Genomic DNA, 115343 nt, shown 5'->3' with positions numbered 1-115343 from the left:
GCCGTGACGTGCTCGACATGCGTGTCGCGCTCGATTTCGAGGAAGCCTACCTCGACCCGGACGGTTCCTTCGCGCGCTATCGCCGGGCGATGCTGTGGAACCCGCCGGAGCCGGGCGCCACGGTCGAGCCGCTGCTCGATTTTCTGTGCAGCCTGAAGAAGAAGGCCGGCGAGGAGCATGGCGGCCCCTTCTACTATGTGTCGCCGAATGCCGATCTGCTCGGCGTTCTGGCCGAACGAGCCTCGGGCGAGCGCTATGCCCGGCTGATGTCGGAACTGCTGTGGAAGCCGCTCGGCGCGAAAACCCACGCCTCCGTGACCGTCGACAGTGCCGGCACGGCGCGTTCGGCCGGCGGCGTGTCGGTCTCGGCCCGCGACCTCGCCCGGGTCGGCGAACTCATCCGCACCGGCGGCGCTGCCGGAGACCGGCAGATCGTGCCGCCGGCCTGGATCGAGGATATGTTTTCCAACGGCGACCCGGAGGCATGGAAGCCGAACGGCGACGTGCTGATCACCAGGGGCCGCTATCGCAGCCAGTGGTATCAGTTCGGCGAGCCGGAAGGGGCGTTCTGCGCCATCGGCATCCACGGCCAATGGCTTTACGTCGACCGGCCGAGCGGCACGGTCGTCGTCAAGCAGTCCTCGCAGCCCAATCCGCTGGACGAGGACCTGAAAGCCCGTAACCTTGCCTTCTATCGCGCCGTGAGCGCGCGCTCCTTCTGATACGGATCTCAAAATCATGGAACTGGTGTTCGACGGCCATAACGATGTGCTCTTGCGGCTCTGGAATACGATGCGGGCCGGCGGCGACCCGGTCGCGGAATTCGTCGACGGCACGACGAACGGGCACATCGACGGCCCCCGCGCCCGGCGGGGCGGCCTCGTCGGCGGTATTTCCGCCATCTACATTCCTTCCGGCGACCTGGTCGTCAAGGACGCCGACGCCGACGGCCACTACGTGACGCCGCTGGCCGCGCCGCTGCCGCGACAGTCCTCGCTCGACACGGCGCTGGAATTCGCCTCCATCGCGCTGAAGCTGGAGCGGGCGGGGGCCTGGCGGATCTGCCGCTCGACCGCCGATATCCGCACGGCTATCGCGGACGGCGTTTTCGCCTCGGTTCTGCACATGGAAGGCTGCGAGGCGATCGGCGCGGATCTTGCTGCGCTCGATGTCTTTTATGCCGCCGGGCTGCGCTCGCTCGGTCCGGTGTGGAGCCGCCACAACATCTTCGGTCATGGCGTGCCGTTCGCCTATCCGATGTCGCCCGACATCGGGCCCGGCCTGACGGATGCGGGTTTCGAACTGGTGAAGGCCTGCAACCGCCTCGGCATCCTGATCGACCTTGCGCATATCACCGAAAAAGGCTTCTGGGACGTGGCGAAAACGACGGACCAGCCGCTGATCGCCAGCCATTCCAACGTGCACGCGCTGACGCCGGTCGCCCGCAACCTCACCGACCGGCAGCTCGACGCCATTGCGGAAAGCCGCGGCCTCGTCGGCCTGAACTACGCCACGACGATGCTGCGGGCGGACGGGCTGGAGAATGCAGCGACGCCGCTTTCCGACATGGTGCGGCATATCGATTATCTCGTGGAGCGCATGGGAATCGACTGCGTGGCGCTCGGTTCGGATTTCGACGGCGCGACGATCCCCGCGGAGATCGATGATGCGGCGGGCAACCAGGCTCTGGTGGCGGCGCTGGAAAAAGCGGGTTACACCGGGCCCGATCTGGCGAAGATCTGCCGGGAAAACTGGCTGCGGGTGCTGGGCGCGGCCTGGCACGAGCGGTAAGATGCGGCTTCCCTAGGCGCGAGGGGAGCAGGCAGGGCCGGTGCCTTTGCGGGAGGGCGAATGCAGCTCAGGGCATTGATGTATTTTGACGAGCTGGTGCGCACGAACTCGATGCGCGCGGCGGCGGAGAACCTGAACGTGGCTCCGACCGCGATCAGCCGCCAGATCGAAAACCTCGAATATCATTTCGGCGCGCAGCTCGTGGAGCGCTCGAACCGGGGCGTGAAGCTGACGGCAGCGGGCGAACTGCTTGCCGCGCATGCCGGGCGGACCTTGCGCGAACTGGAGCATGTTCACCGCCTGATCGACGACCTCAAGGGGCTTCAGCGCGGTCATGTCTCGATCCACGCCAACGGGGCGGCGGTCGCCACGCTGATCGCGCCGGTTCTGGCGGAGTTCAGCCTCAGATATCCGAAGTTGCGCTGCGAGGTGACGATCACCAGCGCCCGCGCCGCCATCGAGGCGCTGGGCAGCGCCGAGGCCGATATCGCGGTCACGCTGTTTTCGCCGAAGATATCGGGCGTGAAGGTGCGGATGCGCTCGGACATTCTCTACGATGCGATCGTGTCTTCGGGCCATCCGCTGGCCGGATGCAAGACGGTGACGCTCGCCGCTCTCGCCGCGCAGCCGCTTGCCCTGCCGGACAAGAGCTTCGCCGCCCGGCAGGCGTTCGACGCGCTGTTTGCGGCGGAGGGGCTCTCCCTCGACCCGGTCTTCGTCACCGGGTCGCTGGAAATGCTGCGCGAACTGGTGCTGCGCGGCGCGGCGATCACGCTTTTGCCGGCGCTGACGGTCAAGCGGGAACTGGATGCCGGGCTGATGAGGGCCGTGCCGGTTGCTGAGGGCAAGGCCGTGCGCACGCCGGTCGAGCTTTGCGTCGCGCCGGACAGGCCGCTCTCCTTCGCGGCGAGCAAGCTTGCCGATTTCATCGAGCGCTTCATGCGCCAGCCGGTTGCATGAGCGCGGTTCGTCGCATGTGAGGCATTTTCGCTATGGGAACGGGGAGAGCTTTCGTGTAGCTCTTTCGGTTACGCGGGGCACACAAAATTGCGATTGTGTGTGCGCCGATCCGATGACACAGTTTCGGGAACGAAAGCCGCAGACGGCGGATGGGAACAGCCGTTGCGGCAAACTGGAAGGGGCATGTGCATGACGAAGGCAATCATTTCGGCTTCGCGCGTCTGGGTGAGGAATGTCCTTCTCGGGCTGACGCTCGCCGTGTCGTCCGCGGGCGCCGCCGAGGCCGCCAAGACCTCGCTCGTGCTCGGCATGACGATCGAGCCTGCCGGTCTCGACCCGACCGTTGCGGCGCCGGTGGCCATCGGGCAAGTGACCTGGCAGAATATCTTCGAGGGTCTCGTGACCATCGACCGCGACGGCAAGATCCAGCCGCAGCTTGCCGAAAGCTGGGAGATTTCCGAGGACGGGCTGACCTATACGTTCAAGCTGCGGTCCGGCGTCACCTTCCATGACGGCGAGATCTTCGACGCCTCTGTCGCCAAGGCTTCCATCGACCGGGCGCGGGGCGAGGATTCCGTCAATCCGCAGAAGCGCTATTTCGCCACCATCGAAACGGTCGAGGCACCGGACGCCGCAACGCTGGTGCTGACGCTGAAGGAGCCGACCGGCAGCCTTCTCTACTGGCTCGGCTGGCCGTCGTCATCCATCGTCGGCACCGCTTCCGCCGACGACAACAGGACGACCCCGGTCGGCACCGGCCCCTTCCGGTTCAAGAGCTGGACGAAGGGCGACAAGGTCGAACTCGTCCGCAACGACGACTACTGGGATAAGGAAAAGGCCGCCCGGCTCGAAACCGCGTCCTTCCGCTTCATCGCCGATCCGCAGGCCCAGTCGGCGGCGCTGAAGTCCGGCGATGTCGATGCCTTCCCGGAATTCGCGGCGCCCGAGCTGATCGAGGATCTCCGCACCGACGAGAAGCTGGCCGTCGTCATCGGCCATACGGAACTGAAGGTCGTCGCGGGCATGAACAACACCCGCAAGCCCTTCGACGACAAGCGCGTGCGCCAGGCGCTGATGATGGCTGTCGACCGCGCCACCGTGGTGGACGGCGCCTGGTCCGGCTTCGGCACGCCGATCGGCAGCCACTACACGCCGAACGATCCCGGATACATCGACCTGACCGGCGTCCATCCCTACGATGTGGAGAAGGCGAAGGCGCTTCTGGCCGAGGCCGGCTATCCGAACGGCTTCACCTTCACCATCAAGGCGCCGCAGATGCAGTATGCGCAGCGGTCCTCGCAGATCCTTCAGGCACTTTTTGCGGAAATCGGCGTGACGATGAATATCGAGACGACCGAATTTCCGGCCAAGTGGGTGGCCGACGTCTTCAGGGGCGGCGATTACGACATGACCATCGTCGCCCATGCCGAGCCGATGGATATCGATATCTACGCCCGCGATCCCTACTACTTCAATTACAGCAACCCGGCCTTCAACGAGGTTCTGAAGAAGGTCGAAGCGACCGCCGATGCGGACGAGCAGGCGAGGCTCTATGGAGAGGCCCAGACCATTCTGGCGGATGACGTGCCGGCCCTCTACCTCTTCGTGATGCCGAAGCTCGGGGTGTGGAACGCTAAGGTCAAGGGCCTGTGGGAGAACGAGCCGATCCCCTCGAATGTCTTGAACGAGGTCCATTGGGAAGAGTGATCCGGCACGCTTCCGGCTTCCACATGCACCTTCCATCCATGAGCAGGCGGGCGAAACATCAGGGCCGGCGGACGAGCGGGAAACGGGAATGATTGCGGTTCTGGCGCGCCGTGCGGGCGGGCTTCTCATCACGCTTCTTGCGGTTTCCTTCCTGATCTTCGCGGTCATGGAAATCCTGCCGGGCGATCCCGCCGAAGTCATGCTCGGCACTTCCGCCAGCGCGGAAACGCTGGCCGCGCTCCGGCGGGAAATGGGGCTCGACCAGCCCTTCCTGCTGCGCTACCTGCACTGGCTGGGCGGCACGCTGACCGGCGATCTCGGCATGTCCTACACCTACGGCGTTCCCGTTGCCGGGCTGATCGTCGAGCGGCTTCACGTTACCATTCCGCTTGCCCTGTTCGCCATCGTCATTTCCGTCGGGCTCGCCATTCCGCTCGGCGTTCTGGCAGCGGCGCGCAGGAACGGTTTCGCCGATTTCCTGGTCGGGATGTTCTCGCATGTCAGCATCGCCGTGCCGGGTTTCTGGGTGGGGCTTCTGCTCATCATCCTGTTTTCCACCACGCTCGGCATCATGCCGGCGGGCGGCTTTCCGGGCTGGCAGGCCGGCCTCTGGCCGGCGCTCAAGGCTCTGATCCTGCCGGCGGTGGCGCTCGGGCTGCCGCAGGCCGGCGTGCTGACGCGGGTGACGCGGGCCGCCGTGCTCGACGTGCTCGGCGAGGATTTCATCCGCACGGCCCGCGCCAAGGGGCTGACGCCGCGCGCGGCGCTGTGGCAGCATGCGGTGCCGAACGCGCTGATCCCGGTCGTCACCATCATCGGCCTGCAATTCACCTTCCTGATCGCCGGGGCGGTGCTGGTGGAGAACGTCTTCAACCTGCCCGGCCTCGGGCGGCTGGCCTATCAGGCGCTCGCCCAGCGCGACATCGTCGTCATGCAGGATGTGGTCCTGTTCTTCTGCGCGCTGGTCATCCTGATGAATTTCGTCGTCGATATCGCCTATCTGTTCATCGATCCGCGGCTCAGGCGGGAGGCGGGGCGATGAGCGCGCTTGCCTCCCTCCGCCGTCGGCCTCAACTCTGGCTTGGTGCCGCCGTCACGGCGCTGCTCTTTTCGGCCGCGTTCGTTTCCCTCGTCTGGACGCCGCTTTCCCCGACGCGGATGCAGATCGTCCACAAGCTGAAGGCGCCGCTGGAACACGGGTTTCTCGGCACGGACCAGTTCGGGCGCGATGTCGCCTCCATGCTGATGGTCGGGGCGTGGAACTCGCTGTCCACCGCGCTTGCCGCGGTTGCGATCGGCGGCGCCGTCGGCTCGGCGGTCGGGCTGTTCGCTGCCGCCCGACGCGGATGGGCCGAAGCGCTGGTGATGCGGATCTGCGACGTGATCTTCGCCGTGCCGCCCATCCTGTCGGCGATGATGCTCGGCGCGTTTCTCGGGGCGGGGCGGTTCACCGCCATCGTCGCCATCGCCACCTTCATGGTGCCGGTCTTCGCCCGCGTCGTGCTGGCGTCGGCCCTTCAGATATGGTCGCGGGACTACGTCATGGCGGCGCAGAGCATCGGCAAGCGGCCGCTCGGCATCACCCTCGTCCATGTCCTGCCGAACATTTCCGGGCAGATCATCGTGCAGGCGACGATCCAGCTCGGGCTCGCCATCCTGACGGAAGCGGGGCTTTCCTTCCTCGGGCTCGGCATGGCGCCGCCGGCGCCGAGCTGGGGGCGGATGCTGGCGGATTCGCAGACCTATCTCGGGCTCGCGCCCTGGCTCGCCATCCTGCCGGGCCTGTCCATCGCCCTTGCCGTCTTCGGGCTGAACATGCTCGGCGACGGTCTGCGCGACATCATCGATCCGCGCGAAGACAGCGGATGAGCGGGTTTGCCGCCATCGCCGCCGTTCCAACCTTCAAAGAAGACCTCTGCCATGAATGATCTCATCTCCCTTTCGATCAAGGACCTGTTGCAGCACTATGAAGCGGGCACGCTTTCCCCTTCGGAATACTGGCAGGCGGTCGAAAAGCGCATCGACGCCTTCGAACCGCATGTGCGGGCGCTTTATGCCTACGACCCCGAAGAGGCGCGGGCGCAGGCGGCGCGGTCCACCGAGCGCTGGGTGCGCCATGCGCCGCTCGGCCCCCTCGACGGCATTCCCGTCTCGGTGAAGGAACTGGTGGCCACCAAAGGGGTGCCGGTGCCGCTCGGCACGGCGGCGACCGAAAAGGTGCCGGCTGCGGAGGATGCGCCGGTGGCGGCGCGGCTGCGGGAGGACGGCGCGGTCATTTTCGCCAAGACCACCTGCCCGGATTACGGCATGCTGTCCTCGGGGCTTTCCAGCTTCCATCCCCTGTCGCGCAATCCCTGGAAGCTTTCGGAAAATCCCGGCGGTTCCAGCGCCGGGGCGGCGGCTGCCGGGGCCGCGGGCTTCGGGCCGCTGCATATCGGCACGGATATCGGCGGCTCGGTGCGGCTTCCGGCCGGCTGGACGGGATTGTTCGGCTTCAAGCCCAGCCAGGGCCGCATTCCGGTCGATCCGTACTATCCCGGCCGGTGCGCCGGCCCGATGGCGCGCACGGTGGAGGATGCAGCCTGGTCGATGTTCACGCTGGCGCGTCCCGACTGGCGCGATGCGACGAGCCTGCCGCCCGAAGATATCGACTGGAGCGACCTCGCCGCCAATGTGCGCGGCATGAAGATCGGCCTGATGATGGAGCCCGGTTGCGGATTGCCGCTCGACGCCGAGGTGGCCGCGGCGGTGGAAAAGGCTGCCCGGCGCTTCGAGAAGGCCGGAGCCGTGGTGATTCCGGTCGATCCGGTGCTGACGCGCGAGATGCTCGACGGTCTCGACAAGTTCTGGCGCGCCAAGTTCTGGGGCGATATCGAAGGGCTTTCCGACGAGCGCAAGGCCTCGATCCTGCCCTATATTCTTGATTGGGCCCGGGGCGGGGCGGATGTCTCGGGCGTCGAGGCGGCGCGCGGCTTCAGCCGCATGCTGGACATGCGCCGCGCGGCCAGCGTTCTCTTCACGAAGATCGACGCACTGCTGTCGCCGGTGAACCCCATCGTTTCCTATCCCGCCGACTGGGCTTCGCCGACCAACGATCCGGCCCTGCCGTTCGAGCATATCGCCTACACCGTGCCGTGGAACATGTCCGACCAGCCGGCGGCGTCGATCAATTGCGGCTTTTCGGCCTCCGGCATGCCCATCGGCCTGCAAATCGTCGGCCCCCGCTTCGCCGATTTGCAGGTTCTGCAACTGGCGCGGCTTTACGAAAGCTGGGGAGGCGGCGTAAAAGTCTGGCCGGAGCCGCCGTCGACCTGACGGTTTCGGAACCTGACGCCTCCTGATGCGTTTATTTTCCTGAGTGAAAGCGAAAAGGAGAAGCGCTATGAGAGGCATTGTTCTGTGGCTGGTAGGAATTCCGATTCCGATTATTCTCGTCCTCTGGTTTCTGGGCTATCTCTAAGGCTGGCGGGAACCTCGATACCTCACCGGCGTTTCTTATCTGACCTTACAAGGAGATCATCATGGCAATTGGCAAGGACGGCGAACCCGCGACGACGGCGGACCTCGAACAGCAGGTCGAACAGATCCGCAAGGATATTTCCGCACTGACCGAGACGATCACCTCGCTGGCGGCGGGCAAGGCCGAAGAGGTGAAGGCGCACGCCCTCAAGGCCGGCAGCGATGTGGCCGAAGCATCCTCCAATGCTTTCGAGGCGGCGCGCGATCAGGTCTGCGCGGCGCAGGCCGATCTCGAAGACCGGATCCGCGCCAAGCCGCTCCAGTCCCTCGGCGTCGCCGCCGGCATCGGCTTCTTCCTGGCGCTTCTGACACGGCGGGCGTGATGGCCGATATTCCACGACTGATCGTTTCCGCCTTTTCGCGGGATTATGCTGCTCTGGCTCGTCAAACGGGCCGGAGCATCGTGTTCTATGCGATTGCGGCGGTGCTTCTGCTGACGACCTATGTGACGGGATTGACGGCGCTGGCCATCTATCTCGCCGACATTGCGGGAGCGCCCATTGCCCTTCTCAGCATCGCGATCGGGGCGCTGGCGATTGCGCTCGTCATCATCGCCGTCGCGATTTCGACCAGCCGTCGGGAGCGGGAACTGCGGCTCCTGCGGGAGCAGATCGCGCAGGAACAGGCCCTGCGGCCGGGCAATCTCGCCAATTCCCTCATGGGGATCGTTCCGGTGCTGACGCGGGGAAATCCGTTCGCCTCGGTTCTGGTGGCGGGGCTGACCGCCTTTGCCGCCGGCTTTGCCGCGACATCGAAGCGCAAGAAAAACTGACAAAATTTCTATTCTCCGTCGCCCCCGGTTAAGTTCGTGGGTGACGAAAGAAACGAAGAGCCGGCGGTTTCAAGGAAACCGCCGGCTCTTCGTTTCTTCGTGTCTTTTCTTTTATCCGCCGAAAGCGCGGGATGCGGTGATGGAGGCGGTCTGTGCATCCGGGCCGAAATCCGATTCGCCGGAAATGCCCAGCAGCTCCTGGAGACGGTTGCGGGCACGGCTGACGCGGCTCTTGATCGTGCCGACGGCGCAGCCGCAGACGTCGGCCGCCTCCTCATAGGCAAAGCCGGCGGCGCCGACCAGCAGGATGGCTTCGCGCTGGTCTTCGGGAAGCCGGTCGAGCGCCTGCCTGAAATCCTCGAGGTCCATGCGGCCGTGTTGTTCGGGATGCGTGGACAGCGTACCGGAGAATACGCCGTCCGTGTCCTGCACCTCGCGGCCGCGCTTGCGCATCTGGCTGTAGAATTCGTTGCGCAGAATGGTGAAGAGCCACGCCTTCATGTTGGTGCCGGGCGTGAAGCTCGCCTGGTTGGCCCAGGCTTTCATGATCGTGTCCTGAACGAGATCGTCGGCGCGGTCCTGCCGGCCGCTCAGCGAGACGGCAAAGGCGCGAAGGTTCGGCAAGGTTGCCAGCAGGTCGCGCTTGAAGCTGCGTTCTTCGGTGCCGCTGGTTTCGCTCATTGGTGATCCGCCGTGCGGGTTTTGCGTTCAGCCTGGTCGAGACGTTCAAGCAGGTCGAGAAAACGGTCAGGGATGCGTTCTTCCTGAATCGCGCCATAATAATCGCGCAGCTTCCGGGAAATTGACGCGTTCGGGTCCAGCCCGGAGAGGCTGGCCTCGGCGTTCCCTGTTTCTGCTGTCCGTACAGATTTCTTACTTGCTTCTGTCATCGTCGAATCCGCAATTCTAATTCCCGGTGTAACGTCTGTTATCAAAAAAAGTTCCCAGTCGTCGGAACTTTTTTTCGAAGCCGGCGTTTTCATATCGAATCTCCACATGCCGGTTGAAAGGAATTCGCATGTCGCTTACCGCCCGCGTTGCCTCCCATTTGCCTTATCTGCGCCGTTATGCGCGCGCCGTGACCGGCTCCCAGACATCGGGGGACGCCTATGTGGCCGCTGTGCTCGAGGCCCTGATCGCCGATGTTTCCATCTTTCCGGAAGCCTCCAGCGATCGTGTCTCGCTTTACAAACTCTTCGTAACCCTATTCGGTTCCGTCAATGTCGAGATCGTTCCCCAGGACTCGCCTTTCGCATGGGAGCGTAAGGCCGTCGACAATCTCGCCGCGCTGCCCACTCAGGCGCGTCACGCCTTCCTTCTGGTTTCCGTGGAAGGCTTCTCCCTTGCGGAGATGGGCGAGATCCTCAATGTCGACGCGGAGCGCGCTGGCGCCCTGCTGAACGACGCTTCCCAGGAAATCTCCCGCCAGGTGGCCACCGACATCCTGATCATCGAGGACGAGCCGCTGATCGCGCTCGACATCGAGCAGATGGTCGAGGATATCGGCCACCGCGTCACGGGCATCGCGCGCACGCATAAGGAAGCGGTGGCGCTTTTCGCCAAGAGCCAGCCGAAGATGGTGCTTGCGGATATCCAGCTTGCCGACGGCAGTTCCGGCATCGATGCGGTCAACGATATTCTCAAGACCGCCAACGTGCCGGTGATCTTCATCACCGCCTTCCCGGAGCGCCTGCTGACCGGCGAGCGCCCTGAACCGGCCTTCCTCGTCACCAAGCCGTTCAACCCGGATATGGTGAAGGCGCTCATCAGCCAGGCGCTCTTCTTCAATGAGGCCGTCAAGGACGAAGCTGCCTGATTTGAGAACGGACGGAACGAAAGCAAGGCAACCACGTTACCCTTCCACAATCACTGAAGGAGGTTGCCATGCTTTATTATTCTCTCGTCTTTCTGGTCGTTGCGCTGATCGCGGGCGTACTTGGCTTCGGCGGTATCGCCGGTGCCGCTGCCGGCATTGCCAAGATCCTGTTCTTCGTCTTCCTTATCCTGCTCGTCCTTTCAGTGGTCGCAGGCGCGTTCAGGAAGGTTTAATACCCGGGCTTCATGATCCGGCTCCTAATCGAAAACAGGCGGGTGGAGGATGCGTCGCATATGGCAACGCATCCTCCACCCGCGATAATGCGTGTATTGATAATGGAGATCGCGAATGTCAGAGGGGCTGATCTGGACCAGACCCGAAGCGAAGCAGGACAGAATGAGGGAATTCCTCATCCCCGGCCTGATCGATCTCAAACTGTGCTTCATCGTCCAAGGTCCGGCCGGCGACATAAATTACGTGGCCAATGTACCGGCGCCGTGGCAGCTTGATATGTCCCGCGAATGCGAACCCGACATGAACGGCATCTTCGGTACCGAGATCGCCGACCGGCTGGCCCGCGCCAAGGACCGGCTGGTGGCGGCCGGCGACCGCACGGTGGTCGAGATCATGGCGGGTGCCGAACAGATCTTCGAGTTCCGGCTTCAGGCGGTCGCCATCGGAGAGGGCGGCCTTCATTATCTGACGACGATCGTCGACCGCTCGGAAGAGCGGCACCGCGAGCGGATCCTCAAGGCCCTGCTGCGGGAAGTCAGCCACCGCTCTAAGAACCTTCTGGCCATCATCCAGAGCCTCGCCCTCCAGACGGCGCGGCATTCCCGTTCGCTCGACCTGTTCCTGCAAAAATTCCGGGGACGGCTGTATTCATTGTCGCAATCCCAGGACCTGATTACCGATTCGAGCTGGCGCGGCGCGGGCCTGTTCTCGCTCATCCGGCAGCAGACGGAAAAATACCTGCCTGAGAACAGCGAACTCGTCCGGATCGAGGGCGAGGACATGCTGCTGACGCCGAATGCGGCGCTGCATATCGGGCTGGCCCTGCACGAGCTGGTGATCAATGCCGTCATCCACGGCGGCCTGCTCGTCAACGGCAAGCCGGTCGTCATCACCTGCCGCCGTCACGAGGACGGGGATACGACCACGATCGAGGTGATCTGGAAGGAGATGCTGTCGGCATCGGCCCGTCAGGCGCTTCAGGAGCGGGAGAACCATTTCGGCAGCACGGTGCTGGAACGGGTCGTGCCGGCCTCGGTCAATGGAACGGCCGAATATGTGATCGGCGACGACTGCATTCGATATGCGGTTTCCTTTCCCCTGGACCCGGCCGAATAGGACAGACGGATGCGGATATGAAAATGGCGGCCCGGGGGCCGCCATTTTCGTTTCAGGAGAGTGGGTCAGCGTTTCAGCATGCGCGGATCGAGCGCGTCGCGCACGGCGTCGCCGATATAGTTGACGCTGAGCACGGTGAGCGAGATCGCCAGCCCCGGCCAGATGACGCGGGACGGGTTGATCTGGAGGAAATTCGCACCGTCGAACAACAGGCGTCCCCAGGTCGGGAAGTCCGAGGGGAAGCCGAGGCCGAGGAACGAAAGCGCCGATTCCGTGATGATCGCCGAGGCGATGCCGAGCGTTGCCGAAACCATGATGGAGCTGACGACGTTGGGCAGGATGTGCTTCAGCACCACACGCCATTCCTTCATGCCGCTCGATTTGGCGGCAAGGATGAACTCCTGGCTTTTGACCGCCAGCACGTCGCCGCGCACGATGCGGGCGGTGTGCATCCAGCTCGTTATGCCGATGACGAAAACGATCAGGATGAAAATGCCGGTCTCCGGCCCGAAGGCCGCGCGCAGTGTATCGCGGAACAGCATGATGATGACGAGCAGCAGCGGCAGCAGCGGCAGGGCGAGAAACAGGTCCGTGACGCGCATCAGCGGCCCGTCCAGCTTCTTGATGTAGCCGGAGATGACGCCGACCAGCGTTCCGAGAACCAGCGACAGCAGCATGGCGGTGATGCCGACAGCGAGCGAAATGCGCCCGCCGGCGAGAATTTGCGCCAGCATGTCCTTGCCGAGATTGTCCGTGCCGAGCGGATGGGCCCAGGTCATGCCCTGGTTCCTTGCCCGGATGTCGATCCTGTTCGGGTCGATGGTGTGGATGTACGGCCCGAGGAAGACGGCGAGCAGGATGAGCACGAAGACGATGAGGCCGACGAGCCCGCCCTTGTGCTTCATGAACTGTCCCCAGATTTCCCGGGTCAGCGAACGCGGCGGCTGGGTGAGGGGCGCCGCGACGGCGGTGGTGGCCATTGCTTCAGTCATAGCGGATCCTCGGGTCGAGAATGCCATAGAGAACGTCGGCAATCAGGTTGAACAGCACGATCAGCACGGCAAAGATGAAGGTCAGGGTTTGCACGAGAGGAATGTCCGCACCCTGGACGGCGATGATCAGCAGTTGCCCGAGACCGTTCACACGGAAAATCTGCTCGGTGATGATCGCGCCGGAAAAGATCGTCGGTACGCCGAGCGCGATCACGGTGACGACCGGGATCAGGCTGTTGCGCAACACATGGACCAGCAGGATGACATTTTCCTTCACGCCCTTGGCACGGGCGGTCCGGACGTAGTCCTGATTCAGGTTGTCGAGCATCGAGGCGCGGACGAAGCGGCTGATCTGCGAGGTGTTGTAGAGCGTGAGAACCAGCACGGGCAGCGTCATCTGCTTGATCTGGACCACGAAGCTCGACCAGTCCGTGACGCGGTGGTTGGTGTCGTAGATCGACGGAAACCATTGCAGCCAGGAGCTGAAGACGACGATCAGGACCACGCCCGTGAAGAAGGTGGGCACGGAAAAGCCGATCATCGAGATGAACGTGCCGAGCTGGTCGAAGATCGAATATTGCTTGTAGGCGGAGATGACGCCGATCGGGATGGAGATGATGACGGCGAGCAGATAGGACATGCCGACCACCCACAGGGTCTGCGGCATGCGCTCGACGATGAGATCGACGACGGGCGAGCGGGTGGCCCAGGAACGGACCCGCAGACGCTCGGCGGAGTTGCCGATCTGCCAGCCAGTCATCCGCTCGATGATGTTGAGGGGTTCGTTGACGAAGAATTGTTGCAGCCACTTCAGGTATCGAATGAAGAAGGGCTGGTCGAGGCCCAGGGACTCGCGGATCTGCTGGCGGACCTCCGGAGGGATGGTCAGCGGCAGGTCGCCGGTCGGGTCGTTGGGGGCAAGGTCAAGCAGCGCGAAGATGATGAAGCTGATGACCAACAGCGTCGGTATTGCAAAGAACAGCCGGCGCAGCGTGTAGTGGAACATGGACGCCTCCTGATCGGCAAAATCTGAATGCAGAAATGCCGGACCCGTCGCTTGACGGGCCCGGCATACGGCATCTTACTTCTTGCGGGACCAGTCAGCGATGTTCCACAGGTGGGAATCCCAGGCGTTCAGGCGCACGCCTTCGAGCGAGTTGATGTGGGCGGAGCTTTCGCCGCGGTGGACGAGCGGGATGAGCGCGCCGTCATTGCTCAGGAGATCGTTGAGCTTCTTGGCGATTTCGGCGCGTTTCTCAAGCTCGGCCGTCTGCGAGAGTTCGCCAACGAGCGCATCGTATTCGCTGCTGCAATAGCGCGGAATGTTTTCGCCGCGCCAGCCGTTTTCCGGGCCGGGAATGCGGCTGCACAGCCAGCCGCTCATATAGGCTTCCGGGTCGGTACCGGGGAAGTTGTTGGTATACATTTCCAGGTCCGCGTAGAACTTCTGGAAGGTATCCGGGCTGGCCGGGTCGCCGCCGAAGAAGACCGAGGCCGAAACGTTGCGCAGTTCGGATTCGACGCCGATCTGCTGCCACCAGTCCTTGACGAGCGCCTGCGTGCCCTGGCGGACCGAGTTGGTCGAGGTCTGGAACAGGAAGGAGAGCTTCACGCCGTCCTTCGCGCGGACACCGTCGGAGCCCTTCTCCCAGCCGGCATCGTCGAGCAGCTTGTTGGCCTCTTCGAGATTCTGCGTCAGGCACCAGTCGGCGCCGGTCGAGGCATAGATTTCCGGAGCGGGCAGGATGTTGCAGGTCGGCTTGCCGGCAGCGCCGTAGCCCGCCTCGACGACGATCTCGCGATCGATGGCGAGCGAGAGCGCCTTGCGCACGGCCGGATCGGAGAGCGCCGGGTGCGGGCCGGCTTCCTTGGTCGAGCGCTTGTCGCCGAGCGACGGATCGACGGCATAGTGATTGACCTCGATGCGTTCGACCTGTGTGCCGAAGGCGGAAACGACGGTGCCCCTGCCGGCGGCCACCATCTGTTCGAGGATTTCCGGCTCGATCTGGAGGTTCCAGGCATAGTCGAACTCGCCGGTTTCCAGCACGGCACGGGCCGCAGCGGCAGCGTCGCCGCCGCCCTTGATCGTGACCTTGCCGAAGGCCGGCTTGTCGGCGAAGCGGTAGTGCGGGTTGGCCTCATAGACGACGACGTCGTTGGCCTTGAAATCGGATACGACATAGGGGCCGGTGCCGTGCGGGCCGAAGTTGGCCGAGGTGCATTCCGGAGCCTTGGCGCCGACGCAATCCTGGAACTGCGCCTTCTGGATGATCGGCGATTCGGCGCCGACGAACGGGCCGTAGGGGAAGGGCTTGGGCACGCCGAACGTCACCTTGACCGTCAGCGGATCGACGGCCTCGACGTTGGTGACGTCGGTGAACTTGGCAGCCTGCTGGCAGCCGCCGTCCGGCGCCGTGCAATATTGCCAGGTGAAAACGACGTCCTCCGCCGTGAAATCCGTGCCGTCCGACCACTTCAGGTCCGGCGTGATCTTCCAGGTGATGGACTTCAGGTCCTCCGCGACGCCGCCGTTTTCGACGGTCGGGATTTCCGTGACCAGCCACGGCACCATCTGGCCGGTTTCATCATAGCGGGCGAGCGGCTCGATCACCAGCGAGGAGCCGTGGACATCCTTGGTGCCGCCGGACAGGAACGGGTTCAGGATGGAGATGGCCTGCCAGTAGAGGACCTTGACCTCACCGTCAGCACCCCGTTCCGCCTTTGCGGCAGTCGTGGCGAGCGTGAGTGCCGCCGCGGTGCTTGCCAGAAAGATGGTGAATTTTTTCATTGTTTTCCCCTTGAAAGCGAAGTCCGCGAAGGCCCGTCCCGCAGGATGCGCCCTCCCGACACCGAATGTTTTTGTCACGTTGGAAGCGGAGGCGTCGCACGCTCCCGGATTTCCGCCGTTATACCCTCTTGCACGCGCATGCCGCAGACGTGGCGGGAATGCGCGCCGAGAACTTTCCGCAAATGTATAGTCTTGTCAAGTTGTTGTTTTTGCAGAAATTTTGCCCATTTTCTGGAGGTGAGCGCATAGAATGCGCAAAGTTGGCATCTCAGCCAACGCGGTCACAATGCCGAAAATTTATGCCATCTAAGCATAGGCCTATTTTTCGTTCAAGGCGGAAAATTGCCGCTTGCAAAACGTTTGAAATCCATCCCAATATCCTGCCTTCGCCATTTAAGATTGATGCCCGGAGAGTGCCCCACATGCCCATTCTGAACCGCGTGAACGAAATGCAGGAAGAAGTTGCCGGCTGGCGCCGCAAGCTGCACGAAACGCCGGAATTGCTCTACGATCTGACGGAAACGTCGCGCTTCGTCGCCGAGCGCCTGGCCGAGTTCGGCGTGGACCGGCTCGATACCGGGATCGGGCGATCGGGCGTCGTCGCGATCATCAAGGGGCGGCTGGGCGATGGTCCGACCATCGGCATGCGCGCCGACATGGATGCGCTGCCGATCACGGAAACCAGCGGCAAGCCCTGGGCTTCGAAAAATCCGGGCAAGGCCCATTCCTGCGGCCATGACGGCCATACTGCCATGCTTCTGGGCGCGGCCAAATATCTCGCCGAAACCCGCAATTTCAAGGGATCCGTCGCCCTGATCTTCCAGCCCGCCGAAGAGGGCGGCGCCGGCGCCAAGGCCATGATCAACGACGGCCTGATGCGCAATTACGGCATCAAGGAAGTCTACGGCATGCACAATTCGCCGGGGCTTCCGGTCGGCGCGTTCCGCTCGCGCCCCGGCCCGGTCATGGCGGCGTCCGACACGTTCGAGATCATCGTCACCGGCCGCGGCGGCCACGCCTCGGCGCCGCACACCACCATCGATCCGGTGCTGGCCTCGGCCCATGTGATCGTCGCGCTCCAGAGCATCGTCTCGCGCGAGACCGATCCCCTGCATTCGCTGGTGATCACGGTGACGACCACCCACGGCGGCGATGCCTACAATGTCATCCCGAACGCGGTGCGGCTGACCGGAACCGTGCGGACGCTGCTGCCGGAAACCCGCGATTTCGCCGAAAAGCGCATGGCGGAAGTGGCGAGCGCCGCCGCCTCGCTGTGCGGCGCGACGGCAGCCGTCAACTACGTGCGCGGCTATCCGGTGACGTTCAATCATGCCGAGCAGACGGACTTCGCCATCGGCGTCGCCCGCAAGGTGGCCGGCGATCCCGCCGTCAACGACAACGCGCCGCCGGTGATGGGCGCGGAGGATTTCTCCTACATGCTCGAGGAACGGCCCGGCGCCTTCCTCTTCCTCGGCAACGGCGACACGGCGGTGCTGCACCATTCGTCCTACGACTTCAACGACGAGGCGATTCCCTACGGCATCAGCTACTGGGTCACGCTGGCCGAAACCGCGCTGGCCGCCTGACCGCCGCCATTTCACAAGAATTTGACAAGAGGGGAAAAGATGGCGTCTGAAACGATCGGCAACGGGGCAGCCAGCCCCGTTCTCTCGGTAAAGGGGCTCACCACATCCTTCCGCGTCGGCGACGGCTGGAAGAGCGTAGTCCGTGATATGAGTTTCGACGTGGCGCCGAGGGAAACGGTCGCCATTGTCGGCGAATCGGGCTCGGGCAAGAGCGTGACGTCGCTTTCGATCATGCGGCTGCTTCAGAAGAATTCGAGCCGGATCGAGGGGAAGGTGACGCTTGCCGGCAAGGATATCCTTTCCCTGTCGGAAGAAGAGATGCGCCATGTTCGCGGCAAGGACATCTCGATGATCTTCCAGGAGCCGATGACCTCGCTGAACCCGATCTTCCCGATCGGCAAGCAGATCGCCGAAGCGCTCACCTGCCATAGCGACATCAGCTTCCGGGATGCCAAGGCAGAGGTGCTGCGGCTTCTGGAGAAGGTGCGCATTCCGAACGCCAGGGGGCGATTCGACGAATATCCGCACCAGTTCTCCGGCGGCATGCGCCAGCGCGTGATGATCGCGATGGCGCTGGCCTCCCGGCCGAAACTGCTGATCGCCGACGAGCCGACCACGGCGCTCGACGTGACGATCCAGGGCCAGATTCTCGACCTCATCAAGCAATTGCAGGAAGAGGAGGGCATGTCGGTCCTCTTCATCACTCACGACATGGGTGTGGTGGCCGAGGTGGCCGACCGGACCATCGTCATGTTCCGGGGCGATGTCGTGGAAACCGGCACGACCGATGACATCTTCAACCGCGGCCAGCATCCCTATACCCGGGCGCTGCTTGCCGCCGTGCCGAAGCTCGGCTCGATGAAGGGCCAGAAATGGCCCTTGCGTTTTCCGATCGTCGATGTCGCAACCGGCGCGACGAGCGAGGCGAAGCCCGTGGCCGATACGGTGCATCCCGGACAGACGCCGATCCTCGACGTGAAGAATCTCACGACGCGGTTTGCCATCCGCTCCGGCCTTTTCGGCCGCCAGTCGGGTGCCGTCCATGCCGTCGAGGATGTGTCCTTCCAGCTGGCGGAGGGGGAAACGCTGTCGCTGGTGGGCGAATCGGGTTGCGGCAAGTCGACGACCGGCCGTTCGATCACCCGGCTGATCGAGCCGACCAGCGGGTCGGTGACGCTCGACGGCTACAACGTGCTGTCGCTGGCCAAGCCGGACCTGCGCGCCATGCGCCGGTCGATCCAGATGATCTTCCAGGACCCGTTCGCCAGTCTCAACCCGCGCATGACGATCGGCTCGGCGGTCATGGAGCCGTTCGTCGAGCATGGCCTCGGCTCGAAAGCCGATGCGCGGGAGAAGGCCGCCGATCTTCTGGTCAAGGTCGGGCTGTCGCCCGACATGATGAAGCGCTATCCGCATGAATTCTCGGGCGGCCAGCGCCAGCGCATCTGCATCGCCCGCTCGCTGATCCTCGACCCCAAGGTGATCGTCGCCGACGAGGCGGTCTCCGCCCTCGACGTCTCCATCAAGGCGCAGGTCTGCAACCTGCTGATGGACTTGCAGGAAAGTCTGAACCTCGCCTTCCTGTTCATTTCCCACGACATGGCCGTCGTCGAGCGCGTCAGCCATCGCGTCGCGGTGATGTATCTCGGCGAGATCGTCGAGATCGGCCCGCGCGAGGCGCTGTTCGAAAATCCGAGGCACCCCTATACGCGCAAGCTGATGGCGGCGGTGCCCGTGCCCGATCCGGCGCGCCGGCACATACGACGCAATCTTTCGACCGACGAGATCAGAAGCCCGGTCCGCCCGGTCGGTTATGTGCCGCCCAAGCGGTCCTATATCGAGGTTTCGCCGGGGCATCTCGTGCAGGTGACGGAGGAGGAAGCCGCGCTCGCAGCCTGAGCCGGCTTCGTCGCCGGCCCGCGGGGGAAGCGCAAGACTACTGCGCGTTCTGCGGCAGGCCGTCCGCGATATCGTAATAGTCGCCCTTGTCGGCCACGAAGATGTGCAGGTTCATGCGTGTCCCGGTCGGGCCGTCGAAGGCGCCCATCGCGATGGCGATCCAGTCGCGGTGTGGCGGGTCGAAGAACAGCGACGATCCGCAGGCCGAACAGAAGCCCCGCCTCACCTTTTCCGCGGAGCGATACCATGTAACATGCTCGCCGCCCTCGACCGTGAGGGCGTTCTTCGCCACCTCGGTCGATACGAAGCAGTGGCCGGAATGTTTGCGGCATTTCGAACAGTGGCAGGCGTTCGGGGAAGGCAATTCGCCTTCGACCCGAAACCTGACGGCACCGCAGAGGCAGGATCCTTCGTGCATGGGCGTTTCCCGTTCGGTTCGGCGGAGCGGTTTGCCCCCTGTTTCCTTGCAGGCGATTTTCGCCGCTGCCGCCGGACGATTGCCTGCGGCGTGCCTTGAGTGTCGGGAGCAAGCCTATTTCCTGCGCGCTCGTCGGGGAAGAGGCTTTTGCCGGCATGCCTTGCCGCGGAGAGCCGTCCACCCTAAATCAGGGGCACGATGATCCGGAGAGCGACCCATGATTTTCGATTCGGCCAGGCTTGCCCTCGTCAATCTTCTTGCACCTGAAACGCGGTCGGCCTTCTGGAAGTCTCTGGGGCTGACGCTGCTGGCTCTCGTCGCGCTGTGGATCGCGTTGCGAGAGATGTTCGTCTATCTCGCCTTGCCCTGGCTTCAGGCCTTCATTCCCGATCTGCCGGACTGGGCCGGGTGGCTCGGCTTCGTCGTCGCCATCTTCGCCAGCCTCGGGCTGGCATTGGCGCTGGCGCTACTGGTCGCGCCGGTCACGGCGCTGGTGGCCGGCATCTTCCTCGACGATGTGGCAGAGGTGATCGAAAAGCGCGACTATCCCGAAGACGCGCCGGGCCGGGCGATGCCGCTCGGCGAGGCGCTGCTGGCATCGGCGAAGTTCCTCGGCGTCGTCATCGTCGGGAATATCATCGCTCTGTTGCTGCTTCTGGTTCCCGGCATCAACATCCTCGCCTTCTTTCTGGTGAACGGCTATCTGCTCGGGCGGGAATTCTTCGAATTCGCCGCCATGCGGTTCCGATCCCCGGCCGAGGCGCGGGAGTTCCGGGCGAAGCACAGCGCCATTGTCTTCACCGCGGGCCTTGTGATCGCGGCGTTCCTCGCAATTCCCATCGTCAACCTTTTGACGCCGCTGTTCGCCGCCGGGCTGATGGTGCATCTGCACAAGCGGTTGATGAAGCGCGAAACGGTGGTGGCCGGCGTCGTTCCCTAAACCCCCTAGCCGATGATCTGCTGCGGCAGCTCGACCAGCGGCGCGGGAATGTCGCAGGTCTTTTCCGGCGACTTGCACAGGTCGGCGATCACGCATTTCTCGCATTCCGGCTTGCGCGCCTTGCAACAGTAGCGCCCGTGCAGGATCAGCCAGTGGTGGGCGTGGTAGAGATAGTCCTTCGGGATGATCTCGAGCAGCGCGTGCTCGACCGCGTCCGGGGTTTTCCCCGGGGCGAGACAGAGCCGGTTGGCGATGCGGAAAATATGGGTGTCGACGGCAAGCGTGGGAATGCCGAAGGCCATCGACATGACGACATTGGCGGTCTTGCGGCCGACGCCGGGAAGCGTGACGAGTTCCTCGCGGGTCTTCGGAACCTTGCCGTTGAAATCGGTAATCAGCTTTTGCGACAGCGCGATCACGTTCTTCGCCTTGTTGCGGTAAAGGCCGATTGTCCTGATATAGTCGCGCAGCCTGTCCTCGCCGAGCGCCAGCATCTTTTCCGGCGTATCGGCCACCTTGAACAGTTCCTTCGTCGCCTTGTTGACGCCGACGTCGGTCGCCTGCGCGGAAAGCGCGACGGCGACGAGCAGCGTGAAGGGATTGGTGTGGGCGAGTTCGCCCTTCGGCTCCGGCCGCTGCACCGAAAAGCGGCGGAAGATCTCGCGCAGCTCCGCCTCGCTGTAGAGCGATTTCGGTTTGCGCTTGCGGGGGGCGATCGGGATGGGCTTTGTCGGCATGGTCTGGCTTCGGCTGTGTGCAGGCGGGCAGGAGCGCAAGAATCGGGTGGTAAAGCCGCGCGCGTCGTGATGGTCTATCGCTACAAAGGGAGAATGACGATGCTTGTCAATGCCGCATCCTTGACCGACATCACGCCGGACGGCGGTGACTACGAGACCGTGCGCCGGGTGATCGAGACGATCACCAACGATTACCGCGACCAGCCGTCGCTGGAAACCATCGCCGCGCGGCTCGGACAATCGCCGACGCAGTTGCAGAAGGTTTTCACCCGCTGGGCCGGCCTTTCGCCGAAAGCCTTTCTTCAGGCCGTGACGCTCGATCATGCCAAGCGTCTCCTGGGGCAGGAGCGCCTGCCGCTGCTCGAAACGGCGCTGGAAGTGGGGCTGTCCGGCCCCGGCCGCCTGCACGACCTGTTCGTCACCCATGAGGCGATGTCGCCCGGCGAATGGAAGGCGCGGGGCGAGGGACTGACGATCCGCTACGGCTTCCATCCCTCGCCCTTCGGCCTGGCGCTGGTGATGATCACCGAGCGCGGACTGGCGGGGCTCGCCTTCGCCGATGCCGGCGAGGAGAAACCCTGTTTCGAGGATATGGCAGGGCGCTGGCCGAACGCGCGTTATGTCGAGGACAGTGCCGCAACCGCCCCTTACGCGTCGCGTATCTTCGATCCGGAAAAATGGTCCGGCGAACAGCCGTTGCGCGTGGTGCTCATCGGCACGGATTTTCAGGTCCGGGTGTGGGAGAGCCTCCTGAAGATCCCGCTTGGCAGGGCCGTGACCTATTCCGACCTCGCCCACGATATCGGCCAGCCGAGTGCGAGCCGCGCGGTGGGGGCGGCCGTCGGTCGCAATCCGATCTCCTTCGTCGTGCCCTGCCACCGCGCCCTTGGAAAGAGCGGCGCCCTGACCGGCTATCACTGGGGGCTGACGCGCAAGCGGGCCATGCTGGGCTGGGAGGCGGCCCAAATTTCTTGACGGCAGCCGGGTGGATGGCGATAGTCGGCGTCTGAATACCGAGAACCGAGGTAAGTCCCCATGACATCCAAGCTCGACCAGCTCCGCGCGATCACGACCGTCGTCGCCGACACCGGCGATATCGAAGCCGTCGCCCGCCTGAAGCCGGTGGATTGCACCACCAACCCCACCATCGTCCTCAAGGCGCTGTCGACGCCGGCCTTCGACGACGCTTTCGCCGAAGCGGTGAAGTGGGGCAGGAGCCAGGGCGGTTCCGCCGATGCGGTGGCCGCCGCCGTTGCCGACCGTCTGGCCATTTCCGTCGGGGCGGCGCTGGCGGCGCTCGTGCCGGGCCGGGTCTCGACCGAGGTCGATGCCGATCTTTCCTTCGATACGGCGGCGTCCGTCGCCAAGGCGCGCGACATCATCGCCGCCTATCAGGCGCGCGGGATCGGCCGCGAGCATATCCTGATCAAGCTTGCCTCCACCTGGGAGGGCATCCGTGCCGCGGAAGTCCTCCAGAAGGAAGGAATCGACTGCAATCTGACGCTGCTCTTCTCCAAGGCCCAGGCCATTGCCTGCGCCGAGGCCGGCGCGTTCCTCATCTCGCCCTTCGTCGGCCGTATTCTCGACTGGTACAAGAAATCGACCGGCGAGACCTATACGGCGGAAACCGATCCGGGCGTCGTTTCGGTGCGCTCGATCTACAATTACTACAAGGCGAACGGCATCGAGACCGTCGTGATGGGTGCATCCTTCCGCAATGCCGGCGAGATCGAGGCGCTGGCCGGCTGCGACCGCCTGACCATCTCACCGGCGCTGCTGGAGGAACTCGACAAGGATACGGGACCGCTGGTGCGGGCCCTTTCGCCGGAAACGGTGACGCCGGAGCCGCTCGTTTCGCTCGACGAAAAAGCGTTCCGCTGGGCGCTTAACGAGGACGCGATGGCGACCGAAAAGCTGGCCGAGGGCATCCGTTCCTTCGCCAAGGACTTGGGTACGCTGCGCGGCAAGGTGAAGGAGGCGCTTTCCGCCTGACCCGGCCCGCCATGCTTCCCGTTTTCGTCAGACGGCATCCGAGCATGGCGATGGCGCTGCTGACCAGCGTCATCGCCGGCATCGCCCTGCTTTCGGCCGGCTGGAGCGCGACCAATGCGCTGATCGTCTGGAACCTTTCGGCGCTCGTCTATCTGGCGGTCGCCTGGTACAGGATGATTACCGTCGATCTCGACGGCCTGCGGCGGCGGGCGGCGGACCTGGATTTTTCCGATTCCGTCATTCTCGTCCTTTCGGTGGTGGCCGCGCTTGCCAGCATCGCCGGCATCGGTTTCGAACTGTTGGGCGCACAGGAAAGCCCGCCGCACGAAAAGCTGCTGGGCGCGGCGCTCGCCATGACGACGGTTCTCCTGTCGTGGGCGTTCCTGCACACCCTGTTCACGCTGCATTACGCCCACCGCTTCTATTCCGGCGATGGCGCTGGCGCCGGCCTGATCTTTCCCGAAGAGCATGCCGTGCCGGAATACTGGGACTTTGCCTATTTTTCCTTCACCATCGGCGTTGCGGCGCAGACCGCGGACGTGATGGTCTCTTCGCTGCCGATGCGGCGGCTGGTGTTCTTCCACGCCATCTTGTCGTTCCTCTTCAACACCACCATTCTCGCGCTCGCCGTCAATGCGGGCGTGAGCCTGATATGAGGGCAGAGGCTCAGCTTGCCGCCAGCCGCTTCGCCGCGCGATGCGCCACGATGCGGCTGCGGATGAAGGCCAGAACGAACAGGCCGCTCATGACGAGGACGATGGTCGGGGCGGGGGCGCTGTCGATGAAGAAGCTGAGATAGATGCCGGTAAACACGGCCGACAGGGTGGCGCCCGCGGCGATCAGCAGCATGCCGCGGAAGGTGCGCGCGACGAGGAAGGCGATTGCGCCCGGCGCGACGAGCAGCGCGATGGCCAGAATGATGCCGACGGCGGCCAGCGCCCCGACGACGGTCAGCGAAAGCACCGTCAGAAGGCCGTAATGCAGCAGGCCGACCCGAAGGCCTATGGCATGGGCGTGGTGCGGATCGAAGGCGTGCACCATCAGGTCCTTGCGCAGCACGAGCAGGAACACCGTGGCGGCGGCGGCGATCGCCAGCGCTTCCGTCATGTCGGCGGGAGCGATGCCCAGCATGTCGCCGAACAGGATATGGGTCAGATGCACGTCGCTCGGCACCTTGACGATCAGGACGATGCCGAGGCCGAACATGCCGGAGAAGACGATGCCGAGCACGGTATCCTCCTTCACACGGCTGTTGCTCCTGATGAAACCCGCCGACAGTGCGCAGACCATGCCGGCCGCGAAGGCGCCGAGCGACAGCGGCAGGCCGGCGGCATAGGCAAGCACCACGCCCGGCAGCACGGCATGGGAAACCGCGTCTCCCATCAGCGACCAGCCCTTCAGCACCAGATAGCAGGACAGGAGCGCCATCGGCAGGGCAATCGCCATCGTGACGATGAAGGCGTTGCGCATGAAATCCACCTGCAACGGCAGGAGAAGCAGGGAGAGGGTCTCGCTCATGCGGCCTCGCTTTTGCCGCCGGCTTTCGCCCGGGCGCGGCTTGCCAGCATTCCGTGGCGGGGGGCGAAGACGAAGGCTAGGAGGAACAGCAGCGTCTGCATCACCACGATGACGCCGCCCGTCGCACCGTCGAGGAAGAAGCTGAGATAGGCTCCGGCGAAGCTGGTGACGGCGCCGATGAGGAGCGACAGTCCTATCAGGCGGCCGAAACGGTCGGTCAGCAGATAGGCCGTCGCGCCCGGCGTCACCACCATCGCGACCACGAGGAAGGCTCCGACCGTCTGCATGGCCGCGACGGTCGATGCGGACAGCAGGGTAAAGAACAGCACCTTCATGGCATCCGGCCTCAGGCCGATGGAGCGGGCGTGGGTTTCGTCGAAGAAGACCGCCATCAGGTCCTTCCACTTCAGCGTCAGGACCAGCAGGCTGACGGCGCCGATGACGACGAGCTGGAGCGTATCGCCCGGCGAGATGGCCAGCACATTGCCCATGACGATGGTCTGGATGCTGATCGACACCGGCGAGACGGAGATCATGAACAGGCCGAGGCCGAAGAAGGAGGTGAAGATCATGCCGATGATGGCATCCTCCTTCAATTTCGTGCGGCTGGACAGGTAAAGCATGAAGGCGGCGGCGAGGCCGCCCGAGGCGAAGGCGCCGAGGGCCAGCGGCAGGCCGAGCATATAGGCGCCGGCGACGCCGGGCACGATGGAGTGGGACAGCGCGTCGCCGATCAGCGACCAGCCCTTCAGCATGAGATAGGCCGAGAGAAAGCCGCAGACCGCGCCGGTCAGCGCGCTGACGGACATGGCGTTCACCATGTAGCCATAGGCGAAGGGCTCAAGAAGCGTTTCCATCGCCCTTGTCCTTTTCTTCCGTCTTCGCCTTCAACCGTTCGCCGCCGTAGAGCACGAAGGGGCGCTCGTCGTCGGTGATGACCTTCACGCGGCGCGGGTCCTCGTCGTCGTGCAACTCCTGGCCGCCGAGAACGAAGTGCCGCAGCGCGCCGCCGAACGCCGCTTCCAGATTGGCTTCCGTGAAGGTGGTTTCGGTCGGCCCGAAGGCGATCACCGTGCCCTTCACGAAAACCGAGTAATCGCAGAAATGCGGCACGCTGCCGAGATCGTGGGTGGAAACCAGCATGACCTTGCCTTCGCGGCGCAGCTCGCCGAGAAGGTCGACGATCTGCTCCTCCGTCGTCAGGTCCACGCCGGTGAAGGGCTCGTCGAGCAGGATGACGGCACTTTCCTGTGCCAGCGCGCGGGCGAGGAAGACGCGCTTCTTCTGGCCGCCGGAAAGCTCGCCGATCTGGCGCGTGCGGAAATCGCTCATGTTGACGCGGGCGAGGGCTTCGTCGACGATCCTGCGGTCGCGGCGCGAGGGGATGCGCAGGAAATTCATGTGGCCGTAGCGGCCCATCATCACCACGTCCTCGACGAGGATCGGGAAGTTCCAGTCCACTTCCTCCGCCTGCGGCACATAGGCGACGAGGTTGCGGGCGAGCGCCTTTTTGGCCGGCATGTCAAGAATGGAGATGGTGCCGGACGCAAGCGGCAGAAAGCCCATGATTGCCTTGAACAGGGTCGATTTTCCCGCGCCGTTGACGCCGATCAGCGCCGCGATCGAGCCGCGCGGCATGGTGAAGCTGGCATTGCGCAGGGCGGTGTGGCCGTTGCGGTAGGTGACGGTCACGTTCTCCACGATGATGCCGGAGCCGCGGCGCTTTCCCATCATCATCATCGGGCCAGGCCCTCCGCGATGGTGGCGGCGGTCACGCCCAGAAGGTCGAGATAGGTGGGAACGGGACCGTCCGGATCGCTGAGCGAATCCACGTAGAGGACGCCGCCGTAATACGCGCCGGTCTCGCGGGCAATTTCCTTTGCGGGCTCCGGCGAGATCGTGCTTTCCGAAAAGACGGTGCCGATCTTTTCGGCGCGGATCGTGTCGATGACGTGGCGCACCTGCTGCGGCGTGCCCTGCTGGTCGGCGTTCACCGGCCAGAGATAAAGCTCCCGGAGGCCGAAATCGCGGGCGAGATAGGAAAAGGCGCCCTCGCTCGTCACCAGCCAGCGGCGCTCGGGCGGAAGCGCGGCGATCCGTTCGCGGGCGGGTTCGAGGGCCTCCCTTATCTTCTCGGAATAGGCGGCGGCATTGGCGGCGTAGGCCGCGGCGTTGTCGGGGTCGAGGGATGCCAGCGCCTTCTCGATGTTGGCGACGTAGATCAGCGCCGAATCCGGCGACATCCAGGCATGCGGGTTGGGCTTGCCGTCATAGGCGCCGCCGCCGATGGCGATCGGAACGACGCCCTCGGAAACGGTGACGCTCGGCACGTCGCCCAGATTGACGAGGAATTTCTCGAACCAGCTTTCGAGGTTCAAACCGTTGCGCAGGACGAGGTCGGCGTCACGGGCGCGCATGATGTCGCGCGGCGTCGGTTGGTAGTCATGGATTTCCGCGCCCGGCCTCGTGATGCTTTCCACCGTTGCCAGGTCGCCTGCGACGTTGCGGGCCATGTCGGCGATGACCGTGAAGGTCGTCACGACCTTGGGCCTGTCCTTCGCCGCCGCCGGCGAGGCGGCGACGAGGGCGGCGAAGGCGAGAAGCGTCAGTGCGGACTTGATGAGCATCGGGGCAGGACAATCTGTGTTGCAAACAATTCACCATTAAGAATTGGGTATTTCCTGCGCGCTGTCAACGCTATTGCGAATTATTTGCAATAAGGGTGGCGGAAAGGCGCGGCGTCGCGGCAGGCGGCCTCTGCAAACGCCGTCCGGTCGGCTTAAGCATTCCTCAATGGGTTTCGGACATTCTGGACTCTGTTTTGCGTAACGGGGAGTTGGCTATGCCGGAGTGCTCGGCATGAAGGGGCTTTTGAAGAAGATCCGTTTTTCGAAGAAGGCCGTCCTGATCACGACCGGCGTCCTGCTCCTGCTGGGCGCCAGCGGCGGGGCCGTTCTCTATATCTTCGCCGACAAGGTGACGGCCTACGAGGAAGCGCGGGCCGTTCACCCGAACGGTGTGGCCTGCCTCGACGTGCAGACCGAGGTCATTCACGAGGCCGGCCGTCTGTGGATTAGGAAATATATTTCCGTCGACGGCACCAATGGCCCGGATCGCGCCCGCACGGCCATGCGCGTGGCGCTGGCCATTCGGGACAACGAAAAGCCCGATCTGGTTCAGGTCGCGGTACTGGACACCAAGGGGCCGACCATGCGCGCAGAGCTTCGCGGCCGCGCCATCGGCGCGAATGTGATGCTGATCTCCAACCCGGCACGATTTCCGAGGGATGCGGACGCTTCGGCGTTTTCGGCGCGTTTCGTCGACGGAACCGCAGGACCTGACGGGCTGTTCTATGGCCAGCGGGTGGACATGCTGGAAGAGGACGTGAAGGCGCTTGCCGCCTCCATTACGACCCGTGACCTTTGCGGCAACCCGGCGGGCGGGCCGAAGGGCGATGTCCCGGCCGTAACGGCCCCCGTCACCGGGCATGGCGAAACATCGAGCCTCGATGCGCCCGCCAGCGGTCACGGCACCGCAGCCGTCAGCGAGCACGCCTTCGCCGGAAACGTGCCGATCCACTGATTGCCGGTGCTTCGAAAGAAGAGGGCGGGGGGCCGAGCCTCCGCCTCAGTATTTTTGCAAACCCTCTCCTTCGTAACCCTCGGGCTCGAGCCCCAAGGCTCCATGCCGTAGGCGCCGCGGTGGATGGTCGGGTCAAGCCCGACCATGACGAAAGAGAGCGATGCGTTCTTTGTCAGCAGTTTGAGGCGGTGGCAAGCCCTCGCCTTCTCGCCTCGGATGAGCCTCAGTCCGCCTTGTTTCGGCGGGCCGGGAAGAGGATGACGTCGCGGATCGACGGGGCGTTGGTCAGCAGCATGATCAGGCGGTCGATGCCGACGCCGAGGCCGCCGGCGGGCGGCATGCCCTGGTCGATGGCGTCGAGGAACTCGTCGTCGAGCTGCTTGTCCTTCTCGCCGCGGGCATGGGCCTGTTCGAGCTGTTCCACCATGCGGCGGCGCTGCTCCTCGGGGTCGTTGAGTTCGGAAAAGGCGTTGGCGATTTCCCAGGCGTTGCAATAGCTTTCGAAGCGTTCCACGAGGCGCGGCTCGCCCGGCACCTCCTTGGCGAAGGGCGAGATGTCCTTCGGGAAATGGGTGACGTGGCTCGGCTGGATCAGCGTGGCTTCCACCTTTTCCTCGAAGATGAAGGCCAGGCATTCGCCCCAGGTCCAGTCCTTTTCCACCGCGAAGCCGGCGGCCTTCGCAGCCGCGCGGGCTTCCTCGTCGGTCTTGATCGCGAGGAAGTCGATGCCGGTCGCTTCCTTCACCGCATCGGGCATCGGAACGCGCCTGAACGGTCCCTTGAAGGAGAGCGTCTTGTCGCCGAAGGTCACGTCCGTCGTGCCGTGGAGCGCAAGCGCTAGGCTTTCGAGCAGGCGTTCCACGAGGCCCATGATGTCCTCGTAGTCGGCATAGGCCCAATAGCACTCCATCATGGTGAATTCGGGGTTGTGCCGGGTGGAAACGCCTTCGTTGCGGAAGTTGCGGTTAATCTCGAACACCTTGTCGGTGAGGCCGGACACCAGCGTGCGCTTCAGGAACAGTTCCGGCGCGATGCGCAGGTACATATCCATCTTCAGAGTGTTGTGATAGGTCTTGAACGGATCTGCGGTGGCGCCGCCATAGACCGTCTGGAGCATCGGGGTTTCCACTTCGAGGAAGCCTTCGCCTTCCATGAAGCGGCGCACGCCGGAAACGATCTTCGAGCGCTGGAGGAAGCGGAGCTTCGATTCCTCGTTCGTCATGATGTCGAGGTGACGCTTGCGATAGCGGATTTCCACGTCGGAAACGCCATGCCATTTCTCCGGCATGGGCAGCAGCGTCTTCGTCAGCATGGTGATCTTTTCGGCGTTGATCGTCAGCTCGCCGCGCTTGGTGCGGCGCACCTTGCCGGTGACGCCGATGATGTCGCCGAGGTCGATCAGCGGCAGAAGCTCGCGGGCCTCTTCCGGCGTCGTGTCCTTGTGGCTGAAGATCTGGATCTTGCCGGAGGCGTCGCGCAGGTCGATGAACATGCCGGAATTGCGCGCGGAATAGACGCGGCCGGCCACCGTCACCTCGTCCTGCGTTTCGGTGTCGGGTGCGAGATCGGCATATTTTTCGGCCAGTTCCGCATTCGTCGCCGTGCGGTGGAAGTGGGCGGGATAGACGTCGCCGATCTTGTCGCGCAGGATCTTCAGCTTCTGGGCGCGGACTTCCGAGGCGTCGGACGACAGGGGGCTTTCAGTCTTTTCGGTCATCTTTGTCTTTCCCTATCCGGTTGTCAGTTCGCGCCGGCGAGCGTAGCGGCCGCGGCGGTGGCCACCTTCAGGCGCTGGCGCACCACGGAGCGGCCGAGCAGCGCCATCGAGTCGAACAGCGGCAGCGAGCGCGACGCGCCCGACACGGCGATGAAGAGCGGCGGCGTGACGACGCGCAGCTTCTTGCCGAGACGGTCGGAAATGGCGCGCAGTTCCGCCTCGATGGTCTCGACGTTCCATTCGAGGATCTTTTCAAGATCGGCGGAAACCGTCTGGAGGATTTCCAGCGTCTCTGCCGGCGAGGTTTTCAGGCCCGCGAAGCTTTCCGGTTTCACGCCCACGTCGCTCGCCAGCAGGAAGCCGGCGAGCTGCGGCAGCTCGCCGAGCTTGGAAATGCGGCTCTGGGCCAGTTTCAGGCCTTCCGTCAGGCGGTCGTTCTCGGAGGCCCAGCCGACGATGCGGGCCAGGAATTCCTCCGGGCTCAGCTTCTCGCGCAGCCAGCGGCCGTTCAGCCAGTCGAGCTTCTGGATGTCGAAGATCGCGCCGGCCTTGGAAAGATTGTCCGGGTCGAACTTTTCGGCAAGTTCGTCCATCGTCAGCATTTCCTCGCCCTCGGCGATCTGGATGAAGAACAGGCCGAGGAAGTTCATCAGCGCTTCCGGCAGGTAGCCGAGCGCCGAATAATAGGAGATCGAGGTCGGGTTCTTGCGTTTGGAAAGCTTCGACTTGTCGGCGTTGCGCATCAGCGACAGGTGCATGAACACCGGTTCCTGCCAGCCGAAGTAGCGGTAGAGCAGGATGTGCTTCGGCACGGAGGCCAGCCATTCCTCGCCGCGCGCGACGTGGGTGATCTGCATCAGATGGTCGTCGATGACGTTGGCCATGTGATAGGTCGGCATGCCGTCGGCCTTGATCAGGACCTGCATGTCGACGGATTCCCACGGGATCGACACATCGCCGTAGACGCCGTCATGGAAATCGCACGAGCCTTCCGTGGGGATCTTCATGCGCACGACGGAGGGTTCGCCGGCGGCGACGCGGGCTTCCACTTCCTCGGCCTTGAGGTTGAGGCAATGGCCGTCATAGCCCGGCGGCTTGCCGGCGGCGCGCTGCGCCTCGCGCATCTCATCCAGCCGCTCCGGCGTGCAGAAGCAGCGGAAGGCGTGGCCCTTGTCGAGCAGTTCCTGCGCATAGGGCCAGTACATGGCCTTGCGGTCGGACTGGCGGTACGGACCGTGCGGGCCGCCGACATCCGGACCTTCCGACCATTCCAGGCCGCACCATTTCAGCGCTTCCAGAACCTTCTGCTCGAATTCCGGCGTCGAGCGCGTGGCGTCGGTATCCTCGATGCGCAGGATGAAGGTGCCACCGTGCTTTTTGGCAAACAGGTAGTTGAACAGGGCGATATAGGCCGTGCCGACATGCGGCTCGCCGGTCGGGGAGGGGGCAATGCGGACGCGAACGCCGGAAGTGCTCATTCGAATTCTCGATCCATGATCCATATCCCGATGTCTCACCCGTGCGGGCGACGGGCATTCGGGGCGATTTCGGGTGGAAAAGGCCGGGCACGAGAAGGCGTGGCCCGCCGCGGAAACGGCCTTCCATTCGGGCAAGGCTTAGGCCACATTCGCCCCCGGACGTCAAGAAGAACCGTGCATTTCATCCGCTGCCGGCCGACGCAAGAAGGCCCCCGCGCGAGGCGGGGGCCTTGTCATCCGGTGCTTGAACCGAAAGGGCTGGCGGTCTCAGTGCCCGGCAGCCCTGTCCTTCTGGCGCTTGCGCCGCGCCAGCATGTTGAGCGCCTCGACCAGTGCCGAGAAGGTCATGGCGGCGTAGATGTAGCCCTTGGGGACGTGGAAGCCCATGCCTTCGGCGATCAGAGTCATGCCGATCATCAAGAGGAAGGCCAGCGCCAGCATGACGATGGTGGGGTTCTTCTCGATGAAGTTGGCAAGCGGGGTCGCCGCCAGAAGCATGACGGTGACGGCCACGACGACCGCGACGACCATGATCGGCAGATGCGGCGTCATGCCGACGGCGGTGATGATGCTGTCCACGGAAAAGACGAGGTCGAGCAGCAGGATCTGGCCGATGGCGGCGGCAAAGCTCTGCACGACCGGGCCGCCCACCATGTCTTCCTTGTGGTCGACGGGATCGACGTTGTGATGGATTTCCCGCGTGGCTTTCCAGACGAGGAAGAGGCCGCCGGCAATCAGGATCATGTCCTTCCACGAGAAGGGGTGATCGAAGAGGGTGAACACCGGTGTCGTGAGCTGGACGATCCAGGCGACCGTGCCGAGCAGCGCAAGGCGCATGACCAGCGCCAGGCCGATGCCGATCCGGCGGGCCTTCTCGCGCTGGTGCGCGGGCAGCTTGTTGGTGAGAATGGAGATGAAGATGAGGTTGTCGATACCGAGGACGACTTCCATGACGATGAGCGTCACGAGGGCAATCCAGGCAGACGGATCGGAAAGCAGAGGCACAATGTCCTGCATGGGGGGAGGAAAACCTTCCTGTGTGTTTCTTACCCCGGCTCATGTATATCGCTACGGCACCGCCGCAAGGCGGTAACGAAAATGTTATCGTAATTGAACGGCGGTCAGGCCGGCCCGGTGCCGTAGCGGGCCATGAAGGTCTTCACGGCCTCGCCGGTGGTGTAGGCGATCTCTTCCGGAGTGGGCGGCTCGGGCATTTCGCCGAACAGGCGGAACTTGAGGAAGGTGCCGGTGGCGAGGTCGATGAACTGGCGGGCGGCGAGGTCAGTGTCCTCGGCCACCAGCCGGCCGTTCTTCACCTCGCGGTCGATCATTTCCTTCAGGACGGTGCGGATGGTGGCCGGGGCGGAGCGGAAGAAGCCGCGCGTCAGGCCCGGCATGCGGCCGGCGACGGCGATCACGTTTCGCATCGCGCAGATCGTGCCCTTGCCGCACATATGGGCGGTCAGCGCCCTGCCGTAATGATCGAGCGCTTCCTCGACATGGTCGTATCGCGCGACGGCCTTGCGCATTTCGGTGGCGAAGCGATCCCGTTCGCGGGCGATCAGCGCGCCGAAAAGCTGTTCCTTGTTCTCGAAGTAGACGTAGATCGTGCCCTTGGAGACGCCTGCCTCGCGCACGATGTCGTTCATGCTGGCGGCGTCGAAGCCCTGCGCCATGAAGACCGTGCGCGCGCCGTCGAGAATCTTCTCGCGCTTGACGGGGTCCTCGCCGGCGGCAAAGCGGCTGCCATGCGCGGGGCAGGGGTTCGCGCCCCCGCTGTGCCTCTGGTCTTCGCCGCCCATCGTCTCTTTCGCTCCTGTCGATCATCCAAATCGAACCGTTCAGTTCGATTGGTACTTGATATGCGTCAGGAAACGGTCTATGTCAACGACAATCGAACCGAACGGTTCAGTTCAATCAAATTCTATTCGTTTCACGGTGTGATGACATGACGGATGTCGCTGAAAGGGTGGCGCCCGACGCCAACGATACGGTTGTCGGCAAGCAAACTGCGGATGTGGCGAAACCAGCGGCCCCGCCAGCGGCCCCCGCTTCTGCCCCTGCCAGGGCACGGAAGCGGCCGAATCCCGCTCTGGTGCTGGTTGTGCTCGCTCTCGCCGGCGCGGGCGGATGGTACGCCTATGACTGGTGGAAGGACGGCCGCTTTCTCGTCTCCACCGACGATGCCTATGTGGCGGGCGATATCGCGGTCATCGCGCCGAAGGTCTCCGGTTACGTGGCGAAGGTCGATGCGACCGAGAACCAGTTCGTCAAGGCCGGCGATCCGCTGGTGACGCTGGACGACGGCGACTATCGCCTTGCGGTTCGAGAGGCCGAGGCGGCGATTGCCACCGAAAAACTTGCGCTGGAGCGCATCGACGCCCAGATCGTCGGCGCGAAGGCGTCGCTGGCGCAGGCCAGTGCCCAGAAACTCGCGCTCGACGCTGCGGTGCGCGGCGCACTGATCAACCGCGACCGTGCCGAGTCGCTCCAGGCGAAGGATGTCGGCACGACGGCCTCGCGCGACAATGCGCGGATCGCCTTCGATCAGGCGAAGGCCAATCTCGCGGCCGGCGAGGCGGCGGTGTCTGCCGCCGACGCCAATATCCGTCTGCTGGAAACACAGCGCAAGGAAGCCGAAAGCACGCTGGTGACGCTCAACATCAGCCTCGAAAAGGCGAACCGCGATCTGGAATTCACCGTGCTGCGCGCGCCCTATGACGGGATTGCCGGCAATTTCGCGGTGCAGACCGGCGATTATGTGGCGGCAGGCAAGCGCCTCGCCGCGCTGGTGCCGACCGACGCGCTTTATATCGACGCCAATTTCAAGGAAACGCAGCTCGAGAGGATCGCGCCCGGCGCCAAGGTGCGCATCCATGTCGATGCGGCCGGGGACAGGGAATTCGAAGGCACGGTCGAATCGATCGCGCCGGCCTCCGGCTCGGTCTTCTCCATGCTGCCGGCGGAAAACGCCACGGGCAATTTCACCAAGATCGTCCAGCGCGTTCCCGTGCGGATCGCCCTGCCCAAGGAGGCGCTCGGCGAGGGATGGCTGCGCGCCGGCCTGTCCACGGTCGTCGATGTCGACATACGCACGGCGCCGTCGAAGGTCGCGGCTGCGAACTGAGGACCCTGCGTCATGAGCGCCAGCACCGCCGCGCCGCCGCTCGCCTCGCAGGCGAAGCCGGCTTCCGCCGGAGACCGCATGGAACCCCGCCGCGTCATCGCCTTCCTGGCGATGGTCTTCGGCATGTTCATGGCGATCCTCGACATCCAGATCGTTTCCGCGTCGCTTTCGGAGATCCAGGCCGGCCTGTCGGCCAGTTCGGACGAAATTCCGTGGGTGCAGACCGCCTACCTGATCGCGGAGGTCATCATGATCCCGCTTTCGGGCGTGCTGGCGCGCATTCTGTCTACGCGCGTGCTGTTCGCGATGTCGGCGGCGGGCTTCACCCTGGCCTCGGCGCTGGCCGCCACCGCGACCAACATCGAGCAGATGATCGTCTACCGCGCGCTTCAGGGCTTCATCGGCGGCGGCATGATCCCCTCGGTGTTCGCGGCGGCCTTCACCATCTTTCCACCGTCGAAGCGCAATATCGTCTCTCCGATGATCGGCCTCGTCGCCACGCTTGCGCCGACCATCGGGCCGACCATCGGCGGTTATCTCAGCCACGCCTTTTCCTGGCACTGGCTGTTCCTCGTCAACGTCATCCCGGGAATCATCGTCACGGCGCTGACCTGGACGCTGATCGATTTCGACCGGCCCGAGCCGGGACTTTTGAAGAAATTCGACTGGTCGGGGCTGGCCTCGATGGCGGTCTTCCTCGGAACGCTGGAATACGTTCTGGAGGAAGGCAACAACAAGGACTGGTTCCAGGACGAGCATATCGTCATCGGCACGGTGGTCATGGTCATCGGCGCGGTCGTGTTCTTCTGGCGGGCGTTCCGGGTCGAACTGCCGGTCGTCGACCTGCGCGCCTTCGCCAACCGGAATTTCGCCATCGGCTCGCTGTTTTCCTTCGTCATGGGCATCGGGCTCTACGGGCTCACCTATCTCTATCCGCTCTATCTGGCGCGCATCCGCGGCTATGATTCGCTGATGATCGGCGAGACGATGTTCGTCTCCGGCCTGTCGATGTTCGTCATGGCGCCGATTGCCGGGCGGATGGCCAGCGCGCTCGATCCGCGCGTCATGATGCTGATCGGGTTCGCCGGCTTCGGCGCCGGCACATGGATGGTGACGGGACTGACCGCCGACTGGGATTTCTACGAATTGCTGTGGCCGCAGATCCTGCGCGGCACCTGCCTGATGATGCTGATGGTGCCGATCAACAACATCGCGCTCGGCACCCTGCCGCCAGAGCGCATGAAGAACGCCTCGGGACTCTACAACCTGACGCGCAACCTCGGCGGCGCGGTGGGGCTTGCCGTCGTCAACACGCTGTTGACGATCCGCACAGACGAGCATCACCTGCGCCTGGCGGAAAAGCTCGACTGGAGCAATCCGGCGGCGCTCGACTGGCTCGCCAGCGTCGGGGCGAACTACGACGCCCACGGTCTCGACGGCGCCTCCGTCGCGCTCGGGAAACTCGCCGGCGTGGTGAGCCAGCAAGCGACGGTCATGGCGTTCAGCGATGTCTTCCTGCTGCTTACCGCGCTGTTCATCGGATTGTCGCTGATGACGGTCATGGTGAAGCGTCCTGCCGGACAAAAGGTGGGCGGCGACGCCCACTGACCCTGTGAAAACGCCTGAGGCGGGGTGATTTTGGGCTTGGCTTCCCGATCTGAAACGTTGTAGCGCTTTCCAAAACGCTTTGAGAGACGATTCATGATTGAGCCGCACAAGCTTGCCGACCGTTTTCCGGACGATTTCATGTTCGGTGTCGCCACCGCCGCCTTCCAGATCGAGGGGGCCTCGCGGACCGATGGCCGCAAGCCGTCGATCTGGGATGCCTTCGCCAACATGCCGGGCCGCGTTTTCGAAGGCCACAACGGCGATGTCGCGTGCGACCACTACAACCGCCTCGAGGACGACCTCGACCTGATCCGCGACCTCGGCGTTTCGGCCTACCGGTTCTCCATCGCCTGGCCCCGCATCTTTCCCGACGGAACCGGCCCGCTCAACGAAAAGGGGCTCGATTTCTACGACCGGCTGGTGGACGGCTGCAAGGCGCGGGGCATCAGGACCTTCGCGACGCTCTATCACTGGGATCTGCCGCTGCTGCTCGCCGGCGACGGCGGCTGGACGGCGCGGTCGACGGCCTATGCGTTCCAGCGCTATGCCCGTACGGTGATGTCGCGTCTCGGTGACCGTCTGGACGCGGTCGCGACGTTCAACGAGCCGTGGTGCTCTGTCTGGCTCAGCCATCTCCACGGCCTTCATGCGCCGGGCGAGCGCAACATGGATGCGGCGCTGCATGCGCTGCACACCACCAACTTCGCCCACGGGCTCGGCCTGGAGGCGATCCGTTCGGAAGCGCCGAACGTGCCGGCGGGCATCGTGCTCAACGCCCACCGGGTGGTGCCGGCAACGGGCAGCGCCGAAGACAGGGCCGCCGCCGAGCGGGCCTTTGCCTTCAACAATGGCGTGTTCTTCGAGCCCTATCTGAAGGGGGCCTATCCCGAAAGCTTCATGCAGGCCTTCGGCAGCCGCATGCCGAAGATCGAGGCGGACGACATGGCCGTGATCAGCCGGCCAATGGACTGGTGGGGGCTGAACTATTACACGCCGATGCGCGTGCGCCACGATCCGGCGCCGGACGCCGTGTTCCCGGCGGTGAAGGAGGCGCCCTTCGTGTCCGACGTGGTCACGGATATCGGCTGGGAGGTTTATCCCGCGGCGCTGACCGAGCTGATCGGCGAACTCTACAGCCGCTACGACCTGCCGGAACTTTACATCACCGAGAACGGCGCCTGCTACAACACGGGCGTCGAGAACGGCGAGGTCGATGACCAGCCGCGCCTCGATTATTACGCGCAACACCTCGATGCGGCAGCGGACGCGATTGCCGCCGGTCATCCGCTGCGGGGCTATTTCGCGTGGAGCCTGATGGACAATTTCGAATGGTCGGAGGGCTACAGGATGCGCTTCGGCCTTGTCCATGTCGATTACGACACGCAGGTGCGGACGATCAAGAAGAGCGGCAGATGGTACGGCGCGCTTGCCGGCGCGTTTCCGCGCACCGGCCGCCAGCCGGGATAACCGGGCCGTTTCAGGATTGAAATTCCCGGAAATGTCGTGATATTGGAAAATTATATCTCGGAAACGCAGGTCGTTTCCGGGATAAAGCGATAACACTTTAAATTGTCTACGGCCTCTCCAGGCCCTATGTGACGGGTTGAAGATATGACCGGTTGTGTTCTTTCGATGCGAATGTGCCGCCTTGCACATTGATTGAACCGCCACCCGTTTTGCGGGCGGACAGACGCCCATTTCCTTTCAGAGTATTCCCGATGATCGAACAGTCCCGCGTAACGCCCGTGGCGGCAAAGGGGGCGATATGAACGTGTCGCCATCCGTGTCGCACGCCAATCCTTCCACTGAAACCACGGCCACGCGCCCGATGGTGCGTTTTGAGGCCGCCGGCAAGATCTTCGCCGGCTCCGGCGCACGGCCCGCCTTCACCGCCCTTGAGGATATCGACTACACCGTGCCGCGCGGCGCGATCGCCGGCATCATCGGACGCTCCGGTGCCGGCAAGTCCACGCTGATCCGTCTGGTGAACGGGCTGGAAACGCCGACGAGCGGTAAGGTGTTCGTCGATGGCGTCGACGTCGCCGCGCTCGATGCCGCCGGTCTCAGGGCGCTGCGCCGCGAGGTCGGGATGATCTTCCAGCACTTCAACCTGCTTTCCTCGCGCACTGCCTTCGAAAACGTCGCGCTGCCGCTGGAGATTGCGGGGATCAGTTCCGCCGCCATCCGCGGCAAGGTGCTGCCGCTGCTCGATCTCGTCGGGCTTTCCGACAAGGCAGAGCGCTATCCGGCGGAGCTTTCCGGCGGGCAGAAGCAGCGCGTCGGCATTGCCCGCGCGCTGGCGACGGACCCGAAGCTGCTTCTGTCGGACGAGGCGACCTCCGCCCTCGACCCGGAAACCACGCAGTCGATCCTCGAACTCTTGAGGCGTATCAATGCCGACCTCGGCCTGACCGTCCTGCTCATCACCCACGAAATGGAAGTGGTGAAGACCGTCGCGAGCGATGTTGCCGTCATCGACGGCGGCCGCATCGTGGAGCGGGGCCGGACCTTCGACGTCTTCACGCGCCCTCAGCACGAGACGACGCGCAGTCTTCTCGCCGCCGCCTCGATGGGCGCGAAGCTGCCGGACTGGATCAGTTCGGATCTCAAGCCGTCGCCGGCGGCGGGCGACAGGGCCCTCGTGCGCCTGATCTTCTTCGGCAAGACCGCCTTCCAGCCCCTGACGGCGCGGCTGGTCGCCGAGATCGGGCCGGACGTGAACATTCTGGCCGGCGCGATCGACGAGATCGCCGGCGAGCCCTTCGGCTCGCTGGTCGTCTCCTATCCCGCCGATGCGGAGACGCTCGAACGGGCGGCGCGCTTCTATGCGCGAACCGGTCTGGCCACGGAGGTGCTCGGCTATGGCGTTTGACATGCTTCTCGGCCTTCTCGGAAAGGCGCTCTGGCAGACGCTGCACATGGTGCTGGTCTCCGGCATCATCGGCTCGCTGATCGGCCTTCCCATCGGCATCTTTCTCGCGACCAGCGGCAAGGGCGAGCTTTTCGAGGCGCCGCTCACGAACCGCATCGTCGGCCTGATCGTCAACGCGACGCGCTCGACGCCCTTCATCATTCTCGTGGTGGCGATCATTCCGTTCACGCGGATGGTGGCCGGTACGTCCATCGGCACGTCCGCGGCGATCGTGCCGCTGACCATCGCGACGATCCCGTTCTTCGCCCGGCTGGTCGAGGGGTCTATCCGCGAGGTGGACAAGGGGCTGATCGAGGCCGCCCGGGCGATGGGGGCGACGCCGTTCCAGATCGTTCGCAAGGTTCTGCTGGCCGAAGCCCGGCCCGGGCTGACGCTCGGCCTGACGCTGACCATCGTCAGCCTGATCGGCTATTCGGCGATGGTCGGCGCGGTGGGCGGCGGCGGTCTCGGCGACCTCGGCATCCGCTACGGCTACCAGCGCTTCATGCCGGAGGTGATGCTGGCCGTTGTGGTGGTGCTGATCTTTCTGGTGCAGGCCGTTCAGACGGCAGGCGACCGGCTGGCCCGGCATTTCGACAAGCGCAGCCGCAAGAACTGAATGCCGTCCGGGGAAGGGGCCGTCGAGAGACAGGCCGCCCCGAGCCAACAAGAGAATACCTGCCGGCGGATGGTCTTCCGGCAGCGGTTTTCAAAGATCGACCATGATCGGATATGAGGAAACGTCCATGAAGAAAATCCTGTTTGCAGCAGCGCTTTCCCTGCTGGCCGGCGCGTCCGGCGCCTTCGCCGAAACGCTGAAGATCGGCGTGACGCCGGGCCCGCACGCCCAGATCATCGAGAAGGTCAAGGAAGTGGCCAAGACCAAGGGCCTCGATCTCGACGTGCTCGAATTCTCCGATTACGTGGTGCCGAACCAGGCGCTGAACGACGGCGAACTGGACGTGAACTCCTTCCAGCACCAGCCCTATCTCGACAACCAGGTCGCTGACCGCGGCTTCAAGCTGGAAAGCGTCGCCCAGACCGTCAACTTCCCGATGGGCGTCTATTCGAAGACGGCCAAGTCGGTCGACGAATTGCAGGAAGGCGCGAAGATCGCCATCCCGAACGACCCGACCAATGGCGGCCGCGCCCTGCTGATCGTCGCGGACAAGGGCCTGATCAAGCTGCGCGAAGGCGCTGGTCTGCGCGTCACGGTCGCGGATATCGTCGAGAACCCGAAGAAGTTCGAATTCGTCGAACTCGACGCGGCCCAGCTTCCGCGCTCCCTCGACGACGTGACGGCTGCCGTCATCAACACCAACTACGCGCTGGAAGCCGGCCTCGACCCGTCCAAGGACCCGCTGTTTGTCGAAGGCGAGAAGGCGCCGTACATCAACGTCATCGCCGTGCGTTCGGAAGACAAGGACAAGCCGTGGGTGAAGACGCTGGTCGAGTCCTATCATAGCCCGGAAGTGAAGGCCTATATTCTCGACCAGTTCAAGGGCGCCGTCGTTCCGGCCTGGTAAGATCCGGACACGCGCCGAACGGCGTGTTTGCGCATTGATCAACCCTCTCTTTCGTCACCCTCGGGGCTTGAGCCCCGAGGCTCCACGCCGCAGGCGACGTGGTGGATGGTCGGGTCAAGCCCGACCATGACGAAAGAGAGCGATGCGCCGATTGTCAGCAGTCCGAACCCGCCGAAAGGCGGGTTTTTTCATGGGAAAATCCGCTTCTTCACTCTCCGGGATGAAGCGTCTTGTCGTCGTGGCGTTCCTCGAGGCGAACGGCGATGTAGCCGAGCGCGACGACGACCAGCGGTGTGACGACGAATGCGAGCGTCCAAGTGCTCATGGCATCAGCCCTTTCAGAACACGTCTTGCCATCAAATGTAATGCAATCGCCGAAAAAAGCCAGACTGCGATGCCGACGGTGAGGCGGACACCCGAAATTGCGCTGCCGAAATTGCCGATATTGTAGAGGAAGCCGGCAACGGGTGTCGCGATCCCGACCGTGAAGCAGGCTGTCGAGGCCCGGTCGAGCGCATTGGCGAGAAGCTTCTTCTGCTCGTTGCGGACCTCCGACATCGGAAACGCCTCAACTGCCGATGTGGCGGGTGCCGCGCTGCTTTGCCAGTTCGATCTGCTTCTGGCGCTGGCGGTAGCGTTCCAGGTCGGCGGCGGAATGGGTGCCTTGGCAATGCGGGCAGGATACGCCTTCCTCGAAAAGCGGCGAGCGGCGGTCTTCCTCCGTCAGCGGATAGCGGCAGGCGTGGCAGAGCGTGTGCTCGCCTTCCTTCAGGCCGTGGGTGATCGACACGCGCTCGTCGAAGACGAAGCAGGCGCCTTCCCACAGGCTTTCCTCTTCCGGCATTTCCTCCAGATATTTCAGGATGCCGCCCTTGAGATGGTAGACCTCGTCGAAGCCTTCCTGCTTCATGAAGGCGGTGGCCTTCTCGCAGCGGATGCCGCCGGTGCAGTACATGGCGATCTTCGGCTTGTTGTGCAGGCCGGGATTGTTGCGCACCCAGTCCGGAAATTCGCGGAAGGTCTTGATGTTCGGATCGACCGCGCCCCTGAAGAGGCCGATGGCGGTTTCGTAATCGTTGCGGGTGTCGATCAGGATCGTGTCCGGGTCGGAGATCAGTTCGTTCCACGCGCGCGGATCGAGATAGGTGCCGACGACCTTGTTGGGGTCGATGTCCTCGACGCCCATCGTGACGATTTCCTTCTTCAGCCGCACCTTCATGCGCAGGAAGGGCATTTTCGAGGCGTGGCTTTCCTTGTGTTCCAGGCCTGCGAATTCCGGCTGTGCGCGCAGGAAGGCGAGGACCCGGCGGATGCCGGCATCCGGTCCGGCGATGGTGCCGTTGATGCCCTCCCGGGCGAGCAGCAGCGTACCCTTCACGCCGTTTTCGTCGCAGAGCGCCTGGAGCGGCTCGCGCAGCGCCGCATGGCCCGGAAAGGCGGCGAAGTGGTAGAGCGCGGCGACGAGGAAGGCGCCGTGCGTTTCGGGGCGGGGAAGGGCTGTGCTATCGGTCATGGCCGGGAAATACCGCTTTGCGGGGCTTTCCGCAATCGGAATCCCTTGCCGGCGCACGGTTTGCGCGCCGCCGGACTGTCAGTTGCCGAGCCCGTTCCAGAGGATTTCGATCGGTTCGGCGTCCTCTTTCGGATCGGCGGCGAAAACCTTCGCGGCCTGCTGGAGCGCCGACAGGCGCAAGGCTTCCCGCCGGCGGGCGAGAACCCGCTGCTGGATGACCTGTTCGATGGCCTCGCCGAAATGCTGCGGCTCCTTTTCCATCAACAGCACGATGCCGGCCAGATCGTTTTCACGCCCGAGCGTGTCGATGAGGTCGCGCAGCCTGTCCTGCCGCGCCGTCAGGGCTTGCGGCCAGAGCGGCTTCAGCAGGGTATGATAGGCGTTGGCGGTCTGGGTCGCCTTGCGCAGTTCGTGAAAGGCCTCCGCCGGCGAATCGACGGTCAGCGGCGAAAGGGCCCGTCGGCCCTTCTGCATGGCGCGCTGCCAGTTGCGGGCGATCAGGCGGGCCGTCTTCTTCCGGCTGTCGGGGAGGGAAAGGACGGCGGTGCCCTCGATGGCCCCGGCGAGGGCCTCGATGGCAGCGGCGATGTCCGCTTCCGTGTCCTGTCCGGTCAGGCTGTCGCGGCGTGCCTCGAGCGCAGCCGCGGTGCGGGTCAAAAGCGCCGTTTCGTCGGCGCTGCGGGCCTGTGCCACCAGCCAGCGGGCGGTTTCGGCCAGTGCGGCGGCCTCGCGTCCGCGTGCCAGACGGCGGGCGATGTCGCGCAGGCGGGCATTCTCGCGGGAGAGATCGGCCTTGTTGCGATGGGCGACGAGCCGGTAGAGCGCCCGCATCCGCTTCAGCGTCTTGCGGGTTTCATGCACGGCGTGGTGCGGTCCCTCGGGCTGGCCGCTCAGAAGGGCGACGGCGTTCTCGAAGGCTTCTCGCGCCCCGGACCGCAGCCGTGCGCCCGAAAGGGTGGCCGGGTCAAGACGAAGGGCCATGTCGGAGTTCCCCGGAAAGATCGGCAGTGGAAAGGTTGGCATTGGAATAGCGCCGATCGCCGGTGACTTCCAGCCCCGCCCATGCGGGAAGCGGCGGATGGTCGTCGACGCTTTCCAGTTCGACCTCGGCCACGGTCAGACCCTCATAGACGCCGTGATAGGCATCGATTTCCCAGAGATAGCCCTGAAAATGGACGCGGTGGCGGGTTTTCTCGATGACGATTCCCGTGGCGAGGGCGACCATCTCGCGGGCGTCCGCCAGGGGAACCGGGTATTCGAACTCCGCCCGCACCAGGGCCGAGGCGCCGACCTTGACGCAAAGCCTGGCGCTTTCTCCGTTCTCTATCCTGATGCGCACAGACCGGTCGTCGCCGCGCATCAGATAGGCCTGCGTCAGCGACGACCGGGATATGACGGCGTTCCGCCAGCTCGCGTCGGTCACGAGGAATTTTCGCTCTATTTCAGTCGGCATCGCTTCCCGTCCATATGGCCGCAGGTCCGCTTATAGGTTACGCTTTTGTCTCGACAATGACAGCCAGTCGGCCTATTCATGCGCTAATTCAATCGTTTTAAACCGAGGCGAGATTTCATGAGCGACACGACCGGAACCCTGCTTTCCATTCTCAAGAGCCAGCCGGTGATGCCGGTGCTGATCATCGAGCGGGTCGAGGATGCGGTGCCGCTCGCCCGGGCGCTGGCGGCAGGCGGACTGAAGGCCATCGAGGTGACGCTGCGCACGGCGGTCGCGCTCGATGCGATCCGCGCCATTTCCGAGCAGTCGCCGGATACGCTCGTCGGTGCCGGCACGATCCTTTCGCCCGACGATTATCAGGCGGCGGTCGAGGCCGGCGCCAGGTTCATCGTCAGCCCCGGCGCGACGCCGGCCCTGTTCGCCGCCGCCCGGACCAGCGGCGTGCCCTATCTGCCGGGCACCTCGACGGCCAGCGAAATCATGGCCGCGCGCGAAGCGGGTCTCGGCATCGTCAAGTTCTTCCCCGCCGAGCAGTCGGGGGGCGCTGCCTTCCTCAAGGCCATCTCCTCGCCGATCGCCGACATGAAGTTCTGCCCGACCGGCGGCATTTCGCTCAGGAATGCCGGGGATTACCTGTCGCTTCCCAACGTTGTGTGCGTGGGCGGCTCCTGGGTCGCGCCGAAGGATCTCGTCGCTGCCGGCGACTGGGACGCGATCACCAAGCTGGCGAGCGAGGCCGCCGCGCTCAGATAATCGCGGCGTCAGCCTTTTTTCGGCCGGCGGTCCTTCCTATGTGTTGCCTTGCAACGCGACGACGAAGGAGAGCCGCACGATGTTCGACGCCAAAAAGCTTCTTGACCAACTGCTGGGATCGCAGGTGCCGGGAACCACCGGAACCGTCCGCGACAAGGCGGACGGCGCCGTGAAGCTCGCCAAGGGCAATCCGCTGGCGACGGGGGCGATCGCCGCCGCGCTGCTCGGCACCAAGACCGGCCGCAAGCTGGCCGGCAATGTCGCCGTGGTCGGGGGGCTCGCCGCCATCGCCGGCCTCGGCTATCAGGCCTACAGGAATTACCAGCAGGGCAAGGCGCCGGGTGCGGCCGAACCGGCTGCGCCGGCATCGGAGCCGCTCGTTCTTGCGCCACCTCCGGCCCAGTCCGGCTTCGAACCGGACGTCCTTTCCAATGATTTCGTCCTGGTTCTGGTGCGCGCCATGATCGCGGCCGCCAAGGCAGACGGTCATATCGATGAAGCCGAGCGCGCCCGCATCGTCGAGCGCGGCAATCTGGCCGGACTCGGCGGCGAGGCGGAAGCCTTCCTGGCGGAAGAACTGGCCTCGCCCACGGATATCGACGCGCTGGTCGGCGCGGCCAGAACCGAGGAGCAGAAGGTGGAACTCTACACCGCCTCACGGCTCGCCATCGACCCGGACAGCCGGGCCGAGCGCGGCTATCTCGATCTTCTCGCCGGCCGTCTGGCGCTGGACGATGCGCTGGTCGACCACATCGAGGCGACGGTTTCCGCACACAAGGCCTGAACGAACGGGCCGGTTGTCTTTGCGGGACAGCCGGCCTATTCCTTCTCGAAAGCACAGGCATCGAGAGGGAACATGCGCGATCTGTCGGAATTCAAGGGGTGCCCCGCGCCGCGACCCGTAACGCTCAGGGGCCGGTTCGTCACGGTCGAGCCGTATGACCGGGAGCAGCACCTGTCCGCTCTCTGGGACGGGCTGGGCGGCATGGGCATCAATCCGCTGCTGACCTATTTCACCAATGACGATTTCGGCGGCATCGGAGATTTCGATGCCTGGCTGGAGAAGTGCCGCACGAAGAGCAACTGGCTGGTCCACGTTTTTCGCGACAACGCGACAGGCAAGGTCGTCGGCATGGCGAGCTATATGCGCGCCGATCCGGCCAACGGCGTGGTGGAGGTCGGCGGCGTCGCGCACGGCCCGGCAATGGCCCGCTCGCCGCTCTCAACCGAGGCGCATTACCTGATGGCGGGGCACATCTTCGACGATCTCGGCTATCGCCGCTACGAATGGAAGTGCCATAACGGCAACGAGGCGAGCAAGGCCGCGGCCCGCCGCTACGGCTTCACCCATGAGGGGCTTTTCCGCCAGCACATGCTGTCCAAGCGGCAGAACCGCGACACGGCGTGGTTCTCGATCATCGACGGCGAATGGCCGGCCGTCAGGGCCGCCTTCGAGGCATGGCTGGCGCCCGGCAATTTCGATGCGGACGGCAGGCAGGTGCGCAGGCTGGAGGAGATCAGGGCGGCTCAGGACTGAAGCGAGGCCGCCAGCAGCGTCACGCCGACGAAGACGATGAACAGGGCGCCGCCGATTTCGATTGCGGCGCGCAGCCTGCCCGCCGTCTTCGAGCCCGGCCGGGTGAAGCGCAAGGCGACATCCTTCGCGCCGACGGCGAGTGAGGCAAGGATGGAGACGGTGATCGCGGTGCCGAGCGAGATGGCGAGAACCGACAGGATGCCGCCGAGATAAAGACCGTTGAGCAGCGAAAAGCTGACGACGAGGATCGCGCCCGAGCAGGGGCGAAGACCGACAGCGAGGATGGCCGACCAGGCTTCCCTGATGCTGAAACGCTCGGATTTCAGCATGGCGGGGTCCGGCATGTGCGTCATGCCGCAATCGGCGCATATGCCGTCCGGGCCGGGGCGCGCACGCCCGCCGCAGGGTTCGGCCCGGAAATCGAGCCCGGTCCGGTTGCCGCGGGCCATCGTGCCGTCGAACAGCGAATCCGTTGCCGCTGGTCGCAGGTTGAGCGATCTGACCTTGCCGTACAGTAGCCAGAGGCCGAACAGCGCGACGAGGGCGAAGCTGGCGCGTTCCATCGCCTGGGTCGCCATCGTCAGCGAGACGGACGTGCCGCGCAGCACGAGATAGGCGACGCCGACCAGCACGATCGCCATCAGGCCCTGCATCATCGCCGAGAGGAAGGAGATCGCGACGCCGCGCCGCAGCTGCGTTTCGTTGGCGATCATGTAGGAGGATATGACCGCCTTGCCGTGGCCGGGCCCGGCGGCGTGAAAGATGCCGTAGGCGAAGGAGAGGCCGGCGAGGCTCCAGAGCTGCCACGGGTCCTGGCGCATGGCCGAAAGCGCGCCGGTGAGCGCGCGGTAGAAGCCTTGCTGCTCCCGGTTCACGAAGGCGAGGAACGGGCCGAAGAGGCCGTTCGTCCTGAAGGACGGTTCGGCGGCGCCGATGCCGAGCGAGGATTGCGCGGCCGCAAGACCTGCGCCGAACACCAGAACCAGTGCCGCAAGCGCGGCAGTGCGACCGGCTCTCAGCACGAAAGCTCCAGCTGAACGGCAAAGAGCTTGGACATGTTCGTGCCGGCGGGGTCGTCGAAGAAGGCGGCCGTCAGCTTGTCCTGGTTCTGGGCCAGCACTTCGTCGGGATCGGGCCGGAGCACGGTGCGCTTGCAGGCGGAAACGGCCTTGCCCTCGGTCGCCATGTCCTCGTCATGCACGAAGTCGATCGAGGTGTAGAAGGTCGGGTCCCAGACGCCGAGGGTGATCCTGCCCTTCACGGGCAGCGGTTCCTCGGGCTTGAGGATGAAGAACATCAGGAGCTTGCCGTCCTGATAAAGCACGTTGATCACATCCGGGGGGGTGATCTTCACCTCTTTCCCGTCGGCGGCGATGTTCATGTAGTAGCCGTATTCAGCCAGAGAGTCCTTCACCGTCTGGCCGACAACCGCCGCTTCGTCCGGGTCGAGCTTGAGGTTCCTGTTGCTGTCGAAATCCATCAGGACGCTGGAGGAAAACACCTCGTCGAAGCGCCAGACGTTGCGCAGTTCGGAAATATTGCCCTGATCGTCGGAGATCGCCTCGAGGCGCGCTTCCGCGAACACATGCGGGTGGGCATGTGCCAGCGAGGGAAAGGCGACGGCGAGAGCCAGAAACAGTGCTTTTTTCATAAAGGCTTTCCTGCCGGGCGGCGGTTCTTCATCTCTGTCTGGGCGGAAAATCCGGCAGAATCAGGGCCGGAAGACCGGTTGCAGGATGCGCAAGGCCGTCCCGTCTGTCAAAGCGCGGCGATGGCGGCCGCCCTCAGGCCGGCTGGTTGGTGCGGAACCAGTTGTGCAGATAGTCCACGAGGCTGCGGACCTTGGCCGGCAGATAGCGCCGGTGCGGATAAACGGCGTAGATGCCCCGGTCTTCGGGGATATAGTCGTCGAACAGCGCGACCAGCGCGCCGGAGCGGAGATGCGGCTGGGCGACGAAATCCGGCAGGGCGGCGAAGCCGAGGCCGGCCAGCGCGCCGCGCAGCGTCGATTGCGGGCTGTTGACCTCGAGCGGGCCGCTGACGCCGACGGAGAACGCGCTGCCGTCCTTGTCCACGAAGCGGATCGTGTTGTAGTTGCGGGCGTTCTTGTCGATCAGCGCCGGCACGTTCGAAAGGTCCTGCGGGTGGCTGAACGGGCCGTGAATGGCAATGAAATGCGGCGTGGCGCAGATATGGGTGCGGAAGGGGGCGAGCTTGCGGGCGATCATGCCGGAATCCTCCAGCCGCGTGACACGGATGGCAAGATCGAACCCTTCCTCGATCAGGTCCACGAAGCGGTCGTCTGCGAGGATGTCGAGCGACAGGTCCGGGTGCGCCTTGGCGAAGTCGATCAGCGACTGGCCGACATCGGCATCCACGAAGGTGCGCGGCACGGAGATCTTGAGCCGGCCCTTGAGGTCGGTGTTGTTCTCACGCACGAGGTCGGCCAGATTGTCGATCTCCTTGAGGATGTCGGAGGCGGTGCGGTAATAGGTATGGCCGGCCTCCGTCAGCGAGAACTGGCGGGTGGTGCGGTTGAGCAGCAGCGCGCCCAGATCGTCCTCCAGCTCGCGCACATATTTGGAAAGCAGGGCTTTCGAGCGCCCGGTCTTGCGCGCCGCCGCCGAAAAGCCTTCGGCCTCCACGACGTCGATGAAGGCCCGAATGCGGGTCAGCGTGTCCATTCTTGCGTTTCTCCCTGTTGTTTTCCCTTATCGAACGGCGAAGGGTGTTCGTTCAACGGATTTTTTGAGCGCGCACGGCAAAAAGTTCTTGATTATGACGGCGAACATCCTTATCTCCCGTTCTGCCCAAAGTCGCACGTGCCTGTGGGTGTCCGCCGACCCTCGATTAGGTGAGGTCATCGGTAAGGTACCTGGAATTAACCCCTCCAGTCGCTATTCCGGCCAACCGGAAAATGCGAGGACATCTTGAAGCAACGACGGTGCGGGCCTTTCTGGTTCTCTTCCGGCTTTCCACCAGCCGGGGTCACTGAAGAGGCACACCATCATTGCCGGAAGTGCGGTCGGGTTCTCCCTCCAATCTCATGGCAGACAAGGCGGAATTCCATCCCTGAAGGGGTGTCGTTCCACTTATCGCTGACCAGGCGTTCTCGGACCGGTTTCATCCACCGGCCGGTACGATGCTACGCATGGAAAGCCCTTATCGTTCCGGTTTCGCCGGCATTGGAACCTGTGAGGGAAGAACACCATGACGACCGCCCGCATTCTCGACTTCATCAAGACCCGTCGTCCGGAAGGCCCGTGCCTTGTCGTGGATCTCGACGTGGTTCGCGACAACTATTCCGCTTTCCGTCACGCCCTGCCGGACAGCTCGATCTACTATGCCGTCAAGGCCAATCCGGCACCGGAAATCCTGTCGCTGCTGGCCGGCCTCGGCTCCAGCTTCGATTGCGCCTCGGTCGCCGAAATCCAGATGGCGCTCGATGCGGGTGCAACCGCCGACCGCATCTCCTACGGCAACACGATCAAGAAGGAGCGCGATATCGCGCGTGCCCACGCCCTCGGCGTCGGCCTCTTCGCGGTCGACAGCCATGAGGAAGTGGAAAAGGTGGCCCGCGCCGCTCCCGGCGCCCGCGTGTTCTGCCGCGTTCTGACGGATGGCGAAGGCGCCGAATGGCCGCTGTCGCGCAAGTTCGGCTGCGTGCCGCAGATGGCCGTCGACGTGCTCGTCTACGCCCACCAGCTCGGCCTGGAATCCTACGGCGTGTCGTTCCACGTCGGCTCGCAGATGCTGAAGGTCGATGCCTGGGATTCGGCTCTGTCCGACGCCAAGCGCGTCTTCGCGCAGCTCGCCAAGCAGGGCATCCATCTGAAGATGGTCAACATGGGCGGCGGCTTCCCGACGAAGTATCTCCGCGACATCCCGACGGCGGAAGCCTACGGTCAGGCGATCTTCTCGGCGCTGCGCAAGCATTTCGGCAACGCGATCCCGCGCACGATCATCGAGCCGGGCCGCGGCATGGTCGGCAATGCCGGCGTGATCAAGGCGGAAGTCGTGCTCGTCTCGAAGAAGTCGGACAACGACAACCACCGCTGGGTCTATCTCGACATCGGCAAGTTCGGCGGTCTGGCCGAGACGATGGACGAGGCGATCCGCTATCCGATCCGTACCGAGCGCGACGCCGACGCGATGGAACCTTGCGTGCTGGCCGGTCCGACCTGCGATTCCGCCGACGTGATGTATGAGAAGAACATGTATCCGCTGCCGGTTTCCCTGAGCATCGGCGACGAGGTTCTGATCGAAGGCACGGGCGCCTATACGACGACCTATTCGGCCGTTGCCTTCAACGGTTTCGAGCCGCTGAAGTCCTACGTGATCTGATGCCTGGCCCGGCTTCGTGCCGGGGCGGGCCTTTCACCCCTGATTATTGGTTGCCGTGCTGACGGCATTTGGAAACGGGAGGCTCCGATGGCCACTGTTTTTAACAATGTTCGCGCTTTTTTCACGCCTGCCGCCTTCATCGTCGACGACGAGAATGCCGGCGATGTCGTTGCGCGCGAAACGCTGCTCGATGTGGCGATGGGGCCGGACCGCCGGGCGAAGTCGTCGGAAAAGCTGCGCCGCAGCCGGCTGCCGGCCGATGGCCTGGCGCTGGTGGCGCGCGATTCCGGCGGGCATGTGATCGGCACCGTCCGCCTCTGGAATGTCGAGGCCGGCGTCACGCCCGCCGGCACGCCGGTGGACGCCCTGCTGCTGGGTCCGCTCGCGGTCGATCCGGCCCATGAGGGCAAGGGCATCGGCGGCGCACTGATGCGCGCGGCGATCGCCCGCGCCCATGATCGCGGTCACGGTGCGATCCTGCTCGTCGGCGACGCGCCCTATTACGAGCGCTTCGGCTTCTTCGCGGAGAAGACGAAGCTCCTGATGATGCCCGGCCCGACGGCACGCGAGCGCTTCCTGGCGCTGGAGTTGAAGGAAGGCTGGCTCGACGGCGCGGCGGGCATGATCGTGGCAAGCGGTCGCAAGCTCACAGTGTCGGAGCGGCGCAGGGCGGCGTGATTCTTTTACCCGCCTTCATTTTCAAGCCCTTCCCGGAAACCGGGCAGGGCCTTTGCGCGTCCGTGCTCGGCGGGGTTCAGAAAGCGGAGGCGAGCCGTCGGTCTTCATCGACGAGAACCCACAATTCCGCAGAGCGGCTTGCGGGCAGGCCGATCCCGCGGACCAACGCTTCCTTGATGGTTTCTCTGTTCCTTTGATCGAGCGCGAAAAACGTGGCCTCCAGATCGTCTCGAACGGATCGGAGATCTTCGATGAGCGGTGGTAGAAGTCGAATTCGCCGGTCTTCCCTTTGCGCCAGTGTGCGGGAGCAATAGTTCTCACGGACGTAGAAACGGCCATCCCCGACCTCATGTTCGCCGTAGCCTTGTCGCCGCTGGACGAGATGGCGCTGGAGTTTCTTCGAGGCGATGACGTAAAGACCGCTCATGACATCCGTTCTCTCTTCCATGCGCTTATATCCACCACGCCGCAATCGCCGCCTTCCGAGGCGAAGGCGAGGAGGCGGCCATTGGCGTGTCACACTGGCGACGACCGCTTGTGGCCCAAAGAGGACGTTGTAAGGCGGGCATTGCAATTTCTCAGCTAAAGTACAAACCGAAGGCTGCCAGCCTTGAATTCAACGCAACCCGCCACTCACCCGATTTCAAAGAATCCGCGCAGCCTATGCAGCGCCGAGGCAGTGATTGTCGACGACACGAGTGCCAACGCTGATGACTTTGCCGTTATTCGCGTCCGCTCGAATAAACAAGAACCGCCGCTGAGGGCATAGCAACTCCGGAGATTTTTTGTAGCATTGAATGGCATTCTTCCCAAGATCGCGGTTTTCGCCACCACCGCACTGAAATCCTGCTCGTGTCGCTTTAGCCTTTGCGGTTTCGAAGCTTGAACCGATGAGGTTCAGTCTTGCCACTTCTCTTTCGTGGGAAGCCTCCGACATTTTAAATAGGCTGCCACAACCACTTAGCGTCAGACACAGGCCCAATAGTAAGAAATAGGTTTTCATGTTTCTGCTCATCGATATTGCGTGAAATAATATTTTTGCTGGTTCAGCGTGAAGGCAAGGCGGGGTCTGCGTCCGGCTCATGGCGGCCACGGCGCCACGGACGCCATTCCGTGCGGCCCAGAGGTCCACAACTTATTCCGGCGCGCACCATCGGTACTGATCATTGAACTCCAGACTTTCGTTCTCACGTTTCAACAGGAATTCCCTCTTTTTCAAGATTTCCATCCTGGTCTTGTATTCCGTGACAGTCGTCGGGAGGATACTCCACGAGTGATGGTAATAGGAGCAGCTCTCGTTGAAATGATAAACGTTTCCAGAATTGGTCACGTTGCTCAACGTGCAAGTGGTCTTATTGCTCTTGACGCTCACTCCGTCAAAGATGAATAGCATGGAACCTTTCGGGTCGTCGCACTGATGTCGTGATTGCACGTACCTTCCCTGATCTATCGGGAGAAGGTCTTCCGCAAAGAGCGGGGTCGAGAAGGCGGTGATTAATACGGGCAAGGCGAGTGGAGATACCAAGTTCTTGAAATGCATTCTTTCAGTCTTTCAAGGGGATAGGGATCGACGGCTGCGTCAATGTTTGATGTTGTTCAGGTCGGCGGCTGAACCCTGTTGATGTCTGGCTCCTTGTTGGACTTTTCACGAAGAGATTAGAGCAACCATAGGCTTGAAATAGCCAAATTACGGAAATTTGGTGGACGCCTCAATCATTGCAGCGGAATTCCACCAGCTTTTTGAGCTGGGTTCCAGGCTGTAGTTTGGAGAGGAGGATACAGTCGGCAATGCCCGGCGTTGGCGCCAAGCCGCCGCCAGCAGTTCGATATCGGGATGATCGCTTTTCCACCGAAAGCAGTCTCAGCGCGAGAAGACCTCTCTTCACCGGCCGACGTTTCTGACCCGACCAGACCACCTTACCCTGCGATATCCACCACGCCGCAATCGCCGGCTTCCGAGGCGAAGGCGAGGAGGCGGCCGCTGGCACTCCAGCCGAGCGAGGTGATCGCTCCCTTGCCGGGGCGGCGCAGCAGGGCTTCCTTGCCGTCGGAGATGCGGACGCCGAGGATCATGCCGTCGATGAAGCCGATGGCGAGAATCTCGTCCGTATTGTGGAACGCGACCTGGGTGACCATGATGTCGGCGCGGGTGCCGAGTTCCAGCGGGGCCTTGCCCATCGGGCCGTCCTTGCCAGAAAAGGGCCAGACGATGGCCGCCGGCGCGCCGGAGGAGGCGAGCCATTTGCCCTTCGGGGACCACGACAGCGACTTTACCTTGGCCGGATAGCCGGTCATGCGCATGTGGCGGGCTTCGTCGCTGTTCTTCACGCCGTCGAGCTTCCAGCCGTGCAGGGCGTTTTCCTGCATGGCGGTGACGACGAAGCGGCCGTCCGGCGAGAAGGTGACGGCGGTGTGGGCGCCCTTCCATTCGAGGTCCATCGGCTCGGCGGCCATGCCTGCCCAATGCAGGGAGACGCCGTTATAGCGGGCGGCGGCAAGCCGCAGGCCCTTCGGCGCGAAGGCGATGGCCTCGACCGTGCGGCTTTCGGTGAATTCCTTCACCGTGCCGTCGGCGAGGCGCACGAAGCTGGAGCGGCCGATGGCGTAACCCATCGCGCCCTGCGGACCGCCGGCGACGTTGGAAATCCATTTGCGCGGTACGTTCGCCAGTTCCGTGACGTCTCCGGTCGCGGAGATGCGCAGAACGCGGCCGTCCTCGCCGCCGGTCAGAAGGCTGGGGCTGAAGGGATCGCGCACGCAGGTCAGCAGGCCGTGATGGGCCTCCGTGACCTTGGCGCCTCCGTCCAGCCGGTGGATCTCGCCGCTGGCGGCGGCGAAGAATGCGGTATTGCCGAGGAAGGCTGTGGTGACGACATGGCCTTCGATGTCGTAGGGCGCGACCGTCGGCATCAGGCGGCGGCCTCGCAGGCCTTGAAGGCGGCTTCGAGCTGGGCCGGATCGAGATCGCGGCCGATGAAGACGAGGCGGCTTTCGTGCTTCTCGCCATCCTTCCACGGGCGCTGGTGGTTGCCCTCGATGATCATGTGGACGCCCTGCACGACATAGCGCTCCTCGTCGCCCCTGAAGGCGATGATGCCCTTGAGGCGCAGGATGTTCGGGCCCTGAACCTGCGTGACGTTCTGGATCCACGGGAAAAACTTGTCCGGGTTCAGCTCGCCGCCGCGCAGCGAGACGGAGCGCACCGTCACGTCATGGATCGGGGATGCATGGTCGTGGTGATGGTGGTGATCATGGTCGTGATGATGGTGATCGTGATCATGGTCGCAATCCGGCCCGCACACATGGTCCGGGTGGACGTGATCGAGGAAATGCGGATCGTTTTCCAGCGCCCGCTCGAGATCGAAGGCACCCTGGTCCAGCACCTTTTCCAGCGGAACGCCCGAGCGTTCTGCCCGGTAGACGCGGGCGGAGGGGTTGACGGCGCGGACGATCTCCTCGATCCGGTCGGCCTCTTCCGGGGTCACGAGGTCGGTCTTGTTGATGATGACGACATCGGCGAAGGCGATCTGGTCCTCGGCCTCGCGGCTGTCCTTCAGGCGCAGCGGCAGGTGCTTGGCGTCGACGAGGGCGACGACGGCATCGAGCTGGCTTTTCGCGCGCACGTCGTCGTCCATGAAGAAGGTCTGGGCGACCGGAACCGGATCGGCGAGGCCGGTCGTCTCGACGATGATGCCGTCGAAGCGGCCCGGGCGGCGCATCAGCCCTTCCACGACGCGGATCAGGTCGCCGCGCACGGTGCAGCAGACACAGCCGTTGTTCATTTCGTAGATTTCCTCGTCCGACTCGACGATCAGGTCGTTGTCGATGCCAATTTCCCCGAACTCATTGACGATGACCGCATATTTCCTGCCGTGATTCTCGGTCAGGATGCGGTTGAGCAACGTCGTCTTGCCGGCGCCGAGATAGCCGGTGAGAACGGTGACGGGAATGGGCTTGGCAGCTTGCGCTTCGGTCATGGGAAACCTCGGAAAATGAAGGTGGCGCCGGGCGGCGGGAAAAAGACTGAACCCCATATAGGCGCTGACCGCGCCCGTTTCAAAGGGAATCGGCGGCCCTGCCGGAGAGGAGCGAAAGGTCGAAACGATGGACGTCGTCGAGGAGCGCGATGAAGCCACGGACCGAATGGGCAATCAGCGCCTCGCCCTTCTCGGCGGTCGCGGCGGCGGCGTTGCCGGCGGCGCCTTCGGGGTTCAGATCCGTCATCTTCCAGCCGAAGGCGTGCGGGCCGTAGGCGCGCAGATGGGTGAAGCAGCGGCAGAATTCCGTCTGTCTGGAAGGGAAATCCTTCGCCCTGTCCATCCGTACCCTGTCCGGGGCGAGCGCCAGCATCACGGAGGTCTCGATCTCGCCAGCGTGGATGCCGATCGCCTTTTCCTCGGGGGAGATCACGCCGTCCGGCAGGCCGTAGCGGGTCCAGCTCGTCGCCACCGCCAGCATGCCGAAGCGCAGGCGGGCCTCGGTGGCCACGATGGTCATCAGCGGCGAATTGCCGCCATGCGCGTTCAGCATCACGAACCTGCGCGTGCCGCGCCGGGCGAGGAATCCTGCGATGCCCAGCCATTTTTCGACGGCTTCGGCATAGGAGAGTGTCTTCGTGCCTTCGACGTCCATATGCTCGACGGAATAGCCGACGCTCTCGACCGGCAGGAAATCCACCGACAGGTGCGCGGGCAGGGCGGCCTTCGCCCGCGCCGCGATGCCGGCGGCGATGATCGCATCCGTTTCGAAGGGCAGGTGCGGGCCGTGCTGCTCGTGCGCGCCGAGCGGCAGGACGGCGATGGTGGTTTCGTTCGGGCTGGCGGTCATGGGTTAACGTTTCCCGCATGGTTTTCCGGTAGTCTTCAGGCTACAGGCCGGTATAACGGCGCAGCGCTTCGTTTGAAAGCGGGAGAGGTGCGTGAGCAAGAAGGACAAGCAGGAAAAGGCGCTGCGCAAGAAGGAGAAATCCCTGCGCAAGAAGGAGGAGGCGCTGGCCGAGCCGGGCGCGCTCGCCAACAGTCTCGTTCAGGCCTCGCGCTCGCTGAGGACGCTGCTTTCGCGCGCGCTCACCCGTACAGGGCTCTATGCCGGTCAGGACGGCGTGATTCTCGCGCTTCACGAGCAGGACGGGCTGACGACCGGACAGCTCGCCCAGGCGCTGGGCGTCAAGCCGCCGACCGTGACGCGCACGATCGGGCGCATGGAGGCGCAGGGCTTTCTGATGCGCGGCGAGGATGCGAAGGACGGCCGTCTCAGCAAGGTCTACCTGACCGATATGGGCCGCAGCGCGGTGGAGGCCATCTCGGCGTCGGTCGTCCATTGCGACCGGGCGGCGGTCGCCGGCCTTTCCGGCAAGGAGGTGAAGACGCTGATCCGGCTTCTGAAGACGGTCGACGCCAATCTCAATTCCGCCGGGCAGGCGCCAGAGCCGACGGGGAAGGGCGAAGGCTCCCCCGGCTAGGGTCGGTCAGGCCCTGAGGGGCATGGTTTGCTATCCATCCGATCCCGTCCCGGCTGTCACAACACCCATCCCGATGAGTGCGGAGCTTCAGGCAGGCATTGCGCGCCAAAATTAAATTCTTTAATTTAATTGAAATCGGCCGCCCCGGGGACGAAAAGGGTGGGTCGAAGCAGGAGGGGACTGCGCATGGCTCAGAAAATCAAACTGTCGACGATTGCCGAAAGCCTCGGGCTTTCGACGGCGACCATTTCGCTTGCGCTGCGCGACAGTCCGCTGGTGGCCGCGGATACGCGCGAGCGCATCAAGGAGCAGGCCCGGGCGATGGGCTATATCTACAACCGGCGCGCGGCCAGCCTGCGCACGTCCCGCTCCGGTATCGTCGGCGTCGTGGTCCACGACATCATGAACCCGTTCTACGGGGAAATCCTCAAGGCCATCGAAGGCGAACTCGACCGCCGCTCCCACACCTTCATCCTGTCCAATCACTACGATTCCGTCGAGAAGCAGCGCAATTTCATCGAGATGCTGCTGCAACTGGGCGGCGACGGGGTGATCATGTCGCCTGCCATCGGCACGCCGCCGGAGGATGTGGCGCTTGCCGAAAACAACAACATGCCGGCCATTCTGGTGGCCCGCTCGATGGAGGGCACCGCGCTGCCGACCTATCGGGGCGACGACAGCTATGGCATCTCGCTGGCGACGAACCACCTGATCAGCCTCGGCCACCGCACGATCGCGATGGTCGGCGGCACGGACCAGACCTCGACGGGCCGCGACCGCTATCAGGGCTACGTCAATGCGCTTCGCAAGGCGAACATGGAGGTCGATCCCGATCTGCGGATTCCGGGGCCGCGCTCGAAACAGGCCGGTTTCGAGGCCGCCATGCAGTTCCTGTCCCTGCCGCAGAAGCCGACCGCCGCGGTCTGCTGGAACGACCTGGTGGCGATCGGCTTCATGAACGGCATCGCCCGGGCCGGCCTGATCGCCGGGCAGGACATTTCGGTCACGGGATATGACGACCTCGAGGAAGCCTCCATCGCCACGCCCGCCCTGACGACGGTCTGGAACGGACAGGAAGAGGTCGGACGGCTTGCAGCGCGCGCGCTTCTCGATAAACTGGCCGGCAGCCATGAGCCGGACGGATTGCACCTGATCAAGCCGGAGATGCGCATCCGCCAGTCCACCGGGCCGGTCAGGCCCCGGACCTAGATCCTGACCTAAGACAGACAATCAGACAGAGGAATGATCATGACGGGAAGAACCGCGGTTCTCGTTTACGACTCGATTTATGACCGTATCATCCGGCGGCTGGAGGAGCATTTCGATCTCGTGCCCGTCAAGCCCGGCGTATCCCCGCAGATTTCGCCCGAAGACGCGGCGCGCGTCAGGGGGGCGGCCGTCTACGGCAAATTCGGGGCGGACTGGATCGACCTCCTTCCCAATCTCGAAATCGTCGCCAATTTCGGTGTCGGGTATGACGGGGTGGATTACGATGCCGCGGCAAAGCGCGGCATCGTCGTGACCAATACGCCCGACGTGCTGAACGACGAGGTGGCCGATTCCGCCGTCGCGCTGCTTTTGAACACCATTCACGAAATTCCCCGCGCCGAGCGCTGGCTGCGCTCGGGCAACTGGGAGAAGGTGGGCCCCAACCCCCTTTCACCGATGTCGCTGAAGGGCCGCACGGTCGGTCTTTACGGCCTCGGCCGCATCGGTCTGGAGATTGCCAGGCGCCTGGAGCCGTTCAAGGTGAAGATCGCCTATCACACCCGCAGCCAGCGCGAGGGGCTGGACTATGCCTATTATCCGACGCTTCTGGACCTGGCGAAGGCCGTCGATACGCTGATCTGCATCGTTCCGGGCACGCCGGAAACCCGTAAGGCCATCAATGCCGACGTGCTTTCGGCGCTCGGTTCGGACGGCGTGTTCATCAATGTGGGGCGCGGAACGTCAGTCGATGACGATGCGCTGATCGCGGCGCTCCGGTCGAAGACGATTTCGGCCGCCGGCCTCGACGTGTTCTCTCACGAGCCGAAGGTGCCGGAAGGGCTGCTCGCGCTCGACAATGCCGTTCTGTGGCCGCATATCGCCTCCGCCACGGTGCCGACCCGCAATGCAATGGGCGATCTGGTGGCCGACAACATCATCCGCTGGTTCGCCGAGGGCAAGGCCCTGACGCCGGTGCCGGAAACGCCGGCTTCCGTCTGAGTTCGGCCGACGGCGCCTGCGCGCGCGCAGTTTCCGCTCAGCCAGCTTTCGAAGCGGCGTAGGCGCGGACGGCGTCGCCGAAGGCGGCGAAAAGCTGGCGGGAGGGGTGATCCGTTTCCGCCCAGTATTCCGGATGCCACTGCACGCCGCAGGCGAAGGTCCTGGCACCGATGACGGATACCGCCTCGATCGTGCCGTCCGGCGCGGTCGCCTCCACCTGAAGGCCAGGCGCGGTTTCGGCGATGGCCTGCCGGTGCAGCGAGTTCACCCGGATCTCGCCGGAAAGGCCGAGATAATTGGCGATGCAGCTTCCCTCCCGCACGATGACGCTCTGGCGGATGGCGAAGGCCTCGTCGCGGTCGGGTGTTTCGGGGCTGCGATGGTCCCAGGTTCCCTCGTTTTCCTGAATCTCGCCCTGAAGCGAGCCGCCGAGTGCCACGTTCAGTTCCTGAAGGCCGCGGCAGATGGCCAGCAGCGGAATGCCGCGCTCGATGGCGCGGCGGATGAGGGGCAGGCTGGTCGCGTCGCGGCCGGGGTCGAAGGGACCGTCCTTCTCGACGGCCTGCCTGCCGTAGAGCGAGGGATGCACGTTGCTGGCCGAGCCGGACACCAGCAGGCCGTCCACATGGTCGAGAATGGCGTCGGCGTCGTTGCCGTGCTCGAAGGCGGGGACGATGAAGGACATGACCTCAGCCACCGTCAGTGCCGCCTTCACATACTGGTTCTGCGCCGCATGCCAGGCCACGCCGTCGATCGTCTTCAGATCGGCGGGAACGGCGACGACGGGTTTGGGCATGGCGGGACTCCGGCTGGTGAAAACGGTTATCGGCGAACGGGTTTCTCGAACGCCGTTTCATGCCGGTTTCGGGCAATTGTCAACGGGGATTGCGTTTCGGTCGGGCCACGGCAATTTTCGGCAAGCCGAAGGCCTTGCGGAAGGAACGATCTTTCGCTTTCCGCTTGCAAGCATTCCGTCAAAATGGTTAGTTCCCCGCCACGCTACGGGGGCACAAGACCGCCGGGGTTTCAAACAATTTCGACCGGGAGGTTTTCATGGATCGTCGTTCATTCTTCAAGAAGGCAGGGGCAGCCGGGGCCGGTGCCGTTGCCGCATCCGCGCTTGCCGCGCCCGCCATCGCCCAGGAAAACCCGAAGGTCAACTGGCGCCTGACGTCTTCCTTCCCCAAGGGGCTCGATGCCATCTTCGATGCGGCGACGGAAATCGCGACCAGCGTCTCCGAAGCGACGGACGGCAATTTCACCATTCAGGTCTTCGCCGCCGGCGAAATCGTGCCGCCGTTGCAGGCGATGGACGCCGTGGCCACCGGGACGGTGGAAATGGCGCATACCTGCTCCTATTACTATGTCGGCAAGGATCCGGCCTTCGCGCTTGGCACGGCCATTCCCTTCGGCCTCAACGCCCGCCTGACGAATTCCTGGTTCTACCAGGGCGGCGGCAACCAGTTGCTGAACGAGTTCTTCGCGGGGCACGGCGTCTACGCGCTGCCGGCCGGCAACACCGGTGCCCAGATGGGCGGCTGGTTCCGCAAGGAGATCAACACCGTCGACGACCTCAAGGGCCTGAAGATGCGCATTGCCGGCCTCACCGGCCAGGTTCTGGAAAAGCTGGGCGTCATTCCGCAGCAGCTCGCCGGCAGCGACGTGTATCCGGCGCTCGAGAAGGGCACCATCGACGCCACCGAGTTCGTCGGCCCCTATGACGACCAGAAGCTCGGTTTCTACAAGGTCGCGAAGTACTACTACTATCCGGCCTGGTGGGAAGGCGGCCCGACCGTTCACGCCTTCTTCAACCTCGACAAGTTCAACAACCTGCCGAAGAGCTACCAGCGCATTCTCAACGATGCCTGCGCGCTGGCCAACACCAACATGCTGGCCAAGTACGACCTGCGCAACGCCCATGCCCTGAAGCAGCTCGTTGCGGACGGGGCGGTTCTGCGCCCCTTCAGCCAAGAAATCCTCGAGGCGAGCTTCAATGCGGCCCAGGAGCTCTATGCCAGCATCATGGCGTCCAACGCCAGCTTCAAGACGCTCTACGAGAGCCAGCAGGCCCTGAAGCGCGAATCCTATCTGTGGATGCAGCTGGCCGAATATTCCTTCGACACGTTCATGATGCTTCAGCAGCGCGCCGGCAAGCTCTGAGCCGCTCCACAGTTCCGATCCGAACGAATGAAGGCCCGGCGCCGCAAGGCGCCGGGCCTTTCTATTGCGAGGAATTGCCTGTCAGGGATTGATCCGCGGCGGTTCGGAAAGGCCGCCGCCGAGCGGGCCGAGCGCGGGCATGCCGTTTTCGGCCGGGGCCGAGCCCAGTCCGCCGAAACCGCCCGGCTGCGGATTGAAGCCGGGAACCTCGATCCTGATGTCGTCGACCGACTGGCCGCTCACGTGGCCTGTCTTGTAGTGCATCACGAGACCGGGGAAGGCGATGACGACGATGACCATCAGGAACTGGATGATGATGAAGGGCACGGCGCCGCGGTAGATTTCCGCCGTCGAGATGCCGTGGATCGTCCGGCCCGACACGGGGTCCCGCCACGGCGCGGCGGGGGCGACGGAGCGCAGGAAGAACAGCGAGAAGCCGAATGGCGGCGTCAGGAACGACGTCTGGAGGTTGACCGACAGGATGATGCCGAACCAGATCAGGTCGATGCCGAGCGTCTCGGCGACGGGAACGAGCAGCGGCACGATGATGAAGGCGATCTCGAAATAGTCGAGGAAGCAGCCGAGAATGAAGACGATGACGGTGACGACGATCAGGAAGCCGAGTTCGCCGCCCGGCAGCGCCGTCAGCAGGTCCTCGATCCAGACATTGCCGTTGATGCCGTAGAAGGTGAGGCCGAAGACGCGTGCGCCGATCATGATCATCATCACGAAGGCGGAAAGCTCGGTCGTCGCGATCAGCGCCTTCTTCAGCGTCGGGAAGTCCAGGCGCTTTCTGACATAGGCGAGGATCATCGCGCCCGTCGCGCCCATTGCGCCGCCTTCCGTGGGCGTGGCGATGCCGAGGAAGATCGTGCCCAGCACGAGGAAGATCAGCGAGAGCGGCGGAATGAGGACGATGATCACCTTTTCCGCGAGGCGGGAAATGATCGTCCGTTCCATGCCCCGGTTGACGAGGGCGGCGACGTAGACGATGCCGGCCGAAAGCGCCAGTGCCGCGACGGTGCGCCATTCCTCGCTGCCGATGGAGGCGAAGACCGTGTGCCGCGAGCCGTAATAGAGGGCGACGGCGACCAGTATCATGACCAGAAGCGAGGTGACGCCCTTGCCCAGCTTGCGGGCTTCGGGGGGCAGGGCGGGCGCCCAGTCCGGCCGCAGCATCGTGACCGCGAAGATGTAGAGCGCGTAGCAGGCGATGATCAGCAGCGCCGGGTAGAGCGCGCCGGTATACATGTCGCCGACCGAGCGGCCCATCTGGTCGGCCATGACGATCAGGACCAGCGAGGGCGGGATGATCTGGGCCAGCGTGCCGGAGGCGGCGATGGTGCCGGCGGCCAGCGAGGGCTTGTAATTGTAGCGCAGCATGATCGGCAGGGAGATCAGGCCCATCGCGATGACCGAGGCGGCGACGACGCCGGTGGTCGCGCCGAGAACCGCGCCGACCAGGATGACCGCATAGGCGAGGCCGCCGCGGATCGGGCCGAAGAGCTGGCCGATCGTGTCGAGCAGGTCCTCGGCCATGCCGGAACGTTCGAGAATCAGTCCCATCAGCGTGAAGAACGGCACGGCGAGCAGCGTGTCGTTCGACATGATGCCCCATATGCGTTCGGGGTGGGATTGCAGGAGCGGCCAGAACAGCCTGATTTCCGGCGAGATGCTGGAGAATTCCACGCCCACGACGAAATAGATGAGGCCGCCGGCGGCCAGCGTGAAGGCGACCGGATAGCCGAGAAGCAGCAGCGCCATCACCGAAACGAACATGATGGGCGCCAGATTGTGGGCGATGAAATCGATCATTGTTCAGTCCCTGCGGCGGCGGTTGTCTGGGCAACGGCGGGGTCTTCCATCCGCCCGGTCAGGATTGCGTAGCGCTTGACGATTTCGGAGACGGCCTGCACGAAGAGAAGGCCGAAGCCGAGCACCACCAGCAGCTTGGCCGGCCAGAGGACGAGGCCGCCTGCATTCGACGACACTTCGCCCAGCGCGTAGGACTTCCAGAACCACGGCCAGGCGAGATAGACCATCAGGCCGGCGAAGGGCAGCAGGAAGAGGATGTGCAGCACGAGGTCGATCACGTCGCGGGTCCGCTTGCGGAAGCTCGACGAGAGGATATCGATGCGGACATGCGTGTTGCGCAGCAGCGCGTAGGCGGCGCCCATCAGGAAGACGGTGGCGAAGAGATACCACTGGAGTTCCAGCCAGGCGTTCGAGGAGATGTTGAACGCCTTGCGGACCACGGCGTTGGACGCGCTGATCAGCACGGCAGCCAGCAGCAGCCACGCGACCGACTTGCCGACCGTTTCCGTCACACGGTCGACCGCGCGGCAAAGGGCGAGAATGTAACGCATCAGTCCTCCCGAATCTGCACATGTCCGGCCGGGCCGGATTCCGGCAGGCCGTGGCCGCAGTGCTTGTCACGCACCTTCGCGGCCGCCCGTCGCTGTAGGGCCAAGGGGACGGCGGAGTCAACCGAACAGGCGGGGCATTTTGTCAAAAAGCCTTGTTTCGCCGGGAATCCGGCGGCGATTGCGGCCGTGCGGGCGGCCAGTCGTCCGGTTGTGCCGGCCGCCGTCTTGCAATCCGGCTTGAAAGCTTGTGGAAAATCGACTGAAACGTTTTCGTAATACTAATCGAAAAGGTAGAAATGCGGCGGGCAAGCGGATGATGCCGCTTGAATAGGAACCCTGAGAATGGCCGAGGGCGTGAAAATCGAAGGGAAGGACATTCATCTCTCCCTTACCGGATCGCTTCACCGCCACCGTTGGCCGCAACTGATCGGCGCGGTGGTCAGCGTCCTGTGTTTTTCCGTCGTGTGGGGCCGAACGCAGTCGCCGATCTTTATGGTCCTGGTGGCATGCGCCTTAGGCATTCTCCTGCTCCGCCTCGGCCTGACGCTCTGGCTCGGTCGTCTGGCGCTGCCCGTGACGGATGTCGGGCAGGCGCGACAGGTCGAGCTGATCCACATCACCGGTTCCACCCTGACGGCGGCGCTGATCGGAGGCGGGACCGGCTATGCCGTTCTGGCGGGCATCGACAGCTTTTCCGTCTTCATCTGCATTTCGGTCATCATGGCGCTGATGGTCACGGTGGCGGGGCGCAGCTACGGCTCTCCGGCCAGCGTCGACATCCAGGTTGCCCTTCTGGTCCTGCCGCCGGCTCTGGCGGGCCTGTTCAGCGGTGACGTCTCCGTCATCATCATGTGCCTGCTGCTCGTGCCGCTGGGCTTCGAGACGCGCGTCATGGCGCGCGGCATTCGCAACGCCATCGGCCGGAGCATCGTAGCCGCAGAGCAGCTTTCGACGATTCTCGGCCGTTTCAACGCCGCGCTCGACACGATGCCGCACGGGCTCATCATGCTCGACGCCGACCGCCGGGTGCTGATCGCCAACCGCCGGGCACGGGCATTCTTCGGCGGCGGGCAGATCGAGGGCACGGCGATTGCCGATCTGGTGCCGGCGGGGCTGAAGGACGTCTGCGAGGCGTCCGCCGCCGGTTTCGGCCGCCGCCTCGCGGCTTTCGTCGACGGCGATTTCGAGCGCACGCAGATCCCGCTTGCCAACAAGATCTATCTGGAATTCGACGGCGCCGGGCGGGAAGACGGCAGCACCGTCATCATCTTCGAGGATGTGACGGCGCGTGTCCGGGCCGAGGAGAAGATCCTCCACATGGCGAAGTTCGATGCGCTGACGGGCCTGCCGAACCGCCATCACTTCGCCGAGCAGGTCCGGCAGGTGCTGGAGCGGCTTCCGGCCGGGGTGACGGTCGGCTTCATGCTGATCGACGTCGACGACCTCAAGAACGTCAACGATGTGCGCGGCCATGCCTTCGGCGACAAGCTGCTCAACGAGATCGGCCGGCGTTTCTCGGGGCTGGTGGATACCGAAACCATTTCGGCGCGGATGATCAGCGACCAGTTCGGGGTCTTCTTCTTCGGGCGCGACGGCGAGGAAGGGGCGCTGAAAACGCGGATCCTGCACTTTCACGCGGCCCTTCAGGCCAATTACAGCGTGGGCGAAGTGGTGATGCCGCTGTCTTTCAGCGCCGGTTACGTGCTGCTCGCCAACCGGGAAGCGGAGATCGAGGAGTGGCAGGTCAAGGCCGATCTCGCGCTTTCGGAGGCCAAGGTGCGTGCGCGGGGACTGTGCGTCGGCTATGCGCGGGAGATGGACGAGCGCTATATCGCCAGCCGCAAGCTGAAGGCGGATCTGCGCCAGACCCTTCAGGATGCCGGCCTGACCACCATGTTCCAGCCGATGTACCGCGCCGACGGCACGCGCATCGAGTGCTGCGAGGCGCTGGTGCGCTGGACGCATCCACAGCGCGGCCCCGTCAGCCCCGACGTTTTCATCCGCATGGCCGAGGACATGGGCGTCGTTTCGACCATCACCCGGTTCGTGCTCGACCGGGCCTGCCGCGAATGCATGCGCTGGCCCGGGCATATCGCGGTTTCCGTCAATCTTTCCGCCCATGACCTGCGCAACCACGATATCGTCGAACTGGTCGCCGATACGCTGGCGGCGACGGGGCTGTCGCCCTCGCGGCTTCATCTGGAAGTCACCGAAAGCTGCCTGATGGACGAGCCGCTGGCCGCCGGGGCGCTTCTGTCGGAACTGAGGGCGATGGGCATCACCATCGCCGTCGACGATTTCGGCACCGGCTTTTCCAGCCTGGCCTATCTCGACACCCTGCCGCTCGACGTCGTGAAGATCGACCGTTCCTTCGTGCGCAACGTCACGAGCGACGAACGTCGTCTCAAGCTTCTGAAGGGCACGGTCAATCTGGTGCGGGCGCTCGGCCTGAATGTCGTCGTCGAGGGGGTGGAGACGGAGGAGCAACTGGCGGTGATCGTCGAGAACGGCGCGGCGGATCTCGTCCAGGGTTTCGTTTTCTCTCGCCCGCTGACGTCTGAGCAGATCCTGGCACTGACATCGGCCTGATGGTGGCCGCACGCTGTCAAAAAAGCGGCACACCCGATGGCGGCCGCCCTTTTCCGCTCGAGGCTGCCGTGCCGGCGATCAGGCGCCGGGCCTGACGCGGGCGAGCCCGGTGCGGGCCAGCGAATAGTTGGGGTCGAGGCGCAGTGCGTGCTGGTAGGACCGGGCCGCATTGGCGTTTTCGCCGCGCTGCTCGTAGACCAGTCCCTGATTGGCCCAGGATTCGGCCCGGCTGTTGTCGAGCTGTATGGCGGTGTTGAAATCGGAGAAGGCGTTTTCGTCGTCGCGCAGGGCGAGATAGGAAATGCCGCGGCCGTTATACGGCTCGGGCGAGCTGGAGGACAGCGAGATCGCCTTGGAGAAGTCCTCAATGGCCGCCGAGTGCTGGCCGCGCTTCTGGTAGATCAGGCCGCGGTTGTGATAGGCGCGGCCGTCCGTGGTGTCGAGCTGGATGGCCCTGTTGAAGTCGTTGAAGGCCTCCACGTCGCGGCCGGCCTGCCGGTACAGGTTGCCGCGGCCGATGAGCGCGACGTCGTAGGACGGATTGATCTGGAGTGCCGCGTTGTAGTCGGCGGCCGCTTCCGCCTGCCGGCCCATATTGCGGTGGACCAGCGCGCGGTTGGCATAGGCCTGATAGAAGCGCGGGTTGAGCTGGAGCGCGGTATTGAAGTCGGCGAGCGCCTTGCGGAATTCGCCGGCCCGGCCGTAAGCGGAGCCGCGAACGTTGTAGCCTTCCGGATCGGACGGGTTGTTGCTGATGACCGACGACAGGGAAGCGATGTTTTCCTGCGATCCCTGCGAGCGGTCGAGCCTGATCGCATCCGTCGGCACCGGCGTGCTGGCGCAGGCGCTGAGCGAGAGTGCGGCCGCAAGAGCCGCAGCGGGCGTCAGGAAAGCCTTCGCCCGGCGGAGCGCCTTGCCGGTGCGCCGGCTGTCGGTTGCGGAAGCAGGGTTGGCGGAAGCCATTGTCATCAGGCTCGGTTCCACGTCGTTTGAAGAGCAGGGAGCGCCTTGCGCAAGGAAGAAGCCTGCGCCGGGCTGCAATGAAAAAAGCGGCGGCGACTGTATCACCCCCGCTTCAGATGCCTGTGAAAAACGTCGAAAAAACGGCGATTAGCGGGCGCGGGGTCCGGCAACCAGGCCTTCGCGCTGGGCGCGCTTGCGAGCGAGCTTGCGAACGCGGCGAACGGCTTCGGCCTTTTCGCGGGCGCGCTTCTGCGACGGCTTTTCGTAGTAGTCGCGCATCTTCATTTCGCGGAAAATGCCTTCGCGCTGCATCTTCTTCTTCAGAGCGCGGAGCGCCTGATCAACATTGTTGTCGCGGACAAGTACCTGCACGTTTATCCCGTTCCTTTAGATCTGGTTGATGCCGGCGGGCATGGCGTCGGCACATAATAAGCCTTCGCGGAGCCGCAACCCGCGCGATTGGCCAAGCGCATTATCAGATCGTTTCCGGGAAGTCCATATGCGTTCCGGCGTTTTCGGGCTAAAAAACTCCCGGATTTCCAGGGCGGTCCGTCAGGCGGTCCAGACATAGAAGGCGACGCTGCGCGCCGGCACCACCACGCCGCCGCCGCCGCGCTTTTGAGCGGCGTCCTGGCCGAGCGGGATATAGCGGCCGCCGTCGGCAAGCAGGAAGCCGCAGGGCTGCTGCGAGCGGTTGAAGAGGGCCGCGAGCTTCGAGTCGAGCCCCGTCTCCATGTCCCGGGACGCGATCAGCAGGCCGAAGGCGCTGCCGTCGGGGTCCTCCCAGTCCTCCGGCGTCATCGCTTCTCCCGAGGGCGATACCCATTCGGCATCGCCGTCGCCGATGAAGAAGCCGGGCTCGGCCAATGCCGGGAACCGCTTGCGCAGGGCGGCGAGAAAGCCGGTGTGCTCCACGATCCGATCGTCGACCGAGGACCAGTCGAACCAGGTGATCTCGTTGTCCTGGCAATAGGCATTGTTGTTGCCGCGCTGGCTGCGTCCCGCCTCGTCGCCCATCGTCAGCATGACCGTGCCGCGGCTGACGAACAGCGTCGAGAGCAGGGCCATCACGTCCCGCCGGCGGTGCTCCAGAACCTGCGTCCGGGCCGTCGCCCCCTCGACGCCGTTGTTCCACGAGAGGTTCTCGCTGTGGCCGTCGCGGTTGCGCTCGCCGTTCGCCTCGTTGTGCTTCCTTTCGTAGGAAACGAGGTCCATCAGCGTGAAGCCGTCATGGGCAGCGAGGAAATTCACCGAGCGGGTGCGGGCTTCCGGCCTGTTGGAGAACACGTCCGACGATCCCGCCAGGATCGTCGCCAGCGGCCCGGTCATGTTCAGGTCGCCGCGCCAGTAGCGGCGCATGCCGTCGCGGGCGCGGTCGTTCCATTCGAGGAACGGTTCGGGAAAATTGCCGAGCTGATAGCCGCCGGGGCCGATGTCCCAGGGTTCGGCGATCAGGATGCGGTCGGCCAGCGCCTCGTCGTGGCGGATGGCTTCCAGAAGCTCGCTATGCGGGTTGAAACCCGCATGGTTGCGGAAGAGGATCGTGGCGAGGTCGAAGCGGAAGCCGTCTATGCCGGCGTTCAGCACGAAATGGCGCAGGCTGTCGACGATCAGCCGGCGAATATAGGGATGATCGCAGGCCACCGTGTTGCCGGTGCCGCTGTCGTTGACGAGGGCGCCCGGCCGGCCCGGCATATGGCGGTAAAGACAGGGATTGTCGATGCCGCGGAAGCTGAGCGTCGGGCCGAAACGGTCGCCTTCGCCCGTGTGGTTGAACACGAGATCGAGGATGACGCCGATGCCTTCCCGGTGCAGCGCCGCCACCGTGTCGCGCAGTTCCGCCATGCCGCCCGGGCACAGGCGCGGTTCGAGAGGCATGAAGGCGACCGGATTGTAACCCCAGGCATTGGTGAGGCCGAGGGTCTGGAGGTGACGCTCGTCGATCCAGGCGACGACGGGCATCAGTTCGATGGCGTCGACGCCGATCCTCTTCAGATGGGCGATGACGGCTGGATGGGCGAGCGCGGCCACCGTGCCGCGCAGGTTTTCCGGCACATCCAGGTGACATTGCGTGAACGCCTTGACCGACACTTCGTAGATCAGGCCGCCCGGCTTGAAGAAAGGCGGCTGCCGTTCCACCGGACGGTCGGCGGTGACGACGCATTTCGGCACGAGCGCCGCGGTGTCCGCGCCGAAGGTCCCGAGCTTCGCGTCATAGACGAAAGGCCGGTCGATGGCTGTCGCATAGGGGTCGATCAGCAGCTTGGCCGGGTCGAACCACAGCCCCTCGTGCGGCGCATAGTCGCCATCGACGCGATAGCCGTAAAGCGCACCTTCCCGCACGCCCTGCGCGTAGCAGCGGAACACGCCGTCCTCATCCTGCTCCATCGGGATGCGCAGCGCCTCGCGCCGTCCCGCCTGATCGAAAAGGCAGAGCGTCGCGGCGGTTCCGTGGTGCGACCACAGGGAGAAGACGGCACCGGTCGCCGTCAGTTCGACGCCACCTCGTCTTGCCGGGATTTTCGTCATGGAAACAGGCTCAGGTGATGACGGTCGGTTCGGTGCGGCCGGTATGCGCCCGGATGCCGGCGATCTCGTCGGCAACGGCGATCAGGTCGGCCAGCGCCTCCTGTGTGTCGATGCCGTGGCGGGCGGCGTCCGGCTCGTAGCGCTCGACGTAGACGCGCAGCGTCGCGCCGCTGGTGCCGGTGCCCGACAGGCGGAAGACGACGCGCGAGCCGCCTTCGAACAGGATGCGCACGCCCTGCTTCGAGGAGATGGAGCCGTCGACCGGGTCGTGATAGGAGAAGTCGTCGGCGGTTTCGACCTTCAGCGCCCCGAAGGAGCGGCCGGGCAGGGTGGCGAGCTTGCCGCGCAGTTCGGCCATCAGCGCGTCGGCCTTTTCGGTCTCGATCGCCTCGTAGTCGTGGCGCGAATAGTAGTTGCGGCCGAACTCGGCCCAATGCCCGGTGACGATCTCCTTCACGCCTTCCTTGCGGGCGGCGATGATGTTCAGCCAGAACAGCACGGCCCACAGGCCGTCCTTCTCGCGCACATGGCTGGAGCCGGTGCCGAAGCTTTCCTCGCCGCAGACGGTGGCAAGGCCGGCGTCGAGCAAGTTGCCGAAGAATTTCCAGCCGGTCGGCGTTTCGAAGATGCCGACGCCGAGCTTTTCGGCCACACGGTCGGCGGCGGCGCTGGTCGGCATGGAGCGGGCGATGCCGGCGATGCCGGCGCTGTAGCCGGGGGCGAGCTTCGCATTGGCGGCGATGATCGCCAGCGAGTCCGAAGGGGTGACGAACATGCCCTTGCCGACGACCATGTTGCGGTCGCCGTCGCCGTCCGAGGCGGCGCCGAAATCGGGGCCTTCGGGGCTCATCACATCGTCGTAGAGTTCCTTGGCATGGACGAGGTTCGGGTCCGGATGGTGGCCGCCGAAATCCGGCAGCGGTTCGGCGTTGCGCACGGAGCCGGCCGGCGCGCCGAGGCGCTTTTCGAGGATTTCCACGGCATAGGGGCCGGTGACGGCCGACATGGAATCGATCACCACCCTGAAACCGGAGGCGATGAGCGCGCGGATCGCGCCGAAGTCGAACAGTTCCTCCATCAGCGCCGCATAGTCCGCGACGGGATCGATCACCTCGACGGTGAGATCGCCGACCTTCAGCGTGCCCACGGTGTCGAGGTCGATGTCGGGGGTCTCGAGCGTGCGGTAGCTGTCGATGACCTTCGTGCGGGAGAAGATGGCGTCGGTGATCTTTTCAGGCGCCGGGCCGCCATTGCCGATATTGTACTTGATGCCGAAATCCTCATCCGGGCCGCCGGGATTGTGGCTGGCCGAGAGGATGGTGCCGCCATAGGCGGCGTATTTGCGGATGACGTTGGAGGCTGCGGGTGTGGACAGAATGCCGCCCTGGCCGACGAGAACCTTGCCGAAGCCGTTGGCGGCGGCGATGCGGATCGCCTTCTGGATGACCTCGCGGTTATAGTAGCGTCCGTCGCCACCGATCACCAGCGTCTTGCCCTGGAAGCCTTCGAGACTGTCGAAGATGGCCTGGATGAAGTTCTCGGCATAGTTTTCCTGGGCGAAAACCGGGACTTTCTTGCGCAGGCCGGACGTGCCCGGCTTCTGATCGGCATAGGGTTTGGTGGCAACGATCTTGGTCATGTCTGTTCAATGCCCTTTCGCAACGAGATTGGAGTAGAGCGCGACATAGGCGTCGGCGCTCGCATCCCAGGAAACGTCGGTTTTCATGCCCTGCTTTTGCACTTTGGTCCAGAGTTTCTGATCTTCGTAGAGCTTGAACACCCGGCGATAGGCGTAAAGCAGGCTGTTTGCGTCGTTGAGGGTGAACTGGATGCCGGTCGCCGATCCGGCGGCGAGCGCTGCATGGGTGGCGTCGATCACGGTATCGTTGAGGCCGCCGGTGCGGGCGACGACCGGCACGCAGCCATAGCGCAGGGCGTAAAGCTGGGTCAGCCCGCAGGGCTCGAAACGGGAGGGGATGAGGATCGCGTCGCTGCCGGACTGTATCAGGTGCGATAGCGCCTCGTTATAGCCGATGACGGCGCCGACGCGGCCCGGATGGCGGGCGGCGGCGGCGAGGAAGGCATGTTCGAGAGCCGGATCGCCCGAGCCGAGCACGGCGAGGCGTCCGCCGAAGCCCACCAGATGGTCGACTGTGTCGGCCAGAAGATCCATGCCCTTCTGCCAGGTCAGGCGCGAGATGACGCAGAACAGCGGGCTGTCGTCGTCGTGGAGGCCGAAGCGGGCAGCGACGGCCTGCCGGTTCGTCACGCGCTGGCTGATCGTCCTGGCCGAATAGTTGCGCGCCAGAAAGGTGTCGGTCTCGGGGTTCCAGACATCGGTGTCGATGCCGTTGACGATGCCGTGGACGGAGCCGGCGCGGAGGCGGATCAATCCCTCCAGACCCATGCCGAACTGCGGGTAGAGGATTTCCTCGGCATAGGAGGGGCTGACGGTGGTGATCGCCGTCGCCGTTTGCAGGCCGCCCTTGAGGAAGCCGACATCGCCGTAATATTCCATGCTTTCCCAGAAGGCATGCCGCGGCAGGCCGAGCGCCGGGAAGATATCGGAGGAGAACTGGCCCTGGAAGGCGATGTTGTGGATGGTCAGGACGCTCGGGATTTCCAGTTCGTAAGCGTAGCGCATGTAGACCGGCGTCAGCGCGGTCTGCCAGTCGTGGGCATGCAGCACGGCGGGCTTCCAGTCCGGCAGGCAGCCGGCGGCGATCCGTGCGCCGGCCAGCGAGAAGATGGCGAAGCGGCGCCAGTTGTCCTCGAAATCCTTGCCGGCGGCGTCCATGTAGGGGCCGCCCGGACGGTCGAACAGGCCCGGTGCATCGAGGATCAGGAGATCGAGCCCCTTGTAGCGCGTTTCCCAGAGCGTCGCCTGTTCGCCGAGCAGGTTGTCGAACTCGTAGATCTTCACGAGGCCCGAAACCGCCTTCATGATCGCCGGATAGCCGGGCAGCAGCGTTTTTGTCTGAACCCCTTTGGCCGCGAGCGCGAGCGGCAGGGCGCCGGCCACGTCGCCCAGTCCGCCGGTCTTCATCAGCGGAAAGGCTTCGGACGAAATGGAGAGGACCTTCATTCTCAACGCTCCAGCCGGTCGATCATGTTTTGCGTGATAAGGCAGATGCCGCTTTCCGTGCGGCGGAAGCGCTTGGCGTCCACTTCCGGGTCCTCGCCGACGACGAGCCCCTCGGGAATCTGCACGCCGTGATCGATCACGACGTTTTGCAGGCGCGAATGGCGGCCGATATGGACGTTCGGCAGAACCACCGCGTTTTCGAGGCGGGAATAGGAATTGGCGCGGACGCCGGTGAACAGCAGGCTGCGATAGAGCGACGAGCCGGAAATGATGCAGTCGCCGGAGATGACCGAGGAGACGGCCGATCCGCGGCGGTTTTCGTCGTCATGCACGAACTTGGCCGGCGGGGTGATCTCAGCATAGGTCCAGATCGGCCAGGACTTGTCGTAGATGTCGAGTTCCGGCACCACGTCCGTCAGGTCGATATTGGCCTGCCAGTAGGCATCGACCGTGCCGACGTCACGCCAGTAGGGGGTCTTCTCGAAGTCGGAGCGGATGCACGATGCCGCGAAGCGATGTGCCACGGCTTTCCCGTTCTTGACGATATAGGGAATGATGTCCTTGCCGAAGTCGCGCGAGGAGGTCGGGTCGGCGGCGTCGCGGCGCAGGCAGTCGAGCAGGAATTTCGTATGGAAGACATAGATCCCCATCGAGGCCAGCGCGATATCGGGATTGCCGGGGATGCCGGGTGGATCGGCCGGTTTCTCGACGAAATCGGTGATCACGTCCTGCCCATCCACGGCCATGACGCCAAAGCCGGTCGCCTCGGTGCGCGGCACTTCAAGGCAGCCGATGGTGACGTCTGCCCCGGAGTCGACGTGCTGCTGGAGCATCAGCTCGTAGTCCATCTTGTAGATATGGTCGCCGGCGAGGATGACCATGTATTCCGGGCCGTAGGGCTCGATGATGTCGAGGTTCTGGTAAACGGCGTCGGCGGTGCCCTCGTACCATTGCGTTTCCGAGACGCGCTGGCTCGCCGGCAGGATGTCGAAGCTTTCGTTGCGCTCGGGCCGCAGGAAGTTCCAGCCGCGCTGAAGGTGGCGGATCAGCGAATGGGCCTTGTACTGCGTGGCGACCCCGATGCGGCGGATGCCGGAGTTGATGGCGTTGGAAAGGGCGAAGTCGATGATGCGCGCCTTGCCGCCGAAGTAGACCGCCGGCTTGGCGCGCCGGTCGGTAAGCTCCTTCAGGCGGCTACCTCTTCCGCCTGCAAGCACATAGGCCATCGCGTCACGCGACAGCGGCTGAATGCGTCTTTCCATTTGCGTCCCTCCCGCTTTTGTTCTTCTCGGGGTCTCACTGTTCCGGTTCAAGCATGATGGTGGCGAGAGGCGGCAGGGTGATCACCGCGCCGCTGGCACCGTCGATGTTCACGACCGCTTCCACGCGGCCGCCATTGCCTTTGCCGCTGCCTCCGTAGATCTCGGCATCGGTATTGAGGATTTCCCGCCAGCGCCCTCCCGAGGGCAGGGGCAGCCAATAGTTTTCCTTGTAGGCCGGCGTGAAGTTGGTGATGACGGCGATCGGCTTCTCGTCCGGCGCGGTTCGCAACCAGGCGAAGACCGAATTGTCGTGATCGTCGACGATCAGCCAGCGGAAGCCGTCCGGCTCGCAGTCACGGGCATAAAGCGCGGGCTTTGCCCGGTAGGTGATGTTGAGGTCGCGCACGAGGCGGCGCATGCCCTCGTGCAGCGGATATTGCCTCAGGTTCCAGTCCAGCGAACGGGCCTCGCTCCACTCGCTCCACTGGGCGAATTCCTGTCCCATGAACAGCAGTTTCTTGCCGGGATAGCCCCACATGAAGGCATAATAGGCGCGAAGGTTGGCGAATTTCTGCCAGTCGTCGCCGGCCATCTTGGCGATCAGCGAGCCCTTGCCGTGAACCACCTCGTCGTGGGAAAGCGGCAGGACGAAATTCTCGGCGAAGGCGTAGAGCAGGCCGAAGGTGATCTCCTGATGGTGATAGCGGCGGAACAGCGGGTCGCGCGACAGATAGCGCAGCGTGTCGTGCATGAAGCCCATGTTCCACTTGAAGCCGAAGCCGAGCCCGCCTTCGTGGACCGGCTGGGAAACCTTCGGCCAGGAGGTGGATTCCTCGGCGATGGTCACGGCACCGGCATGGCCGCCATAGACGAACCTGTTCATCTGCTGGAGGAAGCGGACGGCCCCCAGATTCTCGCGCCCGCCATATTCGTTCGGCACCCACTCGCCCTCCTTGCGGGAATAGTCGAGATAGAGCATCGAGGCCACCGCATCGACGCGCAGGCCGTCGACATGGAACTTCTCCGTCCAGTAGAGCGCGTTGTTGATGAGGTAGGAGGCGACCTCGCTGCGGCCGAAATTGTAGATCGAGGTCTGCCAATCGGGATGGTAGCCCTGACGCGGATCGGCATGCTCGTAGAGTGCCGTGCCGTCGAACAGGCGAAGCCCGTGGTCGTCGCGCGGAAAATGCGCCGGCACCCAGTCGAGAATGACGCCGATGCCGACCTTGTGACAGCCGTTGACGAAACGGGCGAAGCCCTCGGGCGGGCCGAAACGGGCGCTCGGCGCGTAAAGACCGGTCGTCTGGTAGCCCCAGGACGGGTCGAACGGATGTTCGGAGATCGGCAGGAACTCGATATGGGTGAAGCCCATGTCGGTGCAGTAGGGAATCAGCCGTTCGGCAAGCTCGTCCCAGCTCAGGAACGTTCCGTCCTCGCGCCGCTGCCAGGAGCCGGCATGGACCTCGTAGATGGAGATCGGCTGCCGCCGCGGGTCGACTTTCGCCCAGAAAGCCATGTGGGCGTCGTCTTCCCATTCCTGCTCCAGTTCGCCGGTGACGATGGAGGCGGTCGCCGGGCGCAGCTCGCTGCGGCGGGCGAAGGGGTCGGCCTTGAGCGGCAGGAGATTGCCGTCGACGCCGATGATCTCGAACTTGTAGGCAGAGCCGACCGGCACGTCGGGAGCGAAGATCTCCCAGATGCCGGTGTCGATGCGCAGCCGCATGACATGGGTGCGCCCGTCCCAGCGGTTGAAATCGCCGACGACGGAGACGCGCCGCGCATTCGGCGCCCAGACGGCGAAGTGGACGCCCTCGACCCCCTGATGCTGGATCGGATGGGCGCCCATCTTGTCGAACAGGCGCAGGTGCGATCCTTCCCGGATATAGTAGTCGTCCATCGGCCCCAGCACCGGCCAGAAGGTGTAGGGATCGGTGACGGCCCATTCGGCATCGCCGCGCCGGGCGCGGTAGCGCACCGGCTGCTGGACATCCACGGTGACGGGGCCGGCGAAGAAGCCCGCCGGATGCAGGCGTTCCAGTTCGCCGATCACGGTGCCGTCGAGTGTCAGCGCCGTGACGGTTTCGGCGCCGGGAATGAAGCAGCGCGCATCGAACCCTTCCCCGGCTTCATGAAGGCCGAGAAAGGCAAAGGGATCGGCATGCGTGCCACCGATAATGTCCTCGATCTCGCGTTCTGCAATCTGGGTGGCCTTGCGGGCCGGATCGAGGCTTTTCGGTGGTTTCTTCATCAAGCTCTCCAGATGTCCTGAGCATATTGCCTGATGGTCCGGTCCGAGGAGAACCAGCCCATGCGGGCCGTATTGAGTACGGCTTTCGTGTACCATGAAGCCGTGTCGGTCCACAGTGCGTCAACTTCGCGCTGCGCGTTGGCGTAGGCGTCGAAATCGGCCGCGACCATGAACCAGTCGTGATTGTAGAGGCCGTCGATGAGGCTGCCGTAACGGCCCCTGTCATCCGGCGAGAATACGCCCGAGGCGATGGCGGAAAGCGCCTGGTTCAGATCGCGCGATCCCTCGATGGTGGCGCGTGGATTGAGGCCTTCGGCGCGGGCCCTGGCCACGTCCTCGGCCGTCATGCCGAAGATGATGATGTTCTCCGGGCCGACATGCTCACGCATTTCGACATTGGCGCCGTCGAGTGTGCCGATGGTCAGCGCGCCGTTCAGCGCGAACTTCATGTTGCCGGTGCCCGAGGCTTCCATGCCGGCGGTCGAGATCTGCTCGGACAGGTCGGCGCCCGGCACCATGACCTCGGCGAGTGAGACATTGTAGTTGGGGATGAAGACCACCTTGAGGAGCCCGCGCACCGCCGGGTCGTTGTTGATGACCTTTGCGACGTCGTTGGCGAGCTTGATGATCAGCTTGGCGTTGTGATAGCTCGGCGCCGCCTTGCCGGCGAAGAACTTCACGCGCGGCACCCAGTCCAGTTCGGGATGCGAGCGGATCTGGTCGTAGAGCGCGATCGCCTCGATGATGTTCAGGAGCTGGCGCTTGTATTCGTGGATGCGCTTGATCTGGATGTCGAACAGCGCCGAGGGATCGAGGCGCAGCCCCATGCGCTCGTAGACGAGGTTGGCGAGCGCGATCTTGTTCGTCCGCTTCACGGCTGCGAATTTCTCGCGGAAGCCGGCATCGTCGGCAAAGGGCTCGAGCGCGATCAGCTTTTCGGCGTCGTCGAGGAACGCATCTCCGATCGCCTCGCGGATCAGGTCGGTCAGGCCGGGATTGCACTGTTGCAGCCAGCGCCGCGGCGTGATGCCGTTCGTCTTGTTGTTGATGCGGTCGGGGTAGAGCTTGTGCAGGTCGGAGAACACCGTCTCCTTCATGAGTTCGGTGTGAAGCGCGGAGACGCCGTTGATCGAATGCGAGCCGATGAAGGCGAGGTTGCCCATGCGCACGCGCCGTTCGCCGTCCTCGTGGATCAGCGAGATGTGGCGGATCTCGCTGTCGGAGAAATACTTGTCCTTGCGGGCTTCCACCAGCACCTTGGCGTTGATGGCGTAGACGAGCTGCATGTGTCGCGGCAAAAGCCGCTCGAACAGCGGCACCGGCCAGCTTTCCAGCGCCTCCGGCAACAGTGTGTGGTTGGTGTAGGAGAAGGTGTTGCGGGTGATTTCCCAGGCCGCGTCGAACTCGTAGCCGTGTACGTCGATCAGCAGGCGCATCATCTCGGCGATGGAGACTGCCGGGTGCGTGTCGTTGAGCTGGATCGACACCTTGTCGGCGAGGTTGGTGAAATCCGGATATTGTTGCAGGTGGCGGCGCAGGATGTCCTGAAGCGAGGCGGAGGAGAAGAAGAACTCCTGGCGCAGGCGCAGTTCCTGGCCGGCGGCGGTGGCGTCCGCGGGATAGAGGACGCGGGTCAGCGATTCCGCCTTGTTGCTTTCGCGCAGCGCGCCGATATGGTCGCCGGCGTTGAAGGCGTCGAGCAGGATCGGGTCGATGGGGTGGGCCGACCACAGGCGCAGCGTATTGATGCGCTTGGCCTTCCAGCCGACGACCGGCGTGTCGTAGGCGATGGCGATGACGCGCTCGCCCGGCCTCCAGACGTAGCGCGGATTGTCGTCCGGGCCGTTGACGGTTTCGACCGCGCCGCCGAAGCCGACTTCATAGGACGCCTCGCGGCGCTCGAACTCCCACGGATTGCCGTGGGCGAGCCAGGTCTCCGGCAGTTCCACCTGCCAGCCGTCCGCCATCTGCTGGCGGAAGAGGCCGTGGACGTAGCGGATGCCATAGCCATAGGCGGGGATGTCCACCGTCGCCATCGATTCCATGAAACAGGCCGCCAGACGGCCGAGGCCGCCATTGCCGAGCGCGGCATCCGGCTCCAGACCGGCGATGACGCCGAGATCGACGCCGAGGGAATCGAGTGCCTCGCGGATCTCGTCCACCAGTTCGAGATTGCTCATGGCATCGCGCATCAGACGGCCGATCAGGAATTCGAGGGAGAGGTAGTAGACGCGCTTGGCTCCGGTTTCGTAGACGCCGCGGGTGGATTCCATCCAGCGGTCGATGATGCGGTCGCGGATGACCAGAATCGTCGCGGTCAGCCAGTCGTGCGGCGTGGCCACGATGACATCCTTGCCGATGCGGTAGGTCAGTCTTTCGATGATCTCGGAGGCGAGAATCTCAGGGGTGGAAACGCGGGGCGCCGGGAGCGGAAGATCGGCTGTGGACAGTTTCTTTGTCATGGGATCTCCGGAGGTTTTGCGGTCTAAACCATTGATTCTGTCAATCTGCTGCGCGATTTGCACCGGCAGTTTATGCATCGATAGAGGGGCGTTGCAACAAACGATTGATGGCCCCGTACGAATGATGGATGCGCGGAGTTGCAGCAGGTGTCTCCGGAGGTTCGGGGGTGTGCCGGAGGCCGGAAAACCGAAAGGGGCGGCATCGTCGGATACCGCCCTGAAGGTCCTTCGCCTGCAATAGCCGTTCCGGTTCAGTTGGTCAGGCGCACGCTGCTTTGCATCGCGTTGTTGGCGATGTCCTTGAAGGCGGCGATCAAGCTTTGCATGTTCGTCGCCTCATAGTAGGATGACGAACCTGATGCGCAGAAGCTCAACATTTCCTTGCCCTTCTGCGGTGCCATGAACGCCACGCTGTAGATGGTGATGCCGTCCTTCTTGGCATCCGTGCAGACCGTCCGGGTAGCGCTGTCGAGAGCGCTGTTCCACTGATTGCTGTAGCCGGTCATTTCTCCATCGGTCATCAGGAGGATAAAGCGCTTGAACGTCGAGTTGCCTTTCTTGGCGTGTTCGCTGCTCTCTTTGTTATTGGTCGATTTCAGGGCTTCGTAGGCGGTTTTCATGACCTTGCTCGCGTCCGTTCCTCCCTCCGGCTTGTAAGGGAGCGCGTCGACATAGGTTTTAGCCTTGGCGGTGCCCCATTCGGGCGCCTGTGCGGTGTAGGGGTCGTGCGTATAGGCGATGGCCCCGACGCGCACGAGGTCCTTGTTGGGGTCTATGGCGTTGAACGAAGCGAACAGGCTGCCCGCAGCCGCCTTGAGTGCCTCGATCTTCCGTATGCGGCATCCAGAGATGCTCGTGTCATTGTTAGGCCAGGACGAACTGGTGTAGTTTTCGCATTTCGACTTCGTGTCATTCTTCTCTTCTGTCACGAAGGACATGGAGCCGGAACGGTCGAGAACCAGATACATCGAAAGCCCCGTCTTTTGCGGCTTCACCGACTGGGAGGTGCCATAGGACTGGATCGTTATGGCTTCGCCCGTGAAGAGCCGGGTGAAAGGGCTAACCGGGAAGGCAATGCGCGTCGTTCCGGTGGCGGTGTAGACGGTGCCGCTCGGGTCCTCGGTCTCCACGACCTTGATGGTTGTGTTCTTTTCCAGGTCGCTGGCCAGTGTCTTGTTGCCGAACTTGGCCAGCGAACGATTGAGCTGTGCGAGGAGCAGTTGCTTTCCCTCGGCTTCCGCCTGCGTCGTCGTATAGGTCTTGTCCGTCGAAAGCATTGCCGACGATGCGGCGAGTGTGGCTGCGTCGATGCCGGTCTGAACTTCGGTCTTCACGTCGAGCGCGTAGAGGAAATCCACGGTCATGCCGACGGTGAAAAGTGCGGCAGGCAACATGAGCGCGGTCATGATCGCAAAGTTGCCGTTCCTGTCCCGGAACATGCGGGAAAGGCGCGACATATTCTTCCGGTCGGCGAGCATTCTCTTTACCCCATAAAACAGCCAGTGAGCGCAAAATGGGCCGTCAGTCTGGACAAGTGTTTAAGCGGCTCGCTCGTATTTTACGGATCGCTCAGTTTTTCAGCGGAATCACGTCCACCGCCTGCTGCGTCGTGTGTTTTCCGTAGCTTTTCAGGACACCGATGACGGGCGCGACGTCGGAATAGTCGCGGCCATAGGCGACGACGATATGGTCGCCGCTCGCCTGGATGTCGTTGGTCGGATCGAGTTCGATATAGCCCAGGCTTTCGCCGCACCAGACGCGCACCCACGCGTGCATGGCGTCGGCGCCCTCCAGCCGCTCCTTGCCGGGCGGGGGAATGGTCCGCAGGAAGCCGCTGACATAGCCGGCCGGAATGCCGAGGCTTCTCAGCGCGACGATCATGACATGGCTGAAATCCTGGCAGACGCCGCGCTTCAGCCTGAAGGCCTCGCCCGGGGGGGTGTCGACCTCCGTCGCCTCGGGGTCGTATCTGAAGTCGGCATGGATGCGCCGGCATATCTCGAAGGCCGCCTCGCGCACCGTCTGCCCCGGCCTGACGGCGGAACGGGCATAGGCCGCGATTTCCGGGCTGTCGGGCAATCTCGGGCTCGGCCCGGCGAGATGATGCGGCGCGTTCGCGTCGAGCGACCAGACGGTGTCCAGATCGTCCTTCAACTCGCCGACCAGCGGCGACAGATCGGCGACGGGCTCGGGCGGATCGACCTGCACCCGGGCCTGCATCCTGATCTCCAGCGTATCGTGCTGCGAGCGGAACATGATCGCCGACGCCGGATTGCCGAAGAAATCGGTGAAGGAGGATTTCTCGTCGGGATCGGGAAGAATGCCGACCGAACCGGCGATGAGGCGCTGCCGCCCCGGGATGGACAGCGGCAGGACGCGCAGGATGTGGCGTGCGCCCGAGGCGGCGGTGTCGTAGTCGTATTCGATGGTGAGCGAGAGGTCGTAGAGCATGGCCGGATCAGCTCAGATAGGTCTTGGCCAGCAGGTCGGACAGGCGTTCCATATCCTGTTCGAGCTGCCGGTAGACGGTGGCATTCATGGCCTCGGGCGTCATGACGGCGAGGTTGGCCTGCATGCGCATGGCCTCGCGATAGAAGGTCGACATCTGGCCGTTGACGAAAGCCTGCGGCAGTTGCTCCACCTCCTGGCGGATCTCGTTCATCTGGAACAGGATCGAGCGCGGGTTGAGCGGGTCGAGCGCCAGAAGGTCCGTCACGGTCAGGCGGGCGGTCGAGACGTTGTAGCGGCGGCGGTGCGTCATCACGCTGTCGCCGATTTCGAGAATCATGTCCAGCGCGCCATCGGGTGTATCTTCCTGCGACATGTGGCCGAGAAGGCGGGTCATGTGCAGGCCGCGTTCCAGCATGCGCCCGATGGTCAGGAAGCGCCAGCCGGTGAAGCGGTACATGTTTTCATGCACGAGACCGGCAAAGCCCGCCAGCTTGCGCAGGAGGATGGTCATGGCGTGCGAGGCGTCGTCGCCCGGCTGCACCTTTTCGTGGAAGCGCCGGGCGGTCTTGGCCAAGTCCGTCAGGGCCAGCCAGCCGTCCGGCGAGAAGCGGTCGCGGATGTTGCTGGCGGAATAGACGGCGCTGTCGATGTTGCGCATCAGGCTTTCCGGCACGCCTTCCTGCGAATCGACGTCGATGGCCGCGAGATAGTCCGAGACATAGGCGAGCAGCGGCTGCGAGGGATCGGCATTCTCCGCGAAACGCGAATGCCATGCCCGCAGGATGCGCAGCGCCCCTTCCGCCCGCTCGATGTAGCGGCCGAGCCAGAACAGGTTGTCGGCGGCGCGGCTGGGCAGCGCGCCCGGCAGGTTGCGGGCGAATTCCTGCTCCGGCGGCAGAAGCGTCGTGGCGTCCACGGGTTTGTTCGAGACGATCCAGACATCGGCGGCCATGCCGCCCGACTGCATGGCGATGGCGGCGACGTCGTCGCCCGAGCCGATGCGGGCGAAGCCGCCCGGCATGATCTGCCAGCCGTCGGCGGTGCGCGCCGCAAAGACGCGCAGCGACATGGGGCGCGGCGTCAGCTTGCCGTCGATGAAGGCGGGCGTGGTCGAAAGCGTCACCGCTTCCTGTCCGACGAGGCGGGCGCCGTCGCTCGCCAGCCATTCGGCCATCGAGGTCTTTGCGGTGCGGCGAAGGGTCGAGCCGAGCACGGACTGGCCGTGGTCGTCGAAGAAGGGCAGGCAGGAATAGGCCGGGCCGATCACCATGCGGTCGATGCTGCGCGAGACGTGATCGCGCTCGGCTTCCTGGCCGCACCACCAGGTGGCGATCGACGGCAGCTTCAGTTCCTCGCCGAGCAGCTTGTGGCAAAGGGCCGGCAGGAAGGCGAGGAAGGCGCGCGTCTCGAGGATGCCGGACCCCAGCGCGTTCACCATCGTCACGCTGCCGGAGCGGATGGCCTGCGTCAGTCCGGGCGTGCCGATCCGCGAACTCTGGTTGAGTTCGAGCGGGTCCGAATAGGAAGCGTCGAGGCGGCGCCACAACACGCTGATGGGCTTGAGGCCGGAAACCGTGCGCACCATCACGCGGTTGTTGACGACGGCGAGGTCTTCTCCCTCCAGCAGCATGAAGCCGAGATAGCGGGCGATATAGGCGTGTTCGAAATAGGTCTCGTTGGCCGGGCCGGGCGTCAGCACGGCGATGCGGTCGTCATTCGACTTCTTGCAGGCCTGAAGCGCGTTGCGGAAGGCGCCGAAGAACGAGGCGAGCCGGTGGACGTGGCTTTCCGCATAGATGTCGGAAAAGGCGCGGGCGGTCGCCACGCGGTTTTCCAATGCAAAACCGGCGCCCGAAGGCGCCTGCGTGCGGTCGGCGAGAACCCACCAGTTCCCGTCCGGCCCCCGGCCGATCTCGAACGAACAGAAATGCAGGTAATGACCGCCGCGCGGCGCGACGCCGACGAGCGGGCGTAGGAACTCGGGGTTGGAGGCGATCAGCGCGGGGGGAAGAAACCCTTCGCGCACCAGATCGTTGTCGCCGTAGATGTCGGCGGCGACCTTTTCGAGCAGCTCGGCCCTCTGCCTGAGGCCCTCGGCCAGCGCTTCCCATTCCTTTTCGGCGATCAGCACCGGGATATGGCTGATCGGCCACGGGCGCTCGGCACCCCCCTCGGCGCCATAGGCGCGGTAGAACACGCCCGCATCGCGCAGATACCGGTCGGCGCGGGCGAAACGTTCGTGGCGTTCATGGGCGCTCATGCGCGATAGCGCCGACAGCATCGGCTGCCAGACCGGGCGCACGTTGCCGGCGGTATCGACCATCTCGTCGGCAATGCCGGGCAGGGCGCGATAGTCCAGCGCCGGATGGGCCTCGACCACCGCGGTCCTGACTTTGTTCTTGCGCTCGGTGGCCGGTATCTTCGCCATCGTCTATCAGAATCCTTGCGGCCTTCTCAGGTCAAGGGTCAGCGGAAATTCCTCGGCCACGCGTTCGGGCCGCAGCATATAGCTGCCCGCCGTGTGCCCCCAGGGTTCGAATCGCGCCAGGCGGCGCGCCTCGGCCTCGTTGCCGTTGACCGGGAAGGTCTCATAGTTGCGTCCGCCCGGATGGGCAACATGGTAGATGCAGCCACCGATGGAACGGTTCGACCATGTGTCATAAATGTCGAAGGTCAGCGGCGTGTCGACGGGCAGGGCCGGATGCAGGCCGGAGGCCGGCTGCCATGCCTTGTAGCGCACGCCGGCCACCGAGATGCCGGAGATCGGCGTTGGCGTCAGCGGCACGGCGCGGCCGTTGCAGGCCACCCTGTAGCGCTCGGGATTGGCCGATTCGAGCTTGACCTGAAGGCGCTCGACCGACGAATCGACATAGCGTACGGTGCCGCCGATGGCACCTTCCTCTCCCATGACATGCCAGGGTTCGAGCGCCTGGCGCAGTTCGAGGCGGGAATTTTCGTACTCCACCTCGCCGCAGAAGGGGAAGCGGAACTCGAGCTGGGCGGCGAACCATTCCGGGCGAAAATCGAAGCCGTTGTCGCTGAGGTCGGCCAGCACGTCGAGGAAATCGGCCCAGACGTAGTGCGGCAGCATGAAGCGGTCGTGCAGCGCCGTGCCCCAGCGGACGAAATTGCCGCCGATGGGGTTCTTCCAGAACCGGGCGATGAGGGCGCGCACCAGCAATTGCTGGGCGAGCGACATGCGCGCGTTCGGCGGCATCTCGAAGCCGCGGAACTCGACGAGGCCGAGGCGGCCGGTCGGGCCGTCCGGCGAGAACAGCTTGTCGATGCAGATCTCGGCGCGGTGGGTGTTGCCCGTCACGTCGATCAGGAGGTTGCGGAACAGCCGGTCCACCAGCCAGGGCAGCGGCGGCAGGTGGCCGGAATGCGGGTGCGGTATCTGCGCCAGCGCGATTTCCAGTTCGTAGAGCGAATCATGGCGGGCCTCGTCGATGCGCGGCGCCTGGCTGGTCGGGCCGATGAACAGGCCGGAGAACAGGTAGGAGAGGGAGGGGTGGCGCTGCCAGTGCAGCACGAGGCTCTTCAGGAGGTCCGGCCGGCGCAGGAACGGGCTGTCGTTCGGGCTGGCGCCGCCGACGACGACGTGGTTGCCGCCGCCGGTGCCGGTGTGGCGGCCGTCGATCATGAACTTGTCGGCCCCCAGCCGCGACTGGCGCGCTTCCTCGTAGATGGCCGTCGTGGTTTCGACGCAGCCCTTCCAGTCCGAGGCCGGGTGGATGTTGACCTCGATGACGCCGGGATCGGGGGCGACGCGGATGACGTTCAGCCGTTCGTCCTGCGGCGGTGTGTAGCCTTCGATATGGACCGGCAGGCCGAGCGCCGCGGCGGCGCGTTCCGTCGAGGCGACGAGATCGAGATAATCCTCCAGTTCCGCGGTCGGCGGCATGAAGATGCACAGGCGGCCGTCCCGCACCTCTACGGAGATCGCGGTGCGCACGCGCCCGCCGATTTCCTCGTAGGACTGGCCGAGCGATTGCTGCTGCGGCGTGTCGGCCTGGAACGAATAGGCCGGCATGACGCGGGCCTTTTCTCCGGTCGAGAAATCGGGAAGCGGCGGCTTTTCGACGGTCGGATCGGCCGGATTGATATAGGGATACAGGGATGGCGCGATGTAGGGCAGCGCGTTCAGCGGCAGGCGGAAGCCGACCGGGCTGTCGCCGGGGATGAGATAGAGGCGACCGCGCCGCGTGCTCCACATCTCGCTGACCCAGGTCCGGCCGGAGGCGCGGTTCTGCCACGCCTGCACCGGCAGCACGTAACCGGCGGGCTCCGTCAGGCCGCGCGAGAACACCCTTGCGATACGGCTGCGCTCTTCCGGGTCCTTGAGCTTCGAATTGGACGGATCGACGTTTTCCGGGAGATTGGCCTCCTTGACGATCCATTCTGCCGGGTCCTCGTAGGCCGCCGCGACATTGCCGGCATCGAGGTCGAGTTCGACGGCGATGGCCTGTAACAGGCGCGATGCGTCCTCATGGGTGACGCCGTAGTCGCGTGCCTCGGCGGCGATCAGGTCCGGGTTGCTCCAGATCGGCAGGCCGTCCTTGCGCCAGTAGAGCGAGAAGGTCCAGCGCGGCAGGGATTCCCCCGGATACCATTTGCCCTGGCCGTAATGCAGGAAGCCGCCGGGGGCGAATTTCGCGTGCAGGCGGCGGATGAGGACGTCGGCGCGGTCGCGCTTCGTCGGGCCGACGGCGGCGGTGTTCCATTCGTCGGACTGGAAGTCGTCGATGGAAACGAAGGTCGGCTCGCCGCCCATCGTCAGGCGCACGTCCTCCTCCACGAGAACGCGGTCCACCTCCTCGCCGAGCGCGTCGAGCGCCTGCCAGCTCTCGTCGCTGAACGGCCTGGTGATGCGCGGATGCTCGGCGACGCGGGCGACCTGCATGTCGAAGGCGAATTCGGTCTCGGCGTGGCCGAAATAGCCGCCGGAGATCGGCGCGGCGTTCCTGTAATGCGGCGTGGCGGCCAGCGGAATGTGGCTTTCGCCGGTGAGCAGGCCGGATGTCGGGTCGAGGCCGACCCAGCCGGCGCCCGGCAGGTAGACTTCCCCCCAGGCGTGCAGGTCGGTGAAATCCACCTCCGTGCCGGAGGGGCCGTCGAGCGCCTTGATGTCGGGCGCGAGCTGGATCAGATAGCCGGACACGAAGCGGGCGGCGAAGCCCAGGCGGCGCAACAGATTGACCAGAAGCCAGCTCGTGTCGCGACAGGACCCTTTACGGACCGCCAGCGTCTCCTCCGGTTCCTGAACGCCCGGCTCCATGCGGATGACGTAGCCGATTTCCTGTTGCAGGCGGGCATTGAGGCCGACCGCCATGTCGACGGTGAGCTGACCCGGTGTCTGGTCGACCGATGCGAGGAAGTCCTCGAACAGGGGGCCGGCGGGTTCGGCCTTGCGATAGATCGACAGGTCCTCGGCCAGCGTTTCGGGATAGCTGAAGGGCCATTTGGTCGCCTCTTCCTCGACGAAGAAATCGAACGGATTGTAGACCGTCATGTCGGCGACGAGGTCGACTTCGATCTTCAGTTCGGTCGCGGGTTCGGGAAAGACGTAGCGGGCGAGATAGTTGCCGTAAGGGTCCTGCTGGAGATTGACGAAGTGATTGGCGGGGGTGACTTTCAGCGAATGGGAGAGGACCTTGGTCTTGGAATGGGAGGCCGGTTTCAGGCGTATGATTTGCGGTCCGAGCTGGACGGGATTGTCGTATTTGTAGTGGGTCAGGTGATAGATGCTGGCTTTGATAGACATGCTGCCCCGTGCCTTGAACCCTTGCGCGACCGGAATGGCGCGTGAAAGAAATGCCGCAATCTTGGGCAATGCTTTGGAATAAAGCAAGTGCCAATCGGCAATATCCAAGCCGTTGATTTTTACGGAAAGTCGAGACTTTGGACGTCTGATTCGCCAGCCGTTGGGCAGGTGGAAACGCGGCCGGGCATGGTGCCGCCCGGCCGCCTTCGTCGTCAGGGCGCCTTGGGGGCGGAATGATCGTCCTGCGCGCCGTGGCCTGCATGTGCGTCGCCGTGTTCCTCGCCGCGCGGCTGCTGGACGACGAACTCGACCTCGACGGTGCCGGCCTTCTCGAAGGTCAGGGTCGCCTTGATCTTCTCGCCCTCGGCGAAGGGCTGCGACAGGTTCAGGAACATGACATGCAGGCCGCCGGGTTTCAGCTCGACCGTCTGGCCGGCCGGAACGGCGATGCCGTCCTCGATTTCGCGCATCTTCATGACGTCGTCCTCGACCTTCATGTCGTGAAGCTGCGCGGCCCCGGCGCGGTCGGTGGAGACGGAGACGAGGCGGTCGTCCGCCGTGCCTTCGTTGGTGATCGTCAGGTAGCCGCCGCCGACCGTCGCGCCGGCGACAGTGGGCCTGGACCAGGGATGGCCGATCTCCAGGTCGCCGACGGTGAAGCCGTGGGCGAGTGCTGCGGAAAAACCGGCGAAGGTGACAAGGGCTGCGGCGAGACCGCGCTTGAGGGTGAGGTTCATGGTGGTTTCCCGATGAATTCTGTGCCGGAGGCGGGGGCCGATCTTCAGGGCCGCTCAAGGGCTCCGGTGCGTCGCGGATCGATGCGCGCGCGGCTGCGCGGCACGCATCGTGTCGGATATCAGGCGCGGGAAACGTCCGGTGGGCCGCGCGGTGCGGTGTTGATCCTGAGCGCGGTGGCCGGGCCTTCGATGAGGCTGCGCGGCAGGAGCTTTTCCACCGGGCGAAGCGGCGGTTCTTTCAGGGCCGGAGGCGACGGCGGCAATGCCGAGCCGGAGAGCAGGCAGGCATCGCAGCGAAGGCGGTCGTGCGCCGTGTCCTGGCCGTGATCTTGCGAATGGTCGATGTCGCACAGGAACGGCACGGTGCCGTCGGGCAGCACATAGGCCGCCAATTCCGACATCGGCACGGCGGCGGCGAGCGCCGGAGGCTTGTGGGCGAGGCCGGCCAGAATCAGGGCGAGCGCGCAGACGATGCGCGCCAGACGGCTGGTCTGTCCCCCTCGATGCGTCACGGTCCGGTCTCCTTTTCGTGCGGTCTTATTAAGCCGGCCGCGAGGCAAAGACAAGAATGCGCGGCATTGTGCCCCATCCTGCGGGCGCGTGTAGCTGTAACGGCTTCGGGCGGCATGATAAGCATTGCCGCGGGACGATTTGCGCATGGTTGGAAGGTGGAAATGAAAATCGCAGAACTGGCCGACGGGCAAGCGCCGGCGCCGGATGTCTCCTCCGCGTACGAGTTGCCGTTCATACGGCAGATCGCGATCATGATCGGCGCCTTCTGGCGTTCGGGTGTCCGCAACCGCGTGCTGGCGCAGGCGTTCGCCCTCCTGTCGGTCATTCTCGCCACCGCCTATGCGCAGATCACCCTCAACGAATGGAACGTGCCGTTCTACAATGCCATCGAACAGCGCGACGTGGGCGAATTCCTGCGGCAGTTGCAGATCTTCGCGGGCATCGCCGGCTCGCTTCTCCTGCTCAACGTCTGCCAGACCTGGCTGAACCAGATGGCGGCGCTTTCGATGCGCGAGGGGCTGACCAACGATCTGGTCGAGACGTGGCTGAAGGGGCGTCGGGCGCTGCGGCTTGCGGCGTCGGGCACCATCGGCGTCAATCCCGACCAGCGGCTGCACGAGGATGCGCGCAATCTCTCCGAGATCACCACCTCGCTCAGCATCGGCCTCGTGCAGTCCAGCATCCTGCTCGGCAGCTTCATCGGCGTGCTGTGGGCGCTTTCCAGCGACTTCGCCTTCGTCATCGGCTCGCGGACGGTGGTCATCCCCGGCTACATGGTCTGGGCCGCGTTCATCTATGCGGGGCTTGCCTCGATGCTCAGCCGCGTGGTCGGCCACCGCCTCGTCGGGCTGAACGCAGAACGCTATTCGCGCGAGGCCGATCTGCGGTTTCTGCTGATGCGCACCAACGAGAACCTCACCGCCATCTCGCTGGCGCGCGGCGAGCAGCGGGAGCGCAAGCGCATTCTGGAGCGGATCGGCGCGGTCCTGGCCGTCACCCGCCAGCTCGTCACGGCCAATACGAACCTGACATGGGTTTCGGCGGGCTTCGGCTGGCTGTCGCAGGTCGCGCCGATTATCATCGCGGCGCCGGTCTATTTTTCCGGCAATATCACCTTCGGTGGCCTGATGATGGCCGTCGGCGCCTTCAACCAGGTCAATCTGGCGCTGCGGTGGTATGTGACGAATTTCGGCCAGATCGCCGACTGGCGGGCGACGCTCGGCCGCGTCAGCGCGTTCCGCAGCGCGTTGCAGGATATGGATCGCAAGACGGCGTCGGGAGCGGTCATCGATTACCGGGCCGAGGCGGATGAGACGATCCGCATCGAGAACCTGACGCTGTGCCTGCGGGCCGGGGCGGAGCATTTCGAAAACGGGCTGCGGCTGCGGGAAGGCGGCCTTTCGGTGCGGCGCGGCGAGCGGGTGATGGTCAACGGCGATCCCGGCGTGAACCGGCACCTGCTTTTCGAGGCGCTGGCCGGAAACTGGCCCTGGGGCCGCGGCACGATCGGCCTGCCGCCCGGGGAGGGTGTCCTCTTCATGCCCCAGACCGGCTATCTGGCGGGCGCCTCGCTTCAGGAGGTGCTGACCTATCCGCTTGCGCCGGAAGCCTTTTCGCGGGAGAACATGCTGGCCGCGCTCGACCGGGCCGGGCTGGCCCGTCTCAAGCCCATTCTCGACACGACGGCGCGATGGGACAAGGTTCTCGATTTTGACGACCAGATGAAGCTGCGCTTCGCCAACGCCCTTCTCCTCAAGCCGGATTTCATCGTCATAGACGATCTGTTCGACGGGCTGGAGCAGGACGCGCAGGCGAGCCTGGCGGGTATCGTCGAGGAACTCGGCAATACGGGCATCCTTTACGTCGGCCGCTCGCAGGCCTTCGCAGAGGCGTTTTCGCCGCGTATCGTCCACCTGGAGCAGATCAGGCCGCCCGATGCGGCTTCTCCGCTTTAATCGCGGAAGGGGGCGACAGACGGGCGTTCCCTTTCTATAGTGGAGGAAAGACCCGGAATCACAAGGCGCGGGAAGGCGGAACCCGAGCCGACGCAAGGGCGTTCAAGGAAACGAATCAAGTTCGAGGATCTTTCATGCACCCACGCACCAAACAATTGGTTGTCATGTGGATCGCGACCATCATCTTTTCGGCCATCATGTTCTTTCTGGCCATGCTGCCTGCACTCTATGAACTCTATCCGGAGTATTTCCCGTTCTGACGCGGCAGCAGACTCCGGAAGACAGGGCGGCCCGAGGAAAGATGCCGCCGGACGGTCCCGAAACCGCGCCATCGACAGCCGAACCGACAGACAGACCCCCGAAACGGACAGAGGCTCAAGCGTTTCCGCTTGAGCCTCTGGCAAGGATGGTGGGCGTGACAAGGATCGAACTTGTGACCCCTACGATGTCAACGTAGTGCTCTCCCGCTGAGCTACACGCCCATCCGATGGGCGGCTTACACCACAATTCGATGGCCGCGTCAACGGCCTCGAACGGGTCATGAAACATTCATTCGGCGTTTTCAGGATGGCGCTCCGGTCAAGCCCGAGCCATAAACGGAAAAATCCGCCGGAGCGGATTTCTCAAACGTATCAGGTGATTGGATGGTGGGCGTGACAAGGATCGAACTTGTGACCCCTACGATGTCAACGTAGTGCTCTCCCGCTGAGCTACACGCCCATCCGATGCGGCGCATACATCACAAAACCGGGCTTGGCGTCAACCGCTTTTTTTTCCGATTTCTTGCGAAGGCGGCAAAAGCCTCAGGCTGCCGTGAGGAGTTTGTTCACCTCGTCGACGAGATCGCGCAGGTGGAAGGGCTTGGAAAGCACCTTCGCATCCTTGGGGGCCTTCGAATCGGCGTTCAGCGCGACGGCGGCGAAGCCGGTGATGAACATGACCTTCAGGTCCGGATCGAGTTCGGTGGCGCGGCGCGCCAGTTCGATGCCGTCCATTTCCGGCATGACGATATCGGTCAGGAGAAGCGAAAAGGGCTCTTCGCGAAGACGGTCGTAGGCGCTGGCGCCGTTGTCGTAGGAGGAGACTTTGTATCCTGCTTTTTCGAGCGCCTTCACAAGGAAGCGGCGCATGTCGTTATCGTCTTCGGCGAGAAGAATTTTCTGGCTCATTGAAAGGACCGTTACTCAAATGACTGTCATGGGTGATATCCGGAATCCGACATTATCTTCACCGGAGTAAACAACCTGTGAAGAGAGCCGGTTCCGCCATTTTACCGTTCATAGATAGTATGGACTTGGCCAACGGCAACTGGCAACATGACGGAATGATGACTTGAGGATATGGTAAAGAGGCCAGATGGAACACAAAACCGGTTACACACCCGATTTCGAGGTGCGCGAACCGGCGCTTCAGACCATACCTTTCGTATTCAATTCCCCGCATAGCGGCCGGAACTACACGCCGGCATTCCTTGCGCAATCGCGGCTCGACGCCCATACGATCCGCCGGTCGGAAGATCACTTCGTCGACGAACTCTATGCCGGTGCGCCCGCGCTCGGCGCGCCGCTTCTGCTGGCGCATTTCCCGCGCGCCTATCTCGACGTCAATCGCGAGCCCTTCGAACTCGACCCGCGCATGTTCGACGGGCCGCTGCCGCCACATGCCAATACCGGCTCGCTGCGGGTGGCCGGCGGGCTCGGAACCGTGCCGAGGATCGTCGCGGAGAATTTCGACATCTATACCGGCCGCCTGCCGGTGCAGGATGCGCTGATGCGCATCGAACTGCTCTACAAGCCCTATCACGCCTGCCTGCGGCGGCTTCTCGCGCGCACCCACGACCGTTTCGGTTTCTGCGTGCTGATCGACTGCCACTCCATGCCGGGCAACACCAAGCTTGCCGGCAGCGGCCTGCGTCCCGATTTCATCGTCGGTGACCGGTTCGGGGCGAGCGCCTCGGCGGCGCTGTCGGATGCCGCGATCAGCATTCTCGAGGACCTCGGCTTCCGCGCCGTGCGCAACAAGCCCTATGCCGGCGGCTTCATCACGGAACATTATGGGCGCCCGCGCCGGGGCCTGCATGCGTTGCAGATCGAGATCAACCGCTCGCTCTATATCGATGAGGCGACATTGGAGAAGCGCCCGGAATTTCCGGAGGTCGAGGCCCTTGTCGCGTCCTTCATGCGCCGCATGGCCGACTTCACCGAGCATCTGTCGTCGCAGACCTCCCTGGCGGCCGAATAGGCCCTTTTCCCAAGACTTCATCCGATGCAAGACCCGGCTGCCGGGCAAAAAAAACCGCGCTCGTGGCGCGGTTAAGTCTAGGGAGGAAACACCCAAGGAGGGTATTTTGCAGTCAGCGGACTGCGACTAGAAGGCTATGCGCCGGGGGTCTGACTGTCAAGTCTGCGGACGTATTTTTTGCTTTTAATTTTGGCATTTTTGAAATCTGCATAGATTTTGTGCGATTGCGTGTTTGCTAAGCGCGGGCCTTGCGGCCGAAACGGCGGGTTTGCAGGCGCGGCGATTTGGGCTAAACCCTTGTCATACCGTTCTCGTCGAGGTTCCCTGCATGCTTCCTGACCGCGCCTTCTTCGACCGGCTGGCCGATGCCGCCAGTGCAGAAACCCTGCCGCGTTTTCGCGCCGGCATCGATGTGGTCAACAAGCAGGCGGGGGGATTCGACCCGGTGACGGAAGGCGACCGCGCCGCCGAGACGGCGATCCGGGCGGTGATTGCCGAAGCCTATCCCGACCACGGCATTCTGGGCGAGGAGCACGACAATGTCGGGCTCGACCGCGACAATGTCTGGGTCATCGATCCCATCGACGGCACGAGAGCTTTCATTTCGGGCCTGCCGACCTGGGGCACGCTGATCGGCTTCTACCAGAAGGGGCGGGCGACATGCGGGCTGATCGACCAGCCCTTCACCGGCGAGCGCTATCTCGCCGATGGCGAGCGGACGCTCTACCGGGGGCCGGGCGGCGAACGGACCTTGCGGGTTCGCGATTGTGGCGATCTCGCCGATGCGACGCTGTTCACCACCTCGCCGCACCTGTTCCGGGGCACGGAAGCCGAGCGCTATCGGGAGGTGGAAAGCAGGGTGAGGCTCTTCCGTTACGGCGTCGACTGCTATGCCTATGCGCTTCTGGCTGCCGGGCATATCGATCTGGTGATCGAGAACGGGCTGAAGCCTTACGATGTCGGCGGCGTCATTCCGGTGGTCGAGCAGGCGGGCGGCATCATGACGTCATGGGATGGCGGACGCCCGGAAATGGGCGGTTCGATCATCGCCGCCGGCAGCCGTGCCGTTCACGAACAGGCGATGCGCCTGCTCAACCCGTAACCGCCTCGGTCGCGGTTTCGGGGAAGAAGGCGAGGATCGCGGCGAGCGCCTGGGCGCGATAGCGGTCCTTCTCCATCAGCAATTCGTGGCGGGCGCCGGGAATCGGCACCAGTCGCGCCGCCCGGAAATGCCGGGCAAGGCGCTCCATCTCCCCATAGGGCACCACGCCGTCGCGCATGGGCGCGAGGATGAGTGTCGGCACGGTGATGCGGGTCAGGTAGTCCGGCTGCATCACCCGCCGCATGGCCTTGCGGATCTCGTTCAGCCAGCGCGCCGTCGGCGGGCCGATTCCCAGATCGCGATGGGTGCCGCGCAGCGTCGAGAAATGGCCGAAGCGGGTCGGGCATGAGGTCAGCGGATTGCCGTCGAAGAGCATGGCGTCGCGTTCCCGCCCCAGCGGCCTTTCTCCCAACCCGGCCAGACTGAAGAGCGACGCGATGGAAAAAGCGACGGCCGGCGGGACGGGAAGCCCCGTCAGGCCGACGAGCGGCGCGCTCAGGACCATGCGCGAAATCCGGCCTTCAAGCCGGGGCGCCAGTGACAGCGCGATGAGGCAGCCGAGCGAATGGGCGAGGATGTGGACGGGCTGCGGTGCCACGGGTTCCACGAACATGGTCAGGAAGCGCTCCGTATCCGCAACATAGTCCGCGAAGCGCAGCACATGGCCGGCGCGCGGATTGCGCGACAGACGCCCGGAAAGGGCCTGGCCGCGCAGGTCGAAGGTCGCGACCATGAAACCGGCTTCGGTCAGCTCGCGGATCGTTTCCAGATATTTCTCGATGCATTCGTTGCGGCCCTGGAGAATCACCACGGTGCCGCGCGGCCGCTCGCGCTCGGGAGAGAAGAACGCATAGCGCAGGCGCGCGCCGTCGTGACCGTCGAAGAAGCCGCTCGATTGTTCGCCGCCAAAGGCCAGATCTTCGGCTGAAAGGGCATAAATCGTCGCTTCCATGATCCACACTCCCTTGCTGTGACGAAATCCGTTCCACAGTAGAGCAGTTTCGTTACCCGGAGAGAAACGGAAATCGCGTGCGGCGCCGGAGACAGGGGGCCGGACTGAAAAAAAGCGCCGGTTTCCCTGGCCACGCTTGGAGGGCCATCGCCAGGGAACCGGCAGTCAAGACTGAGAAGGGGGACGAATTCCTTCAGTCTCGGGCAGTGAGGCCCGATGACCATTCTTTTACGCCGCCATGCCTGAATGCACGCCGAACCGGCCGTTCATCCGCCGTTCAGGCGCGGTTGGCCTCCGCCTGTCGCATTCCGGGGTCTTGAAAGCGCGCGACGGCTTGCCCACCTACGGGGTGCGGACGCCGGAAACCGGGTTCGCGCCAGAGGTCGGCTCCGCCAGACAGGGGAGCCGCAAAACGCAAACGTCGCTTCGAAGGAGGACATCATGCGCCATATCGATTTTTCCCCGCTCTACCGCTCGACCATCGGTTTCGACCGGCTGTTCAACATGCTGGACGGCCTCGGCGTTCCCGATCAGAGCCAGAGCTACCCGCCCTACAATATCGAGCGCACGGGCGAGAACACCTATCGCATCACGATGGCCGTCGCAGGGTTCGACGACCGCGAGCTTTCCATCGAGGCCCATGCACAGACGCTGGTCGTGAAGGGTGAGAAGCTCGAGGACGAACCGGCGGACGAGACGGAATATCTTTATCGCGGCATTGCCAAGCGCACGTTCGAACGCCGCTTCCAGCTTGCCGACCATGTGGAGGTGAGGGCCGCTTCGCTGAAGAACGGTCTCCTGCACATCGACCTGCTTCGCAACATTCCCGAGGCCATGAAGCCGCGCCGCATTGCCATCAGCGCCGATGCCGCCCTTCAGCAGCCCAAGGCCATCGAGACGCATGCCGCCTGATTGAAGGCAGTCTTGCAGCCCCTCCGCAAGGAGGGGCTCAGGCCGCTCAACAATCGGCGTATCGCCCTCGTTCGTCATGGTCGGGCCTGACCCGACCATCCACCGCGCGCTTGCGGCGTGGACCCTCGGGTCAAGCCAGAGGGTGACGAAGGAGAGGGTTGCCAATACATTGAGCCTCTCCCTCCCGGAGGGGCTTTTTTGTTGCCCTGAGTGCCGAACGCGCGATCAGGCCGAGCAGATCGACAGGAAGGCCTCCACATCTTCGCGCGTGGTGGCGAAGGAGGTGACGAGGCGAATGAGGACCTCGCCGTCTTCCAGCAGACCGGGCATGTCGCGCGGCGCGTCCCAGCGGTAGAAGCGGGCGCCGGCGGCTTCGGCCGCCGCCGCCTTTTCCCCGGGCAGGACGGCAAAGACCTCGTTGGCCTGCGACGGCCAGGCGAGGCGGGCGCTGTTCAGCGCTTCGAGGCCGGCGGAAAGCCGTTCGGCCATGTCGTTGGCGTTCTTCGCCATCGTGAGCCAGAGGCCGTCCTCGAGATAGGCGTCGAACTGGGCGGAGATGAAGCGGGTCTTGGAAAAGAGCTGGGCCGAGCGCTTGCGCAGATACGGCATGTCGGCGGCCAGCTCGCGGTTGAAGAAGATGACGGCTTCCGCGCACCAGCAGCCGTTCTTGGTGCCGCCGAAGGAGAGAATGTCGACGCCGCGCTTCCACGTCATCTCCGCGGGGGTGGCGTCCAGCCGGACGAGGGCATTGGCGAAGCGCGCGCCGTCCATGTGCAGCGGCAGGCCGTGCGCCCGGGCGATGGCAGCGATGGCGTCGATCTCGGCCAGCGAATAGATCGTTCCGACCTCGGTGGACTGGGTCAGCGTGACGGCCGCCGCCCGGCCCTGATGGACGGCGCCCGGCGCAAAGCGCCAGATGGCGGCCTCGAGCGCCTTCGGGTCCATCTTGCCATTCAGGCCGGGGATGGTGTGCAGCCTGTTGGCGCCGGTGATGAATTCCGGTGCGCCGCATTCATCCGCCGTCACATGGGCTTCCGAGTGACAGAAGATCACGCCGCCGGGCTTGCCGACGCTGGCGAGTGCCAGCGAATTGGCGGCGGTGCCGGTCGCGACGAAGAACACGGAGACGTCGCATTCGAAGATCTCTGAAAGGCGGGCCTCGACCTTCCTGTCAAGATCGCTGACGCCGTAGGGCGCGGCGAAGCCGGGCGCTTCCTCGACCAGTCGTGCTGCGATGGAGGGGTGAGCGCCGGCCCAGTTGTCGGAGGCGAAATACATTGCAGGTCACTCTCTCGGATAGGTATGACGGGAATGGCGGTGAACGCAATCGAAGTCGTAGCGGCGCCGGCCCGCCACCGTCAACCGCAAAGGCGCGCTTCGTTCCGGCCCGACCGGCAAAGGCAATCTTCATCCCGATATATTGCAGGTGGTGAAACTTTGTGTCGTCCCCTTCGGCGTGCCCGAAACTTTTCGATGAAAGAGCCGCCCGATTTTTTGCGCTGCGGCCTTGCCAGCGGGTGCGGTTTCTGTCATAGGGAGGAGGAATTAGGACAGAAATACTGTCCTAATTTCCGAATTCAAAATCGCGCTGGACGGGAGAAAGCTCTGGTCCGGTCGATTTTTTACGCTAAGCTCCGGGAGCGGGGCGTGGCGACACGCGGTAAGGTTCGCATGCGGCGCCTCTGGCGGCCGGCCTTCAAGGAGATCAGGCGATGACGAAGTTCCATCCTGTCGCAAATGAGCATGGCATGCCGGTTGCCGGCCCTGACATCTCCGCCGGAACGGAAATCTGTCCCACCGGCCTTCCCGAACGGCAAGGCCTTTACGATCCCCGGAACGAGCACGATGCCTGCGGCGTGGGTTTCATAGCCCACATGAAGGGCGTGAAGTCGCACCAGATCGTCAAGGACGGCTTGTTCATCCTCGAAAACCTCACGCATCGCGGTGCGGTCGGCGCCGACCCGCTGATGGGCGACGGCGCGGGCATTCTCGTGCAGATCCCGGACCGCTTTTTCCGCGAGGAAATGGCCGCGCAGGGCGTCGTTCTGCCGAAGGCGGGCGAATACGCGGTCGGCCACGTCTTCATGCCGCGCAACGAAGCGCAGGTCGCCCATTTCAAGGAAGTCATCGCCGAGGTCGTCGCTGCGGAAGGTCAGACGCTGCTCGGCTTCCGCGACGTTCCGGTCGACAATTCCTCGCTGTCGAAGGCTCCCCATATCGCCGCCACCGAGCCGCACCACGTCCAGGTCTTCATCGGCGCCGGCAAGGATGCGGCGACGACGGCCGAGTTCGAGCGCAAGCTGTTTCTGATCCGCAAGGTCATTTCCAACCGCATCTACGACGAGGGGGGCGGCAAGGAGAACCAGAGCTTCTACCCCGTTTCGCTGTCGTCCACGACCATCGTCTACAAGGGCATGTTCCTCGCCTACCAGGTGGGCGCCTATTACAAGGACCTGTCCGACCCGCGTTTCGAATCGGCGGTCGCCCTCGTTCACCAGCGCTTCTCGACCAACACCTTCCCGTCGTGGAAGCTGGCGCACCCTTATCGCATGGTCGCCCATAACGGCGAGATCAACACGCTGCGCGGCAACGTCAACTGGATGGCGGCGCGGCAGGCATCGGTGTCCTCGCCGCTGTTCGGCCCGGATATTTCCAAGCTCTGGCCGATTTCCTACGAAGGTCAGTCGGACACGGCCTGCTTCGACAATGCGCTCGAATTCCTGCTGCGCGGCGGTTATTCGATGGCGCATGCCGTCATGATGCTCATTCCCGAGGCCTGGGCCGGCAACCAGCTGATGGGGCCGGAGCGCAAGGCGTTCTACGAATATCACGCCGCGCTGATGGAGCCGTGGGACGGCCCGGCCGCCGTGTGCTTCACCGACGGCCGGCAGATCGGCGCGACACTCGACCGCAACGGTCTGCGTCCGGCGCGCTACCTCGTCACCGACGACGACCGGATCATTCTCGCATCCGAGGCCGGCACGCTGCCGGTGGAGGAGGAGCGTATCGTCAAGAAGTGGCGTCTCCAGCCGGGCAAGATGCTGCTGATCGACATGGAGAAGGGCCGTATCGTCTCCGACGAGGAGATCAAGGGCGAGCTTGCCGCGCGCCATCCCTACCGCGAATGGCTGAACCGCACGCAGCTCATCCTTGAAGAGCTGAAGCCCGTCGAGCCGCGTGCCCTGCGCCGCGACGTATCGCTGCTCGACCGCCAGCAGGCCTTCGGCTATTCCAAGGAAGACATCAAGCTCCTGATGTCGCCGATGGCGACGACCGGTCAGGAAGCCATCGGCTCGATGGGAACCGACACGCCGATTTCGGCCATGTCGTCGAAGTCGAAGCTGCTCTACACCTATTTCAAGCAGAATTTCGCGCAGGTCACGAACCCGCCCATCGACCCGATCCGCGAGGAGCTGGTCATGAGCCTGGTGTCGTTCATCGGCCCGCGCCCGAACATTCTCGACCATGAGGGCGCTTCCTACGCCAAGCGGCTGGAAGTGCGCCAGCCGATCCTGACCAACGGCGACCTGGAGAAGATCCGCTCCATCGGTCACACGGAAGACCGCTTCGACACCAAGACGCTCGACTTCACCTATGACGCCGGGCGCGGCGCGGAAGGCATGCCGGAAATCCTGGAGCGGCTGTGCGAGCGCGCCGAGGCGGCGGTGAAGGGCGGCTACAACATCATCGTGCTGTCCGACCGCCAGATCGGTCCGGACCGCATCGCGATCCCCGCGCTTCTCGCGACCGCCGCCGTGCATCATCATCTCATCCGCAAGGGGTTGCGCACCTCGGTTGGGCTCGTCGTCGAATCCGGCGAGCCGCGCGAAGTGCATCACTTCGCCTGCCTGGCCGGCTACGGCGCGGAAGCGATCAATCCGTACCTCGCCTTCGACACGCTGCTCGACCTGCACAAGCATGGCGAGTATCCGAAGGAAGTGTCGGAAGACGAAGTCGTCTATCGCTACATCAAGGCGGTCGGCAAGGGCCTGCTGAAGGTCATGTCCAAGATGGGCATTTCCACCTACCAGTCCTATTGCGGCGCGCAGATCTTCGATGCCGTCGGCCTGTCGTCGGAACTGGTGGAGAAGTATTTCTTCGGCACGGCGACGACCATCGAGGGCATCGGCGTCGACGAGATCGCCGAGGAGACCGTTCGCCGCCATACCGCCGCTTTCGGCAAGGATCCGGTTCTGGCCACGACGCTGGAAATCGGCGGTGAATACGCCTACCGCATGCGCGGCGAAAGCCATGCCTGGACGCCGGATGCGGTCGCCTCGCTTCAGCACGCCGTGCGCGGCAACAGCCAGGATCTCTATCGCGAATTCGCGAAGATGGTCAACGAAAGCGCGCTGCGCATGAACGCTATTCGCGGGCTGTTCAAGATCAGGACCGCCGGGGAGATCGGGCGCCAGCCCGTGCCGCTGGACGAGGTGGAGCCGGCGGTCGAGATCGTCAAGCGTTTCTCGACGGGGGCCATGTCCTTCGGTTCGATCAGCCGTGAGGCGCACACGACGCTCGCCATCGCCATGAACCGGATCGGCGGCAAGTCGAACACCGGCGAGGGCGGCGAGGAAGCCGAGCGCTACTATCCGCTGGCCGACGGTTCGGCGAACCCGGAACGCTCCGCCATCAAGCAGGTGGCCTCCGGCCGCTTCGGCGTGACGACCGAATACCTCGTCAATGCCGACATGCTGCAGATCAAGGTGGCGCAGGGCGCAAAGCCCGGCGAGGGCGGGCAGCTGCCCGGCCACAAGGTCGACGCGACCATTGCCAAGACCCGCCACTCGACGCCGGGCGTCGGCCTCATCTCGCCGCCGCCGCACCATGACATCTATTCGATCGAGGATCTGGCGCAGCTCATCTACGACCTGAAGAACGTCAACCCGACCTCCGATATTTCCGTCAAGCTCGTCTCGGAAGTGGGCGTCGGCACGGTGGCGGCCGGCGTCGCCAAGGCGCGCGCCGACCACATCACCATCGCCGGCTTCGACGGCGGCACCGGCGCTTCGCCGCTGACCTCGGTCAAGCATGCGGGCAGCCCGTGGGAAATCGGCCTTGCCGAAACCCAGCAGACGCTGGTGCTGAATGGTCTTCGCTCGCGCGTCGCCCTTCAGGTGGACGGCGGGTTGAAGACCGGCCGCGACGTCATCGTCGGCGCGCTGCTCGGCGCCGACGAGTTCGGCTTCGCCACCGCGCCGCTGATCGCGGCGGGCTGCATCATGATGCGCAAGTGCCATCTCAACACCTGCCCGGTGGGCGTGGCGACGCAGGACCCGGTTCTGCGCAAGCGCTTCAAGGGTGCGCCGGAACACGTCATCAACTACTTCTTCTTCGTGGCCGAGGAAGTGCGTGAAATTCTCGCGTCCCTCGGAGCCCGCACGCTGGACGAGATCATCGGCGCTTCGGAACTGCTGGAGAAGGAAGAGGCGATCGCCCACTGGAAGTCGGTGGGTCTCGATTTCTCGCGCATCTTCCACAAGGTCGAGGCGCCGAAGGAGCAGACCTACTGGACCGAGCGCCAGAACCATCCGATCGACGACATTCTCGACCGCAAGCTGATCGAGAAGGCCGCTCCGGCGCTTGAAAACAAGGAGCCGGTGGTTCTCGACGTGGCGATCAGGAACGTCGACCGTTCGGCGGGCGCGATGCTCTCCGGGGCGCTGGCGAAGCGCTGGAGCCAGAAAGGCCTGAAGGACGACACGATCCATGTGACGCTGCGCGGCACGGCGGGCCAGTCCTTCGGCGCGTTCCTGATGCGCGGCATCACCTTCGACCTCATCGGCGACGGCAACGACTATGTCGGCAAGGGACTTTCGGGCGGGCGCATCATCGTCCGGCCACCGGAAAACGCCCGCATCCTGGCGGAAGAGTCGATCATCGTCGGCAACACCGTGCTTTACGGCGCGATCTCCGGCGAGTGCTACTTCCGTGGCGTGGCCGGCGAACGCTTCGCGGTGCGTAACTCCGGTGCGGTGGCGGTGGTCGAAGGCGTGGGCGACCACGGCTGCGAATACATGACCGGCGGCATCGTCGTCGTTCTCGGCAGCACGGGCCGCAACTTCGCGGCCGGCATGTCGGGCGGCGTCGCCTATGTTCTCGACGAAAGCGGCGATTTCGCCCAGCGCTGCAACATGGCGATGGTCGAGCTGGAGCCGGTTCCGGAAGAGGACGACATGCTGGAGAAGCTGCACCACCACGGCGGCGACATCATGCACAAGGGACGCGTCGACGTGTCCGAGGACATGACGCGCCACGACGAGGAGCGTCTTTACCAGTTGGTCTCCAACCATCTGCACTACACGGGTTCGCTGCGCGCCAAGGAAATTCTCGACCGCTGGAGCGAGTTCCGCCCGAAATTCCGCAAGGTCATGCCGGTCGAATATCGCCGCGCTCTTGAGGAAATGGAGCGCATGAAGATGGGCATCGCCGCCGAATGAGGCGGCGGGCGACTGTCCTTCACCGGATGATCGCCGTGACGATCGCCGTCGCCGTTCCGGTGGCGGCAACCATCGCGAACGACAGACTTGACGTGGAATTCATCGTGCTGGGGGCGCTCCTGGGGGTCGCCTACTGGTACTGGGGGCCGACATGGCCGCCTTTCTGATCTGAGGAACGAAAATGGGCAAGGTTACAGGTTTTCTGGAAATCGACCGGCAGGTGGCGAAGTATCAGCCCGCCTCCGACCGTATCCGCCATTTCCGCGAGTTCACCATTCCGATGTCGGACGCCGAGGTGCAGAAGCAGGCGGCGCGCTGCATGGATTGCGGCATTCCCTATTGCCACGGCCCGACCGGCTGTCCCGTGCATAACCAGATCCCGGACTGGAACGACCTCGTCTACAACAACAGCTGGGAAGAGGCGATCCGCAACCTCCATTCGACCAACAACTTCCCGGAATTCACCGGTCGCGTCTGTCCCGCCCCGTGCGAGGAGGCCTGTACGCTGAATCTGGAAGATGCGCCGGTCGCCATCAAGACGGTGGAGCAGGCCATAGCCGACAAGGCTTATGAACTCGGCTTCATCGTGCCGCAGCCGGCCACGATCCACACCGGCAAGAAGGTGGCGGTCATCGGTTCCGGCCCGTCCGGCATGGCCGCGGCGCAGCAGCTCGGCCGCGCCGGCCATGACGTCCATGTCTACGAGCGCGAGACGAAGCCCGGCGGATTGCTGCGCTATGGCATTCCCGACTTCAAGATGGAGAAGAACTTCATCGACCGCCGTGTCGAGCAGATGAAGGGCGAGGGCGTCACCTTCCATTGCGGCGTCAATGTCGGCGTCGACGTGAAGGTGAAAACGCTGCTTGCAGAACATGACGCCGTTCTCTATTGCGGCGGTTCGGAAACCCCGCGCCCGGCCGGCATCGGCGGCGCGGACCTGCACGGCGTTTACGACGCCATGCCTTACCTCGTGCAGCAGAACCGCCGCGTCGGCCGCGAAAACATCGACAGCGTCGGCTGGCCCGCCGATCCGATCCTGGCCGGCGGCAAGCATATCGTCGTCGTGGGCGGCGGCGATACGGCTTCGGACTGCGTCGGTACGGCGTTCCGCCAGGGCGCGGTGAAGGTCACGCAGCTCGACATCCGCCCGATGCCGCCGGAAAAGGAAGACAAGCTTGCCGTGTGGCCCTACTGGGCGACCAAGATGCGCACCTCCTCCTCGCAGGCCGAGGGCGCGGTGCGCGAGTTCCAGGTGGCGACGCTGGAATTCGTCGGCGAGGATGGTTTCCTGACGGGCGTCAAGTGCTGCCAGGTGGATGAAAGGCGAAGGCCGATCCCCGGCACGGAATTCATCATCAAGGCCGATCTCGCCTTCATCGCCATCGGTTTCTCCGGCCCGTTCACGGACGGCCTTCTGAAGGAACTCGACGGCAAGCTGACGTTGAACACCGACCGGCGCGGCTCGACCAATGTCGTCGCGAATACCGAGGACTACAGGACCTCGGTCGATAAGCTGTGGACGGCCGGGGACGTGCGCCGCGGCCAGTCGCTGGTGGTCTGGGCGATCCGCGAGGGCCGTCAGGCCGCCCGCGCCATCGACGAGGCCCTGATGGGCTCGACCGTCCTGCCGCGCTGATTCCGCAGGCAGGCGAGAAATGACGGGGCCGCCCACCGGGGCGTCCTCAGACTGCTGACAAAGTGCGTATCGCTCTCTTCCGTCATGGTCGGGCCTGGACCCGACCATCCCCGCTTCGGGTGCGGCATGGACCCTCGGCTCAGGGCCGAGGGTGACGAAGAAAAGGGTTTGTCAATAGATTGAGGCCGCCCATCGGGGCGGCCTTTTGCGTTCAGGGTGTCGGACCGGGCAGGGCCGCGTTGTCGGCGCGGCCGCCGGGAGCGGATGGAAGCTCGCCCCGTTCCAGCAGTTGCTCGCGCGGGGAAAGCACATGGCGCGCCGGCGAGGCGCGGGCACCGAGCAGTTCCGAGCCGCCATCGAGTTCCGGGTCCGTGAGCGCGACCGGCGCGGTTCGCGCCGGCAGATCGAGGCGCGAGGGCGAAAGCGAGAGGATGTCGGGCAGGCTGTCGGCGTCGAGCTGCAAGCTGTCCGGGCTTTCGTCAGTCTCGCCGAGCAGGCTCTTCAGCGGCTTTTCGATATAGAAGGCGAGCTTGCGCTTGCCGGGGCCGGTCAGGCCGACGCCATCGGTGCCGCGCAGCCGCACCGGCTTGCCGTTGATGTCCGAGCCGGTGGTGACGAACTTGCCGCCCTCGTCGGCAAAACCGTCCCAGATGTCGATGAAGGTGCCGCCGGATTTTTCCACCGCGCCGCGCAATATCCGGTTCAGCGTCACCACGTCCGTGGTCATCGACGGCGAGCGGAAGGGCGGCAAGCCCACCCAGATCAGCGGAATGTCGCGCATGCTGGCCGCCAGCGCCAGGGCCGAGGCGCGGCGCGCATATTCGGCCAGCCATTCCTCCGAGCCGAACCGTTCGCGCCCCTGCGGGATGTCGATCTGCTGGCGGTCGTTGGCACCGAGCAGGATTACCAGCGCGGCCGGGTTCACCTCCTGAAGCACCGTCGGCAGTTCCTGCTGCCAGTTGTAGAAATCCTCGCGGACAAGGCCGGACGAGCCGTTCGAACGGCCTGTGACGGCGATGCCGGGCGATTCGGCGAAGGCTTCCGTCAATCCGTCGGCAAGGCCGCTCGCCAGGAAGTCGCCGACGACCAGAACGGTGCGGGCATCCTCCCGCTTGGGAACGGGCTGGACGGCGGGGTCGGTGGCCGCAGGCGTGCCGGCATCCGTTCGCGGCCGCTGTTGCGAACTGCGCCGGGCGGGTGGGGGCGGAGGCGGCGGATATGCGCTCCAGTCCGGTGCCTGCTTTTGCCGGCCGAACAGCATGTCGATCAGGGTGCGGCGTTCCTGCGCTTCGGCGAGCGGAGCGGCGGCGAACACGAGGACGGCGGTCAGAAGAACGCCGGCCGTCCGGAAGCGGCCGGCCTTTGCGGCCGCAGGTCCGGATACGGTGTTCTTCTGAAGGGACCTCATGTCCTCACATGTCTCCTTACCGGCGCAGTTTCTCCAGAAGCTGCATGGACGGTTCGCCATCCGTGGCCATGCCGAGGCGGGACTGAATGGCGCTGATGGCAGCCTTGGAGCCGGAGCCGAGATTGCCGTCGATCTCGCCATTGTAGTAGCCGAGCGCTTTCAGGCGCGTTTGCAGCTCGAACTTCTCCTTCATGTCCAGCGTGCCCTCGGGGCGGGGCCAGCGCTGCTGCATGCCGCCGTGGCCGGCGATCTCGTCGGCCAGAAGGCCGACCGCCAGCGCATAGGAATCCGAGGCATTGTAACGCTTGATGACGAAGAAGTTGCGGGTCATCAGGAAGCCGGGGCCGTTCGGGCCGCCGAGCATCTTCAGTTCCGCCCGGTCGCTGCCGCGCGGGAACGGCTTGCCGTTCGGGCGGACCAGACCGAGCGCGGCCCATTCGTTGAGCGTCTTGGTGGCGCCGGCGAACTTGCGCGCGCTGGCCGGTACGGTGGCCTCGTAGCCCCAGGTCCTGCCGCTCTGCCAGCCGTTCTTGGCAAGCAGGTTGGCGGCGGTCGCCAGCGCATCGGGAACGGAATGCCAGATGTCGCGCTTGCCGTCGCCATCCGCGTCGATGGCATAGAGGAGATAGCTCGTCGGGATGAACTGGGTGTGCCCCATCGCGCCGGCCCAGGAGCCGGTGAGGTGCCGCGTCGAGATGTCGCCGGACTGGAGAATTTTCAGCGCGGCGATCAGCTGGGTGCGGGCAAATTTCGCACGGCGGGAATCGGCGTAGGCGAGGGTGGCCAGCGCGCGCGGCACGCTGTGCAGGCGGTCCGGCTTTTCCAGCACGGAGCCGTAATTCGACTCCATCGACCAGATGGCGAGCAGCACATGGCGGCTGACGTTGAAACGATTTTCGAGGGCGGTCAGCAGGCGTCCGTGTTCGGCCAGCATCTTGCGGCCGTTGGCGACGGTGTGCGGGTTGACGCGCGAATCGAGATAGTCCCAGATCTTGGTGGTGAATTCCGGCTGGTAGGCGGCTTTTCGCAGCACTTCCGGATCGGGTTCCTTTACGCCGGCGAATGCGGCATTATAGGTCGATCTGGAAATGCCGGCTTTGGCGGCAACGGGGTAGAAGTCATTGATCCAGGCTTGAAAATTGCGGTCGGCCAGTGCGGGCAGCGGCGCGAGGACCACAGCAGCAGCGATCATGAACCCCTTGAGGCCAAGTCTTGCGGTTTTGGTCATCTGTTTCGTGTCCGTTACTTTTACGTTCATCTCAGGGAGGCTATCATACTCCCGACGAACGTTAGGATTAACACGGTACCGTCAACAAACTCTTTACCATCTCTCGGGGATGCGCGCATCCTTTTGGAAAAAGAGTAGCAACTGCGATATATGAAAACCGCGCAGCAGAAATGAAGTATATTCTGCACTGGAGGCATTCGTGGCAAATAGCAAGAAGATTCGTAAAGCCGTATTTCCCGTAGCCGGGCTGGGGACCCGGTTCCTTCCGGCAACAAAAGCAGTTCCGAAAGAAATGCTGACTGTTGTGGACAAGCCCGTTATCCAGTACGTGGTCGAAGAGGCCATCGAAGCTGGGATCGAACACTTTATTTTCGTAACCGGACGTGGGAAATCTGTTATCGAAGACTATTTCGATATCAATTTCGAATTGGACGCTACTTTGCGCGAGCGCAACAAGAATGCCGAACTGACCCTGCTTTCGGATATTCTTCCCGCCGCCGGCACCACGAGCTTCACACGCCAGCAGGCGCCGCTGGGCCTCGGCCACGCCGTGTGGTGCGCCCGCGATATCGTCGGCGACGAGCCGTTCGCCGTTCTGCTTCCCGACATGATCATGAAGGGCAGCAAGGGTTGCCTTGCCGGCATGGTGGAACTCTATGGCGCCTCCGGCGGCAATGTCGTGGCCGTCGAGGAATGCGATCCCGAACTCGCCCACAAATACGGTATCGTCGGTGTCGGCGACAAGGTCGGCAACGGCTTCAAGATTACCGAGATGGTCGAAAAGCCCGCCAAGGGCACCGCGCCGTCGAACCTCTTCATCAACGGCCGTTATATCCTTCAGCCCGAAGTCTTCGACATTCTCGCCCGGCAGGAACGCGGCGCGGGCAATGAAATCCAGCTGACCGACGCCATGCTGGCGCTGGCCGAGAAGCAGGATTTTGCGGCTTTCCCGTTCGACGGCAAGACCTACGACACGGGCGCCAAGGATGGCTTCATTCTCGCCAACCTCGTCTTCGCGCTGGAGCGCGCCGATATCCGCCCGCTCGTCGAGGCGCAGATCAAGGACGTCGTGAGCAAGCTCTGAGGCCCTTCCGGCCGTCCGGATATAATGGAAGCGCGCGGTCGCAAGACCGCGGGCTTTTGCCGTTGCGAGGCGTTCAGCGTTTGAGGGTCAGGCCGACGCCGGCCGTAAGGTCGCTGGAATTGCTGCCCGCTTCGCGGCGGGTCCATTCGTAGTCGAGCGAGCCGTTCAGCTCCAGATAGCGGTTGACCTTGTAGGTCAGTCCGGTTCCGGCGGCATAGGTGGTCGAATTGGAGATCAGGCTGCCGGATGGATAGCGCCGCCAGGTCGTGGCGCCGGACAGGCGGGCGACGAGGTCGTCCCGCAGTTCGTGGGCGATCTCGCTGTTGAAGCGGTAGACGATGCCGCCGCTCTCGCCCGGTGCGGTCGAATCCTCGACCAGCGTCGACAGGCCGGCGGCGACGTTGGTGCCGCGCCGGGGCGACCAGTTCAGCCGGCCGTCGAGCGTCAGTCCGCTCACTTCCGTCAGCCGCGTGTCGTCGTAGGAGACGGTTTCATAACCGATGCCGATTTCGCCGCGCAGCTTTTCCCCGAGATCGACCTCGACGCCCGAGCGCATCGCATAGCTGTCGGACGAGCGGCGAAAGCCGTTGGCATCCTGCTCGCTGTCATAGACCGTCTTGCGAAACGATGCCTCGAGGAAGGGCACGAGCGCCGGCGACAGTTCGTAGCCGAGGCGTCCGCGTATGCCGTAGGCGTTGCGGTCGCGGTCGGACAGATCGAGCCGCGTGCCGTCGGACAGCCTGACGCTCGAATAGGTGGTGCGCTCGACATCGACGCCGATGAGGCCGCGGATGCGCCCGAGATTGCGTTGCAGGGCGAGGCCGCCAGTCAGGGTCTGGACATCCGATTGCGCCGATGCGCCCGGTATGGCGTTGGGGTCGTCGTTGTCCTCGCGGTTGATGGCGTAGCTGCCGGTGACGGTCGCGGTCGTCTCGGCCGGAAGGTCGAGCCGGAGAGCGGCGTCCAGCCGGGAGGCCGGATCGGTGGAGAGATCGCCCTTCAGGTTCTTCTGGAGGATGCTTTCGCCGTTGAGGCTCAGTTCGTGGCGTGACCAGTCGGAGGTCAGCGTGCCGCGAATGCCGGTTTCCAGATAGGTGCGCCTTTCGCTGCGGTCGCCGTTGGTCGTCTTCTGGCCCTTGATGCTTTGCTGAAGGGAGGGCCGCAGCACGAAACCGCCGAGGCGAACGCCCGTCGCTTCGCCGTCGTCGCGATTGGCCGCTCCGGCGCCGTCCATCGGCGCTTCCGGTGCATTGATGCGTCCCTCGATCGCATCGCCGGTCGAACCGAAGCGGGTCATCTGGTCGTCGTCGGCAATGGCGGCCGTCGCCGCCGGTTCCGCGTCCGCCGACTGGGCAAGCGCCCGCATGCCCGGCGCCACGGCAATGCCGAAGGCCACGACGGCCAGCGCCACTCGCTTTCGGGAGGCACCCTTCGGTGCCCTGGGCGACGGGAAAGACATGAACGAAACGGAATCCTGCAAGCTCGAAATTGCTTACCCAAACGTAAACCCATGTGGTTAACGTTTGGTTTCGAGCCGGGTGGAATCGCTTGTCAGAAGGGCTCCACCGTGAGGTCGCGGCCGTGGCTTGCCGAGACCTTGATGCGGGTGCCGGCGGGCAGGTCCGGCCCCGTCACCGGCCACCATGTATCGTCGAGGCGGATGCGGCCGCGGCCTTCGCGGATCGGCTCCTGAAGCGTCGCGGTGCGGCCGACGAGGCTTGCCGTGCGCTGGTTGAGCAGCGGCTCGTCGCTGGAGGCGCCGCGGCTTGCCATCAGCTTGCGGCCGATGAGCGTGAAGGCCAGCGAAAAGGTAGCGAAGACCAGGCATTGCACCTGCCAGCTCCAGGCCGGCAGGGTCCAGAACAGGAGCGAGAGAATGCCGGTCGCCAGCGCTCCGAGGCCGATCCAGACGAGGAAGACGCCGGGCGCGACCAGTTCGGCGGCCAGCAGGATCATGCCGGCCACCCACCAGCTCCAGGGACCGAGTTCGGCTGCGATCCGTGCGAGCATGTCATTCTCCCGGCGGGGCAAAGGGATTGACGGCGGGCGTCGAGCGCTGCGCCGTCGTGGCGGGCCGGCCGGAAGGCCGGGCATCCTCACCGAACACCTCGCGGGCGATCGCGCCGATGCCGCCGAGCGAGCCGATCAGCGCGGATGCCTCCATCGGCATCAGCACGATCTTGGAGTTTCCGGCGGTGCCGATGGAGGCGAGGGCCTCGGTGTATTTCTGGGCGACGAAGTAGTTGATGGCCTGAACGTCGCCGCTGGCGATGGCCTCCGACACCATCCGCGTGGCGGCGGCTTCCGCCTCGGCCAGGCGTTCGCGGGCTTCCGCCTCGCGATAGGCGGCCTCGCGCTGGCCCTCGGCCTGGAGGATGGCGGATTGCTTGGCGCCTTCGGCCCTGAGGATCTGGGCGTTGCGGAACCCCTCGGCCTCCAGGACCTGGGCGCGCTTTTCGCGCTCGGCCTTCATCTGGCGGGCCATCGCGTCGACCAGATCCACCGGCGGGCGGATGTCCTTGATCTCGATGCGGGTCACTTTCACGCCCCACGGGCCGACGGCGTCGTCGACGATGCGCAGCAGGCGCTCGTTGATCTGGTCGCGGTTGGAAAGAAGCTCGTCGAGGTCCATCGAGCCCATGACCGAGCGGATGTTCGTCATGGTCAGGTTGATGACCGCGTCTTGCAGATCGGAGACCTGATAGGCGGCCTGGGCGGCGTTCAGGATCTGGTAGAAGGCGACGGCGTCGGCGGAAACGCTGGCATTGTCGCGGGTGATGACCTCCTGCGTCGGAATGTCGAGCACCTGCTCCATGACGTTCTTCCGGGCGCCGACCCTCTCGATGAACGGTACGATGAGATTGAGGCCGGGTTCCAGCGTGCGGGTGTAGCGGCCGAAACGCTCGACGGTGTAGCGATAGCCCTGCGGCACCGTCTTGATGCCCGCCAGAAGAACGAGGATGACGAGGCCGACGAGCGCCACAACCGAAATGTCGAAGCCGGTGAATTCCATGATTTCCTCCCAGGCCCGAGCAGCCTTGTCGTTTATGGGGCGTCAGGCGCGATTCGTTCGCCGCGCCTTTCGAACCGAGTGTATCACACCCAGCCCTGAAGTTCGCGCCTGACGACGGTTTCCAGCACGCGCATCCCGTCCGGGGTGTCGTTGAGGCAGGGAATGTGGACGAATTTCTCGCCGCCATGCTCGTGGAAGATCTCGCCCGCTTCGCCGGCGATTTCCTCCAGCGTTTCCAGGCAGTCCGAAACGAAGCCGGGATTGATGACGGCGAGCCTCTTCACGCCCTTCTTCGCCAGCGCCTCGACGGTCTTGTCGGTGTAGGGCTGGAGCCATTCCTCCGGTCCGAACCGCGACTGGAAGGTGAGTTGCAGCTTCTCCTCGCTCCAGCCGAGTTTTTTCCGCAAGAGCCGGGCGGTGATGTGGCATTGCCCGGGGTAGGGGTCGCCCTTCGCCGCATAGGATTGCGGGATGCCGTGGAAGGAGGTCAGCAGCACCTCCGGCTCCCAGTCCAGCGTGGCGAGCTTCGCCTGGATGGAGCTGGCCAGCGCCTCGATATAGGCGGGGTCGTCATGATAGGGGGGAACGGTTCTGAGCGCCGGCTGCCAGCGCATCTTCAGCAGCGCCTTGAAGGCCTCGTCGTTCACGGTGGCGGTGGTCGAGGCGGAGTATTGCGGATAGAGCGGGAATACGAGAACGCGCTCGCAGCCTGTATCCTTCAGTTCCTGCACCTTCGAGGCGATGGAGGGCTTGCCGTAGCGCATCGCCCAGTCGACGGTTACGTTGGGCAGGTCCCTGAGGGCGGAGCCGAGCAGGTCGGACTGGCTGCGGGTATAGGTCAGCAGGAAGCTTTCGTTCTTCTCGTGGTTCCAGATTTCCTCATAGGCCTTGCCGACCTTCTGCGGCCGCCTGGAGAGAACGATGAGCTGGAGGATCGGCTGCCAGTAGAGTTGCGACCACTCGATCACGCGCTTGTCCGACAGGAATTCGGAGAGATAACGCCGCATCGACCAGTAATCGGTGCCCTCGGGCGTGCCGAGATTGACGAGAAGGACCCCGACACGGCCGAGTTCGGCCGGCGGGTTGCTGTGGGAAGGGGGGGCATCGGAGGTCATCGGGCGGGCTTCCATTTCTTCATTCATTGCTTCATTCGAACCTGATCTACGGATTACGCTCCAATGCCTTCCGCGGATTGCCCCGGGTGACATGCGCCGTCACAGTTTTTAAGCATTTTAAAAACAAAGGCCGGCCCGGGAAAGTGCGGGCCGGCCCTTTAGGCTGAGACATAGTGTCTTATTCCGCCGGAATATCCAGTTCGAGCCCCACTTCGATGTGGTTCGGGCGCGTCAGGCCGTTGGCGCGGGCGATCCTGCCCCAGAGAGCGCCTTCTCCATAGGCGCTTTCAGCGATCTTCCAGAGGGAATCGCCCCTGACGACCACATATCGGGAATCGGCTGCCGCGGGGGCGGGCGTTGCGACGTCGGGGTCTGCGGGAGCCGCCGCAGCCGGTGGCGCGGCCGGTTCCGCCGGCGCGGCGGCGGCCGGAGCGTCTGCGGGTGCCGCGACCTCGGCGATGCGGCCGTCCAGCGCGGGCCGGTAGGGCGAGTTCGCCGTGATGTAGGCCGCCACGGCATCTTCGAGGCTGGGGCCGAAATCATAGGCGTTGACGCCGTTGGTGGAAAACACCCGGTAGCCGTCGCCGCCGCCGCGCATGTAGTTGTTGGAGACGACGCCGTAGAGCTTTTCCGGGTCGAGCGGCACGAAGCCGTCGCCTTCCGCGACCTCGACCGAGACGACGCGGCTGCCGGCCGGCCTCGACTTGTCGAAGGAATATTTCAGGCCGGCGACCTGCGGAAAGCGGCCCGCGCCCTCCTCGATCTGGCCGAGGCCGTTTTCCAGCGCCGCGACGACATCCGACCCCTTGAGCTGGAAGGTGGCGATGGTGTTCTGGAACGGCAGGACGGTCAGAACCTCGCCCATCGTCACCGTGCCCTGATCGATGGAGGCGCGCAGGCCCCCGCCGTTCTGGATGGCGATGGCGATGCCCTGGTCCTTCACCCGGTCGAGCAGGGCGTCGGCGACGAGATTGCCCATCGTGCATTCGCGGGCGCGGCAGTTCTCGCGCGAGCCGTCGATGGTTTCCGTGGCCTCGCCGATTTCCTTCTGTTTCAGCTCCTCCAGCGGCTGGCCCAGTTCGGCGACGCGCGTCTCGTAGGCCGGGTCGGGCGTGATCGACGAGTCGAGCAGGATCGGCGCGCCGGCGGCGGCCGTGACCACGCCGTTGTCGTCGAAGGTGACTTTCAGTTCGCCGAGATACTTGGAATAGGCATAGGCGGTGACGATCGGCACGTCGACGCCGTTCGGCGCCTTGACGAGGGTCGGATAGGGGCCGGCGGCCTTGTCGTCGGTGGACGAAAGATAGGTGTGGCTGTGGCCGCCGACGATCACGTCGATGCCGTCGACGGCGGCGGCGATCTCCTTGTCGCGCTCGTAGCCGACATGCGAGAGCAGGACGATCTTGTTGACGCCCTGTTCCTCGATTTCCCTGACGGCATCCTTCAGGTAGCTGATTTCGTCGCCGAACAGGATGCTGTCGCCGGGGGAGGACGTCTCGTCGGTGTCGGTGGCGAGAACGGACACGACGGCAACCTTCTCGCCGCCGAGTTCCTTGATGATGTAGCCCTCGAACTTGTTGGCGACGGGCGAGTCGAGGCCGGCCAGCGTGTTGCCGGAAATCAGCGGAAACTGCAACGCGTCGATGAACTTGGCCAGTTCCTGCGGGCCGTCGTCGAACTCATGGTTGCCGATGGCCATCGCGTCGAAGCCGATGCCGTTCATGAATTCCGCGATGGGGGCGCTCTTGTAGCTGGTGTAGTAGAGCGAGCCCTGGAACTGGTCGCCTGCGTCGAGAACGAGGATGTTGGAGCCCGCGAGCGCCGCCCGCCGGGCGTCGATGGCCGCCTTCACGCGGGCGATCCCGCCGAAACATTCATTCTTTTCCTTCTCGGATGCCGAGCAGGTCGAATCGAACGCGTTGATCGGTTCGATGCGCGAATGCAGATCGTTGATGTGGAGAATGTTCAAGTCGTAATCGGCAAGCGCGGCTCCGGCCGTCAGGCCGAGCGCGGAAACGCCGATCAGCGCGAATTTGACAACTCTTTGCATCCTGTTTGTTCTCCTGTTTATGCCGCACTGGCCCGGATTGCGCCTTGGGGCGGTCCCCTCCGGCTCCAGCTCCCGATAGCGCGGCATCGTTCCATTTAGGGCGGTCGACTGCAAGAGGGAAGATTTCCAATTGGCGGGCGGCTGGATGGTCGCCGGCGGCGGACAGAGGGCGAACGACAAAGGCGCCCGCAAGGGGCGCCTTCGGATTCGGCTTTCTGTCGCAGGCGGTTAGCCGCGGCGGGAGAGCGAGAACTGGCCGCCGGCGTCGGAGGTGCAGTTGAGCTGGCTCTGCGTCACCAGCGCGCAATTGACGCGCGACTGGGTGTTGCGGACCAGGGAGGTCATGTTGATCTCGAAAAGGCGATCCGATTTCTGGACATAGTTGCCCGAGGCGAGCAGGGTGTTGGTTCCGTCGGTCGTGCGGGTCGAGAACGTGCCGTTCTGGAAGGTCGACACGATGCCGTTGGCGTCCGCCCACTCACCGTCCACGGGCGAGAAGGGGCGCTGCGGCTGCGGCATCGAGCGCGAATACTGGTAGGACGGCGGAGCCGAAACGCAGGCGGACAGACCCGCTGCCGTCAGGATGAGAGTGAGGCTTGTCCGGAATGTCATCGGTTTCTCCAGCGATTCTGCATGCACGTCACGCCCGACCATGCCTATGGTGTGGCTGCATGACAAGATATGTCGCGCGAATCGCCGCCAATCAATGATCAGCGTTGCAAAAATGCCCTGCGGCTGTGCGGGTCTTCAACTCCGCACAGCCGCAGGTTGCCGTTCAGCGTACCAGAATGTTGCGGAACTGCCAGGGGTCTTTCTCGTCGATATCCTCCGGGAAGAGACCCGGGCGGCCTTCGAGCGGGGTCCAGTCGGTGTAATGACCCTCGACCGGGCCGAGATAGGGCGTCTGGACTTCGAGGCAGCGCCTGTAGTCGACCTCGTCGGCCTCCACGATGCCGGCCTTCGGATTTTCCAGCGCCCAGACCATGCCGGCGAGCACGGCGGAGGTGACTTGCAGACCGGTGGCGTTCTGGTAGGGGGCGATGCGGCGGGTTTCCTCCAGCGACAGGCGCGAGCCGTACCAGTAGGCGTTCTTCTCGTGGCCGTAGAGCAGCACGCCGAGTTCGTCGACGCCGTCCACCAGTTCGTCCTCGTCGAGGACGTGCTGCACGGGCTGAGCCTTGCCGCCATTGCCGAACATCTCGTGCAGCGACAGCACGGCGTCGTTCGCGGGATGGTAGGCGTAGTGGCAGGTCGGGCGGTAGGTGACGTCGCCGTTCTTGTCACGGACGGTGAAGAAATCGGCGATCGAGATCGACTCGTTATGGGTCACGAGGAAGCCGTACTGCGCGCCCGGCGTCGGGCACCAGCTGCGCACGCGGGTGTTGGCGCCCGGCTGTTCGAGGTAGATCGCCGCCTTGCAGCCCTTCTTGTGCTTCCTGGCGTTCTTCGGCATCCACTTTTCATGGGTGCCCCAGCCGAGTTCGGCGGGCTGGAGGCCCTCGGCGATGAAGCCTTCGACCGACCAGGTGTTCCAGAAGACGTCGAGCGGCTTGGGGTTGATCGCGCGCTGCGTGTCGCGTTCGGCGATGTGGACGCCCTTGACGCCGACCTTCTTCATGAGCTTCGCCCAGCCTTCGCGGTCGTCCGTCGCCGGTTCCTGGAATTCGAGGCCGATTTCGCTGGCGAGGTTCACGAGCGCCTGCTTGACGAACCACGAGACCATGCCCGGATTGGCGCCGCAGGTGGAGACCGCCGTCGTGCCGCCCGGATTCTTCTGTTTCTCCTTGCGCACGGTTTCGCGCAGCGCATAGTTGGTGCGGTCGGCGTTGGAGGCGCTTTCGTCGAAATAGAAGCCGAGCCAAGGTTCGACCACCGTGTCGATATAAAGGACGTCGAGCTTGCGGCAAAGCTTGATGATGTCGAGCGAACCGGTGTCGACCGAGAGGTTGACGCAGAAGCCCTGGCCTTCGCCCTCGGTCAGAAGCGGCTTCAGCAGGGTCTTGTAGTTTTCCCTGGTGACATGCGCCTGGATGTGACGGACGCCGTGGCTGGCCAGAAGCTCGGCTTCGTCATTGCGCGGGTCGATCACGACGAGACGGCTCTTGTCGAACTTGAAGTGGCGCTCGATAAGCGGCAGGGTTCCACGGCCGATGGAGCCGAAGCCGATCATGACGATCGGGCCGGTGATTTCAGCGTAAACCGGGTAGGTCTGTTCGGACATAGTGTCTCTTTGCTCCTTCGGCGGATATCGGGTCCGGCCATTCGTGATGTCGCGCATTTCCGGGAGGCTTTCCTCCCGGATAACGCTAGATCACAAAACTTCGTCACAATAAAGTGGCGGTGCCGGCGCTTGCGGAGCGATTTCTCGCCGGTTTTTCCAGCGAAATGCCGCGGGCG

The 115343-nt window shown here is 64.2% G+C and carries 99 protein-coding genes and 2 tRNA genes (1 of these 101 only partly in view); 43 read left to right on the top strand and 58 right to left on the bottom strand.

What is annotated here, in order from left to right:
- From NOF55_RS07360 to NOF55_RS07320, 9 genes are all read left to right on the top strand, one after another.
- A protein-coding gene (locus tag NOF55_RS07360; protein ID WP_306410692.1) for a serine hydrolase domain-containing protein crosses the window boundary here: on the top strand, positions 1–722 show its 3' portion. 463 nt of this gene lie to the left of the window's left edge; only the last 722 of its 1185 coding nucleotides appear in the window; the start codon falls outside the window, past its left edge; its stop codon occupies positions 720–722.
- Positions 723–738: 16 nt separating this feature from the next.
- Positions 739–1791 carry a dipeptidase gene (locus NOF55_RS07355; RefSeq protein WP_306410691.1) on the top strand — a complete coding sequence of 351 codons (1053 nt, stop codon included), beginning with the start codon at positions 739–741 and terminating at the stop codon, positions 1789–1791.
- A gap of 60 nt (positions 1792–1851) precedes the next feature.
- Complete coding sequence (locus tag NOF55_RS07350; protein WP_306410690.1) at positions 1852–2751, top strand: LysR substrate-binding domain-containing protein; 900 nt, start codon at positions 1852–1854, stop codon at positions 2749–2751.
- Between the two features lie 189 nt (positions 2752–2940).
- On the top strand, positions 2941–4458 hold the full coding sequence (locus NOF55_RS07345; RefSeq protein WP_306410689.1) for an ABC transporter substrate-binding protein: 1518 nt from the start codon (positions 2941–2943) through the stop codon (positions 4456–4458).
- Positions 4459–4546: 88 nt separating this feature from the next.
- Entirely contained in the window at positions 4547–5500 is a 954-nt protein-coding gene (locus tag NOF55_RS07340) for an ABC transporter permease (protein ID WP_306410688.1), read from the top strand.
- Positions 5497–6327, top strand: a complete 831-nt coding sequence (locus NOF55_RS07335) for an ABC transporter permease (protein ID WP_306410687.1) — start codon at positions 5497–5499, stop codon at positions 6325–6327. The genes NOF55_RS07340 and NOF55_RS07335 overlap by 4 nt, the downstream gene beginning before the upstream one ends.
- Before the next feature lie 51 nt (positions 6328–6378).
- Positions 6379–7773, top strand: coding sequence for an amidase (locus NOF55_RS07330; protein WP_306410686.1), 1395 nt, complete (start codon positions 6379–6381; stop codon positions 7771–7773).
- Positions 7774–7979: 206 nt separating this feature from the next.
- Positions 7980–8300, top strand: coding sequence for an ElaB/YgaM/YqjD family protein (locus NOF55_RS07325; protein ID WP_306410685.1), 321 nt, complete (start codon positions 7980–7982; stop codon positions 8298–8300).
- A gap of 80 nt (positions 8301–8380) precedes the next feature.
- Positions 8381–8749, top strand: a complete 369-nt coding sequence (locus NOF55_RS07320) for a hypothetical protein (RefSeq protein WP_306410684.1) — start codon at positions 8381–8383, stop codon at positions 8747–8749.
- A 111-nt stretch (positions 8750–8860) separates the two neighbouring features.
- Here NOF55_RS07320 and NOF55_RS07315 read toward each other — a convergent pair whose 3' ends face one another.
- Both NOF55_RS07315 and NOF55_RS07310 read right to left on the bottom strand, forming a co-directional pair.
- The gene (locus NOF55_RS07315; RefSeq protein WP_306410683.1) at positions 8861–9430 is read right to left on the bottom strand and encodes an RNA polymerase sigma factor; all 570 of its coding nucleotides are present in this window, start codon (positions 9428–9430) and stop codon (positions 8861–8863) included.
- Positions 9427–9639 (bottom strand): NepR family anti-sigma factor, encoded by a 213-nt coding sequence (locus NOF55_RS07310; RefSeq protein ID WP_370868957.1) that lies wholly within the window; start codon positions 9637–9639, stop codon positions 9427–9429. The genes NOF55_RS07315 and NOF55_RS07310 overlap by 4 nt, the downstream gene beginning before the upstream one ends.
- A gap of 128 nt (positions 9640–9767) precedes the next feature.
- Here NOF55_RS07310 and NOF55_RS07305 point away from each other — a divergent pair, with 128 nt between their 5' ends.
- From NOF55_RS07305 to NOF55_RS07295, 3 genes are all read left to right on the top strand, one after another.
- On the top strand, positions 9768–10565 hold the full coding sequence (locus NOF55_RS07305) for a response regulator (RefSeq protein WP_306410682.1): 798 nt from the start codon (positions 9768–9770) through the stop codon (positions 10563–10565).
- A gap of 68 nt (positions 10566–10633) precedes the next feature.
- Positions 10634–10798 (top strand): DUF1328 domain-containing protein, encoded by a 165-nt coding sequence (locus NOF55_RS07300; protein WP_306410681.1) that lies wholly within the window; start codon positions 10634–10636, stop codon positions 10796–10798.
- Positions 10799–10961: 163 nt separating this feature from the next.
- Positions 10962–11915 (top strand): sensor histidine kinase, encoded by a 954-nt coding sequence (locus tag NOF55_RS07295; protein WP_306410680.1) that lies wholly within the window; start codon positions 10962–10964, stop codon positions 11913–11915.
- Between the two features lie 65 nt (positions 11916–11980).
- Here NOF55_RS07295 and NOF55_RS07290 read toward each other — a convergent pair whose 3' ends face one another.
- The 3 genes from NOF55_RS07290 to NOF55_RS07280 all read right to left on the bottom strand — a co-directional run bounded on the left by NOF55_RS07290 (position 11981) and on the right by NOF55_RS07280 (position 15695).
- Positions 11981–12907, bottom strand: coding sequence for an ABC transporter permease (locus tag NOF55_RS07290; RefSeq protein WP_306410679.1), 927 nt, complete (start codon positions 12905–12907; stop codon positions 11981–11983).
- Positions 12900–13913, bottom strand: coding sequence for an ABC transporter permease (locus NOF55_RS07285; protein WP_306410678.1), 1014 nt, complete (start codon positions 13911–13913; stop codon positions 12900–12902). Before NOF55_RS07285 ends, NOF55_RS07290 begins: the two co-directional genes overlap by 8 nt.
- A 75-nt stretch (positions 13914–13988) precedes the next feature.
- Positions 13989–15695, bottom strand: coding sequence for a peptide ABC transporter substrate-binding protein (locus tag NOF55_RS07280; RefSeq protein ID WP_306410677.1), 1707 nt, complete (start codon positions 15693–15695; stop codon positions 13989–13991).
- 422 nt (positions 15696–16117) lie between these two features.
- Here NOF55_RS07280 and NOF55_RS07275 point away from each other — a divergent pair, with 422 nt between their 5' ends.
- The gene (locus tag NOF55_RS07275) at positions 16118–17281 is read left to right on the top strand and encodes a M20 aminoacylase family protein (RefSeq protein ID WP_306410676.1); all 1164 of its coding nucleotides are present in this window, start codon (positions 16118–16120) and stop codon (positions 17279–17281) included.
- A 39-nt stretch (positions 17282–17320) separates the two neighbouring features.
- Positions 17321–19180, top strand: coding sequence for an ABC transporter ATP-binding protein (locus NOF55_RS07270; RefSeq protein WP_306410675.1), 1860 nt, complete (start codon positions 17321–17323; stop codon positions 19178–19180).
- 37 nt (positions 19181–19217) lie between these two features.
- Here NOF55_RS07270 and NOF55_RS07265 read toward each other — a convergent pair whose 3' ends face one another.
- The gene (locus NOF55_RS07265; protein WP_306410674.1) at positions 19218–19598 is read right to left on the bottom strand and encodes a GFA family protein; all 381 of its coding nucleotides are present in this window, start codon (positions 19596–19598) and stop codon (positions 19218–19220) included.
- A 217-nt stretch (positions 19599–19815) separates the two neighbouring features.
- Between NOF55_RS07265 and NOF55_RS07260 the strand changes: the two genes are divergently transcribed.
- Positions 19816–20538, top strand: a complete 723-nt coding sequence (locus NOF55_RS07260; RefSeq protein WP_306410673.1) for a sulfate transporter family protein — start codon at positions 19816–19818, stop codon at positions 20536–20538.
- A 5-nt stretch (positions 20539–20543) separates the two neighbouring features.
- Here NOF55_RS07260 and nth read toward each other — a convergent pair whose 3' ends face one another.
- Entirely contained in the window at positions 20544–21275 is a 732-nt protein-coding gene (nth, locus tag NOF55_RS07255; RefSeq protein ID WP_306410672.1) for an endonuclease III, read from the bottom strand.
- 99 nt (positions 21276–21374) lie between these two features.
- Here nth and NOF55_RS07250 point away from each other — a divergent pair, with 99 nt between their 5' ends.
- Genes NOF55_RS07250 through NOF55_RS07240 form a run of 3 tightly spaced genes read left to right on the top strand, consistent with a single transcriptional unit; the run spans position 21375 to position 23923 of the window.
- A complete protein-coding gene (locus NOF55_RS07250) occupies positions 21375–22250 on the top strand; it encodes a methylated-DNA--[protein]-cysteine S-methyltransferase (protein ID WP_306410671.1) in 876 nt (291 codons plus the stop codon).
- Positions 22251–22310: 60 nt separating this feature from the next.
- Entirely contained in the window at positions 22311–23267 is a 957-nt protein-coding gene (tal, locus tag NOF55_RS07245; RefSeq protein ID WP_306410670.1) for a transaldolase, read from the top strand.
- Between the two features lie 44 nt (positions 23268–23311).
- Positions 23312–23923: a DUF1345 domain-containing protein gene (locus NOF55_RS07240; RefSeq protein ID WP_306410669.1), complete on the top strand. Its 612-nt coding sequence runs from the start codon at positions 23312–23314 to the stop codon at positions 23921–23923.
- A gap of 10 nt (positions 23924–23933) precedes the next feature.
- Here the strand turns inward: NOF55_RS07240 and NOF55_RS07235 are convergent, their stop codons facing one another.
- From NOF55_RS07235 to NOF55_RS07220, 4 genes are read right to left on the bottom strand one after another with little or no spacing between them, the layout of a single operon-like run.
- A complete protein-coding gene (locus tag NOF55_RS07235) occupies positions 23934–24785 on the bottom strand; it encodes a metal ABC transporter permease (protein WP_306410668.1) in 852 nt (283 codons plus the stop codon).
- A complete protein-coding gene (locus NOF55_RS07230) occupies positions 24782–25642 on the bottom strand; it encodes a metal ABC transporter permease (protein ID WP_306410667.1) in 861 nt (286 codons plus the stop codon). The genes NOF55_RS07235 and NOF55_RS07230 overlap by 4 nt, the downstream gene beginning before the upstream one ends.
- Positions 25626–26525: a manganese/iron ABC transporter ATP-binding protein gene (locus tag NOF55_RS07225; RefSeq protein ID WP_306410665.1), complete on the bottom strand. Its 900-nt coding sequence runs from the start codon at positions 26523–26525 to the stop codon at positions 25626–25628. The genes NOF55_RS07230 and NOF55_RS07225 overlap by 17 nt, the downstream gene beginning before the upstream one ends.
- On the bottom strand, positions 26522–27412 hold the full coding sequence (locus NOF55_RS07220; RefSeq protein ID WP_306410664.1) for a metal ABC transporter substrate-binding protein: 891 nt from the start codon (positions 27410–27412) through the stop codon (positions 26522–26524). Before NOF55_RS07220 ends, NOF55_RS07225 begins: the two co-directional genes overlap by 4 nt.
- Positions 27413–27644: 232 nt before the next feature.
- Here NOF55_RS07220 and NOF55_RS07215 point away from each other — a divergent pair, with 232 nt between their 5' ends.
- On the top strand, positions 27645–28367 hold the full coding sequence (locus tag NOF55_RS07215; protein WP_306410663.1) for a hypothetical protein: 723 nt from the start codon (positions 27645–27647) through the stop codon (positions 28365–28367).
- A gap of 223 nt (positions 28368–28590) precedes the next feature.
- Here NOF55_RS07215 and lysS read toward each other — a convergent pair whose 3' ends face one another.
- The 4 genes from lysS to NOF55_RS07195 form a co-directional block, all read right to left on the bottom strand.
- A complete protein-coding gene (lysS, locus tag NOF55_RS07210) occupies positions 28591–30084 on the bottom strand; it encodes a lysine--tRNA ligase (protein ID WP_306410662.1) in 1494 nt (497 codons plus the stop codon).
- A 23-nt stretch (positions 30085–30107) separates the two neighbouring features.
- The gene (gene gltX, locus NOF55_RS07205) at positions 30108–31562 is read right to left on the bottom strand and encodes a glutamate--tRNA ligase (protein ID WP_306410661.1); all 1455 of its coding nucleotides are present in this window, start codon (positions 31560–31562) and stop codon (positions 30108–30110) included.
- Positions 31563–31829: 267 nt separating this feature from the next.
- On the bottom strand, positions 31830–32579 hold the full coding sequence (locus tag NOF55_RS07200; protein WP_306410660.1) for a TerC family protein: 750 nt from the start codon (positions 32577–32579) through the stop codon (positions 31830–31832).
- A gap of 104 nt (positions 32580–32683) precedes the next feature.
- Complete coding sequence (locus NOF55_RS07195) at positions 32684–33364, bottom strand: TetR/AcrR family transcriptional regulator (RefSeq protein WP_306410659.1); 681 nt, start codon at positions 33362–33364, stop codon at positions 32684–32686.
- A 146-nt stretch (positions 33365–33510) separates the two neighbouring features.
- On the opposite strand from NOF55_RS07195, the gene NOF55_RS07190 reads away from it, so the two are divergent.
- The 6 genes from NOF55_RS07190 to NOF55_RS07165 all read left to right on the top strand — a co-directional run bounded on the left by NOF55_RS07190 (position 33511) and on the right by NOF55_RS07165 (position 40734).
- On the top strand, positions 33511–34689 hold the full coding sequence (locus tag NOF55_RS07190; protein WP_306410658.1) for an HlyD family secretion protein: 1179 nt from the start codon (positions 33511–33513) through the stop codon (positions 34687–34689).
- Positions 34690–34701: 12 nt separating this feature from the next.
- Positions 34702–36297 carry a DHA2 family efflux MFS transporter permease subunit gene (locus tag NOF55_RS07185; RefSeq protein ID WP_370868939.1) on the top strand — a complete coding sequence of 532 codons (1596 nt, stop codon included), beginning with the start codon at positions 34702–34704 and terminating at the stop codon, positions 36295–36297.
- Positions 36298–36390: 93 nt separating this feature from the next.
- The gene (locus NOF55_RS07180) at positions 36391–37764 is read left to right on the top strand and encodes a GH1 family beta-glucosidase (protein WP_306410657.1); all 1374 of its coding nucleotides are present in this window, start codon (positions 36391–36393) and stop codon (positions 37762–37764) included.
- Between the two features lie 361 nt (positions 37765–38125).
- Positions 38126–39169 carry a methionine ABC transporter ATP-binding protein gene (locus NOF55_RS07175; protein ID WP_306410951.1) on the top strand — a complete coding sequence of 348 codons (1044 nt, stop codon included), beginning with the start codon at positions 38126–38128 and terminating at the stop codon, positions 39167–39169.
- Positions 39159–39827 (top strand): methionine ABC transporter permease, encoded by a 669-nt coding sequence (locus NOF55_RS07170; protein ID WP_306410656.1) that lies wholly within the window; start codon positions 39159–39161, stop codon positions 39825–39827. The genes NOF55_RS07175 and NOF55_RS07170 overlap by 11 nt, the downstream gene beginning before the upstream one ends.
- A gap of 127 nt (positions 39828–39954) precedes the next feature.
- A complete protein-coding gene (locus NOF55_RS07165; protein WP_306410655.1) occupies positions 39955–40734 on the top strand; it encodes a MetQ/NlpA family ABC transporter substrate-binding protein in 780 nt (259 codons plus the stop codon).
- A gap of 321 nt (positions 40735–41055) precedes the next feature.
- On the opposite strand, the gene NOF55_RS07160 is transcribed toward NOF55_RS07165, so the two are convergent.
- The 4 genes from NOF55_RS07160 to NOF55_RS07145 all read right to left on the bottom strand — a co-directional run bounded on the left by NOF55_RS07160 (position 41056) and on the right by NOF55_RS07145 (position 43700).
- Positions 41056–41292 (bottom strand): hypothetical protein, encoded by a 237-nt coding sequence (locus NOF55_RS07160; protein WP_306410654.1) that lies wholly within the window; start codon positions 41290–41292, stop codon positions 41056–41058.
- Between the two features lie 10 nt (positions 41293–41302).
- A complete protein-coding gene (trhO, locus tag NOF55_RS07155; protein ID WP_306410653.1) occupies positions 41303–42247 on the bottom strand; it encodes an oxygen-dependent tRNA uridine(34) hydroxylase TrhO in 945 nt (314 codons plus the stop codon).
- A 78-nt stretch (positions 42248–42325) separates the two neighbouring features.
- On the bottom strand, positions 42326–43228 hold the full coding sequence (locus NOF55_RS07150) for a CHAD domain-containing protein (RefSeq protein ID WP_306410652.1): 903 nt from the start codon (positions 43226–43228) through the stop codon (positions 42326–42328).
- On the bottom strand, positions 43212–43700 hold the full coding sequence (locus NOF55_RS07145; RefSeq protein ID WP_306410651.1) for a CYTH domain-containing protein: 489 nt from the start codon (positions 43698–43700) through the stop codon (positions 43212–43214). Before NOF55_RS07145 ends, NOF55_RS07150 begins: the two co-directional genes overlap by 17 nt.
- Before the next feature lie 117 nt (positions 43701–43817).
- Between NOF55_RS07145 and NOF55_RS07140 the strand changes: the two genes are divergently transcribed.
- The 3 genes from NOF55_RS07140 (at position 43818) to NOF55_RS07130 (ending at position 45990) form a co-directional block, all read left to right on the top strand.
- Entirely contained in the window at positions 43818–44453 is a 636-nt protein-coding gene (locus NOF55_RS07140; protein WP_306410650.1) for a 2-dehydro-3-deoxy-phosphogluconate aldolase, read from the top strand.
- Positions 44454–44532: 79 nt separating this feature from the next.
- Complete coding sequence (locus NOF55_RS07135; protein WP_306410649.1) at positions 44533–45237, top strand: tellurite resistance TerB family protein; 705 nt, start codon at positions 44533–44535, stop codon at positions 45235–45237.
- 72 nt (positions 45238–45309) lie between these two features.
- Positions 45310–45990, top strand: a complete 681-nt coding sequence (locus NOF55_RS07130; RefSeq protein ID WP_306410648.1) for a GNAT family N-acetyltransferase — start codon at positions 45310–45312, stop codon at positions 45988–45990.
- Here the strand turns inward: NOF55_RS07130 and NOF55_RS07125 are convergent.
- The 3 genes from NOF55_RS07125 to NOF55_RS07115 all read right to left on the bottom strand — a co-directional run bounded on the left by NOF55_RS07125 (position 45981) and on the right by NOF55_RS07115 (position 48674).
- A complete protein-coding gene (locus tag NOF55_RS07125; RefSeq protein WP_306410647.1) occupies positions 45981–47012 on the bottom strand; it encodes a nickel/cobalt transporter in 1032 nt (343 codons plus the stop codon). The two genes, NOF55_RS07130 and NOF55_RS07125, sit on opposite strands and share 10 nt — an antisense overlap.
- Complete coding sequence (locus NOF55_RS07120; RefSeq protein WP_306410646.1) at positions 47006–47641, bottom strand: DUF1007 family protein; 636 nt, start codon at positions 47639–47641, stop codon at positions 47006–47008. The genes NOF55_RS07125 and NOF55_RS07120 overlap by 7 nt, the downstream gene beginning before the upstream one ends.
- A 133-nt stretch (positions 47642–47774) precedes the next feature.
- Entirely contained in the window at positions 47775–48674 is a 900-nt protein-coding gene (locus tag NOF55_RS07115; protein WP_306410645.1) for a LysR family transcriptional regulator, read from the bottom strand.
- Positions 48675–49200: 526 nt separating this feature from the next.
- Between NOF55_RS07115 and odc2 the strand changes: the two genes are divergently transcribed.
- On the top strand, positions 49201–50334 hold the full coding sequence (odc2, locus tag NOF55_RS07110) for an ornithine/lysine decarboxylase (protein ID WP_306410644.1): 1134 nt from the start codon (positions 49201–49203) through the stop codon (positions 50332–50334).
- Between the two features lie 87 nt (positions 50335–50421).
- Positions 50422–51012 carry a GNAT family N-acetyltransferase gene (locus NOF55_RS07105; protein ID WP_306410643.1) on the top strand — a complete coding sequence of 197 codons (591 nt, stop codon included), beginning with the start codon at positions 50422–50424 and terminating at the stop codon, positions 51010–51012.
- A 76-nt stretch (positions 51013–51088) separates the two neighbouring features.
- On the opposite strand, the gene NOF55_RS07100 is transcribed toward NOF55_RS07105, so the two are convergent.
- From NOF55_RS07100 to NOF55_RS07080, 5 genes are all read right to left on the bottom strand, one after another.
- Positions 51089–51460: a hypothetical protein gene (locus tag NOF55_RS07100; protein ID WP_306410642.1), complete on the bottom strand. Its 372-nt coding sequence runs from the start codon at positions 51458–51460 to the stop codon at positions 51089–51091.
- A gap of 213 nt (positions 51461–51673) precedes the next feature.
- Positions 51674–52015, bottom strand: coding sequence for a hypothetical protein (locus NOF55_RS07095; protein ID WP_306410641.1), 342 nt, complete (start codon positions 52013–52015; stop codon positions 51674–51676).
- A gap of 914 nt (positions 52016–52929) precedes the next feature.
- Positions 52930–53922 (bottom strand): WD40 repeat domain-containing protein, encoded by a 993-nt coding sequence (locus NOF55_RS07090; RefSeq protein WP_306410640.1) that lies wholly within the window; start codon positions 53920–53922, stop codon positions 52930–52932.
- Complete coding sequence (locus NOF55_RS07085; RefSeq protein ID WP_306410639.1) at positions 53922–54989, bottom strand: CobW family GTP-binding protein; 1068 nt, start codon at positions 54987–54989, stop codon at positions 53922–53924. The genes NOF55_RS07090 and NOF55_RS07085 overlap by 1 nt, the downstream gene beginning before the upstream one ends.
- 79 nt (positions 54990–55068) lie before the next feature.
- Positions 55069–55839: a creatininase family protein gene (locus NOF55_RS07080; RefSeq protein WP_306410638.1), complete on the bottom strand. Its 771-nt coding sequence runs from the start codon at positions 55837–55839 to the stop codon at positions 55069–55071.
- A 91-nt stretch (positions 55840–55930) separates the two neighbouring features.
- Between NOF55_RS07080 and NOF55_RS07075 the strand changes: the two genes are divergently transcribed.
- The 3 genes from NOF55_RS07075 (at position 55931) to NOF55_RS07065 (ending at position 58681) form a co-directional block, all read left to right on the top strand.
- The gene (locus tag NOF55_RS07075) at positions 55931–56473 is read left to right on the top strand and encodes a MarR family winged helix-turn-helix transcriptional regulator (RefSeq protein ID WP_370868938.1); all 543 of its coding nucleotides are present in this window, start codon (positions 55931–55933) and stop codon (positions 56471–56473) included.
- 186 nt (positions 56474–56659) lie between these two features.
- Positions 56660–57682: a LacI family DNA-binding transcriptional regulator gene (locus NOF55_RS07070; protein WP_306410637.1), complete on the top strand. Its 1023-nt coding sequence runs from the start codon at positions 56660–56662 to the stop codon at positions 57680–57682.
- A gap of 39 nt (positions 57683–57721) precedes the next feature.
- Complete coding sequence (locus tag NOF55_RS07065) at positions 57722–58681, top strand: 2-hydroxyacid dehydrogenase (RefSeq protein ID WP_306410636.1); 960 nt, start codon at positions 57722–57724, stop codon at positions 58679–58681.
- 37 nt (positions 58682–58718) lie between these two features.
- Here the strand turns inward: NOF55_RS07065 and NOF55_RS07060 are convergent, their stop codons facing one another.
- Entirely contained in the window at positions 58719–59477 is a 759-nt protein-coding gene (locus NOF55_RS07060; RefSeq protein ID WP_306410635.1) for a gamma-glutamyl-gamma-aminobutyrate hydrolase family protein, read from the bottom strand.
- Between the two features lie 257 nt (positions 59478–59734).
- Between NOF55_RS07060 and NOF55_RS07055 the strand changes: the two genes are divergently transcribed.
- On the top strand, positions 59735–60841 hold the full coding sequence (locus tag NOF55_RS07055; RefSeq protein WP_306410634.1) for a TRAP transporter substrate-binding protein: 1107 nt from the start codon (positions 59735–59737) through the stop codon (positions 60839–60841).
- Between the two features lie 81 nt (positions 60842–60922).
- Here NOF55_RS07055 and NOF55_RS07050 read toward each other — a convergent pair whose 3' ends face one another.
- Together NOF55_RS07050 and NOF55_RS07045 are read right to left on the bottom strand one after the other, a co-directional pair.
- Positions 60923–62656 carry a TRAP transporter large permease gene (locus NOF55_RS07050; RefSeq protein WP_306410633.1) on the bottom strand — a complete coding sequence of 578 codons (1734 nt, stop codon included), beginning with the start codon at positions 62654–62656 and terminating at the stop codon, positions 60923–60925.
- Positions 62653–63207 (bottom strand): TRAP transporter small permease subunit, encoded by a 555-nt coding sequence (locus NOF55_RS07045; RefSeq protein WP_306410632.1) that lies wholly within the window; start codon positions 63205–63207, stop codon positions 62653–62655. The genes NOF55_RS07050 and NOF55_RS07045 overlap by 4 nt, the downstream gene beginning before the upstream one ends.
- A 342-nt stretch (positions 63208–63549) precedes the next feature.
- Here NOF55_RS07045 and NOF55_RS07040 point away from each other — a divergent pair, with 342 nt between their 5' ends.
- The gene (locus NOF55_RS07040) at positions 63550–65796 is read left to right on the top strand and encodes a putative bifunctional diguanylate cyclase/phosphodiesterase (protein ID WP_306410631.1); all 2247 of its coding nucleotides are present in this window, start codon (positions 63550–63552) and stop codon (positions 65794–65796) included.
- 78 nt (positions 65797–65874) lie between these two features.
- Here NOF55_RS07040 and NOF55_RS07035 read toward each other — a convergent pair whose 3' ends face one another.
- The 14 genes from NOF55_RS07035 to NOF55_RS06970 form a co-directional block, all read right to left on the bottom strand.
- A complete protein-coding gene (locus NOF55_RS07035) occupies positions 65875–66765 on the bottom strand; it encodes a tetratricopeptide repeat protein (RefSeq protein WP_306410630.1) in 891 nt (296 codons plus the stop codon).
- Between the two features lie 141 nt (positions 66766–66906).
- Positions 66907–67131: a 30S ribosomal protein S21 gene (rpsU, locus tag NOF55_RS07030; RefSeq protein ID WP_306410629.1), complete on the bottom strand. Its 225-nt coding sequence runs from the start codon at positions 67129–67131 to the stop codon at positions 66907–66909.
- Positions 67132–67311: 180 nt separating this feature from the next.
- A complete protein-coding gene (glgX, locus tag NOF55_RS07025) occupies positions 67312–69288 on the bottom strand; it encodes a glycogen debranching protein GlgX (RefSeq protein ID WP_306410628.1) in 1977 nt (658 codons plus the stop codon).
- A gap of 10 nt (positions 69289–69298) precedes the next feature.
- The gene (locus tag NOF55_RS07020) at positions 69299–70927 is read right to left on the bottom strand and encodes an alpha-D-glucose phosphate-specific phosphoglucomutase (protein WP_306410627.1); all 1629 of its coding nucleotides are present in this window, start codon (positions 70925–70927) and stop codon (positions 69299–69301) included.
- 6 nt (positions 70928–70933) lie between these two features.
- Entirely contained in the window at positions 70934–72373 is a 1440-nt protein-coding gene (glgA, locus tag NOF55_RS07015) for a glycogen synthase GlgA (RefSeq protein ID WP_306410626.1), read from the bottom strand.
- Between the two features lie 2 nt (positions 72374–72375).
- Positions 72376–73635: a glucose-1-phosphate adenylyltransferase gene (gene glgC, locus NOF55_RS07010; protein WP_306410625.1), complete on the bottom strand. Its 1260-nt coding sequence runs from the start codon at positions 73633–73635 to the stop codon at positions 72376–72378.
- Positions 73636–73669: 34 nt separating this feature from the next.
- Positions 73670–75883, bottom strand: a complete 2214-nt coding sequence (glgB, locus tag NOF55_RS07005) for a 1,4-alpha-glucan branching protein GlgB (RefSeq protein ID WP_306410624.1) — start codon at positions 75881–75883, stop codon at positions 73670–73672.
- On the bottom strand, positions 75883–78345 hold the full coding sequence (locus NOF55_RS07000; RefSeq protein WP_306410623.1) for a glycogen/starch/alpha-glucan phosphorylase: 2463 nt from the start codon (positions 78343–78345) through the stop codon (positions 75883–75885). Before NOF55_RS07000 ends, glgB begins: the two co-directional genes overlap by 1 nt.
- Positions 78346–78596: 251 nt before the next feature.
- Positions 78597–79823 (bottom strand): vWA domain-containing protein, encoded by a 1227-nt coding sequence (locus NOF55_RS06995; protein WP_306410622.1) that lies wholly within the window; start codon positions 79821–79823, stop codon positions 78597–78599.
- A 91-nt stretch (positions 79824–79914) separates the two neighbouring features.
- The gene (locus tag NOF55_RS06990) at positions 79915–80796 is read right to left on the bottom strand and encodes a transglutaminase family protein (RefSeq protein ID WP_306410621.1); all 882 of its coding nucleotides are present in this window, start codon (positions 80794–80796) and stop codon (positions 79915–79917) included.
- A 7-nt stretch (positions 80797–80803) separates the two neighbouring features.
- Positions 80804–83224: a circularly permuted type 2 ATP-grasp protein gene (locus tag NOF55_RS06985; RefSeq protein ID WP_306410620.1), complete on the bottom strand. Its 2421-nt coding sequence runs from the start codon at positions 83222–83224 to the stop codon at positions 80804–80806.
- A gap of 6 nt (positions 83225–83230) precedes the next feature.
- On the bottom strand, positions 83231–86560 hold the full coding sequence (locus tag NOF55_RS06980) for a transglutaminase family protein (RefSeq protein ID WP_306410619.1): 3330 nt from the start codon (positions 86558–86560) through the stop codon (positions 83231–83233).
- A 212-nt stretch (positions 86561–86772) separates the two neighbouring features.
- The gene (locus tag NOF55_RS06975; protein ID WP_306410618.1) at positions 86773–87297 is read right to left on the bottom strand and encodes a copper chaperone PCu(A)C; all 525 of its coding nucleotides are present in this window, start codon (positions 87295–87297) and stop codon (positions 86773–86775) included.
- A 119-nt stretch (positions 87298–87416) separates the two neighbouring features.
- Positions 87417–87809 (bottom strand): hypothetical protein, encoded by a 393-nt coding sequence (locus NOF55_RS06970; protein WP_306410617.1) that lies wholly within the window; start codon positions 87807–87809, stop codon positions 87417–87419.
- A 162-nt stretch (positions 87810–87971) separates the two neighbouring features.
- On the opposite strand from NOF55_RS06970, the gene NOF55_RS06965 reads away from it, so the two are divergent.
- Positions 87972–89765, top strand: a complete 1794-nt coding sequence (locus NOF55_RS06965; protein ID WP_306410616.1) for an ABC transporter ATP-binding protein/permease — start codon at positions 87972–87974, stop codon at positions 89763–89765.
- A 407-nt stretch (positions 89766–90172) separates the two neighbouring features.
- Here the strand turns inward: NOF55_RS06965 and NOF55_RS06960 are convergent.
- The 3 genes from NOF55_RS06960 to cpdR1 all read right to left on the bottom strand — a co-directional run bounded on the left by NOF55_RS06960 (position 90173) and on the right by cpdR1 (position 90934).
- Positions 90173–90247 (bottom strand) — tRNA-Val (locus NOF55_RS06960).
- A 163-nt stretch (positions 90248–90410) separates the two neighbouring features.
- A tRNA-Val gene (locus NOF55_RS06955) sits at positions 90411–90485 on the bottom strand.
- An 83-nt stretch (positions 90486–90568) separates the two neighbouring features.
- Positions 90569–90934 (bottom strand): response regulator CpdR1, encoded by a 366-nt coding sequence (gene cpdR1, locus NOF55_RS06950; protein WP_306410615.1) that lies wholly within the window; start codon positions 90932–90934, stop codon positions 90569–90571.
- Between the two features lie 187 nt (positions 90935–91121).
- Here cpdR1 and NOF55_RS06945 point away from each other — a divergent pair, with 187 nt between their 5' ends.
- Together NOF55_RS06945 and hisN are read left to right on the top strand one after the other, a co-directional pair.
- A complete protein-coding gene (locus NOF55_RS06945; protein WP_306410614.1) occupies positions 91122–92006 on the top strand; it encodes an N-formylglutamate amidohydrolase in 885 nt (294 codons plus the stop codon).
- 328 nt (positions 92007–92334) lie between these two features.
- The gene (gene hisN / locus NOF55_RS06940) at positions 92335–93108 is read left to right on the top strand and encodes a histidinol-phosphatase (RefSeq protein WP_306410613.1); all 774 of its coding nucleotides are present in this window, start codon (positions 92335–92337) and stop codon (positions 93106–93108) included.
- Here hisN and NOF55_RS06935 read toward each other — a convergent pair.
- On the bottom strand, positions 93098–94060 hold the full coding sequence (locus NOF55_RS06935; RefSeq protein WP_306410612.1) for an alpha/beta fold hydrolase: 963 nt from the start codon (positions 94058–94060) through the stop codon (positions 93098–93100). The genes hisN and NOF55_RS06935 overlap by 11 nt on opposite strands.
- 441 nt (positions 94061–94501) lie before the next feature.
- On the opposite strand from NOF55_RS06935, the gene NOF55_RS06930 reads away from it, so the two are divergent.
- Positions 94502–94972 carry an Hsp20 family protein gene (locus NOF55_RS06930; RefSeq protein ID WP_306410611.1) on the top strand — a complete coding sequence of 157 codons (471 nt, stop codon included), beginning with the start codon at positions 94502–94504 and terminating at the stop codon, positions 94970–94972.
- A gap of 225 nt (positions 94973–95197) precedes the next feature.
- Here NOF55_RS06930 and NOF55_RS06925 read toward each other — a convergent pair whose 3' ends face one another.
- Entirely contained in the window at positions 95198–96250 is a 1053-nt protein-coding gene (locus NOF55_RS06925) for a threonine aldolase family protein (RefSeq protein WP_306410610.1), read from the bottom strand.
- Between the two features lie 470 nt (positions 96251–96720).
- On the opposite strand from NOF55_RS06925, the gene gltB reads away from it, so the two are divergent.
- From gltB to NOF55_RS06910, 3 genes are read left to right on the top strand one after another with little or no spacing between them, the layout of a single operon-like run.
- On the top strand, positions 96721–101412 hold the full coding sequence (gene gltB, locus NOF55_RS06920; RefSeq protein WP_306410949.1) for a glutamate synthase large subunit: 4692 nt from the start codon (positions 96721–96723) through the stop codon (positions 101410–101412).
- A 35-nt stretch (positions 101413–101447) separates the two neighbouring features.
- The gene (locus NOF55_RS06915) at positions 101448–101579 is read left to right on the top strand and encodes a hypothetical protein (RefSeq protein ID WP_306410961.1); all 132 of its coding nucleotides are present in this window, start codon (positions 101448–101450) and stop codon (positions 101577–101579) included.
- 14 nt (positions 101580–101593) lie between these two features.
- Positions 101594–103048, top strand: a complete 1455-nt coding sequence (locus NOF55_RS06910) for a glutamate synthase subunit beta (protein WP_306410609.1) — start codon at positions 101594–101596, stop codon at positions 103046–103048.
- A gap of 211 nt (positions 103049–103259) precedes the next feature.
- Here the strand turns inward: NOF55_RS06910 and NOF55_RS06905 are convergent, their stop codons facing one another.
- Positions 103260–104456, bottom strand: coding sequence for an SGNH/GDSL hydrolase family protein (locus tag NOF55_RS06905; RefSeq protein WP_306410608.1), 1197 nt, complete (start codon positions 104454–104456; stop codon positions 103260–103262).
- Positions 104457–104472: 16 nt separating this feature from the next.
- Complete coding sequence (locus NOF55_RS06900) at positions 104473–105684, bottom strand: lytic murein transglycosylase (RefSeq protein WP_306410607.1); 1212 nt, start codon at positions 105682–105684, stop codon at positions 104473–104475.
- A gap of 199 nt (positions 105685–105883) precedes the next feature.
- Between NOF55_RS06900 and galU the strand changes: the two genes are divergently transcribed.
- A complete protein-coding gene (gene galU / locus NOF55_RS06895) occupies positions 105884–106768 on the top strand; it encodes a UTP--glucose-1-phosphate uridylyltransferase GalU (RefSeq protein ID WP_306410606.1) in 885 nt (294 codons plus the stop codon).
- A gap of 73 nt (positions 106769–106841) precedes the next feature.
- On the opposite strand, the gene NOF55_RS06890 is transcribed toward galU, so the two are convergent.
- The 7 genes from NOF55_RS06890 to NOF55_RS06860 all read right to left on the bottom strand — a co-directional run bounded on the left by NOF55_RS06890 (position 106842) and on the right by NOF55_RS06860 (position 115167).
- Positions 106842–108179, bottom strand: coding sequence for an outer membrane beta-barrel protein (locus NOF55_RS06890; RefSeq protein ID WP_306410605.1), 1338 nt, complete (start codon positions 108177–108179; stop codon positions 106842–106844).
- Positions 108180–108319: 140 nt separating this feature from the next.
- Positions 108320–108778, bottom strand: a complete 459-nt coding sequence (locus NOF55_RS06885) for an NfeD family protein (protein ID WP_306410604.1) — start codon at positions 108776–108778, stop codon at positions 108320–108322.
- 1 nt (position 108779) lies between these two features.
- On the bottom strand, positions 108780–109781 hold the full coding sequence (locus NOF55_RS06880; protein WP_306410603.1) for an SPFH domain-containing protein: 1002 nt from the start codon (positions 109779–109781) through the stop codon (positions 108780–108782).
- Between the two features lie 83 nt (positions 109782–109864).
- Positions 109865–110896 carry a ferrochelatase gene (hemH, locus tag NOF55_RS06875; RefSeq protein ID WP_306410602.1) on the bottom strand — a complete coding sequence of 344 codons (1032 nt, stop codon included), beginning with the start codon at positions 110894–110896 and terminating at the stop codon, positions 109865–109867.
- A gap of 178 nt (positions 110897–111074) precedes the next feature.
- Positions 111075–112946 (bottom strand): 5'-nucleotidase C-terminal domain-containing protein, encoded by a 1872-nt coding sequence (locus NOF55_RS06870; protein WP_306410601.1) that lies wholly within the window; start codon positions 112944–112946, stop codon positions 111075–111077.
- A 228-nt stretch (positions 112947–113174) separates the two neighbouring features.
- Positions 113175–113558, bottom strand: a complete 384-nt coding sequence (omp10, locus tag NOF55_RS06865; RefSeq protein ID WP_306410600.1) for an outer membrane lipoprotein Omp10 — start codon at positions 113556–113558, stop codon at positions 113175–113177.
- A 163-nt stretch (positions 113559–113721) separates the two neighbouring features.
- Positions 113722–115167 (bottom strand): homospermidine synthase, encoded by a 1446-nt coding sequence (locus NOF55_RS06860; RefSeq protein WP_306410599.1) that lies wholly within the window; start codon positions 115165–115167, stop codon positions 113722–113724.
- Positions 115168–115343 lie beyond the last annotated feature (176 nt).

It is taken from the genome of Ectorhizobium quercum, assembly GCF_026552795.1.
Taxonomy (GTDB): domain Bacteria; phylum Pseudomonadota; class Alphaproteobacteria; order Rhizobiales; family Rhizobiaceae; genus Ectorhizobium; species Ectorhizobium quercum.
The sequence above is the reverse complement of the archived record's forward strand: the minus strand, read 5'-3'. Positions and strand labels throughout refer to the sequence as shown.

Coding starts and splice junctions, on each gene's coding strand:
- NOF55_RS07355 (WP_306410691.1), top strand. CDS start 739: ATGGAACTGGTGTTCGACGGCCATAACGATGTGCTCTTGCGGCTCTGG.
- NOF55_RS07350 (WP_306410690.1), top strand. CDS start 1,852: ATGCAGCTCAGGGCATTGATGTATTTTGACGAGCTGGTGCGCACGAAC.
- NOF55_RS07345 (WP_306410689.1), top strand. CDS start 2,941: ATGACGAAGGCAATCATTTCGGCTTCGCGCGTCTGGGTGAGGAATGTC.
- NOF55_RS07340 (WP_306410688.1), top strand. CDS start 4,547: ATGATTGCGGTTCTGGCGCGCCGTGCGGGCGGGCTTCTCATCACGCTT.
- NOF55_RS07335 (WP_306410687.1), top strand. CDS start 5,497: ATGAGCGCGCTTGCCTCCCTCCGCCGTCGGCCTCAACTCTGGCTTGGT.
- NOF55_RS07330 (WP_306410686.1), top strand. CDS start 6,379: ATGAATGATCTCATCTCCCTTTCGATCAAGGACCTGTTGCAGCACTAT.
- NOF55_RS07325 (WP_306410685.1), top strand. CDS start 7,980: ATGGCAATTGGCAAGGACGGCGAACCCGCGACGACGGCGGACCTCGAA.
- NOF55_RS07315 (WP_306410683.1), bottom strand. CDS start 9,430: ATGAGCGAAACCAGCGGCACCGAAGAACGCAGCTTCAAGCGCGACCTG.
- NOF55_RS07310 (WP_370868957.1), bottom strand. CDS start 9,639: ATGACAGAAGCAAGTAAGAAATCTGTACGGACAGCAGAAACAGGGAAC.
- NOF55_RS07305 (WP_306410682.1), top strand. CDS start 9,768: ATGTCGCTTACCGCCCGCGTTGCCTCCCATTTGCCTTATCTGCGCCGT.
- NOF55_RS07300 (WP_306410681.1), top strand. CDS start 10,634: ATGCTTTATTATTCTCTCGTCTTTCTGGTCGTTGCGCTGATCGCGGGC.
- NOF55_RS07295 (WP_306410680.1), top strand. CDS start 10,962: ATGAGGGAATTCCTCATCCCCGGCCTGATCGATCTCAAACTGTGCTTC.
- NOF55_RS07290 (WP_306410679.1), bottom strand. CDS start 12,907: ATGACTGAAGCAATGGCCACCACCGCCGTCGCGGCGCCCCTCACCCAG.
- NOF55_RS07285 (WP_306410678.1), bottom strand. CDS start 13,913: ATGTTCCACTACACGCTGCGCCGGCTGTTCTTTGCAATACCGACGCTG.
- NOF55_RS07280 (WP_306410677.1), bottom strand. CDS start 15,695: ATGAAAAAATTCACCATCTTTCTGGCAAGCACCGCGGCGGCACTCACG.
- NOF55_RS07275 (WP_306410676.1), top strand. CDS start 16,118: ATGCCCATTCTGAACCGCGTGAACGAAATGCAGGAAGAAGTTGCCGGC.
- NOF55_RS07270 (WP_306410675.1), top strand. CDS start 17,321: ATGGCGTCTGAAACGATCGGCAACGGGGCAGCCAGCCCCGTTCTCTCG.
- NOF55_RS07265 (WP_306410674.1), bottom strand. CDS start 19,598: ATGCACGAAGGATCCTGCCTCTGCGGTGCCGTCAGGTTTCGGGTCGAA.
- NOF55_RS07260 (WP_306410673.1), top strand. CDS start 19,816: ATGATTTTCGATTCGGCCAGGCTTGCCCTCGTCAATCTTCTTGCACCT.
- nth (WP_306410672.1), bottom strand. CDS start 21,275: ATGCCGACAAAGCCCATCCCGATCGCCCCCCGCAAGCGCAAACCGAAA.
- NOF55_RS07250 (WP_306410671.1), top strand. CDS start 21,375: ATGCTTGTCAATGCCGCATCCTTGACCGACATCACGCCGGACGGCGGT.
- tal (WP_306410670.1), top strand. CDS start 22,311: ATGACATCCAAGCTCGACCAGCTCCGCGCGATCACGACCGTCGTCGCC.
- NOF55_RS07240 (WP_306410669.1), top strand. CDS start 23,312: ATGGCGATGGCGCTGCTGACCAGCGTCATCGCCGGCATCGCCCTGCTT.
- NOF55_RS07235 (WP_306410668.1), bottom strand. CDS start 24,785: ATGAGCGAGACCCTCTCCCTGCTTCTCCTGCCGTTGCAGGTGGATTTC.
- NOF55_RS07230 (WP_306410667.1), bottom strand. CDS start 25,642: ATGGAAACGCTTCTTGAGCCCTTCGCCTATGGCTACATGGTGAACGCC.
- NOF55_RS07225 (WP_306410665.1), bottom strand. CDS start 26,525: ATGATGATGATGGGAAAGCGCCGCGGCTCCGGCATCATCGTGGAGAAC.
- NOF55_RS07220 (WP_306410664.1), bottom strand. CDS start 27,412: ATGCTCATCAAGTCCGCACTGACGCTTCTCGCCTTCGCCGCCCTCGTC.
- NOF55_RS07215 (WP_306410663.1), top strand. CDS start 27,645: ATGAAGGGGCTTTTGAAGAAGATCCGTTTTTCGAAGAAGGCCGTCCTG.
- lysS (WP_306410662.1), bottom strand. CDS start 30,084: ATGACCGAAAAGACTGAAAGCCCCCTGTCGTCCGACGCCTCGGAAGTC.
- gltX (WP_306410661.1), bottom strand. CDS start 31,562: ATGAGCACTTCCGGCGTTCGCGTCCGCATTGCCCCCTCCCCGACCGGC.
- NOF55_RS07200 (WP_306410660.1), bottom strand. CDS start 32,579: ATGCAGGACATTGTGCCTCTGCTTTCCGATCCGTCTGCCTGGATTGCC.
- NOF55_RS07195 (WP_306410659.1), bottom strand. CDS start 33,364: ATGGGCGGCGAAGACCAGAGGCACAGCGGGGGCGCGAACCCCTGCCCC.
- NOF55_RS07190 (WP_306410658.1), top strand. CDS start 33,511: ATGACGGATGTCGCTGAAAGGGTGGCGCCCGACGCCAACGATACGGTT.
- NOF55_RS07185 (WP_370868939.1), top strand. CDS start 34,702: ATGAGCGCCAGCACCGCCGCGCCGCCGCTCGCCTCGCAGGCGAAGCCG.
- NOF55_RS07180 (WP_306410657.1), top strand. CDS start 36,391: ATGATTGAGCCGCACAAGCTTGCCGACCGTTTTCCGGACGATTTCATG.
- NOF55_RS07175 (WP_306410951.1), top strand. CDS start 38,126: ATGGTGCGTTTTGAGGCCGCCGGCAAGATCTTCGCCGGCTCCGGCGCA.
- NOF55_RS07170 (WP_306410656.1), top strand. CDS start 39,159: ATGGCGTTTGACATGCTTCTCGGCCTTCTCGGAAAGGCGCTCTGGCAG.
- NOF55_RS07165 (WP_306410655.1), top strand. CDS start 39,955: ATGAAGAAAATCCTGTTTGCAGCAGCGCTTTCCCTGCTGGCCGGCGCG.
- NOF55_RS07160 (WP_306410654.1), bottom strand. CDS start 41,292: ATGTCGGAGGTCCGCAACGAGCAGAAGAAGCTTCTCGCCAATGCGCTC.
- trhO (WP_306410653.1), bottom strand. CDS start 42,247: ATGACCGATAGCACAGCCCTTCCCCGCCCCGAAACGCACGGCGCCTTC.
- NOF55_RS07150 (WP_306410652.1), bottom strand. CDS start 43,228: ATGGCCCTTCGTCTTGACCCGGCCACCCTTTCGGGCGCACGGCTGCGG.
- NOF55_RS07145 (WP_306410651.1), bottom strand. CDS start 43,700: ATGCCGACTGAAATAGAGCGAAAATTCCTCGTGACCGACGCGAGCTGG.
- NOF55_RS07140 (WP_306410650.1), top strand. CDS start 43,818: ATGAGCGACACGACCGGAACCCTGCTTTCCATTCTCAAGAGCCAGCCG.
- NOF55_RS07135 (WP_306410649.1), top strand. CDS start 44,533: ATGTTCGACGCCAAAAAGCTTCTTGACCAACTGCTGGGATCGCAGGTG.
- NOF55_RS07130 (WP_306410648.1), top strand. CDS start 45,310: ATGCGCGATCTGTCGGAATTCAAGGGGTGCCCCGCGCCGCGACCCGTA.
- NOF55_RS07120 (WP_306410646.1), bottom strand. CDS start 47,641: ATGAAAAAAGCACTGTTTCTGGCTCTCGCCGTCGCCTTTCCCTCGCTG.
- NOF55_RS07115 (WP_306410645.1), bottom strand. CDS start 48,674: ATGGACACGCTGACCCGCATTCGGGCCTTCATCGACGTCGTGGAGGCC.
- odc2 (WP_306410644.1), top strand. CDS start 49,201: ATGACGACCGCCCGCATTCTCGACTTCATCAAGACCCGTCGTCCGGAA.
- NOF55_RS07105 (WP_306410643.1), top strand. CDS start 50,422: ATGGCCACTGTTTTTAACAATGTTCGCGCTTTTTTCACGCCTGCCGCC.
- NOF55_RS07100 (WP_306410642.1), bottom strand. CDS start 51,460: ATGGAAGAGAGAACGGATGTCATGAGCGGTCTTTACGTCATCGCCTCG.
- NOF55_RS07095 (WP_306410641.1), bottom strand. CDS start 52,015: ATGAAAACCTATTTCTTACTATTGGGCCTGTGTCTGACGCTAAGTGGT.
- NOF55_RS07090 (WP_306410640.1), bottom strand. CDS start 53,922: ATGCCGACGGTCGCGCCCTACGACATCGAAGGCCATGTCGTCACCACA.
- NOF55_RS07085 (WP_306410639.1), bottom strand. CDS start 54,989: ATGACCGAAGCGCAAGCTGCCAAGCCCATTCCCGTCACCGTTCTCACC.
- NOF55_RS07080 (WP_306410638.1), bottom strand. CDS start 55,839: ATGACCGCCAGCCCGAACGAAACCACCATCGCCGTCCTGCCGCTCGGC.
- NOF55_RS07070 (WP_306410637.1), top strand. CDS start 56,660: ATGGCTCAGAAAATCAAACTGTCGACGATTGCCGAAAGCCTCGGGCTT.
- NOF55_RS07065 (WP_306410636.1), top strand. CDS start 57,722: ATGACGGGAAGAACCGCGGTTCTCGTTTACGACTCGATTTATGACCGT.
- NOF55_RS07060 (WP_306410635.1), bottom strand. CDS start 59,477: ATGCCCAAACCCGTCGTCGCCGTTCCCGCCGATCTGAAGACGATCGAC.
- NOF55_RS07055 (WP_306410634.1), top strand. CDS start 59,735: ATGGATCGTCGTTCATTCTTCAAGAAGGCAGGGGCAGCCGGGGCCGGT.
- NOF55_RS07050 (WP_306410633.1), bottom strand. CDS start 62,656: ATGATCGATTTCATCGCCCACAATCTGGCGCCCATCATGTTCGTTTCG.
- NOF55_RS07045 (WP_306410632.1), bottom strand. CDS start 63,207: ATGCGTTACATTCTCGCCCTTTGCCGCGCGGTCGACCGTGTGACGGAA.
- NOF55_RS07040 (WP_306410631.1), top strand. CDS start 63,550: ATGGCCGAGGGCGTGAAAATCGAAGGGAAGGACATTCATCTCTCCCTT.
- NOF55_RS07035 (WP_306410630.1), bottom strand. CDS start 66,765: ATGACAATGGCTTCCGCCAACCCTGCTTCCGCAACCGACAGCCGGCGC.
- glgX (WP_306410628.1), bottom strand. CDS start 69,288: ATGACGAAAATCCCGGCAAGACGAGGTGGCGTCGAACTGACGGCGACC.
- NOF55_RS07020 (WP_306410627.1), bottom strand. CDS start 70,927: ATGACCAAGATCGTTGCCACCAAACCCTATGCCGATCAGAAGCCGGGC.
- glgA (WP_306410626.1), bottom strand. CDS start 72,373: ATGAAGGTCCTCTCCATTTCGTCCGAAGCCTTTCCGCTGATGAAGACC.
- glgC (WP_306410625.1), bottom strand. CDS start 73,635: ATGGAAAGACGCATTCAGCCGCTGTCGCGTGACGCGATGGCCTATGTG.
- glgB (WP_306410624.1), bottom strand. CDS start 75,883: ATGAAGAAACCACCGAAAAGCCTCGATCCGGCCCGCAAGGCCACCCAG.
- NOF55_RS07000 (WP_306410623.1), bottom strand. CDS start 78,345: ATGACAAAGAAACTGTCCACAGCCGATCTTCCGCTCCCGGCGCCCCGC.
- NOF55_RS06995 (WP_306410622.1), bottom strand. CDS start 79,823: ATGCTCGCCGACCGGAAGAATATGTCGCGCCTTTCCCGCATGTTCCGG.
- NOF55_RS06990 (WP_306410621.1), bottom strand. CDS start 80,796: ATGCTCTACGACCTCTCGCTCACCATCGAATACGACTACGACACCGCC.
- NOF55_RS06985 (WP_306410620.1), bottom strand. CDS start 83,224: ATGGCGAAGATACCGGCCACCGAGCGCAAGAACAAAGTCAGGACCGCG.
- NOF55_RS06980 (WP_306410619.1), bottom strand. CDS start 86,560: ATGTCTATCAAAGCCAGCATCTATCACCTGACCCACTACAAATACGAC.
- NOF55_RS06975 (WP_306410618.1), bottom strand. CDS start 87,297: ATGAACCTCACCCTCAAGCGCGGTCTCGCCGCAGCCCTTGTCACCTTC.
- NOF55_RS06965 (WP_306410616.1), top strand. CDS start 87,972: ATGAAAATCGCAGAACTGGCCGACGGGCAAGCGCCGGCGCCGGATGTC.
- cpdR1 (WP_306410615.1), bottom strand. CDS start 90,934: ATGAGCCAGAAAATTCTTCTCGCCGAAGACGATAACGACATGCGCCGC.
- NOF55_RS06945 (WP_306410614.1), top strand. CDS start 91,122: ATGGAACACAAAACCGGTTACACACCCGATTTCGAGGTGCGCGAACCG.
- hisN (WP_306410613.1), top strand. CDS start 92,335: ATGCTTCCTGACCGCGCCTTCTTCGACCGGCTGGCCGATGCCGCCAGT.
- NOF55_RS06935 (WP_306410612.1), bottom strand. CDS start 94,060: ATGGAAGCGACGATTTATGCCCTTTCAGCCGAAGATCTGGCCTTTGGC.
- NOF55_RS06930 (WP_306410611.1), top strand. CDS start 94,502: ATGCGCCATATCGATTTTTCCCCGCTCTACCGCTCGACCATCGGTTTC.
- NOF55_RS06925 (WP_306410610.1), bottom strand. CDS start 96,250: ATGTATTTCGCCTCCGACAACTGGGCCGGCGCTCACCCCTCCATCGCA.
- gltB (WP_306410949.1), top strand. CDS start 96,721: ATGCCGGTTGCCGGCCCTGACATCTCCGCCGGAACGGAAATCTGTCCC.
- NOF55_RS06910 (WP_306410609.1), top strand. CDS start 101,594: ATGGGCAAGGTTACAGGTTTTCTGGAAATCGACCGGCAGGTGGCGAAG.
- NOF55_RS06905 (WP_306410608.1), bottom strand. CDS start 104,456: ATGAGGTCCCTTCAGAAGAACACCGTATCCGGACCTGCGGCCGCAAAG.
- NOF55_RS06900 (WP_306410607.1), bottom strand. CDS start 105,684: ATGACCAAAACCGCAAGACTTGGCCTCAAGGGGTTCATGATCGCTGCT.
- NOF55_RS06885 (WP_306410604.1), bottom strand. CDS start 108,778: ATGCTCGCACGGATCGCAGCCGAACTCGGTCCCTGGAGCTGGTGGGTG.
- NOF55_RS06880 (WP_306410603.1), bottom strand. CDS start 109,781: ATGGAATTCACCGGCTTCGACATTTCGGTTGTGGCGCTCGTCGGCCTC.
- hemH (WP_306410602.1), bottom strand. CDS start 110,896: ATGACCTCCGATGCCCCCCCTTCCCACAGCAACCCGCCGGCCGAACTC.
- NOF55_RS06870 (WP_306410601.1), bottom strand. CDS start 112,946: ATGCAAAGAGTTGTCAAATTCGCGCTGATCGGCGTTTCCGCGCTCGGC.
- omp10 (WP_306410600.1), bottom strand. CDS start 113,558: ATGACATTCCGGACAAGCCTCACTCTCATCCTGACGGCAGCGGGTCTG.
- NOF55_RS06860 (WP_306410599.1), bottom strand. CDS start 115,167: ATGTCCGAACAGACCTACCCGGTTTACGCTGAAATCACCGGCCCGATC.